The organism is Paraburkholderia phenazinium (assembly GCF_900100735.1).
Classification (GTDB): Bacteria; Pseudomonadota; Gammaproteobacteria; order Burkholderiales; family Burkholderiaceae; genus Paraburkholderia; species Paraburkholderia phenazinia.
The window spans coordinates 688,580-775,227 of record NZ_FNCJ01000002.1 but is presented as its reverse complement, the minus strand read 5'-3'; the positions used below and the strand labels follow the sequence as shown (position 1 = coordinate 775,227).

Below are 86,648 nucleotides of genomic sequence, written 5' to 3'. Positions count from 1 at the left end.
CTCGCGTCGCCATCAAGCGCCCACACTTATCGGCTGTTAATTTTTAAAGATCGATTACGCATTCACCACCGAAACCGCACCAACTTCACCTACCCGGCACCGCTTCGTTCTGCGTCGCTGCATCAGCAGCAGAGAAACGAGATTATGAAGAACTTTCGCTACGCCGTCAACAGGTTTTTTCAACTTCCTGAACCTGCCCACTTCGCCGAAAGCCTTGCCACTGCTGGCTCTCCCGCTCCCCGCGCTCCGTTTTCCGGAACGCGAAAGAACGAGATTCTAGCGAGCCGACCTGCAGCTTGCAAGCGTTATTTTGAACGCCCATAAAGGACGTGGGGACCCCACGCGACGCTCACGCCGCGCACAGGTCAATCTAGAAGAATGAAGCCCTGCTTCACGCCACGGCGTGTGCCTCCATCACCCGCTCGACGACTCCCAGGTAATGGTCGACATCCGGGGTGACACGGTTCGCCTCTTTAGCGAGATCGTCCCAGCGACGCACGCGCAGCGCGTCGTCCGCATAGGGTTTGTTCAGAAACGCATCCGCTTCCTGCTGACTGAAGATCCCGCCCTGCAATTCGAGACTACGCACCGAATCCGCCGAGAGGCGGCCGAAGTAGGTCGCGTCGATCGCACAAAGGCAGCGCTTGGCATCGACATGAAGGCGAATCGGCTCCAGCACCGCCTCTGGCAAAACCGGTCGCAGGAACGGTAACGCAAAGTATTGATGCAGATCGTCGATGCCGCGTTCGCTCGGCGTGTCGCCGAAACGGTTCAGCAAATGCCCGAGGTCATGCAGGAAAGCGGCCGCGACCAGTTCGTCGCTTGCGCCCTCCTCTTCTGCCAGCGCCGCGCTTTGCAGCGCATGCTCCAACTGTGTGACCCGCTCGCCGCTATAGGCCAGGTTACCGTGCTGCTCAAACAGTGTACGAATATCATCCAGACTCAAAGCCACACCACTACTCCCAAGGTAATGAAAACGTCTTGAGGTTGGTAAAGCTCTTCATGGCTTCCTGCACCCCTTCCTTGTAACCCAGACCCGAATCCTTGATGCCGCCAAACGGCGTCAGCTCAAGCCGGTATCCGGGCACTTCCCACACATTCACCGTACCGACCCGCAATTCATTGATGAAACGCGTGATCGCATCCTGACGATTCGTACACACCCCCGACGACAAACCGAACGCCGTGCCATTGCTGATCCGGATTGCGTCGTCGAGCGTGTCAAACGTGATGATGGGCGACACGGGCCCGAAGGTCTCTTCGCGCACCAGCGACATCGCCGGCTCCACGCGGTCGACCACCGTCGGCGCATACAGCGCGCCCTCGCGCTGGTTGCCGATCAGCAGTCGCGCGCCCTGGGCCACTGCCTCATTGACGCGTGCTTCGAAAAGCCGTGCCGCGGCTTCGTCAATGACGGTGCCCATCTGGTTGGCCGCATCAAACGGATCACCGTAGGACCATGCGCTCGTCTTTTCCACCACCAGTTCAGTAAATCTCGCCGCCACGCTCTTTTGCACCAGCATGCGCTTGACGGCCGTACAGCGTTGGCCCGAGTTCTTATAGGAACCCTGTACGGCGAGCGTGGCCGCGCGTTCGAGGTCGGCGTCTTCCAGCACGATCAACGGATCGTTGCCACCCAGCTCGAGCACGACGCGCCGATAGGCCGCCTTCGCCGCGATGTATTTGCCAATCGCGACGCCGCCCGTGAATGTCACCAGTTCGGCGAGCGGGTGCGTAATCAGTTCGTCGCAGATCTCGCGCGGATCGCCGGTCAGCACCTGCAGCATCGGCTCCGGCAAGCCGGCTTCATAAAGTAGGTCCGCCAGATAGAAAGCCGACAACGGCACCTTCTCCGAAGGCTTCAACAACACACGGTTGTTGGTGGCAATCGCCGGCGCAACCTTGTGCGCCACCTGGTTCATTGGATGATTGAACGGCGTAATGGCGACAATCACCCCCGCCAGCGGTTCGCGCTGCGCAAACACACGGCGCTTCTTGCCATGCGGCGTCAGGTCGCACGAAAAGCTCTGCCCGTCGTCGCGCAGCGCTTCGATCGCCGCGAACTTGAGCACATCGGCGACGCGTCCGATCTCATAACGCGAATCCTGTTTCGACAAGCCGGATTCGAGCGAGATCAGATCCGAGGCCGCTTCACAGCGCTGGCGCAGCAAGTCAGCCGCGCGCTCGAGAATCTGCGAGCGCTCGTAACGCGTCAGCTTCGACTGATAAGCGCCTGCGTATTCGAACGCGGCGCGCACATCGTCAACGCTTGCCAACGGTACCGTGCCGACGCGCAATCCGGTATACGGATCGAACACGTCGAGCGTGCGTTCACGCTGCGCGCGCTCGCCTTTCAGGCGCAGCGCTTCGGCGCGAAACGCAGGATGGTCCGTCAGCACGGCATTCACGATGCCACCACGTGGTTCAACGCAAGGTCGAACACGTCGAAGTTGCGCAAGCGCTTGCCGTCGGTCAGTCCCGCCAGGCGCCGATTGAAAATCAGCGGCACTTCCTGTTCGGAGATCCCGCCGTGCGAACGCAACGGCACGGTCAGCCCCGAGAGATCATGCTCATCGCGCCGCGTGCCGAGCACCACGTCGCGCTTGCTAACCACCACGATATCGCCGACGCGATCATTCGGCAGTTCGAAGCGTTCGCAGGCCGCGCGATTGTCCAGCACCACTTCGACGCCTGCGAGACCGCCAATCCGTTCGATCACCTGCCCCACGTTCACGTCAGGCGGCAGATAGATCGTGGCAAACGAGCCGAGCGCGCCGTGGTGGACCACATACGGATCCGTAATCGGCAAAATCACCCGAGTCTTGCGCGCGCCGAGCCATTCGTCCATCACATCCTGCAGATAGATCACGTTCGGCTCGCCGGTGTGCGGATCGTGCTTCGCATTCATGCCGTGGTCGGCAGTCAGGCCGATCACCCAGCCCAGCGCGTCGAGCTGGGCCAGATAGCCGTCCATCATCGCGTAGAAGTCGTTCGCGCCTTGAGTGCCGGGCGCCCACTTGTGCTGGATGTAGTCGGTGGTGGACAGATACATCAGGTCGAGCTTGCGCGTTTGCGCGAGACGCACGCCAGCGGCGAAGACGAATTCCGACAAACCCGCGCTGTACACATCCGGCACCGGCAAGCCGACCAGATCGAGCACGTCGGCGATGCCGTTTTCCGCCAGCGTCACCGTATCCGCCTTCTCCGCCGAGAAACAGATGCCCTTCAGTTGCCAGCCGAGCAAGCGGCGCAACTTGTCTTTCGCGGTAACCACTGCAACCGCTGCACCCACTTGCGCCGCCGCAGCCAGCAGCGTGCCGGCGCGCAGGTAGGCCGGATCGTTCATCATCACCTCAGCACCCTCGCCGCCATTGGCCTGCGGGTCCCAGAAGTAATTGCCGCAAATACCATGCACCGAAGGCGGCACGCCGCAGACGATCGACAGGTTATTGGGGTTGGTGAATGACGGGATCACGCAATCGCCTTTGAGCGCCGCGCCCTCTTTCAGCATCTTGCCGATGAACGGGGCGACGCCCGCAGCGACCGCCGCCTCGAGGTAGTCGTACTCGCAACCGTCGACGCAGACCACCACCGTCGGCCGCTTCGACAGCCGGTACGCACGGCCATTCACGCCAATGCTGAGCTCGCTCTGCTCGGACTGAATTGACATCGCTTTCTTCCCTGCGCGTCGCTTACGCGCGTTCTTCGTCGATCGGGGCTGACGACGGCAGCAGCGCGCCGCGTTGTCCAGCCGGTTCACAGGCTTCGTGCGCGCGTTGCCGCCCGCCGTTGACATGCGCATGCATCAACGCCGCGGCGTGTTCGGCATCGCGCGAGGCCAGCGCCGTCAGGATAGCGCGGTGCTCGGCAAGCGAGCGCTCCATCGCATCGGCATGCACCACCAGCGCGGCGCGCCGGAACAGGCTCAATTCGCCCACGAGGCGCCGGTATGTCTCGTACAGCTTGCCATTGCCCGCCGCTGCCACGATGCCGTCGTGAAACGCCACATTGGCGCGCGCGTAAGCGTCGTGGTCATGCGCGTCGAGCGCGCTGCGCATCGCCTCGACCTGCTTGCGCAGACCCGCCAGTTGCGCTGCATCGATGTTCGATGCCAGCATCCGGCAGGCCGCCTCTTCGAGCACGCCGCGCACCGCATAAATCTCGTCCGCCTCCGCCAGCGACACAACCCGCACGAACACGCCGCGGTTCTTTTCTGTCGTGACGAGCCCGGCCTGCTCGAGCGCACGGAAAGCTTCGCGCACCGGCCCGCGCGAGACCTGCAGGCGCGCGGCCCAGTCCGCCTCGTTGAGCTTGGCGCCGGGCGCGATAGCACCCTCAATGATGTTGCGCTCGATCTCGTCGCGAACCAGCGCCGTGAGCGAATGCCGGCGTACGACGTCAATCGGATCAGCTGCTGCAGTTTCCATATTTTCGGTCATTTCGACATTTTTTGCCACATCTACATGTGTCGAACGGCAACGTGACGTTCGACACCGGAAGTCAGGGCAATCCGCGGGTCAGTCGGCCCGGCGGCGCGGAACCCGTGCGGCGATCAGCAGCAGCGCAGCGAGCGAGACAAGCAGCAGGATCAGCGAAAGTGCGGAAGCCGGCAGGTAATAACCGCGCTCGACCTGGCCGACGACGACGATCGGCACCGTCGCGAATCCAGGCGGATAGACGGTCAGCGTCGCGCCCAGTTCGCCGAGCGAAAGCGCAAAACCGAGCGCAAGACTGGCACGGATGGCCGGCACCAGTTGCGGCAGGACGACCCGGCGCAGCACCATCGACGGCGGCGCGCCGAGACTGGCGGCTGCCTCGCGCAGGATGGTCAGTTCGGGGCGCAAGGCCGCAGCCGCGCAGCGGTAGCAGAACGGCAGCACCAGCGCGAGCTGCACGAATACGACAATCGCCGCCGAGCTCGACAGATCGAGCGGACGCTTGTGATACGCAATCAGCACGGCGAGCCCCAGCACCACGCTCGGCACGCCGTTCGGCATCATCGCGATCGTATCGACGAGCGCACCGAGCCCGCGGCGATCGCGCCCTTCGAGCGCCAGCGCCAACCAAAGCCCGAGGATGGTGCCGAGCACGGCAACGCCGAAGCCGATCTCGAGACTCGTGCTGAGCGCATCGAAGTCGCTCGAACCGAGCCGCTCGAACCAGCGCATGCTGAAGCCGTCGGGCAGAATCGTGCCGGACCAGTGCGCGGCGACGCTGGAGAGCGCCACCACCACTACCGGCAAGACGAACAGCCAGAAGCACAGCAACGCGGCGAAGCCGAGAAACGCAGCGCCAAGGATGCGCGTGAGCAGGCTACGCTGCACCGGCCGCGCACGCTTGTGCATGACCGGCAATACAGTGGGATCCAGTTCGACGGCCATTACCGTGCTCCTCTAACCTTGCGTCGGTTGACCTGGCGGTACAACGCATACAGCGACAAAGACATCATCAGCATCACAACCGCGCCCGCGGCGGCGGTCGGCAGGTCGAGATCGACCGTTGCCGAACTGTAGATGGCCACCGGCAGCGTAATCAGATGCGCGCTACCGAGCACCAGCAGAATGCCGAACTCGTTGAGCGTCAGCAGAAAACACAAGATCGTGCCGGCTGCGATGCCCGGCCACGCCAGCGGCAGGATCACCTTGAAGGCCACCATCAGGCCGTTCGCACCGAGGCTGCGGGCAGCTTCGATCAGGCGCATATCGAGCGTCGCGAACGAAGCGAGTGTCGGGCGCACCACGAACGGCGCGTAGAACACCACTTCCGCGAGAATCACGCCGCCCACGCCGAACAGGAAATCGAGCGGTGGCGCCTGCAGATGGAACAGGCGCTGCAGACCGATACTCACCGAGCCTTGCGAGCCGTACAAAAAGATAAGCGTGAAGGCGACAAGGAACGACGGAAACGCGACGAAGAGTTCAAGGAAGCGGGTCACGAGCCGCGCACCCGGAAACGGCTTGAAGAACAGCAGCGCTGCAAGCGCCACGCCAAGCAGTGAGGCGAGACCGGCGCTGGCAAACAGGATCCACAACGTCGTGCCGACCACGCCGCGCGTCTCGGGATTGCCAAAGAAGCTGGCGTAGGCCTGCAAGCCGAAGCCCCCATGCGGGCCGGTCAGGCTCAGCAACACCAGCCGCACCAGCGGGTAAATCACCAGCGGCCCCAACACCACCACGGCGAGGAACAGCAGATGCCATTGCGCCGCGCGTTCGCGGCGGCGGACCGCGGCCGCATGCGAAGCGAAGGTGGCGGCGCGCTGCGCGTCGCCGAGCGCGTCGGGACTGTTAGGGGTTGATAAGGACGACATCGTCTGCCTCATAGCGCAAGGAGATACGCGCGCCCTTTTCGGGCGACATGCCGTGGCCGCGCTGCATCGTGACGAGCACGGGTTCGTTGGGCATCGCATCGAGGGCGACCGATACGGACAGCACCGCGCCGTACCATTCAACCGAGGTAATCATGCCGTGCAGGTGCCCTTCGCCGAGCGGCACGATCCGCAGCGCCTCGGGACGCAGGCAGGCAACCCGCTCACGTTCGTTGTAGCGCGCATCGCCGAGCGCGAAAGCCACATTCGGCGGCAGCAGATTGGCCGCGCCGAGATAACGCGCGACAAAGCCGTCGTTCGGCTGGTCGTACAGTTGCTGCGGCGTGCCGAGCTGCGCGATATGGCCTTCGCGCATCAGCAGCGTGCGGTCGGACAACACCAACGCGTCGTCCTGATCGTGCGTCACGCAAACAATGGTCAGATTCGGCAGGCGCTCATGCAGCGCCTTCAGTTCGGAACGCACCGACGCGCGCAGATTGGCATCGAGTGCGGAAAGAGGTTCGTCGAGCAACAGCACATCCGGCTCGATCACGAGCGCACGCGCAAGCGCCACGCGCTGCTGCATGCCGCCCGAAAGTTGTGCGGGCATCACATGGCCCGAATCGCCTAGTTGCACGAGCTTGAGCGCATCCGCCACGCGGCGGGCAATGTCTTTGGACGACTCGCGGCGCGCGCGCAGACCGAACGCCACATTCTCGAACACCGACAAATGCGGAAACAGCGCATAACTCTGGAACAGCAGCCCCAGATTGCGCTTGTGCGGCGGCACATGCGTGAGGTCGTGGCCGGCCACCGTCAAGGTGCCGGCGAGACCGTCCGCTTCGATGAATCCGGCGATGAAACGCAACAACGTCGTCTTGCCGCAGCCGCTACGGCCGAGCACGGTCAGCAATTCGCCGCGCTCGATGTTCAGCGACAGGTCGTCGAGCACCGTACGCGTCCCGAAACGCACGGTCAGGTGCTCGATCTGCACGCCGCCGGGCGTGCCCGGTTGCGCTGCAGCGAGCGCCTCCGGTGAGGCGCCGAGCGCGCCAGGGGCAAGAGTTGCGGTATTCACCGGATTCATCCTCCAACTAAGCTAGTGCGGGTAAAGACCTCGCAGCGCGCCCGCCGGTCAGCTAATCGACATTGAGCTAACCGGCGGGCAGGCCGCGAGGCTTACTGCGAGATTTACTGCGCCGGCTTGACGACTTCGACCTGCTTGCCGGAGTCACCGATCACATCGTTCTTCCAACGTGCCGTCCAGTCAGCCTTCTTCGCCATGACCTGGTTCCAGTCCACCGGAATCAGCTTCACGCCGGCAATCGCCTGCTTCACCGCTTCGCCGTTCTTGCCGGCGAGCGGGACGTCCGTGCGGCCCGGGATACCGAAGATGTCCGGCACCTTGGCTTGCACTTCCTTCGACATCAGGTAGTCGATCAGCTTCTTGCCTTCAGCCTGGTTCGGGCCGTTCTTGATCAGACCGATCGCGTACGGCAACTGGAACGTGGTGGGCTTGCCGCCAGCCGATGCTGCGAGGAAGATCGGCTTGAGCGACAGGCCGCCGTTGGCTGCGTCGTCCAGATCCATCTGCAGGTCGCCGTTGGCAACCGAGATTTCGTTGCGCGACAGCAGCACGTCGAGGTAGCCCGTACCCTTGGTGTGGAACTTGGCGCTTTGTTCGAGCTTCTTCAGATAGTCGAACGCCTTGTCTTCACCCATCAGCGAGGTCGTCAGGATGATCACGGCCATGCCGTCGCCGGCGGTTGCCGGGTTCGAGTAGGCGATCTTGCCCGTGTAATCCGGGTGCAGCAGGTCAGCGAAGGTCTTCGGCTGGGTCTTCACAACATCCGGGTTGATCGCGAACGAGAAGTAGTTGTTCACGAACGTTGCCCACGTACCGTTGGACGCCTTGGCGATCGCCGGCACGTTCTTGTAGTTGGCGCTCTGGTAAGCCTGCAGCAGGCCGGACTGATCCGCTTGCTGGATGAACGGCGGCAATGTGACGATCACGTCGGCCTTCGGCTGGTCCTTCTCGATGGTCGCGCGGTTCACCACTTCACCGCTACCGGCCGTGACGATGTTGACCTTGACGCCTTCCTGCTTTTCAAAGCCCGGCAGCACGTCCTTGTAGAGGTTTTCGAGGCCGTCAGCCGTGTACAGCACCACCGAATCGGCAGCCTGGGCCGGCAGCGCAGCGCCGCCGAACGCAGCAGCCACCACGAGTGCCGGCAGGGTTTTGCGGACAATGCTGGCAGTCGCGCGAAGGTGATTCGTCGTTTTCATGTCGTTCTCTCCGAAAGGCAAAAAACCAGACGGTCGGGGGGAACCCGATACCTGTTGTGATTTGACGGCGGTAGCGCCGCGCCGATTACGTTTGCCCACAGCCGATTGCCAGGTTTGTGCGATTGCAGATTGCTGACAACCCCGCTGCTTCCTTTCCAGCCAGACTTACAGCGAACCTCACATCTCGGCGCTGCCTGCCTTGCCTGAACGGGCACCGCAAGGATTGCAGTTTTCCGTGACAGCGCCGTGACCATTCTGTCGATTTCCAACAAATGACACAATTCGCCAATAATATGCAAGTGACCACTTGTGCAGAAAAAGTGCATTCATTGGACGACGGAGGCTTTGTGATTCTTGGAAACGACCCGATCCTGCTGACCCCGGGGCCACTCTCGACCTCACCCGCGACGCGTCAGGCGATGTTGCGCGACTGGGGATCGTGGGATGCCGCCTTTAACCGCATGACTCAAACCGTGTGCGCCGACCTCGTCCAGATCGTACACGGTGAAACTGACTACGTTTGCGTGCCGTTGCAAGGCAGCGGCACGTTCGCCGTCGAAGCGGCCATCGGTACGCTGGTGCCGCGCCAGGGTTGCGTGCTGGTGCCGAACAACGGCGCTTACTGTGCGCGCATTATCCGCATCCTGCAGCGGCTCGGCATTTCGTATGTGGAATTGCCGCTGCGAGAGGACGAGCCCGTCAATGCAGCGGCGATCGAGGACGCCTTCAATCGCGGCTCACGCATTACGCATGTGGCGCTTGTGCATCTGGAGACCAGCGCCGGCCTGCTCAATCCGCTCGACGATATCGCCGCAGTATGTCAGCGGCACGGCAAGAGTCTGGTTGTCGACGCTATGAGCTCGTTCGGCGCCCTGCCGATCGACCTGCGCCGGGGCGGCATCGACGCGCTCGTGTCGGCGAGCGGCAAATGTCTGGAAGGCGTGCCGGGGATGGGCTTTGTGATCGTGCGGCGTAGCGTGCTGGAAGCGGCCGACGGGCGTTCGCCCTCTTTGGCACTCGATCTGCATGACCAATACGCCTATATGCAGAAGACCACGCAGTGGCGTTTCACCCCACCCACTCACGTAGTCGCCGCACTACGCAGCGCGCTCGACCAGTTCATTGCAGAAGGCGGACAACCCGCGCGTGGCGCGCGCTACACGCGCAACTGCGCGGCGCTGATCGAGGGCATGAAGACGCTCGGCTTCGAGCCGTTTCTGAAGCCGGAGGTGCAGGCGCCGGTAATCGTCACCTTTCATGCACCGCGCGATCCAGCGTGGAAGTTCGCGGATTTCTATGCTGCCGTGCGGGAGGCGGGTTATGTGCTGTATCCAGGCAAGCTGACCCAGGTGGAGACGTTTCGGGTGGGTTGTATCGGAGCAATCGATGCCAACGAGCTCCACAACGCGGTTGCAGCGATCGGCCGCACGCTGGCCTGTCTCGGCCTGAGCGTCAAATAGGGCCGGCGCCCAGGGAGGTGCGAGGATTGCTAAAGGGGTAGGCGACGCTGAGGCGCTGCGGTGGGCGCGATGCAAGCGCCGCGGCGAGCATCAGAGAAGCGTTGCGGTAAGCGGCAAAGAAGCGCTGCTCAGGCGATCAGCAGTTCCGGCCCGCGCGCGGCAATCGCCTTGACGAGCGCGCGGTCCGGCGCAAGCTCCGTGACCAGGTAGCGCGCGCTCTCAAACCCGTTGATACGCACCGGCGTGACGCGTCCAAACTTGGAATTGTCCGCCACCACGACCGCCAGGTTCGCGGCCGAGATCATCCGGCCGCGCACTTCGGCGGCCATGCGGGTGTAATCGGTCAGCCACGCTTCGGAGGAAATGCCGCCCGCGCCGACAAAGGCAAAATCCGCGTGGTATTGGGTCAACTGGTGGACCGTATCGAGGCCGAAGGTGGCGTCCTCGTTCTCCGAAAGCTCGCCGCCCAGCAGCGTGACGCGATTGTCGTTGCGGCGGCCGAGCAGTAGCGCGATGCGCCAGTCATTGGTATAGACCGTGAGCCGGTGCCGCCCGGTCAGCGCCCGGGCGACAGCCTGGGTGGTGCTGCCTGAGTCGATGACGAGCGAAGCGCCGTCCGGCACCAGTTCGGCCGCACGTTCGCCGATCGCCCGCTTGGCGCCGGCATTGGCCGCTTCGCGCACGTCCAGATCGGGTTCGCGCCGGTCGCCCGAGAGCGCCCCGCCGTGGGTGGTCACGATCAGGCCGCGCCCGGCCAGCGTATTGAGGTCGCGCCGGATCGTCTCGCGCGACACGTTCAGTTCGCGCACCAGCTCGGCCACCGACAATGCGCCGTTCCTGGTGACTTGCGCGAGGATATATTGATGACGTTGTTCTGCAAGCATCGATAGACGGCCGGCAAGCGGCGCACTTAGGTTCGGGAGTGCGCCGTATTGTAGTACGCGCGAGGCCCGGATGCTCCTATTGCGGCTGCTTCCCTGCTAACCTGAGCGCCTGGCCGCGCTTCGCCCGATGCGCGCGGCGTCAATCGATCTGCCCATGCCGCCACTGTTTCGCCGACTACTGCTGCTGTACCACGCGCTGCGTTTCGGCGCACGCCTGATCTGGCTCGCGGCGCCGCACGAGCACAAGCTGCACTGGGCGATCACGCTCGTGAAGCGCGTGCATGCAAGCGCAGGCGGCCGCAACAGCTTGCATAACATGCTGCCGGTGCTGGGGCCGCTTGCCAGCAACTTCATGCAGAGCCTCGCGGAGCGCCCGGAACTCGCCACCGGCACGCTGCACGACGCCTTCGATGCGATTGGCCGGCTGGAGCAGCCGCTACCGCCGCAGGAGGTCGAGTCGGCTCTCGCGAGTGCGCTTGGACGTCCGCCTGCCAGCCTGTTCGCGCAGATCGACCTGGTCCCGGCGCGGAGTGGCTTTGCCGAGCAGACCCACCTCGCCCGGCTCGCCGTGCCCGTCAACGGCCACCGCGATATCGCGATCAAGTTCGTCCGCGCGGCGCAGGTCCAGCAGATCGCCGACGAACTCGCCTTGCTGCGCTGGGTGGCGCGCTGGATGGAGAAATTCTCCGGCGGGGCGCGCCGGCTGCAGGTCAGCGCGCTCGCGCAGTCGTTCACCGACGACGTGCTACGACGCTTCGACCTGCGTGCCGAGGCCGCCAATCTGAGCCAGACCGGTCATCACTTCGACGGCGACAAGCGCCTCGTGGTGCCGGAGGTCATCTGGGAACTGTGCACCGCTTACACGCTCGCGATGCAGCACATCGAGACGCTGGCCGCGACCGATCTCCCCGGCCTGCTCGAGCATCGCGTCAAGCTCGCGCCGCTGGCAACGCATCTCGTCGAGGTCGTCACCGAGCAGGCCTTCGAGCATGGATTCTTTCACGCGACCTTCGACGCCGAGCGGGTGCGCGTAAGCATCGAGCCCGACACGCTGGGCCGCATCGTGCTGGCTGAATTCGCAGCGATGTCGAGCCTTTCCTCGCACGAGCGCGAATTCTTCGTGCACGGAGCCACCGCGTTGTTCGAGCAGGACTATGCGCGCCTCGCCGATTTGCATCGCGATGCCGGCCATGTCGAGCAGACCACGCGCACGGAAGTGCTGGAAGCGGAACTGCGCCGGCGCAGCGAGGCGCATTTCGCAGCGGAGCCCGAGGACCGCTCGGCGGGCGCGCTGTTTCATCATCTGCTGCATGCCGTCCAGCCGTTCGAAGGCGCCGTCTCGCCGCGGCTCGCGACCGCCCAGCGTTCGTTTCAGCAAGCCGAGGCGCTGGCGCGCGCACTGCATCCGGGGGTGGATACCTGGAATGTCGCGCGCACCGTGCTGGCCGGCATCGCACGGCGCGACATCGACCATCGCGGCTGGATCAAACGCATCGCCCTGGAGCTGCCCCATCTCGCCCATATGTTGCCGCGCATGCCGCAGTTGGCAGTACGTTATCTGCAGCGCCAGCACGATGCGGCGGGGGCGCGGCAGCACGAGCAGTTGCTGCGCGAGATCGGCACGGAGTACCGGCGCACGCGGGTTCTGCTATGGGCCTGTGCCGTGTGCGGAGGGGTGCTTGGCGCGGGGGCAATGCTGCTGACACGCTGACGCGGTGAGGTGAGGCGGCGCCAGCGTCACGGGCGAGTTGGCCTCACGGCTTGTCTTGTTCGAACCCGACCTCTGTTGCGAATGCAGGTTCGAACAAGACAAGCCGCGCCGCCCCACGCAATACTGCGAGCTTTTTACGCCGCCCCTGACGACGTCTCATGCTCGCTACCTTCACCGCCGCTGTCTTTGTCGTGTTGTGGTCAACGGGCTTTGTGGTTGCCCGCGCGATCACGCCGTTTGCCGATCCCAACCTGTTCCTGCTCGCCCGCTTCGGCGGCACCGCACTGCTGTTCGCGCTCGCCGCAGGGTTCGCGCGCGCCAGCTGGCCGCGTGGACGCGATCTCATCAAACATCTGTTCGCAGGTGCACTCCTGCAAGGGGTCTATCTCGGCGCCGGCTATTGGGCCGTGGCGCAGGGACTGAGCGCCGGTGTGATGGCCTTGCTCGGCGCGCTACAGCCGCTCCTGACCGCCGCCCTCGCCGCCCCGCTGTTCGGCGAGCGGCTGTCGCGGCGCGGCTGGGCAGGCATGGCGCTCGGACTCGCAGGCGTCGCATTCGCGCTGCAACCGAAACTGGCGGCGAGCGCGCCGCATCTACCTCATGCAGCGCATGGCGGGGCGCCCGGCTGGCTGGTGGTCGGCGTATCGATTCTGGCGGTCGGGGCGATCACTGCGGGCACGCTGTTCCAGAAGACCTCGCTCGCGCGCGCAGATATTCGCAGCGCCAGCGCGGTGCAGAACTTCGGCGCGGCAATCGTCGCGGCGTTGCTTGCGCTGGCGCTGGGCGAACACCGCTGGGTGGCCTCGCCTACGCTATGGGCGTCGCTCGCGTGGGGCATCGTGATGCTTTCGGGCATCGGCGTGACGCTACTGGTATGGATGGTCCGGCGCGGCGACGCGGCGCGAGCCACCGCGTTGCTGTTTCTGGCGCCGCCTTTGGCCGCACTCGAGGGCTATTTCGGCTTCGGCGAAACCTTGCTGACTGTGCAGATCGCCGGTTTCGCCGTAGCATTGCTGGGGGTGCTGCTGGCGCGCTCATGAGGCAGCGCGGCAAGTGGATTCCGCCCTACTGCCTTTGCCACCCCTGCTGCATCGAGCGCCGGATTCGTCTCTACAGCCCCGCTCACCTCAATCAGCCGTATCCGCCTTCTCCGGCACCTTCGCACGGGCCTTGCTACCCGGAGCCGGCGACCACGCGGGGCGCGCTTTGCGCTCCGAATCGACCACGACGATGTAGCGGCCCGCCCACGGCGTCACCTGACGGTCCGTGTGGAGCACCCACAACGATTTACCTGATTCGACCAGCGCCTCGTACTCGGCGTCGAGAATGCCGTAGTGGTCGAGGAAGACGTTCAGCGATGCGGGAATCCGCACACAGCCTTTCGAATGACGGATCCCGAGCAACGGTTCGAGCTTGTCAGGGTCCGTGGCGTGCATCTGGAAACGAATCGGCGACATGCCGCCCTTGCCCCAGCCCCGCTCAGCTTGCGCCCAGCCGAGATCGAAGATCCGCATGTCGCGCTTGCCGTAGCCGCGAATGCCGTTTTCGTTCATCGTGCCTTCGGCGCGGAAATCCATGTTGTCCGGGGTATGTTCGAACACGCCAAGCGGCGTGATGAAGTGATCGAACTCCCCAGGCCGGCCGGTGGCCACCGGCGAGGCGCCGATCATGACCCACGGGTCCGCCGGCGTCGGGCGGAAATAGATGAAGAGCGCCTGAACGTTGGCGTTGCGGTCCACCAGCACCACATACTCGCCCGACAGATTACCCAGTTGAGCCTGGTCAAGCGCGGCCTGGAGCCGTTGACCGTACTCTTGCTGCACCGTTGCTGGCACTTTCAGGCGGCGCGTCACGTCGCGGGCGAACACGGCGCGTAACAGCAGCGCCCGATGCGGATCGACCACGCCCGACGCGTCCGGAGCTGCGACGGCGGAGGCCGTAACATCGACCGGCGGGGCGGCCTCAGCAGGCTTCTGCGCCCCAGCCGCAAAAACCGGCCCGCACGACAGCGCGAAGAATGCGGCAATCAATCCACGGCATATATTTCTGACGCGCAGCACCCGGCGAGCGGTACTTCGATTCATTCCGGCCCATTGGATATTTCCGGATTGCGCAAGCGGGTCAAGCCGTTTCTTCTGGTTCATCGTGTAGTTGAGCAAACCTGCTTATCATTGACCGTTCGACGGCTCATGCAGAATACATCTGGACACGATCTTACTAAGCACACCGGTTTCTGTCGATCATCGCTCAGGCATATTGCAGCGAACCGGGCGGCGATTATCGGAGATTTATGTGACGCGGCGCGAACCGATTTAAATTCAAACGCCTGGTGCATTTAAACTTGCCCGTCCGGCCTTTTGCCGCAAGGCAATTGCATACCACTTATAGAGGAAGAAGATGGACCAACACGATTCGGCCGAACGCCAACGGCGCATTGCCGCGGAGATGCACATCAGCGACGAATTCGTTGCAGAGCGCGAGATCGAGCGGCGCGTCGGCTTCCTCGTGCAGTATCTGCGGGCGAGCGGCCTGAAGACCTACGTGCTCGGCATCAGCGGAGGTGTCGACTCGACCACCGCCGGGCGTCTCGCGCAGCTTGCCGTCGAACGGCTACGCTTAGAGGGTTACGAAGCGCGTTTCGTCGCGGTGCGCCTGCCCTATGGCGTTCAGCAAGACGAGGCGGATGCGCAGCAGGCGCTCGCCTTCATTCGCGCCGATGAAAACCTGACCATCGATGTGAAGCCCGCCGCCGATGCGATGCTCGCCTCGCTACGCGCGGCCAGCATGCCGTTCGCGGACGCAGCGCAGGAGGACTTCGTGCACGGCAACATCAAGGCGCGCCAGCGGATGATTGCACAATATGCGGTAGCGGGAGCGCGGGCTGGCGTGGTGATCGGCACCGACCACGCAGCCGAGTCGGTAATGGGTTTCTTCACCAAGTTCGGCGACGGCGGCGCCGACGTGCTCCCGCTCGCGGGCCTCAACAAACGCAGGGTACGCGCCGTTGCCCGCGCGTTAGGCGCGCCGGATGCGCTCGCGCACAAAGTCCCGACGGCAGACCTGGAAATGTTGCGTCCGCAACGCCCCGACGAAGATGCGTATGGCATCCCCTACGACGCAATCGATGATTTCCTGGAGGGCAAGCCGGTTGCCGATGCGGTCCGCGAGACCGTATTGCGCTTCTACGAGAACACGCGCCACAAGCGGGCGCTGCCGTACACGCCGTTCGACCGGCCTGCGCAGTCGTGAAGCGTCATCGCGCATCAGCCGGTGCGCGATGACGCGACTGTATACCGCGAGCGACTAAGGACCGCGATCGCGGCCCTCGCTGCCGCTTCCCCAACCTGCCCGCACGACGCCGAAGCGCTCAGCCAGCGGGTGGCGGTTGTTCGCCGAACAATTCGCCGCTCGCCGACAGCGGAACGCCCCCGAGATGCTTACCCTGCAATTGCCGTGCGATCACTTCGCCGACATAGGGGCCGTCGGTCTTCAATTCGACCAGCGCATACGCCTTGGGCGTTCCAATCTCATGGATTGTCATGCTTTTCGCGTAGTGACCCAGCTCATGCGAGAGAAACTCGCGCACTTCCTGCTCGGAGCACGACTCGGCGATGTTCCAGACGAACAGGTTCATGGTCGCGACACCTTAGCGGACGCGGCGGTCCGTGGAGCGGATACGAATGGGCTGGAGACTTGCGCGCTTTTTCGCCTCTGCAGCAGCGGCGGCACGGATGAGTGCGGCTCCGAGTACGGCCAATGACAGATATAAGGCAATCATTTGAAATCTCCCCTTCGAATTTCGTCCTGTTAATGCACTGTACCTGAATAACCGCGCAGACAAATACTTAAGCGCACGCTCTTTGATCGAACTTTGATCGAACCGCGGCATTTTGCAAAAAGCGCGTGGAAGACCGGGGGAAAAAAGGTAACAGGGAAGCAGTCTGATCGGGGATTGGCGGACTGACAAAGCGTCAGTCCGCGCTTTTCTGGGCCGGCAACACGCCCGTCGGGCGCATCTGCCGAATTACGCCGGTGGCGTCGTCTATTTCATGGTCCGATATCGCGGCCGCCGGTTGCCACGTCGACACCACTCGCGTTGCAGGAGCTACGGCCAAAACCAGCGTAAGCCGCCGACCAGTTGCCGGCGATCGTGGCCTGGGCGTCGCTCAGGCTCATCTTGCCCGCGCAGACGCAATGTTTGAGATGCACGACGAAGCGCGCCTTGCGGCGCTCGCCGCTCGCGCCTGCCCACGGTAGCAGATCGAGATTGGCTGGTGCGTCGGGCGAGCCGCCCAGCAAAACCGGCACGCGCCGGTCGATCGCGTAGTCGGCGCCATCCTCGGGATCGATGCCGTGCTGAGCGAGCAAACGCGCCTTATGCGCCATCATCACGTCGAAAGGCGGTGACACTGCGTCAGAGTAGTCCGGGCGGCAGATCGTCTCGGTGATCGATTGCTGGGTCACGCGCTCGTCGAGCATTGCCGCATTCTGTGCGGCCGCTTGACCGGCGCGCAGTCCGGCAACGGCGCCGAGCATCATCACGACACCGATGCGCACCGTGCGAGCGGCCCGTGCGCCACTCGCAGCCCGTAGGCCGTGGTGGCCACGGGCGCCCTTCGACGCACAACCGGTACTCGATTTTCCACTGCGCAGCGGCGTGCCGCGCCTGCCTACCTTTCCTGGATTCATTCTTTGGCGCGCCAGGCTTTGACGCGCAATTGTTAAATTCGCAAGGCAATTAAAACACATTCGTTCTGTGAGCGGAAAATTCAGCTTGCGTATGTAAGGTGTTTGCGCAGAGCGCCCCCGGCTTGCGGCCGGGGTTGCACTCTGCTGCGGCCCGCCATCCTGGTGCACCCAGCTGCCCGGCTAACCGGGCAGCAACCGGGCAGCATCCAACGCCTAGCTGGCCCGGCGAGCCTGCAGAGCCCGGACCCGGCTCAACGCCGCCGGGTCCGCCACTGCAGCGTCATACATCTTCGCCAGATCCGCTTTGAGCACAGTGCGCGAACCGCCGTCGAGATAGACCATGTGCCCCGACGGATAGAAACGCGCGGACAGGTTCAGGCGCACCTGCGGGCTGACCAGCGGCATATGCTGCAGGTCGAGCACCGTCTGGTAGAACGGCGTGACGAAATCGTAAAAGCCATTCGCCGACAACACCTTCAGGTCGACATTGAGCGCCATCACCGCGGCAAGGTCGCCGGCGGTGTAGAGAATCACATTGCCCTTCGCGTCCACGCCCTTCTGTGCGCCCGTCGGATCGATGTGACTGAAGTCCCAGTACTGGAACGCCTGGTCGTTCAGGTCGGTGAACGACGAATTCGACGTGTAGAGCAGCTGCTCGTTGAGATAGACGTTCCACATGGTCGTGTAGACGCCCGTCACCGCCGTCATGGTCGGATCGTTGCCGCCGGAGTTCGGATTGATTTTCCCTGCAATGCCGGTGTCGACGGCGGTTACGCGGCCGTCATACTCGCCGAGCGCGAGCCCCTTCGACTTCAGCAGCGTGGTCAGAAACAGCGAGTTGCCACGGCTGTCGTAGGCGGCAATATCGAGGCTCCACGCGAGCAGCGTGGCTTTGTCGATGCCCGTGTACTCGCTGAGCTTTTCGACCGTGGCGTTATCCGTGGCCGGCACTTTGCGCAAGGCGGCCAGATAGTCGGTGCGCGAGAACTGGGCGACCTCTTCGGCAAAGGCGCCGAGATCGGTCGGGGTGGGCGCGACGCCAAGCTTCTTGTGGTACCAGGCGTCGGCCGCGGCCGTGGGCAACGCGCCAACCGGGTTGCCGGACTGCGTGTAGTCGAGAATCGAAGACTGCAGCGTCACGCCGTTCAGATCGACACCGTCTTCATGCAGCATGTAAGCCAGCACACAGCTGCGCGCGGTGCCGTACGATTCGCCATAGAGAAATTTGGGCGAGTTCCAGCGGTTGTTCTTGGTCAGGAAGCGTTTGATGAACTGCTTGATCGAAGTGGCGTCCTGGTCGACGCCCCAGAAATCGCGGTTCTTGTTCGGCGCGATCGCCGCCGAATAACCGGTGCCGATGGGATTGATAAACACCAGATCGCTCTTGTCGAGCAGGCTGTCGGGATTGTCTTCCAGTGAATACGGCGCAGGCGGCGTGAAGCTCGGCATGGCCGTCTTGATGCGGCGCGGCGCAAACGAGCCGAGCAGCACGAATACCGACGACGAGCCCGGACCGCCGTTATAGAAAAACGTGACGGGGCGCGCTTCTTCCTTCTGGTTGTCTTCCGTAAACGCCACGTAGAACATCTTGGCGTTGGGCTGGGAACTGCTCGAATCGACCGTCACCAGATGGCCTGCCGTCGCGGTATAGGCAATCTTGCGGCCGCCGATCACGATCGAGTGTTTGGTAATGGCGGCGTTCTCGGTCGTATCAGTGACGGAATCGTTGGGCCCATTACCGTATGCGACCGGATCGAAAAACGGCTGATCTCCTGAGGGGTGCGGCGCCGCCTTCGCGGCCGCCCCGACGGGAGCAGCATGGGAGTTGTGAGACGACTGCGGACTGCCGGAAGCTGACTCGGTATTCGTCATGTTCGCTCCATCGAATTCGTTTTACGTCGCTTTTGTCATGTAGGCGCCATAGAAGCGCTGTCTCAAGCCATGCACCACTCTGCTTTGCAACCTGTCACAAACAGGCGCCCGTTTCGCCGCGCGCCCGCTCGCAAGACTATAGTGCCGCCGCGATCTTCTGACCATTGGGGCTGCCAAGCCCGGTACACGCGTCCCAACCCGGCGAGGCTTCATATCCGCCGTTGTTGCCTTGCGTGATGTCGTTAAGGGCGCTCGGCGCGGCATACAGCTTCGGATTGACAAAACCGACCGGCGAGCCCTTGGCCGCATTGATGCGCGCGATCAGCGCCGCCCACAGCGGCGCCACCGCGCTCGTGCCGCCCACCACGGTCTGGGAACCGTCGATTAGCACGTCGTAGCCGGTGACCGGCGATGCATCGCCCGCCACGTCGGGTACGCCGCGCCCGGAGAGCGGCGTTTGCACGCCCTCGGTGCTGGTCGAAAAGAGGCCCTGCTGCCACGTGGGCACGGCAAACGCGGTGCTCACACCGCCGCCGCTAGCACCACCCTGGGTGCCGTCGTTCCACACCACCTCCTGGGCAATGGTTTGCCCCGAAGCGGTCAGCCTGGTGCCGCCGCAAGCCAGCACGTACGGGCTCGAGGCCGGAAAATCCACCACATTGGTGCTGCTCGAACCGTCCGTCGAGCCGCTATCGCCCGAGGCCACGCAGACCGTCACGCCCATGGTCGCCGCGGACTGCAGGACACTGTTGAAAGCCTGCTGGGACTGCGCGGTCCATGAGGTCTCCGGGCCGCCCCAACTGATGGAGATGACCGACGGCTTGTTAATCGTATCGTGCACCGCGCGGCTCACCGCATCAATGAAGCCCGTGTCGGTGTTGGTGGTGAAATACACCGCGATTTTTGCTCCCGGCGCGACTGCACCGACCACCTCGACATCGAGCGTCACCTCGCCGTCCGGGCCGCTCGGGTCGCCGGTCGGCTTGTTCTTGCCCTTGTCGACGCCTACGGCGACCACCGTAGGCGCGCTCACGCCAAGACCCGAAAAATAGGTATTCAGATCGGAGCTCTCATAGCCGCCGCCGAGTTCGATAATGCCGACACACTCGCCGCTGCCGTCGCCTTGCGGGTACTGGTAGAGGGCGGCAACCTGCAACGGCGTGAAGGCGCCCGACTGTTGCGCGGTGGACGGATGGAACGGCGGCCGGATGCGGAAATGCGGACGCGCCTGCGGCCGGTTGTCGAGCCCAAGCACAGCCGTAACGATGCCCAACAGATTGTCGGGCACGCTGATGACGCCGGTACGGCCGCGGTACTGGCCGATCGAATGATGCTCGTAGTGCTGCAGCTGGACACCGAATGCGGTTTGAAACTGTGCAATCGTGCCGCCCAGAACAACGGTGCGCGCGGCTGGATCTTCACGCACCACGGTGAGACCGGCTTGAACCGCGAACGCCTTGACCTTCGCAATGTCCTCCGCTGCCGCGCCGAACTCCTTGGCGAAGGCTTCGCGCGACAGGGGTTTGACACCTGGATCGCCCGCTTCGATCTTGCCAAGCAACGCATCGAACTGCGCCTGGGCGGCACGGCGCAGGACGACGTGGACTTCAATCCGTTCCGCCGGATCGCAATGCCCGATGAGTTTTGAACCTTCCGCTACCGCTCTTTCACTTCCTTGCAGGGGATGCTTGGCCATAGTTTCGATACTCCTCGGTGCACAGCCGTGTAGCTGTGCGTTGATCCCGGCGGGCATGCGCCGCGTAGCGCAACAGGGTTGCGGCACAACCCGCGCAGGTGACTGGTTGCTGGACATCGTCAAGCCGTCCGACAAATCCATTCGAACACAGTTCCAGCGCGCGCAACAGTTGTCCAGATGGCCAGGTCAATGCACGCGTCACACCGGTCGCGCTATGATGCTTCAGCGGCGAACCCGCCGTTGCATTGGCCCGTGCGCAAACCTGCACGCGTCGACGAATCCGAGTGAATCAGAGGAACGTTCCATGCCCATTTCGATGTATCAAGCCTCCGTGCCCGTGCTGGTGCGCGGCCTGACCTGCCTGCAAGCCATTCTCGGCAAGGCCGAAGCACATGCTGCCGAAAAGCAGATCGACCCGTCGGTGTTCATCGGCGCCCGGCTCTTCCCAGACATGCTGCCGCTCGTGCGCCAGGTCTACATCGTCACGGATACGGCCAAGGGTTGCGCCGCACGCCTCGCCGGCGTGGAGCCGCCCAAGTACGACGACGTCGAGGTGACGTTCGAAGACTTGCAGACCCGTATTCAGAAAACGATTGATTACCTGAAGGAATTCAATGCCGCGCAGATCGACGGTTCGGAAGAACGCGCGGTCACGCTGAAGATGCGCACCGGGCCGGTCGAGTTCACGGGCCTTAGCTACCTGCTGCAGTTCGCGCTGCCGAACTTCTACTTCCATGTGACGACCACGTACGACATCTTGCGTCATAACGGCGTCGAACTCGGCAAGCTCGACTACCTCGGCGGCCGCTAAGCGGAAGACAAACAGAAGACACGCGCAAGGCCGGCGCAGCTGAGGCGCAAGGCATGCGCGGATCGGGCGGAGGTTAGACAGCCACTAGCGCCCGCTCGCCTGGGCGGCGCTCGCAGCGATGCTCAGACACGCGGCTGGAATGCGATGATCCCCATTCCAGCCAGCGTGAAAGCGACGCCCGCCAGATCCCAGACAGTCGGACGCACCTGTTCGACCCACCAGAGCCAAAGAATCGCCACGGCGACATACACGCCGCCATAGGCCGCATAGACACGGCCGGCTGCGGCGCCATGCAGCGTCAATAGCCAGGCGAAGGCGGCGAGGCTCAGCGCGCCCGGCACGAGCAGCCATGCCGAGCCGCCCTCCTTCAACCAGCGCCAAGGAAGGTAGCAACCGAGAATCTCGGCGATGGCGGTGACGACATACAGCAGAAAAGTCTTCATTGAACGACGGGGCGGGTTTGCAGTTGATTGTGAGCGGATAACGACACCCTCGGCGCCGTCGGGTCCAGCGCCTTTATTAACACAATCACCTTGCCAATGTGTCGCTGGCATAGCGGCCGGGCGCCGCCACCCGGCCGGAACGCCGGACAGCGGGCCGTTAGTCGAGCGACAGGCGCAGTGCGAAGCCGATCAGCGCGGCGGAGAAGGTCCAGCGCTGCACGGTCTGTGCAAGGGGATGCGAGCGCATCCAGTTCGAAATGCGCGCTGCGCCAATCGCATAGACGGCGTCGAAACACACGCCGATCGCGACCAGGATCACGCCGAGCTCGACCATCTGCAAGGCGACCGGCCCCGCCTCCGGGCGTACGAACTGCGGCAGCAGCACCGAGCAGAACAGCAGCGCCTTCGGGTTGAGCAGGTTGGTCAACAGCCCTTTGACGAAAGCGGCCCGCAATGGCCGCGGCTCGACCGCCATGGCGCCGCCTGCCGGCAAGGCAAAAACCGGTGAGCGGAAGATCTGCACCGCGACCCATGCCAGGTACACCGCGCCGCCGTAGCGAACCACTTCGTAGAGCCACGGCGCGCTGCGCAGCAGTGCGGCCACGCCGCAGGCCGACAAGGTCACATGCGTCGCCCGGGCAATGCCGAGGCCGCCGGCGGTGGCAAAACCGGTGCGCGCGCCGCGTCCAATGCTCGTCTGCAGCAGAAGCGCCATGTCCGGTCCGGGCACCGCGTAGACGACGAACAATGCGGCGATATAGACGATCAGGAGATGCGCGGAAATCATGTAAACCTCACGTTGATAAGGGCTCTATCTTGCTATTGGAGCGTGAGGGATTTCTGGCGAATTGCAGAGGGAATAGTAGGGTCATTAGGGGAATGCGCTACCATATCGGCCTCTCATAGCATTTTCCCCTTGCGATGAACGACCTCGACAAAGTCGACCGCGCAATCCTTGCCGCGCTGCAAAAAGATGGACGCATGTCCAATGCCCGCCTCGCCGAGACTGTCGGCCTGAGCGAAACCCCTTGTGCGCGGCGCCTCAAGCGCCTCGAGAACGACGGCTACATCGACCAGTACCGGGCCATGTTGTCGCGTTCCGCCCTCGGTTTCGGGGTGGTCGCGTTCGTCTATGTGCGTTTTGCGGTACACGACCGCGCGGTGGCCACCCGCTTCGAGCGCGAAGTGCAGGCCATTCCGCGCATCCTCTCGTGCCATAACGTCTCGGGTAGCGCGGATTACATACTGCAGGTCGTGGCGCGCGATCTGGACGACTATGGAACCTTCATGCGCGACGAGATGCGCAGCCTGCCGGGTGTGACGTCGGTGGAGTCGTCGCTGTCGTTGCGCGAGGTCAAGGCCAACGGCGGCTTGCCGCTAATCTGATCCCCCTGCCCGGTGCGCGCGCGCAAAGCCGTTCATGGCATAGTGACCGGCACGGCGTCGGCGCCGGACCAACTACGGAGTGTTACCTGATGAATCACGAAGAAGCGCGAGCCGAAGAATCGCGCGCCATGGAGCGCGTGCTGGCTGCCACGCAACGCGTGCAGGCGGCGTTCAAGTCGCTGCAATCGCAATTTCCGCCAGCCGGCGAAGGCCGGCCCTCGCAATTCGCGCTGCAGACTTTCGATGCGGCGCTGCAGGAACTTGAAGACGCGCAAGCCGCGTTCGACGAATTGCTCGGCGATTTGCTTGACGGGAACCGGTGACTGACTTAGCGGCGTCGCGCCCTGCCAGACCGGCGCAGGCTCACAGCCCACCGTATTCGCGCGGCGGTTCGCCGGTCTTTTCGAGGGTGGGTCGGCGCGGATCGCCGCGCCCCGGGGGGCTTGACCGTTAGTTGCCTTTTTGGCGACGTTTTAGCAAGCGGCGTTTTGCCAAGCTTTGGGCGGCGCAATCGCAGCCTTCCGGCACGGCTGCGGCGCCGTCCTCGGTCGCGACCGCCGCTGAATGAAAAAAGGCCCTCGCGCAACGGACCGATAGTCAGTCCATGCACGAGGGCCCTTCTCCCCCTACCGCTTCTGCTTATACCGCGCGCCTTAACGCCGCGCCGACAAACGCCGCACCACTGAGACCAGCGCATCGACCTCGTCGCAGGTGTTGTAGAACGCCAGCGACGGCCGCACGGTTGCCTCGACGCCGAAACGCCTCAGGATCGGCTGGGCGCAGTGATGCCCCGAGCGCACCGCGATGCCCTCTTCGTTGAGCGCCTGCCCGACCTCTTCCGTCTCATAGCCCTTCAACACGAACGACAACACGCTCGCCTTATCCTTCGCAGTGCCAATCAGACGCACACCCGGTACCGGCTGCAGCACACTCGCCGCATACGCCAGCAGATCATGCTCGTAGCGAGCGATGTTCTCGATACCCACGCGGTTCACGTAATCGATTGCCGCACCCAGCCCCACCGCATCCGCGATGTTGCCGGTCCCGGCTTCGAAACGGTTCGGCGGCGGCTGGAACACGGTGCGCTCGAACGTCACGTCGGCGATCATGTTGCCGCCACCCTGCCAGGGCGGCATATCGTCGAGAATCGCGCGCTTGCCGTACACCACGCCGATACCGGTCGGCCCGAACACCTTGTGGCCCGAGAACACGAAGAAGTCAGCATCGATCGCCTGAACATCGACGCGCATATGCGACACGGACTGCGCGCCGTCGACCAGCGCTTTCGCGCCGGCACGGTGCGCCATCTCGACGATCTCCTTGACCGGCACCACGGTGCCAAGCGCATTCGAGACCTGCGTCACCGAGACGATCTTCGTGCGATCGTTCAACAGCTTGCGGTATTCGTCGAGCAGAACCTGGCCGGAATCGTCGACCGGAATCACACGTAGCTTCGCCCCGGTTTGCGCGGCAAGCTGCTGCCACGGCACGATATTCGCGTGATGCTCGAGGTTCGAGACGATGATTTCATCGCCCTCGCCGACATTCTGCACACCCCAGGACTTCGCGATCAGATTGATCGCCTCGGTGGTGCCGCGCACGAAGATGATTTCATCCGGCGAGGCCGCGCCAATGAAACGCTGCACCTTGCTGCGCGCCGCCTCATACGCATCCGTTGCGCGGCCCGCTAACGCATGGGCGGCACGATGGATGTTCGAGTTCTCGTGGGCATAGAAATACGCCAGACGGTCGATCACGGCCTGCGGCTTGTGCGTCGTGGCCGCGTTGTCGAACCACACCAGTTGCCGGCCATTCACCCGCTCCGAGAGAATCGGAAAGTCACGCCGGATGGCATTGACGTCGAACGGCGGATGAGCCGAGGCGGCTGCGTTCGGCACACCGTGCGGGCCACCCGCAGGATCGCCGGGCCGCCGCGCTTCGTCGAGGACGTAGCGTGAACCAGCACTGCGCTCAACACCGGCATCGCGCAAGCCGACATCGTAAGGAAAGCGCTGGACCGACAGCAACGAGCGCAGATCCGCCTCGCCTGGCAGCCCGAACGATTGAGCCGTGACCGAATCGCTGGGCGGCACGACGATATCCTGGCTACCCGGGCCGGCGCTGCGCCGCGTATCGCCCCGCTCGTCGAGGAAGTAATACGGCGACGCGGCGGCTGGGGCGCTTGAAGCCGCGCCTGAAGCCGCACTTGAAGCCCCGCCCGCCGACGGACGTTGCGCGCCATGCCCTTCCGGCACACCCAACGCCGCGCCACCAAAGCGCGGTTCGAGCGCCGGTGCAATCGTCACCACGCTATCCGGCAAGCCATTTTGCGCAGCGGCATGCGGCACCAGCGCGGGCGCACGGTTGCCGAGCGACAGCACATGCGTCGGTGCAGACGGCAGCAGGTTGGCGCCAGCCACCTTACCCTGCGGCAGCGCAGCGCCCGGCACGCCGGTGCCGAAACCGCCCGGGCCCGCGAGCGGCGAACCCGCCGGCGCCGGATTGCTCGCGGTCGACAGCACGGGCGCCGCCACCGGCAACGCCGACGCAAACGAGGCAGACGACGTGGCTGAAGCAGCGTCGTTCAGATGACCCACGGGCGACCCGGCAGACACCCCGCCACCCGGCAGCGCGGCGAAAAAGTCGCCGGCCAGACGCGCGAGCGTCGCGGGATCGGGCAAGCCGGCCGGCAGCGTCTGCGGCACATCGTGCGGCACGCCAGCGCCTGACGGATTACTTGTAGGTGTCTGGATAGTCATGGTACTTACCGATCTCCACGTCATCGAGAACCGCCAGCGCGTCCGGCGAATGCACCGCCAGCGAGCAGTACAGGGAAATCAGGTAGGACGCGATCGCATGGCTGTTGATGCCCATGAAGCGCACCGACAAGCCCGGACCCTGTTCGCCGGCGACACCCGGCTGGAACAGGCCGACCACGCCCTGGCGCTTATCGCCGACGCGCAGCAACAGGATCTTGGTCTTGCCATCGGCAACCGGCACCTTGTCCGACGGCACCAGCGGAATCCCGCGCCACGTCAGGAACTGCGAGCCGAACAGGCTGACGGTCGGCGGCGGCACGCCACGGCGCGTGCATTCACGGCCAAAGGCAGCAATCGCGAGCGGGTGGGTCAGGAAGAACGCCGGCTCTTTCCACACCTTGGTCAGCAGTTCGTCCAGATCGTCAGGGGTCGGCGCGCCCGTCAGCGGAAACACGCGCTGTTCTTCGGCGACGTTGGCAAGCAGCCCATAATCAGGATTGTTGATCAGTTGGCTTTCCTGCAATTCCTTGATCGTTTCGATCGTCAGGCGCAGTTGTTCCTTGATCTGGTCATGCGGACTGCTGTACAGATCGGAAATCCGCGTATGCACATCGAGCACCGTGCTGACCGCATTCAGAAAGTACTCGCGCGGTTGCTCTTCATACGGCACGAAGGTGCGCGGCAACACCGTCTCGTCTTCGCGCTGGGTGCAGGCAACCTTCACGGCGTCCGGATTCTTGACCTGATTCAGGCGGTAGATACCCGCTTCGACCGGCACCCATTGCAGCAGATGCGTCAACCAGCGCGGCGTGATGGTCGCAAGTTGGGGAACGGTCTTGGTGGCATTGGCTAGTTGCCGTGCGGCGTTATCGCTAAGCGCCGTATGGCCGCTCGCTATGGTCGACATGTGTGGCTCCGGGGTTGATAGAAGAAAAACGGGAAAGCTTATGACGAGACGTCATTATCAAGACGGGGCCTGATCCTGTTCAACATGCTATAGACATCAGTTGGACGTTTATGGCGTGGTCGACAAGGTAGAAAGTGTTGCGGGCGGCGCGATCGTTGTGGCAATGGCGCCGCTGCCGCCAAACGACGAACGCAGCAGGCTGGCGATCGGCACGCCGAAAGCTGCGGCTAGTTTGTCGACCGTGACGATCGAAGCAATCGCACTGCCGCGCTCGATCTCGCCAACATAGGAGCGGTTCAGGCCGGCATGCTCGGCGAGTTGCTCCTGCGACCAGGCGCGCGCCTCACGCAATTCGCGCACTGCCGCGCCGAAGTTTTTGACGAGCGTGCTCATGGGGCGGCGCTCTCTACTGGAGAGGAGGTTTCAACCGGCGGCAACGACCCGGACCCCTGTCGTCCGTACTGCGCGCCGTTGGCTAGCGTCGGCTGTTTCGCTTCGTTCCGCGAGACCGCCTGGGTGACGTGGCTACCCGGCGCGACATCCTCGGTAAGCCACACGTTGCCACCAATCACCGAGCCGCGTCCAAGCGTGACCCGCCCAAGAATGGTCGCGCCCGCATAGATCACCACATCCTCCTCAACGATCGGATGACGGGCGAGCCCCTTCTCCAGATGGCCTGCGGCATCACGCGGAAAGCGCTTGGCGCCGAGCGTCACCGCCTGATAGAGGCGCACGCGCTGGCCGATCACGGCCGTCTCGCCGATCACCACGCCAGTGCCGTGATCGATAAAGAATCCAGCGCCGATCTGCGCGCCCGGATGAATGTCGATGCCGGTCTCCGCATGGGCCTGCTCGGCGACGATCCGTGCCAGCAAGGGCAGCCCGAGCCGGTACAACTCGTGCGCGAGCCGGTGATGAATCATCGCCAGAATGCCTGGGTAGCACAGCACCACCTCGTCGACGCTACCGGCCGCCGGATCGCCGTGGAAGGCAGCCAGCACGTCGCTGTCCAGCAAACTGCGGATCTCCGGCAGGCGCGCGGCAAACTTGCGCACCGCGCTACTCGCCTGCGCCTCGATAAACTCGTCGGCGCGCGTGTGATGGCGCGCCTTGTAGTTCAACTCGAGCCGGGCCTGAGCCAGTAGCGCATGGAGCGCGGCATCCAGCGCATTCGCAACGTAGAAATTCTCGCTTTCCTGGCGCAGGTCGGGTGGCCCGAGGCGCATCGGAAACAGCACGCCCTTGAGGGTATCGATCACACTGGCCATTGCCTCGCGCGCCGGCAAGTCGCGCCCGCCGGGTTCGAGGGAGCGCTTTTGCGCGTCGCGCCACTGCTGACGCACGGTTTGAAGCGAGCGGACGATATCGTCAATGTCAAATATGGCCACAGTCAGTGCTCCCCGTCCTGAAGTTGGAACCGCTTAATCCTGAACCCACGGCAAGCCGTGGAAACGCCAGCCGTTCTGCCGGCCGCGCTGCTGCTGCGCGTCCAGGTCGCCTTCGAATCCTTCCCGGACGTTGAAGACCCGGCTCAATCCAGCCTTGGTTGCCGCTTCAGCGGCGAGCGCCGAACGGTTGCCGCTGCGGCACAGCAGCAGCACCACCGCATCCTTGCCGGTCTTCGCCTCCAGCTCGCGCGCAAAGCGCGGATTACGGTTCAGGCTGGTGCCGGTCGCCCACGCAACATGCAGGCTGTCCGGCACATAACCGACGAACTTGCGCTCCTCTGCGGAACGCACGTCGACCAGCACCGCCTCGCCTGCGGAAAACAGCGCCCACGCGTCCTGCGGAGAAATCCCGCCGGCGTACGGCAAACCCGCAGCAACGGCGGCTTCGCGGGCCGCTACCAGCGCCGCATGGGTGGTTCGCTCTGCCAATTCAACTGTCATGATGTCTCCTTGCTCATCTGTCGTACCCGTCCGGTTACCCACCGAACAGTGATGCTGGCCGGGCGCGGCGCAAACCCATGAGCGTCACCGCCTATAGCCATCAAAGCGAACTATGCAAGTCCGCCCTCCAAAGCAGAACCAATAAATTCATATTTCTAAATAAGCACCCGCATGGGTGCTCGAGCGACGAGACATGAGGGGCGCTGCTCCGCTCGCTGTCCGCAAAACGGAAAATCGATAGCACAATTTCTTCGTTTGACCTGTTCGGCTCTGTCACTACACTCGGCCTCCATCTTGTTATGACAAGTTGATCATGTCCCGAACGAATCTCGTGCCGCTTTCACCGCAGCCGCTCTACGCGCAGATCAAGGACGCGTTGCGCGCGCGGATTCTCGATGGCACCTACGCGCCGCACAGTCAGATGCCGTCGGAACACGAACTGTGCGCGATGTTCGACGTCAGCCGCATTACAGTCCGTCAGGCGCTTGGCGATCTGCAAAAGGAGGGCTTGCTCTTCAAGCTGCACGGCAAAGGCACCTTCGTCTCCAAGCCCAAGGCGTTCCAGAATGTGACCTCGCTGCAGGGGTTTGCGGAGGCCATGGAATCGATGGGCTACGAAATCGTCAATCAGCTGCGCAGCTTTCGTACGGTTAAGGCCGACCGGCACGTCGCGGCCAGGCTCAAGCTTGCTGAGGGCGCGCCAGTGACCGAGATCCATCGCACCCGCCTGCTGAATCGCGAGCCGGTCTCACTCGAACTCACGTGGGTCCCGGAAGCATTCGGCAAACGCCTCGCCAACGCAGATCTCGCGACCCGCGACATCTTTCTGATTCTCGAGAACGACTGCGGCGTGCCGCTCGGCCATGCCGACATCGCCATCGACGCGATCCTCGCGGACGACGACATTGTCGACGCCCTGCGTGTCGAAGAAGGCAGTCCGGTGCTGCGCATCGAGCGCCTCACCCACGATGCTTCCGGCACGCCCATCGACTACGAATACCTCTACTTCCGCGGCGACGCGTTCCAATACCGGCTGCGCACCGATCGCCAGAAACCGCGCCGCAACGCAAGGACAACGCAATGAATACGCATGTACTGGAGTACGACATCGTCGTGGTAGGCGGTGGCACGGCCGGGCCGATGGCGGCCATCAAGGCGAAGGAACGCAATCCGGAGTTGAAGGTGCTGTTGCTCGAAAAAGCCAATGTCAAGCGCAGCGGCGCGATCTCGATGGGAATGGACGGCTTGAACAACGCAGTCATTCCGGGTCACGCGACGCCCGAGCAGTACACGCGGGAAATCACGATCGCTAACGACGGCATTGTCGATCAGGAAGCCGTCTACGCATATGCGAAGCACAGCTTCACGACGATCGAGCAGCTCGACCGCTGGGGCGTGAAGTTCGAGAAGGACGGCACCGGCGACTACGCGGTCAAGAAGGTCCACCACATGGGTTCGTACGTGCTGCCGATGCCCGAAGGGCACGACATCAAGAAGGTGCTGTACCGCCAGTTGAAGCGGGCACGTATTTCGATCACCAATCGCATCGTCGCCACGCGCCTCTTGACCGATGCACAAGGACGGGTCTGCGGCGTGCTCGGCTTCGACTGCCGCACGGCGGACTTCTACGTGGTGCGCGCCAAGGCCGTGATTCTCGCCTGCGGCGCAGCGGGACGGTTGGGCTTGCCGTCATCCGGCTATCTAATGGGTACCTACGAGAACCCGACCAATGCCGGCGATGGCTACGCGATGGCCTATCACGCGGGGGCCGCGCTCGCGAACCTCGAATGCTTCCAGATCAATCCGCTGATCAAGGACTACAACGGTCCGGCGTGCGCCTATGTGACCGGGCCGCTTGGCGGCTTTACGGCCAATGGCAAGGGCGAACGCTTCATCGAATGCGACTACTGGAGCGGTCAGATGATGTGGGAGTTCTATCAGGAACTGCAAAGCGGCAATGGCCCCGTGTTCCTGAAGCTCGACCATCTCGCGGAAGAAACGATCCAGACCATCGAGCAAATCCTGCACACCAACGAACGCCCCAGCCGCGGACGATTCCACGCCGGGCGCAACACCGACTACCGGCAGCAGATGGTCGAAATGCACATCTCGGAGATCGGTTTTTGCAGCGGACATAGCGCGTCAGGGGTCTATGTGAACGCGCGCGCCGAAACCACCGTAGCGGGACTCTACTCAGCCGGCGATATGGCGGCCGTACCGCATAACTACATGCTCGGCGCGTTCACCTATGGCTGGTTTGCCGGTCAGAACGCGGCGGAATATGTGCAAGGACACGAGCACGCGCCCGTCGACGAACAGCAGGTTGCTGCCGAACGTGAGCGCGTCTACGCGCCACTCGAACGTGCCAATGGCCATGCGCCGTCGCAAGTCGAATACAAGCTGCGGCGCATGGTGAACGACTATCTGCAACCGCCGAAGGTCACGCGCAAGATGGAGATCGGTTTGCAGCGCTTTGCGGAAATCGCCGAGGACATCGAAGCAATCAAGGCCGTCAATCCCCATGAGCTGATGCGCGCGGCAGAAGTTCGCGCCATCCGCGACTGCGCGGAAATGGCAGCGCGCGCCTCGCTGTTTCGCACCGAAAGCCGTTGGGGTCTGTATCACCACCGGGTCGACTATCCCGAGCGCGACGATGCGCAGTGGTTCTGCCATACGCATCTGCGCAAGGACGAGCATGGCCGCATGAGCAGCGAGAAACGTGCAGTCGAGCCTTATATCGTGCCGCTGGCCGAAGACGAGCGCAGCGCTTACCAGAACCTGCGCATCCGCGAATCCAGCGCGCTTGCCGCTGTCATCTGAGAGTCGATTGCCATGTCCTATACCCCACACGAGATCTTTCAGCGCAGCAGCGCCCCCGTCACGATCGACGAGGACCTGTGTATCGCCGACAAGGGCTGCACCGTCTGTGTCGACGTCTGCCCGCTCGACCTGCTCGCCATCGACTTGAGCAAGGGCAAAGCCTATATGCAGTTCGACGAATGCTGGTACTGCATGCCATGCGAGCGCGACTGTCCAACCGGGGCGGTCAAGGTGGAGATTCCCTACCTGCTGCGCTAGAACGCTGTGGCGCGACAACCGTACTCTTACGCGTTGCTGCGCCGCAGGCACGAGTGCATCCAGCAAGCCTGATTTCGAAGTCCTTCACGCAACACCAACCCTTGAGCATTCGAATGAACGTGCCGCCCATTGTCGTCCCTCACCCGGACGCGTTCGATTCCGAGACCATCGCGCTGCTGTCGCGTCTTGCCGACGAAGACGCCGCCGTGCGACGCATCGCACTACTCGAGATTGCGGATCTCGAAGATGCCGACTTGCTACCTTCGCTTGTCGCCGCGCTGCGCGATGACCCCGCCGCCGAAGTCAGGCTCGAAGCGGCGCGCGTGCTGGCGTCGTGGGAGCGTGACGAGATCGTGGAAGCGCTGTGCGGCGCCCTCCTCGATCCCGACGGCAAGGTCAGCGCTGCAGCCGCGCAGAGTCTGAGCGAACTCAAGGACCCTGCGTCTGGAACGGTGCTGCGCCGCTGGGTCGAGCGGCCCGAGCCGTTCGTGCGTTCGGCAACCTTGCGAGCCCTGCGGGAACTGCGCTTTGCCGGTGCATTCGAACCTGCCCTGCACGCGCTAACCGATACAACGCCGAGTGTGCGGCTGGAAGCGGTTGCGGTGCTGGGCTGGCTGAAGGATACGCGTGCGCTGGCGCCGCTGGCCGCGCTTGCCACCGGTGATGCCGAGACCGAGGTGAGACGCGCCGCGGTCGGTTCACTCGGATTTGCACCCGCCACCCACGCGGCTGCTACGACCGCACTGCTCGGCGCCTTGCGTGACGGCGCCTGGCAGGTGCGCGAGGAGGCGGCCACCACGCTAGGCAAGCTGCGTGCGCCGGCCGCCCGCGACCCGCTGCTTGCCGCGCTCGACGACGACTACTGGCAGGTGCGGCTGCGTGCTGTGCGCGCACTTGGCCAGCTTGGCGAGCGCAGCGCTGCCCCGGCTGTCGCCGCCCTGCTCACCCACACGATCAGCAACCTGCGCAAGGAGGCCGCGCTCGCGCTTGGCGAGTTGCGCGATCCTCGCACTTTGCAGCCTCTGCGCGATGCGCTCGAAGATCGCGATCCCGACGTGCGCAAAGCGGTGCGCATCGCGTTACAGCAGGTGGAAGGCACGGCCCGATGAACGTCCCGCGCGAGATCGCAACCGACACCGTCGACCGCGTGCTGACGCTGCGTTGGCCAGACAGGCGCGAGCAGCGGATTGCGCACGCGGAGTTGCGACGCGCCTGCGCGTGCGCCGAATGCCGCCGTATCAGGCTCGACGGGCACGTCGTGGGCGCCTCGCCGGATGTGGCGTTGATCGATATGCACATGATGGGTTACGGCGTGCAGTTGATATTCAGCGACGGACACGCACGCGGTATTTATCCGTGGCGGTATCTTGAGCAGATGGGTTTGATGTAAGTGCGGGCGTCCGTTTCCGACTTCAGCGAATGGGTACCGACCCATCCGAGATCTTCAGTTTTCCCGGAAGCGGTCATCGCTACCCGCGCCACACTCGACAAAGTGTGGCACCGATGGAATTTGGCCAATGCTGAGGAACTATCACTTCGCTATGCGCCGAAGTGCTCTCGCGCAAAATCCAGAAAGCTCCTCAACTTGGGCGTCACGCGGCGATCACGCGCATATAGAACGTGTAATGACCGCGAAGGCGCCTGATAGTCCGGAAGCACCACAACCAGACTGCCCCGATCGAGTTCGCCCTTCACCAGTTCCACGGGCTGAAGCATGACCCCGACGCCCGCCACGGCGGCCGCCAGCAGCACCTCACCATGGTCTCCCATGAATCGCCCCGAGACCTGCACAGCGACGCGGCCTTCAGGGCCATCAAACGTCCACTCCGATCGTAGTTCCGTATGCGCAAAACCAAGACACTCATGGTGCGCCAGATCAGCGGGAACTGTTATGCGCGGGTTTGCAGCAAGATACGACGGCGCGGCGCATAGCACTAACCGGTAGGGAGCCAGTGGCTGAGCAATCAGGCCGCTATCCCCCAGTTCGCCAATCCTGAACACGGCGTCATAACCCTCGTCAATCAGACCGACGGCTCGATTCGACAGAGTCAAGTCAACTGCGACCTGCGGAAACGCCTTAAGGTACTCCGGCAGCTTAGGCGCCAAGGTGTGCATGCCGAAGCTCACAGGCGCATTTATCTTCAGACGGCCAGTCGGCACTGAACGGGTCTCGGCTACGAGGTTTTCGGCCGACTCGACCTCCGCGAGAATGATCTTGGCGCGTTCATAGTAAGCCCGGCCGATATCTGTCGGGCTTTGCCTGCGCGTCGTTCTGTTCAGCAGACGCACGCCGAGACTCTGTTCCAGCACCTGGACGTGTTTCCCGACCAGTTGTGGCGACATCTGAAGCGCATCCCCAGCCGCTGAGAACGAACCCAATTCGACTGCTTTCGTGAAAACGCTGATACTCGTGAGACGATCCATTCGAAACGTCCTGTTGTGAATGTCCAACGATATCACGCATTTATCTCAATGTATTTGCAGTCTAGACTTGTTGCAGTTGTCGTAAGCGGCCTGAACCCGGCACGTACGCGACCTACCGCAACCTGCTCCGCCTCTCGTTTGGCGGCGCACGCAACCGACGCCGTTGCGGGCGACCACACTCACATACAAGGTTCAAATAATGTCCGCCGAATCGAACAAACTGTTGATGTCCCGCTTTGTTGAATTCATCAATACAGCCGGCGAGGCGCTTGCCGAGGAGCTTGTTGATGCCAATGCAATCTTCCACGCCCCCGTCAGCCCGGATCCTTTCATTGGACCGCAGGGGTACATGGAAATCCTCGGCATGATGCGCTCTGGTTTCCCCGACATTCAATGGACGCTCGAAGAAATGATCGCGGAAAACGACACGGTTGCCGCACGTTTCATCATGCGCGGTACTCACCAGGCCACCTTCTTTGGCGTGCCTGCGAGCGGAAAGAAGATCCAGGTTCAGGCCGTGAACTTCTATCGCTTTTCCAACGGAAAAATTGTCGAAGAGCGCGGGCAACCTGACCTGTTGGCCCTGTTGCAGCAAATCGGTGCGGTTCCAGCCTGAGCGGAAGATGGTCGCGGCCGCCGTATGCACTTTCTGCCGGGGCGATGGTGCGCGTTCCCCTTTGCTAAGGTGACGAACCCTTGTCCGGCGGCGCCCGTCTTTATTCTGGGGCGTGTGAAAGGGATGAAGACAGCTCGCGGTGGGCATTCGCCTGAGCGAGCAACGTGTTCGCCTTGGATTCAAAAGCTTCAACTGCATCCGCGCCGGCGGCGAAGCGAGCGGGCGGCTCTTCCTGTGCCGTCAAATCCACTAGCGCGGCGGCAAGTTTGGCCGGATCGCCACCCTGCTTGCCGTTCATGCCTTTCCACGCAGTCACGGTCTCCTGAGTGCGGGACGCATAGTCATCAATGGAAAGTTCGGCGTAGGTAGTCGAGTCTGCGCTGAGGAGATCTGTCCGGAAAAAACCTGGTTCTACCAGCATGGTGCGAATGCCAAAGGGAGCAATTTCCTGGGCAAGCGACTCCATCCATCCTTCGACGCCAAACTTTGCAGCGGCATATGCACTGCAAAACACGCCACCAGTAATGCCAGCCGTCGATGAGATTGTGACTAACAGGCCAGCGCGCTGCTTGCGCATCACCGGCAATACGGCCCGGGCAACATTCATCGGGCCGAACAGAAGCGTTTCGAGCTGGCTACGCACCTGCGCGGGGCTAAGCTCCTCGAAGAAGCCCCCATAAAAGTTGCCTGCATTGTTGACCAGCACGTCAATGCGGCCAAACCTCTGGACGGTAATTTCGACGGCGGCCTCGGCATCCGCGGGACTGGTCACGTCCAGTTGGGCGACCAGAAGATTATCGTGATCGCCGATGGCGTTCCTGACCTTTTCAGGATTGCGTCCGGTCGCCACAACATCGTGACCGGCCGCCAAGGCTGCCTTGGCGATATCCACGCCCATGCCACGGCCGGCGCCAGTAATCAGCCATACTTTCTTGCTATTCATACGTAGGTCCTCTGTGTTCTTGATGCCCCCAAATTCGAGCATCGGATACGAATTAACGGGCTTCAGTGTCGCGCGATTGGCACCGGGGAGGTTGCCGAAAGCGCCGAACTTCTTGCCTAAACTGACGAAGCGTGCTTAAAGCCACGCGAATGGTCTTCTACCGGAGTAAAGTGTTTCTGCCGTCTTGGCGTTAGAGATTTCGCATGAAACACCGGGTTTCCGAGCCAATGAGTACGACTACCACACGCACGCAGGGCCTCGCGCGAGCCATCGCCCGCTTTGCCCAGTCCGACGGCGACTACACCACAGCCATACCTGCCCTTTCCCTTCACCGCCGGAAGGGGCCAACCGAGCCGTTGCACTGCATCTTTAACCTCGGGCTGGGCGTCGTTGCCCAGGGCCATAAGCAGGCGTTGGCAGGAAAAGAGGTGGTGAACTACGGCCCCGGCCAGTCGATGCTGGCAAGCATCGACCTGCCTGTGATCTCGCACGTCACGCGCGCGAGTATTGAGGAACCGATGCTGGGCCTGATGCTGACACTAGACAGCCGTGACATCGTGAAGACAGCTGTGGAGATGCAGTTGCCGGCTCCGCCTCGAACGCCAGCTTTCACGCCCATCACGATCGAAACGCTTGACGATGCTCTGATCGGCGTCCTGATTCGGCTGATCGAATTGCTGGGCCAACCGGCATTGGCACCGCAATTGGCGCCGCTCTTTCAGCAGGAAATCATCGTGCGGCTTCTCGCTGGCCCCCACAGTCCGCAGTTGCAGCACCTTGCGGCCAACGGATCGCCGAGCCAACAAATCGCCAGGGCCGTGAGATGGCTCAAGCAGAATTTCTCGAAGGGACTCCAGGTGGATGACCTGGCCGCGCATGCGCACATGAGTCCTTCGACGTTCCGTCAGCATTTCCGCAACATCACCGGAACAAGTCCCCTGCAATACCAGAAGCAGTTGCGCCTGCAGGAAGCGCGGCAGTTGATGCTCAACCTTGGCATCGACGCGGGTAGTGCCGCGATCCAGGTCGGCTACGAGAGCGCCTCGCAGTTCAGTCGCGAGTACAGCCGTCTGTTCGGCGCGCCTCCGCAACAAGACGTAAGGCGGCTGCGGCTGTCGTGATGCGTCACCCAAACGTTCAACTCACCGATCGTCCGCTTTTGGCAAACGCTGGGAACCGCGGCTACCGTCCATGAGCCGTCACTCACCGTCTGTTCGCTGGCCCCCCGCAGCCGGAACACCCGGTGCGCCAGCGCCCGCCTCGTTTTATGGCCGGTGAGCGCCGCAAAGCGCAAGCGGTTCTTCACTCGCGCGGCCAGAAAAAGGACAGCCCTGTACGTCCGGTCGGCTATCATGCCTATCCTCTCCGAAGTAGCCCCTTATGATTTCCGTCCGTAATGTCACGCTGCGCCGCGGCGTCAATGTCGTACTCGATAGCGCTTCCGTCACCTTCACCCCCGGCGAAAAGATTGGCCTTGTCGGTCGCAATGGCGCCGGCAAGTCATCCTTCTTCGGCCTTCTCAACGGCACACTGCACGAAGACGGCGGCGAGTTCTCGATTCCCGCAGCATGGAAGATGGGCCAGGTCGCGCAGGAGATGCCGGAGACCGAGCAGAGTGCGACCGACTTCGTCATCGAAGGTGACACCGTCATGCTGGCCGCGCAGGCTGAAGTAGCCGCCGCTGAGGCCAGCGACGACGGCATGCGCATGGCGCACGCCTACATGGCCCTGCACGACGCCGGTGCACATGATGCCCCCGCACGCGCCCAGGCGCTGATCCTGGGCCTTGGCTTCAGTGCTGCGCAGCTCAGCCAGCCGGTCAACAGTTTCTCCGGCGGCTGGCGCATGCGACTGCAACTGGCGCGCGCGCTCATGTGCCCGTCCGACTTGCTGTTGCTCGACGAACCGACCAATCACCTTGACCTCGACGCATTGGTCTGGCTGGAAGCGTGGCTCAAGCGCTATCAAGGAACCATGGTGGTGATCAGTCACGATCGCGAATTCCTCGACGCGGTGACGCAGGTGACGGTGCACGTCGACAACGCCAAGCTCGTGCGTTATGGCGGCAATTACAGCAAGTTCGAAGAGATGCGCGCTGAGCAACTGGTGTTGCAGCAGGCCGCAATGTCCAGGCAGGCGGACAAGATCGCCCACCTGCAGAAGTTCATCGACCGCTTCAAGGCCAAGGCATCCAAGGCGAAGCAGGCGCAGAGCCGGGTCAAGGCGCTCGAACGCATGGAGAAGATCGCACCCGTGCTTGCCGACGCAGAGTTCAGCTTCGAGTTCAAGGAACCGCTCAACGTACCGAACCCGCTGTTGTCGATGCTCGACGCGAGCTTCGGCTACCCGGCGCCGACCGACGCAACCCCGGGCACGCCGCCGACGGTCATCGTGCGGGGCATCAACCGGTCCGTGCTGGCCGGGCAGCGTATCGGCATTCTCGGTGCCAACGGCCAAGGCAAGTCCACTCTGGTGAAGACGGTGGCGCACGAGCTGGCGCCGATTGCCGGCGAAATCAGCGAAGGCAAAGGCCTGAACATCGGCTACTTCGCACAGCAGGAACTCGACGTGCTGCGTCCACTCGACACGCCGATGGAACACATGATCCGCCTTGCCAAGGACACGCCGGCGCACCTGCGTGCCCCCGGCCAGAGCGGCACCGAACAATCGCTTCGCACCTTCCTCGGCACCTTCAACTTCAGTGGCGACATGGTCCATCAGGCGGTCGGCACGATGAGCGGCGGCGAAAAGGCGCGGCTCGTGTTGTGCATGATCGTGTGGCAGCGCCCCAACCTGCTGCTGCTGGACGAGCCTACCAACCACCTCGACCTGGCCACACGCGAAGCGCTAGGCATGGCACTCAACGAATTCGAAGGCACTGTGATGCTGGTCAGTCACGACCGGTCGCTGCTGCGCGCGGTATGTGACGAGTTCTGGCTCGTTACCAAGGGTGGCGTCGAGCCCTTCGACGGCGATCTGGACGATTACCAGCAGTTCCTGCGCGACGAAGCCCGTCGCATGCGCGAGCAAGCTGCCTGTCCCCTGTAAAGGCGACCCTTTTTGCGTGCCGCCCCTATCGCCCCCATAGCCAGTAGTGCTTTATGCATATCGCAAAAAACCGATATATAATTCGCTCCGTTGCGATGCAGCTGAGGGGCCACTCCGGCTTCAAGCCCGTGTCCACCGTTCATACCCTCGAAAACCAACCCGATGACGATCGACATCGACGCGATCCACAAGGCGCTCGCCAACCCCATCCGCCGCGAGATTCTGGCGTGGCTGCGGGAGCCGCAAGCGCACTTCGCCGATCAGGAATTCACGCTCGACCACGGCGTGTGCGCCGGCAAGATCGACGCACGCTGCGGACTGTCGCAGTCCACCGTGTCGGCGCACCTGGCGGCCTTGCAGCGCGCCGGCCTCGTGAGCTCGAAGCGAGTCGGCCAGTGGGTGTTTTTCAAGCGTAACGAGCCCGTCATCCAGGCGTTTCTCGAGCATATGAACACGGACCTCTGACGCTTCTGGTCTGCTTCGCCGCGCTTCTTTCATCACGCTGTTCTTATCGTCGCGGGCCATGTGCCCGCCAGGAAAGGTGACCTCTTATGCCGACTCTTTTTGACCCGCTTCAGATTGGCGATCTCACGCTGAAAAACCGCATCATCATGGCGCCGCTGACGCGTCAGCGCGCCGGCGACATCCGCGTGCCGAACGCCTTGATGGCCAGGTACTATGCCGAGCGCGCCTCGGCCGGCCTGATCATCAGCGAAGCCACCTCGGTCACGCCGCAGGGCGTCGGCTATGCCGACACGCCGGGCATCTGGTCGCAGGAACAGGTTGAAGGCTGGAAGCTCGTCACCAGCGCGGTTCACGCTGCCGGCGGCAAGATCTTCCTGCAGTTGTGGCACGTCGGCCGCGTCTCGGACCCGGTCTTTCTGAACGGCGAACTGCCGGTTGCGCCGAGCGCGATTGCACCTCAAGGGCACGTGAGCCACGTGCGTCCGCAGCGCCCCTTTGTGACGCCGCGTGCGCTCGAGCTCGCTGAAATCGCCGGTATCGTCGACGCCTACCGTAAGGGCGCCGTCAATGCCAAGGCAGCCGGTTTCGACGGCGTCCAGGTGCACGGCGCAAACGGCTATCTGCTCGACCAGTTCCTGCAGGACAGCACCAACCAGCGCACGGACGCCTACGGCGGCTCGATCGAAAACCGCGCTCGCCTGCTGCTCGAAGTGACCGACGCGTGTATCGAAGTGTGGGGCGCGCAGCGCGTGGGCATGCACCTCGCACCGCGTGGCGATGCACACACCATGGGCGATTCGAACCCTGCAGCGACCTTCGGCTATGTGGCACGCGAACTGGGCAAGCGCAAGATTGCGTTTATCGCGGCACGTGAAGCCCTCGGCGACAACCGCATCGGCCCGCAGTTGAAGGCGGCGTTCGGCGGCCCGTACATTGCCAACGAGAAATTCACCAAGGAATCCGCGCAGCACGTGCTGGACGCCGGTGAAGCGGATGCGGTGGCATGGGGCCAGCTGTTCATCGCCAACCCGGATCTGCCGCGCCGTTTTGAACTGGATGCCCCGCTCAACCAGCCGAATCCGGCTACGTACTATGCGGCAGGCGAAACCGGCTATACGGACTATCCGGCGCTGGAAACCGTGGAATAAGCGGATGGAATAAGCTGGCTGAACGCGGCTGAATAAGCAGCGGCACAAGCCACAAGCAGGCTTAAGACATGCGGCGGGCCCGACCGGAGTGTTATCCGGCCGCGCTCGCCGCCGTCACATCTCGGCACATAAAAACGCGCTTCGATTCGTCGAGCCCGTGGGCCACATGCGATGCGCGAATCGCCTGCAACTTCGCGTCGAGTTGCGCTGCGTCCATCACGCCAAACCCCAGCCGCTGATAGTACGGCGCATTCCACGGCACATCGCGAAACGTGGACAGCACCAGTTGTTGGGCTCCCGCTTCGGCTGCCAGCCGGTCCACCTGTTCGATCAGCGCCGCGCCGATGCGTCTGCCCGCCCAGGCGGTAAGCACATCGAGTTCCTCGATATAGAAGCGCGTCGCAAGCGGCGCGAACATCACAAACGCGCCGCAGCGCGCCTGTGAATCCACCGCAACGATAATCTCCGAGGCCTCGATCTTGCGGCGCACGAAAGACGCATTCATCGGCTGGGCATCGGCAATGCCGGTCATGCCGACCGTCACGAAGCGCTGCGCCGCTTCGTATTCGATAGCGCGCACGGCCTCGATATCGTCCGGCACCGCAAAGCGAAAAGTGAAGGCAAAAGAGTCCTGCATGAGTTCCCGGTCAAAACGATAAGGTCCGCGCATCCTCCTCGCAGGATGCATCCACCCTGAATCTTGACATCGCAGCGGCAAAACGAACAGGCACAACGCAGGGCTCGCCCTTCTTGTGCCCTTCTCGCGCCCTTCTTGTACCACTCACTCGCCATGCTCGCAACCTTGCACAACACAGCGAAAACCCTGCTGCCGGCACGCCCGCGGCGCTACACTCCCGCTATCTAAACAGCCAACACTCAAGATGGATCTGATGCACCTCCTGCAGGTCGCCCTGCACTTCGACCGCAACCTCGGCGGACTAATCGCGCAATATGGCACCGCCGTCTATGCGATGCTATTCGCCATCATCTTCGTCGAGATCGGCTTCCTGCCGCTGTTCTTCCTGCCTGGCGATCCACTGATCTTCATCTGCGGCGCATTCGCGGCCACCGGTGCGCTCAATGTCTGGCTGGTAATTCCCGTGCTGTTTGCAGCGACCGTGGCGGGCAGCATCGTCAACTTCCTGATTGGCCGGGCGATCGGCGAGAAGGTCTACACCGCCGAGTATCGGTGGCTCGACAAGCACGCCCTGCAGAAGGCCCACGCCTTTTACGAAGCGCGCGGCGGCCTGACCTTTCTGCTCTCGCCGTTTATCGCCGTGGTGCGCACTTTCGCGCCGTTCGTTGCGGGAGTCTCGCAGATGACCTTCGCACGCTTCACCTCGTTCGTCGTTGCGGGCGCCGCGTTGTGGATCGTGTCGTTGGTGGCGGCCGGGTACCTGTTCGGCAATGTGCCGGTGGTGCGCGACCACATGAGCTCGATCGTTCTGCTCGGCGTCGGGCTCGGCGTCGGCTCGCTGCTGGTGAGCGGGCTCTGGCGTTTCGTCCACAACCGCCGGCAGCGCGCGTGATGCAATGACGGCGGCACGGCGCACGCCGCCGCTTTCCACCTTACGCGAGGGTCGCCACAATCAACGCTGCGGCGCCAATCGCGACGATGTCTTCAATGATGGCGGCCGGCAGATCCCGGCCCATGGCTGCCGCCAGCCACCCTCTGGCCCTCGCCCCACCGAACGTGCCGATTGCCGCGCCGATCGCACCCGCGATCAATCCGGCAATCATCGCGTTATGCGGCGCACCCGCGGCAGCCCCGCACAACCCGCCACTGACGAGCCGGGCGCCGAACTGGATCGGCACCGTGCGACTCGGCGTTGTCGGCAACTGGTCGGTAATCAGTTCGCCGATTGTCAGCACAGAGAGGATATAAGGCGTCACCGCGAAGCCCAGAAATGCCAGCGGGGTGTGCTGCAAAGGCAACCAGCCAAGGTACGCGCCCCAGCTCACGGCTGCGGGCGCCGTCATTGCGCGCAGGCCAGCCACTACGCCAATCAGCAAGGCAAGAAGATAGACCGTCATCGAAGGCTCCGAACATTGAGTTGAACAAGCGAGGCTCCCAGCAGGGATGGAGCGTGGGATCGATCAGAATGCAAGTCGGCAGAACGGATGCGAGGCCGCTCCTCAACGGCCAATGACGTGTTTATCCAGAATGATCGTACGGTCAAACAAGGCCTGCCGTCCACTACGGCCGGCATGCCAGAATGTCGGGTGTTTCTTCACACGAGGTCACCGCTGCCTTGGACATGCAAATCAGCATCCATGGCCGTCAGGATCTGACGGGCCAGATCTATCGCCAGTTGCGCGCGGGCATCATCGACGGCCGGCTGGCAAGCGGCGAGCGCCTGCCCTCCACCCGCGACCTCGCCGGCCAACTCGGCGTGTCGCGCAAGACCACCCTCGAAGTATTCGAGCGGCTGATCACCGAAGGTTATCTGCGTGCGCACCCCGGTGACGGCACCTTTGTCGCCGACGGTCTCAGCCGCGTACCGAACCGCGCCGGGCAAGCACGGGGCGCCGCAACAACCCAGACAGCCGCCGCGGCCGCCGATACCACAGACACCGCCGATCTGGCCTCCGCGCACTCAGTCTGGGCCGAGGTTCCCGAGGCCCTGTCGATGCCACAGTACCGCCCAGCGCTGCCGTTCGATTTTCGTGGCGGCGTGACCGACAAGACCCAGTTCCCGTTCGACGCCTGGCGGCGCTGCGTCAATCATGCAGTGCGCGTGCAGGCACGCAGCCGCGGCGAATACCGCGACCCTGGCGGCGAACAGGAACTGCGCCTGGGCATTTCACGCTACGTCGCCTTCAGTCGCGCGGTGTCATGTAGCTGGCAAGATGTGATCGTCACTCAGGGCGCGCAGCAGGCACTGGATCTACTCGCACGGGTAGTGGTGAAGCCTGGCGATATCGTCGCCATGGAGGACCCCGGCTACCCACCCGCCCGAGCGGCCTTCGCAGCGCTAGGCGCGAGCGTGGTCGGCGTCCCCGTCGATGCGCATGGCCTCATCACCGCGAAGCTGCCGTGCCGCGCGGCGCTCGTCTATGTCACGCCCTCGCATCAGTTTCCGCTTGGTATGCCGATGAGCCTCGAGCGTCGCGTCGAACTGCTCGAATGGGCCGAGAAACACCACGTGGTCATTGTCGAAGACGACTACGACTGCGAATTCCGCTTCGAGGGGCGGCCGATGGAATCGCTCAAGAGTCTCGATCGTGCCGGTCTTGTCGCCTATGTCGGCACCTTTTCGAAGACCATCTTTCCCGAGTTGCGCATCGGTTATGTGGTGCCACCTCGCTCGCTGAATGTCGCGCTGCAGAAAGCCAAGCAGATTGGCGACTGGCACACCTGCACGCTTACTCAGACCGCGCTAGCGCGCTTCATGCTCGACGGCGACTTCGCGCGGCATCTGCGGCGCATCCATAAGCACTATGCGGCGCGTCGCCAGATGCTGCTCAGTCATTTGCACGGTGCGCTGGCACAGTGGCTCGAACCGCTACCGTCCGCCGCGGGCATCCATTTGACCGCCCTGCTCAAGGCGGGTCTCGAAGAAGCCCCATTGATCGCCGCCGCTGCCGAAGCAGCCTCGGTCGGCCTGTACGGCATTGCGGCGTTCTACACGAGCGAGCCGAAGCGGCAGGGGCTGATTTTCGGCTACGGCGGGACTAGCGCAGAGGATATCGACACCGCGCTGCAGCGGCTCGCAGGGGTGTTACAGCAAGCCCGCTGAACGCACAGGTCCGGCTTGCGGCCACTCAATCCACCCGCACAACTGGTACCCTAAAAATGCGGAAAATTGGCTATTTAAGAACGCCAGTGAAACGCCTAATCTTCCTCATGTCGCGCCATCCGGCGCATCGACCGAACCTGAGGAACGAATCATGGACGCCCGTCTCGACTTCTATAAAGCTAGCCCGAACGCAATCAAAACGCTGCTCGCCATGGAAGAACGCATCGGCAAGAGCAGCATCGAAAAGTCGCTCGCTGAACTGGTGCGCCTGCGCGCCTCGCAGATCAACGGCTGTGCGTTCTGCGTCGATATGCATACCACCGACGCCCGCAAAGGCGGCGAAACCGAACGTCGTCTCGCCACCGTCGTGGTATGGCGCGAAACGCCGTTCTTCACCGAGCGCGAACGCGCCGCACTCGAATGGACCGAGGCCGTCACACTGGTCTCCCAAGCGCACGTGCCGGATGCGGTATGGGAAGCGGTGAAGCCACATTTCAGCGATGAAGAGCTGGTCGATCTGACCTTGCTGATCGCCGCGATCAATAGCTGGAACCGCTTCGCGATCGCTTTCCGCAAGATGCCCGCTTGAACCTATTTCAAGCCAAGCCGTTTGGCCAGCCGGTTGAGGTTCGCACGATCGAGACCTAGCTCGCGGGCCGCGGCGGCCCAGTTCTGGTTGTGGCGCGCGAGCGCGTCGAGCACCATGGTCCGCTCGAACGCGGTCACTGCGCTGCGAAAATCTGCGCCAACGGGTTGCGGGGCACCCGCTTCAACAGCTGCCTCGCCCGCCACCTCAGCCGGCACGGCGAGCGCCAGATCCGCCGCGCTCAAGGTCAGGATGCGCCGCCTTTCCCGATTGACAGCCAGCGCCTTGAGCGCGCTTCGCCCTATCAGATGTTCGAGCTCGCGCACATTCCCGGGCCACGGATAGCGCAACAGCGCCGCTTGCGCATCGGCCGCCAGACGCAAGCTCAACAGGCCGAGCCGCGAGCGGTTTTCTTCGAGGAAAAAGCCCGCCAGCAGCAATACGTCCTTGCCCCGCTCGCGTAACGGCGGCACCCGCAACGGATACACGCTGAGCCGGTGATAAAAGTCCGCGCGAAACCTCCCGGCGCGCACTTCCTCAGCAAGATCGCGGTTAGTCGCTGCGATCAGCCGCACATCGACCTTGTGCTCGTGGTCCGAGCCGATCCGCTGCAACTGGCCGTTCTGCAGCACACGCAAGAGCTTGGCCTGCACAGCGAGCGGCAACTCGCCCACCTCATCGAGAAACAGCGTACCGCCATCGGCCAGTTCGAATTTGCCGCGCCGGTCCGCGGACGCGCCGGAGAACGCGCCGCGCACATGGCCGAACAGTTCGCTTTCGACGAGGGTATCCGGCAGGGCCGCGCAGTTCAGACTGATCAGTGGCTTGTTGGCCCGCGCCGACAGCGCATGAATCGCATTGGCCACCAGTTCCTTGCCGACGCCCGTCTCACCGGTCACCAACACCGTCAAATCGCTGCCGGCGACGACTTCGATCTCTTCCATCAGATGTTTATGCGACGCGCTGCTGCCGATCATTTCGCGGCGGCTCTGCCCGCTCGCCTGCCGGTACGCTTCTGCGCGGCTGCGTTCCTCTTCACCGGTTCGCGCAAGCGTGTCGAGCCGCTCCACAACACTGACGGTCGCAGCGGCAAGGCTCAGAAAGGCCTGCAGCGAAGCCATGTCGAGATCGTCGAAGCGCGCCGGGTCCAGCGCATCGAGCGTGAGCAGTCCCCATGGCAGCCCGCCGATAAAGAGCGGACAGCCAAGGCAGTCGTGAACCTCGAGCTGGCCGGCCACACCTTGCACGAGTCCGTCGTACGGATCGGGCAGTTCAGAGTCCGCCGCAAAGCGGGTCGGCTCCGCGCGCGACAGCAGTTGCGCAAAGCGCGGATGGTCACTCACGCGAAAGCGGCGCCCGAGCGTATCGCTGCTCAAGCCGTCGATCGCGAGCGGCACCAGGGTGTCGCCCTCGAGACGCAGCAACGCCGCCGCGTCACCGGGAAACAGCGCGCGCAGGCTGCTCAGCAGGCGGCGATAGCGCTCGGTATCGGAGAGGTCGCGCGACAGATCCTGCATCAGCGGCGTCAGCGCGTCCAGCAAGGCACGCGCAGTCATTCCGACCTCCGACGCAGTCGGTCTGACTAGAGTCGAATGGACCATTCAATATTTTAAATAATTGATTTAAATGAATTTTACACCTGGCACGAAAGATGGATAGAGATAGCCGCAGCCTGCACACGGCTGAACCTCAACTGAAACAGGAATCCGCATCATGCTTTCCGCTGAACACCGCGCCATCGTCAAAGCCACCGTCCCCCTCCTCGAAAGCGGCGGTGAAGCACTCATCACCCACTTCTACAAGCTGCTCATGAGCGAGCATCCCGAGGTCCGGCCGCTCTTCAACGCCGCGAATCAAGCGAGCGGCGCACAACAGCGTGCCCTCGCCAATGGCGTGCTGATGTACGCGCGCCATATCGACCAGCTCGAACAGCTCGGCGGTCTGGTCGCGCAGATCGTCAACAAGCACGTCGCGCTGAATATCCTGCCCGAGCACTATCCGCTGGTCGGCAAATGCCTGCTGCGGGCCATCCGCGAAGTGCTCGGTGCGGAAATCGCCACCGATGCGGTGATCGAAGCATGGGCCGCCGCGTATCAACAACTCGCCGACCTGCTAAGCGGACTCGAAGAGCAGATGTACGCGCAGCGCGAAGCGGCTCCCGGCGGATGGCGCGGCACGCGGCTCTTCCGCGTCGCACGCAAAGTGCGGGAAAGCGATGAAATCACCTCGTTCTACCTGCGCCCTGCCGACCGCGGCCCCGTGCTCGCGTTCGAACCCGGCCAGTACATTGGCGTGCGGCTCGTGATCGACGGCGAAGAAGTGCGCCGCAACTATTCGCTCTCGGCAGCGGCCAATGGCCACGAATATCGCATCAGCGTGAAGCGCGAGCCCAACGGCAAGGTGTCGAACCATCTGCATGCGCAGGTCAACGAAGGCGACACGCTCGAACTGTTCGCACCGGCTGGTGACTTCAAACTCGTCCCGAGCGAGAAACCGTTGGTGCTGATCAGCGGCGGTGTCGGCATTACGCCGACTCTGCCGATGCTGCAGGCCGCACTTGAAACGCAGCGCCCAGTGCACTTCATTCACTCGGCGCGTCACGGCGGCGTGCACGCGTTCCGTGCAACGATCGACGCGCTGGCTGCACGCCATCCGCAACTCAAGCGCTTCTATTGTTATGAAGAACAACGCACGGGCGATCCTGAGGCCGATGCAACCGGCTACCTCGACGCGGCGCGACTCAAGGAATGGTTGCCGCAAACGCGTGACGTGGATGTCTATTTCCTCGGCCCGGTCGCCTTCATGAAAGCGGTGAAGCAGCACCTGAAGACCATTGGCGTTCCGGAAAAACAAAGCCGTTACGAGTTCTTTGGCCCAGCGGCCGCGCTCGAATAACACCCCGCCCGAAAGCACGCGAGCGCGAAACCGGTCCCACACGACGCCGGACTCGCTGCTCGCGTCAGCTTGCTATCACGCCGGCTACGCTGACCACGCTTCTGCCCGCAATGGGTACTCGCACCGATTAGTCACACTAAACGAGTGCTCCGCCAATCTGTCACTCCCCTGACACACAACTACCGTTTGCAACTTCGGAACAACAAACCGAGACTTTTATCGCGGCATTTGACAAAATTTAATTTGGGTTGCCGTCTTATATCAAGCAGACTGCGTACACCGCACGGTTGAACGACGGAGAAACTCATGAACATTGAAGATACATGGGACGGTCATATGCGCCGCGCGCCCGTGGACGCTGCAAAGACGCAACGCGAGCCCGCGTCGCTCGCGCTGCGTGCCATGCAGGTTTTCATTGCGCTCGTGTGCGTCTGGTCGCTCATCGAAACGCCTTGGGAGGTCAGCCCCGGCGATGGAACAACACGCATCGCCGCACTGCTGCTCGCCAAATGCCTGCTGCTTGCGGCAGGCGCGGCTGCCTTTTTTGGAGTGCGCTACGCGCGTCCGGTGTTTGCGTTTCTGTGCGGCGCGAGCGTACTCGCGGTCGCCTCTACGCTGCCGTTCGAATACGCGATCTCACATGAGCTGTTCACGCTCTCGTTGATCGAGTGCGTGTGCAAAGTCGCGCTGGTCGCGAGCTATGCAATCTGGTACCTAAAGAAGCATTAAGCGGCGCGTGCCAGCACGCGCCGCAGCCCAGCCCATGCACCGGATCAATGTGCAGCAGCCGCTGCCGCATCAGCACTGCCCTTGCCCGGCTTCGTCACCCAGATCAGCGGAATGATCGCGACGAAAATCACCGCTGACAGCCAGAAGATGTCATTGAGCCCGAGCATGGCGGCTTGCGCATCGAGCGAACGCTCGAAGAACGCAAGGGCCTGCTGGGTGCCGCCGCCAAGCGTCGTATGCAATGCGTTCAGCGATGCAACAAAAGTCGGATTATCGATGCTTGTCTGTTCGGCGAGACGCGCATGATGCAGGATGGTGCGGTTGTTCCAGCCGGTGCCCGCCAGCGACGTTCCCACTGCGCCGGCAAATACGCGTACGAAATTCGACAAGCCAGCCGCCGCTGGAATTTTCTCGGCCGGCAGCCCCGAGAGAATGATCGCGGTCAATGGCACGAAGAAGAAACCGGTCGGGAAACCTTGCAGCAAAGTCGGCAACACCAGCGTCCAGGTATCCACGCCCGTGGTGTAGCCGGAGCGCATGAAGAACACACCCGCAAAGCCGACGAACGCCAGCGTGGCGAGCACCCGCGCATCGGACTTCGGCATGAGCTTCGCGATAACCGGCGCAAGCAACACAGCGAAGATACCAAGCGGCGCGGTGACAAGACCCGCATCCACCGCACGATAGTTCAGATACTCCTGCATCCACTGCGGCAACAGCACGAGGTTCGAGAAGAACACCGCATACGCCACTGAAATCGCCACCGTGCCGCCCAGAAAATTGCGGCCCGCAAACAGACGTAAATTGACGATCGGATTCTTCTCGGTCAGCTCCCAGATCAGGAAGAAGACGAAGCTGATCAGCGCAAACACGGTCAGCGCGATAATCACTGGCGAATTGAACCAGTCGAGATCCTTGCCTTTGTCGAGCATCACCTGCAATGAACCGACCCAGGCGATCAGCGACAGCAGCCCCACCTTGTCGATCGGCAAACGCTTGGTCGGCGTTTCCCGGTCGCGATAGATCGCCCAAGTGACGCCCGCCGCGAAGATGCCCACCGGGACGTTGATATAGAAGATCCACGACCATGAATAACTGTCGGTAATCCAGCCGCCCAATGCCGGGCCGGCAATCGGGCCGACAGTCGCCGTCATCGCCCATAGGGAAAGCGCGAGCGAGCTCTTTTCCTTCGGATATGAACCCAGCAAAATCGCCTGCGACAGCGGAATCAGCGGACCCGCCACCGCCCCTTGCACGATCCGCGCGGCGAGCAGCACGGGCAGCGTCGGCGCCATGCCGCACAACCAGGAGGACAGCACGAACAGCAGGATCGCCCAGACGAAGAGCCTCACCTGCCCGACCCGCTGCGTGAGCCAACCCGTGAGCGGAATCGAAATCGCGTTGGCGGCGGCAAACAGCGTGATGACCCAGGTACCCTCGTCCACCGACACGCCGAGGTTGCCGGAGATCGTCGGAATCGCGACATTGGCAATTGAGGAGTCCAACACATTCATGAAGGTGGCTAGCGCCACCGCAAGCGTCGCCAGCACCAGTTTGCCGCCGGAGAGCGGCGCGGGTGCGGCGGGTTGGGTCGATTGATTCATTTCATCACCGTTCAGAAGGGGCGATGGTCAGAGGAATCGGATTTCTATCTGACCTGTCAGCTAATTGGGCAAAAAAATTCGTGAGCCTATGCATGGGGATTCGTGTCAACCGGCGTTGCGTTCGGCATCGCGGCGAGAGACGGTCTTTTGCGGAGCACCCACGGCTGCGCTGCGGCCAAGCGGCGTGTTCTGCGCGATGATCTGCGCGATTTCCGCATCCGCGGCGGCGCCGTATTGAGCGAACACATCGGTGCGATATGACGTGTTCGTCGCAGCGGCCAACTGCGTGCCCGATTCGTCCTGTGTGTTCACGTCGACCTGCATCGACAGGCCAATCCGCAAAGGATGAGCCTCGAGCTCGTGCTGGTCGAGCTGCACGCGCACCGGCAGGCGTTGCACTACCTTGATCCAGTTGCCGGTGGCGTTTTGCGCCGGCAACACGTCGAAGGCCGCGCCGGTGCCGGCCGAAAAACCCACCACCTTGCCGTGATACTTGACGCTGGAACCGTAGACGTCGGCCGTCAACGTGACGGGTTGTCCGATGCGCATGTGCCGTAGTTGGCCTTCCTTGAAGTTCGCGTCCACCCATACTCCATCGAGCGGCACGATGGCCATCAGCGGCGTGCCTGGAGCGACCCGCTGGCCGACCTGCACCGAACGCTGCGCGACATAGCCCGTAACCGGTGCAGGCAAGGTGTTGCGCGCGTAACTGAGGTAGGCGTCGCGCAACTTCGAGGCGGCGGCCTGCACATCGGGATGCTCGGCAATGGTCGTGCGATCGGTCAGCGCGTGATTGGCTTCGGCCTGCTGACGCGCGGCTTCGAGTGCGGCTTCGGCGGAGCTTACCGAGTCGCGAGCATGGGCGATGTCTTCGCCCGATACCGCTCCCGTGCTGGCCACTGCTTCGCGGCGCTTCAGGTCGTCGTTCGCGCGCGCCAGGTCGGACTCGCGCTGGGCGATGTTGGCTGCGTAGAAATCGTTGTTCACGTACATGCCGCTCACCTGCCGCACCGTCCGGCCGAGCGTCGCTTCCGCGCTCAGGAGTGCGACTTTGGCATCGGCGCCGTCGAGGGTGACCACCGGGTCGCCCTGCTTGACGATCTGCGTATCGTCCGCATTGACGGCGACCACCGTGCCGGTGACCTGCGGGGTCAATTGCACGAGGTTGCCGCTGACATAAGCGTCGTCGGTGGACTGGTGGAAGCGCCCGACCGTGAAGTAGTACGCGCCATAGGCTACGCTGGAGGCAACAACAGCGGCTGCCAGCAGCGTCAACATCAACTTGCGCTTGCCTGGGTTCTGCTGGTCGGCTTGCCCGGCTCGTTCGGCTTGCTCGCGGGGTTCGACTTGTGCCGTCGCGCGCTCGGTGGTGGTATCGCTCATTTCAATGACTCCTGGCAAAGAATGAAGGTGTGTCGCGGCAAGCGCTTTAGCGCGCAGCGACGATCGGGTTGGTTCGAATGACGGAAGGGGCGGCCGTGCCGCTCGCGGCAATGCTCGCGCTCGTGCCCGCATTGATCTCGCTGCTTGCGCTGGCGTCCTCGGTATAGCCACCGCCTAACGCCTGAGCGAGTGCGATCTGCTGGTCGCGGCGGTTCATCTTTAGATTGGCCACTGCCTCGTCGGCGGCGAGCGCATTGGTATCGGCGTTCAGCACCGTGAGCTGGTTCGTGAGACCACCCTTGTATTGCGTGAGCGCCAACTGGTCGGCACTGCGCGCGGCATCCTGCGCAGCTTCCGCATCGACGAGCTGGGCGTCGGTCGAACGAATCTGTGCAAGCTGCGTGGCAACTTCCGACAGCGCCGTGACGAGCGTCTGGTTGTAACCGGCCACCGCATTGTCGAAGTCGGCGTAACGCCCTTTCAACTGCGCCCGCAGTTCGCCGCCGTCGAAGATCGGCAGATGAACCGCCGGTCCGGCGTTGGCGGTGCGGCTAGCCGCCGTCAGAAATCGGCCGAAACCGAAGGCATCGAGACCAATAGCGGCACTCAGGTTGATGTCGGGGTAAAACTCGGCCTTGGCTTCCTTCACGTCGTGCGTGAGGGCATCGACGCGCCAGCGGGCCGCGACCAGATCCGGGCGGCGGCTCACGAGATCGGCTGGAAGGTTATCGGGCAGCCGCACCTCGTCGCCGATGCCGAGCGTCGGCCGGGCGATCGACAGACCACGGTCGGGACCGGCGCCGAGAAGCGCGGCCAGTTGATAGCGCGTCGTGACGATGCTGCCGTCAAGCGAAGCCAGCGTGGCCCGGCTGCTCGCAAGGTTGGCCTGGGCGGTCTTGCGCTCCACTTCAGTATCCAGCCCGTTGGCGATACGGCCGGCCGTGATGCGGTCGATCTGCTCGCGCTGCCCGACTTCCTGTTGTGCAATGTCGCGCAATGCGTACAGACGGGCGAGTTGGTTGTAGTCGCGGGCAATGGCTGAGGTGAGCGTCAGTTTGACGACCTCGGCATCCGCCTTGCTCGCCTGCAACTGCGAGATCGACGCCTTGAGCGCTTCGCGATTCTTGCCCCACAGATCGAGGTCGTACGAGGCCGACAGCAGCCCCTCGTTTTCCGTCTGCCATGAGCCGCCATACGGCGGTGGGATCAGAGCGTTGCCCGAGTACTGCTCGCGAGTCAGTGTGTAGCTGGCGCCAACGTTCGGCAGCGTGCTCGACTTTGCGGTTTCCGTATAGGCCGCGGCAGCAGCCACACGGGCCCGCGCTTGTTCGAGCGTCGGGCTGCCCTGCAGCGCCTCAGCCAACAACGCCTTGAGTTGAGCATCGCCGAACTGGTCGGCCCAATCGGCCGCCGGCCAGCGGCCGTGGTCCGCCGGAATGCTCTGCTGGCTCGCGAAACTCTGGGGCTGCGCCATCTGCTTGTCGCTCGAGATGCCCGCATAGTTCGCGCATGCCGACAGCACGGCTGCGCAGATGAGCGTTATACCGGCCTTCGCGAAACGTGTGCCGACTATCCTTTCATTTAGCTGCAATTTCATTTTCTGACCTGTCAGATATATAGGTAAAAAAATGCCGCTCAATCTCCGAGGAATTTGTTGAGCAGGCGGCCGAACTCTTTGAACTCTTCTTTCGTAAAATGCTTGAGGCGTGCATTCAGCACGGTGGGCGCGACGTTGGGAACCTTGTCCGCAACCTCGAGGCCCTTCTTCGTGAGCGTCAGGTTGACCACCCGGCGATCTTCGAGGTTGCGCGAGCGCTCCAGCAAGCCTTTGGTTTCCAGTTTGTCGAGCATGCGGGTCATGAGGCCGGTGTCGATACCCAGCAACTTCGACAGCTCGAACGGCGTACCGGCGATGCCGCGTTGCAAGGACAACAGGATGCCCATTTGCTGCGTGGTGATATCCAGATCTTTCAACGCGCTGTCCATCTCGGACACCATGACGTTGCGCGCCTTGTTGATAGAGAAACCAATGCTCGCCCCAGTCGAAAAGCTTTCCTTCGTGTAGTGGTCCATCATCGGCTCCTTGATCGTTGGAGCGAAGATTATCTGACAGGTCAAATACTGTCAAGTTAGATTTCTCGATTTTTTTGAGTGCCGGGTGTGCGAAAATCTGGATACTTTCTTCAGAGGAAAGACCGCGTAGCTTGACCTCAGGACACGGCGGCGCTTAGATTTGTACCTAAAGACTACGTACAAGCGGGTGCGAAAAACGTAGCGCCGCCCGGGCAACCGGGTCCCACCTGGAGTGGGAATTCTGTTGAAAAACGGATAGAGAGCCCCGCATGCGACGGCCACCGAAAGGTGGCCGTTGGTCTTTCTGAGCATCCTAACGGCGAATCTGCTTCCCAAGGTAAGTAACGCGCAATAGGGTCTCGAACGCAACCTTCCCTCCCTTCATCTGACGTCGCGTGTCAGTCCATGGTCCAGCACATATGCAGACTGTACGCGCAGCATGAGGCGACGCCTGCGGCTGTTGTCCTTCTTAACCTCGAAAAAGATCGCATAGAGCGAGGTGGTGCCGTCCGCATTCATTTGCTCGAGCGTGACGAAGTTCGGCTGCTTCTCGTCGGCGACAGTGATGTGTCGGTTAGAAAGATTGGAGACGATGTGCCGCAAGAACCGGCGTGACAGTTCGTATCGCTGCGGGTCCAAAACTCGACGCCCCTTACCGTCGTAGTAGATCTCGTGAGCCGGAATCGCATGACGAGGCCGCTCGTCCCACTGAAAGCTGTGCGAAAAGCAATGGCATGAGAACAGGACGAGTACCGTGACGTCACTACCCAGCCCGAGGTCCACCTTGAAGGTAAACGAATCAAGGTGACTTAAGTCCCACTAAACTCCACGGTAGGCAATCTCCGAAAAGCGTTGCGCGGGTTCTAGCGATGAATCGACGGATTGAAGTTCGAGTTGCAAAGTTGCCTGATTTTTTTCGAAGAACTGATCATTTTATGTAGTCAGTAGATCGATAGCCATATCGTCCAAATGGATAAGGGCAATCGCAACGATGGGACAGAGCAACGTCAGGTACCGACAAAAAAGCCCGCGTCAGCGGGCAACCCTCTCGGGGGAGAACACGGAACATCGATTCGATCTCAGCGCATAGAGAAAGTCCCAGTAGCTACCCCTTCGTCGCACCAAACGTCAGCCCCGCGACGAAATGCTTTTGCATGGCAAAGAACATCGCCACCGAAGGCAACGCGGCCAGAATGGACCCCGCCGACACCAGATTCCAGGCCGTCGTCCACTGCCCCTTCAACGCGGCCACGCCAACCGTGATCGGCGCCGCCTCATCGCCCTGCGTCAGACACAGCGCCCAAAAATAGTCATTCCACACGAACGTGAACACGAGAATGGCAAGCGCCGCGAGTGCCGGACGAATCAACGGCAAAACGATCTTGAAGAACACAGTCCACTCGTTGGCCCCCTCGATCCGCGCAGCCTCGACGAGTTCGAACGGCAACTGCTTGATAAAGTTACGCAGAAACAACGCGCAGAAGCCGGTCTGAAACGCCACATGAAACAGAATCAACGCGCCAACGGTATTGAACAAGCCCAGCTTTAACGACAGATCGCGCACCGGAATCATCAGCACCTGCACCGGCACGAAGTTGCCCGCCACGAAGGTGGCAAACAACGTACTATTGCCGCGAAACCGATAAATCGCCAGCGCGAACCCCGCCATTGCCGCCAGCGTGATCGAACCAATCACCGCCGGCACCGTGATCAGCACACTGTTCCAGAAGTAATGCAGCATCGGCGAGGTGGTCAGCGCGTCACGGTAATTGGCCCACATCGCGAATTGCCTCGGCCAGCCCCAGTAGTTGCCTTCGCTCAGTTCATCGGACGAGCGCACCGAGGTAATCAAAACGGCGATCAACGGCAGCAGCCAGATCAGCAGCGCCACCGGCAGCGACAGCTTGTACAACCGGCGTGAGGTCGGCTTCCATTTGGCAATCGGCATCGGATACATATCGGCCTCCTTATTGCTCAGCGCGCAGCATCCGCCGCAGGTGATAGACGATGTAGACCAGCATGATCGCAAACAGCACCACCGCAATCGCTGCGGAATAGCCGATCCGGTAGTACTTGATCGCCTGGTCGTACATGTAATACGCCAGCACGGTGGAACTCTCGAACGGACCGCCCCCCGTCATCACCGAGATCAGGTCGAAACTGCGCAACGCACCGATCACCGTGACGACGATCGCCATGAACGTGGTGGGCCGCAGTTGCGGCAGGATCACATGCCACAGCATCGACCAGCCGTGCGCGCCTTCCATGCGCGCCGCCTCGACCTGCTCTGAGTTCAGCGAAGTCAGGCCCGTCAGATACAGAATCATGCAGTAGGCGGTTTGCGGCCAAAGCGCCGCAAAGATGATGCCGGGCGTCGCGTAGCGCGCATCGCCGAGCACCGGCACGCCGTGCCCCAGTATCAACGCCAGCAGGCCGAAGGTCGGATCGTAGAACCACGAGAACATCAGCCCGACCACTACGCCCGACAGCACAAACGGTGCAAAGAACAGCGACTTGACGATGCGGATGCCTGCCACGGCCTGGTTCAGATACAGCGCGACTGCAAGCCCCATGGGCGGCGCCAGCAGGAACAGCAACAGCCAGATCAGATTGTTCTTTAGCGCGGTGTAGAAAGTCCGTGCATGGAACAGCTCCACATAGTTCGCGAGACCCACGAAGCTGGGATCGGTCATGCCGTCCCAGTTGAAAAAGCTGATGCGGATGGTCGAGAGAATCGGCCAGACCACGTAGATCGCCACCATCACGCAAGCGGGGGCGAGGAACAGGAAGGCGGCACGCCGTTGCCGGCGCGCGGTGGGCGACGGACCCCGCCGGCGCGTCGACGCACGCGGTGCGGCAGAAGGCGCGGCGCCACCCGACGGACCCGAGGCGCCCTGCCCGGCATTGCCGGGAATGGATTGACGGCTGACGGAGTGAACCACGGCAAGTCTCCTGCTCAATCTCGATCGGGCGCAGGCGGCTCGAGGCCGCCCGCGCTCACTTCTACATCACACTTACTTCTTGTAGATGCGCTGGCGCGTCTGCTCGAGTTGCGCCAGCACGTCGTCGAGCTTCGAAGGATCCGCGATGAACTGCTGCATGCCCTTCATCCCCTCGTCGGCCATCTCCTTGGTCATATCACGATCGTAGAACTGCGCGATGCCGCCCTTCGTGTTGGCCAGAATCTGGAAGCCGATCTTCGAAATAGGATCCTCCGGTTCCGGCGACTTGCTGTTCGCCGACAACGAACCAAGTCCCGTCGCAAGCTGCGCGCCGATTTCCGGCGTTTCGACAAAGGCGAGGAACGCGTGCGCGTCGGCCTTGTTCTTCGCCTTCGAGGGGATATGCAGCGACTCGACCGGCCCGTCTTCGGCAGTCGGCACCTTCGCGTCGATGATCGGGAACTGGAAGTAGCCCATCTCCGGTTTCACGTTCGCCGGGAAGCCACCGGTGATGAAGGTGCCCATCAGCATCATCGCGGCTTTGCCCTGGAACAGGAACGGCTGTGCCGCATCCAGATCGTAGGAGAGCGAATTGTCGATAAAGTAGCCGTCGTCGATCAGTTGCTTCCATGTGGTGTAGACCTTCTTCACGCGCGGATCGGTGTACGGCACCTCGCCTGCCATCAGCTTCTGGTGAAAGGCGTTGCCGTTCAGGCGCAGATCCAGATAGTCGAACCAGCCCGCCAGCGTCCACGCATCGCGGCCGGCCACGGCGATCGGCGTAATGCCAGCGGCCTTCAGCTTCTTGCAGGCGTCGAGAAACTGATCCCATGTTTTCGGCTCGTCCGCGATCCCGACCTTCTGAAACAGATCCTTGCGGTAGAACATCCCCCACGAGTAGTAGACGGTCGGCGCCGCGTACTGCTTGCCCTTATACGAAGAGGCTTCCTTCGTCGAGGCATAGGTACTGTTCCAGCCGTTCTTGTTCCAGTCGCCGCTCAGGTCTTCGAACAGGCCGCGCTGTGCGTAATATGCCATCCGCTCGCCGTCATGCCAGTTCACGATGTCGGGCGCGACTGTGGACAACCAGCCTGGCAGTTGCACTTTGTAGGCTTCTTCGTCGATAAACGACACGTTGACATCGGTGCCTGGATGGGCCTTCTTGAATTCGTCGATCACCTGCTGCCAGACCGCCCGCTGACTGGCGCCCTTGAACGCGATGTTGATCGCGAGCGTGCCCGCCTGCGCGCTGCCGGCCATCGATGCCGCCGCGGTGGCTGCAGTCAGCGCGACGGCAACCAGAACCTTGCGAAGTTTGAATCTCATGCCTGTCTCCTTGGTTTTTACGTGGTTTTCGGTAGTGCCGGGGTGCTGCCAGGGTGCTTCAACAGGTGCTGCAAACCTGATTGGATCGATAAACCGCCACGCCTTGCGGGGCGATCTCCCGCGAGCCGATCAGGAACGCGCTGTCGGCCACCTCGGCGAGCGTGTGGATCTGCTCGCCGTAGTTGAATACGTACGTCAACGCGCCGCGCCGGCTGATACGCACGTCGTCGCCGAGCGCCACCACAGCGAGACCGGCTTCGCGGGCGATAGCTGCAAAGAGCCGCGTGGTCAGCGCGTCGTCGAAGAGACTCGCAAAGTAGTGCATCGCGCCGCTGCAAACATAGGCGGGGTGACCATCGGCAAAACGGGCGCGAATCTCCAGTGCCGCGTGCCGCGACGCATCGAGCTCGACGAAGTCGCGCCAATGCCGCCCCACGCCGTCTTCGAGACTCGCACTGCCGGCAATCTGCACCGGTTCGGTCACGTTGGGCCGCAGCGATTCGACACGCCATACCCGCACCGGCATCAGCGCGGCGAGGCTCCCCGGCGGCAACGCGGCGGGAATTTGCAGATCCGCCGTTTTCGAACCGGTACGCGGCCCAAGTACGACCTGCGCACCCGAGCGAGCCAGCCGCTCGGCAAAGTCAGCGGGCACCACCGGCAGCGGCGGCACGACGATCATTTGATAACCATCGAGCGGCGCGTTCACCGGCACCACGTCGACATCCAGACCGAGCCCGCGCAGCGCCGAGTAATACTCGAACGCAAAGCGCGGATAGTGAAAGTCCGCCCCCTGCGGATGAATCTCGAACAGCCACTTCGCCTCGTAGTCATAGACGAGCGCGACCTTCGAGCGGATGGTCGCGTTCGCATCGGCCTGCGCCGCCAGCACAGCGCGGATGTCCTCCGCCACCTGGGCTGCTTCGCTGCCGCCGACATCCAGACGGTTATCGGGCGTGTTCAAACCCGCATGCATCTGCTCCTGGGCAAACGGCGCCTGCCGCCAGCGGAAATACGACACGCAGCCCGCACCGTGCGCGAACGCCTCCCAGCTCCACAGGCGCACCATGCCCGGCAGCGGCGCCGGATTCCATTGCGCCCAGTTGACCGGCCCCGGCTGCTGCTCCATCACCCAGAACGGCAGCTTCGACATGCCGCGATAGACATCGTGATTGAACGAGGCGAAATCCGGATGACCGGTGCGCAGCCACTTCGCCTTGATCTCAGGCGCAAACCACTGCTCCTCGAGTGCGCCGAGCGGATAGCTGTCCCACGCGGCCACATCGAGATCGGCCGCAACCTTGTAGTGATCGAATTCGGTGAACAACTGCATGAAGTTATGCGCTACAGGCCGGCCCGGCGAATGGGCGCGGATGATCTCGACCTGCATGCGGTTGTAGCGCGCGACTTCGTCGGAGGCGAAGCGCCGGTAGTCGAGCCGGTGCGACGGATGCGCCTCGGTGACGGTCGCCACCGGTGCGTCGATCTCGTCGAAGCTGCGGTATTCCATGCTCCAGAACACCGTGCCCCACGCGCGGTTCAAGGCGTCGACAGTCTCGTAGCGCGCCTTCAGCCACTCGCGAAAACGCACCACCGCCGCCCGCGAATAGCTGACCACGGTGTGATGGCAGCCGAACTCGTTATCGGTCTGCCAGTACGCGACTGCGGGATGCTTGCCATAGCGCTCGGCCAGCGCCGTGCAGATCCGCTCCGACGCGGAGAAATACGACGGCGACGAAAAATCGTAGTGACGGCGCGAACCGAAAGTCCTTGGCCGGCCATCTGCGCCGACCGGAAGAATGTCCGGATGACGGTCGATCAACCACTTCGGCGGCGTCGCGGTGGGCGTGCACATCACCACTTGCAGGCCGGCCGCGCCGAGTACGTCGATCGCGCGATCGAGCCAGCCCCAGTCATATTCGCCTGGCGACGGCTCCATGCGGCTCCAGGCGAACTCAGCAATCCGCACCTGCTCGATGCCGAGCGCTTTCATGCGGCGGGCATCGTCTTCCCACATCGATTCCGGCCAGTGTTCCGGGTAATAGCAGACTCCGAGGCGCATCCAAGTATCCTTTATGCGTAGTGTTCGACGGATTCGAGCGAAGCGACGGCCAGGCCGTCTTCGGTAAACAGATGACAGACGGCGGCCGGCGCACGGAAGGCTGCGCGATCGCCCTGCTGCAGGCGCGTGTCGCCGGGCGCCTTGGCAATCAGCACGGCGCCGTCGGCTTCTTCGAGATGGACGTAGCTGTGTTCGCCGAGTTGCTCGACGAGCGAGACAGTGCGCGTCAGCACCGAGGTTTCATCAGCGGTCGGACTAGCGATCCGCGGGCCGGCCACCCCTTCGCGGATCACCACGTCACCGGCCTGCTGGCCCGCCCCACCCGCCTCCGCAGACGCCGCAACCGCAGACGCAGATGCAACAGAAGCGCCCTCGGCCAACTCCAGATGCTCAGGTCGCACCCCAAAGGTCACCGCCTGCCCCACACCCAGCGCCGCGCCGTCCACGCTCACGCGCACGCTTTCGCAGCTGCCGTCGAGCCTGACGCTCACGCCACGTGCATCGATCGCCGCCACCTTGCCCGGCAGAAAATTCATCCGCGGCGAGCCGATGAAGCCCGCCACGAAGCGGCTCTTCGGCCGGTGATACAACTCGAGCGGCGCCCCGATCTGGGCGATGCTGCCGAAGCGTTCGGTGTCCTTGCCGGCGTGCAGCAGCACGATCTTGTCGGCGAGTGTCATGGCTTCGATCTGGTCGTGCGTCACGTAGACGACGCTCGCCTTGGCAAACTGCTTGTGCAAGCGCGCGATCTCGACCCGGGTCTGGCCGCGCAAGGTGGCGTCAAGATTGGAAAGCGGCTCGTCGAACAGAAACACACCCGGTTCGCGCACGATGGCACGGCCAATCGCCACGCGCTGCCGCTGCCCGCCCGACAAGGCCTTGGGCCGCCGCTCCAGCAGCGCTTCGAGCTGCAGGATGCGCGCCGCCTCGCGCACCTTGCGCTCGATTTCGTCTTTGGGGGTTTTAGCGAGCTTCAGGCCGAAGGCCATGTTCTCGAACACGGTCATATGCGGGAACAGCGCGTAGCTCTGGAACACCATCGCTACGCCGCGCTGTGCCGAAGGCACGTCGTTGACGAGCCGCCCGCCGATCGACAGATCGCCGTCGCTCACGTCCTCGAGGCCGGCAATCATGCGCAACAAGGTGGACTTGCCGCAGCCCGACGGGCCGAGAAACACGCAGAACTCGTTCTCGCCGATCTCCAGATCGACATTGCGAATCACTGGTGCGCCGTCGCCGTACGACTTTTGGACGCCTCTTAACGAAATGCTCGCCATCGCTTCGTCTCCGTGATTTAATCGGCTCGAAGTCGGAGATTAAGCGCTTAATCTGCGTGGCCGAAAAAAAATGACCGCGTGCGATCAATGGGCCTGCAGCGTCTCCGATATCGTGCTGTCTATGCGGCAAATGGTGCCGCGCCTTGAGACAGGACGCAAATTTTGAGAAACCGTCCCAAATAGTGATGACACCATGCCAACCCTGAGCGAAGTCGCGCGCCGCGCCGGTTGTACACCGGCGACCGTGTCGAACGTACTGCGCAATCGCGGCCGCGTCGGCGCGCTGACCCGGCAGCGCGTGCTCGACGCGGTCGAAGCACTCGGCTATCAGCCGCACCTGGCCGCGCGGGCCCTCGCCGAGGGCCGCGCCCCGACCATCGCGCTGATGGTCTCGAGCATTGCCAACCCGTTCTACCCGGAGTTCGCGCTGGCGGTCGAGCGTGCGGCGCGCAGCAGCGGCCACTTCCTTATCATCTGCAATACGAACGAAGATCCGCTGACAGGCCGCGCGTACCTCGAACAGATTGCCGGCACACTGTCGGAAGGCGTGCTGGTAATGAACGCGAATCTCGACTTCGCCGATTTGCACAAGACCGAAGCTCGCGGCGCGCCGGTCGTGCTGTGCATGTGGGAGCGTCCGCACGACCCGCCGGGCCTACCCTGCGTGGCGGTCGATTTCCGGCTCGCCGGCGAGCTGGCCGGGCAGCATCTGCTGGAGCTGGGACACAGGCGGATTGGCGCCATCGTCGGCAGCAAGGCGGCCGGCATCCATGCGGCGCGTTATGAAGGTTTTCTCGCTGCGCTGAGCGCCGCCGGGCTCGAGGTCGCGGACTCGCCGGTGCGCTACGCGCCGGACACCACCCAGGACGGCTATCGCGCCGCACGCGAATTGCTGCAGGCGCATCCGCAACTGACCGCGATTTTCGCCACCAACGACCTGCCCGCGCTCGGCGCCTTGCATGCCGCGGCCGATCTGGGCTTGCAGGTGCCACGGGATCTCTCGGTAGTTGGGATTACCGATATTCAGTTAGCCCAGGAGTCACGCCCCGCGCTGACGACCGTCGCCGTGCCGACCGTGGAAGCGGCTGAACTGGCGGTGTCCTTGCTGCGTGAACTGATCGAGGCGTCGCCGCGCGGCATCCGGGCTGCGGCGAAGGCGCCACGGATGTGCGTGGCGTCGGCGCCGAAACTCGTGGTGCGCGCTTCGACGCAAGCCCCTCGCGTCGAACCTGCCGACCACGCTTGAGCGCCTATTCGCTCGCCGGCCACGGCAAATGCGGCGAGGACCAGTCCAGTTCCGTGCCCACCACCGAGCGCATCTCCGGCGACTGGATCGCCACGGTCACCGCGATACACGGCCGCCCGCTCGCGAGCGACAGGTAAGGACTACTGGCAACCGGCACCCCTGGCAGCAGGACCGCGTTTCTGAAGTAGGGCCGGTGATCCCAGCGCGCGTCGCGCGGATCGGCCACCGGTTCCAGCGAATCACCGAGATTCGCGCCCGCCACGCCCGTGACCTCGGGGCCAATCTGCCGGCCCCGGTCGTCCAGGATAAAACAACTGATGCAAAGGTCCTGCTGCGCCAGATCGGCGAATGCATTGTCCATGGGTACGCCGGCGAGCAAGGCATCGGCCGCGTTGCGCAAGGCGAAGCGGTACGGCTCCACCTCGCTCTCGAACAGCGCATGCAGATGCGCACGGCCTTGCGCGATCACATCGAACGAGCGGTCGATCAGGCGGTTGACCGAATCCGGCGGGGCGATCTCGGCGGCCGGCCGCCCCAGCAGAAAGCCCTGGGCGAAATCGACATTCGACTCGACCGCCAGAATCAGTTCCTCGGTCGTCTCGACGCCTTCGACCACCACCAGCATGCCTGCCTGATGCAGCAACGACACCAGTTTGGGCAGGATCGACTGCTGCGTGCCGGGAATCGTCGCGCGGATCAGTTCGCCATCCAGCTTGACGAAGTCCGGGCGGATGCGGAACAGCCGGTCCAGATTCGACTGGCCGGCACCAAAGTCGTCCACCGCAATCAGAAAGCCGTGCTCGCGATAGCGGGCCGCCGCGCGTGACATCTCATCGACGCTGCCGCCATGCGACTCGAGAATCTCGAGAACGATCTTGTCCGGCTCGAGGCCGGCCGAGCGCACGATGCCGGCAAGCTGATCGGCATAGCCCTCGGCCACGAAGGTAGCGGGCAGGATATTGAGGAAAACCCACGCCTCATCGGGGATCAACCGTTGCGCATTGGCGAGGTGGACGGCGTGACTGGCGCGATCGAGCGCACCCTCGTCGGAAAGCGGCCGCGGCGCGAACAGCACGGCCGGCGGCACCAGCGAGCCGTCGGACTGCTCGCCGCGCAACAGCGCCTCGAAGCCGACCTGTTTCTGATGCGACAAGCTATAGAGCGGCTGGAAATGCGAGGTCAGATAGTAGTCCTCCCAACGCGGCCGCGCGTTTCCCGACGGGTCGCTCGGGTCGCCCAGACCCAGCAGTTGCAACGCATCGAACGGAATCGCCCGTTCCGCGCAGACGCGGTTGCGGCCCGACTGCTTGGCGCGCAACAGGGCTTCGTCGGCACGGTCGAGCAGCGCCATGATGCTTTCGCCAGCGCGATGCTCCGCCACGCCGAAGCTCGCCGTCACGTAACCATCCGGGCGCGCAATGCAGGAGATGGCGCCGCGCAGCCGCTCGGCCAGCTCGAGCGCGGAGGCGAGCCCATCGCGCCGCAACACAGCGAACTCTTCGCCGCCGATGCGGCTCACGCTGTCTTGCGCGACCGTCTGGTCCATCAGCACCTGAGCGACTTCGTAGAGCGTCTGGTCGCCGACCGCATGGCCGAACTGGTCGTTCAACGACTTGAAATAGTCGATGTCGACAAAGATTGCACAAACCTTGGCCTCCTTGTCGAGCGCGCCGAGCCGCCGCTCGGCCTGCTCCATGAAGGCGCGGCGGTTTTGCAGGCCGGTCAGCGGATCGGTTGCGGCCAGTTGCGCAAGGCGGTTCTCGAGCAGGAAATGATCGCGCCGGAACCAGTAGAAGCTGAGGTGGAACACCACCGCCGCCGGCACGCCGATCGCCACCCACAGCCATGCCACCACGTTGACGTCGTGGACCTGTGGCTGCCGGAACAGCAACGGCATACCTGCCGCATAGAACACCGCCGTACCGGCTAGAAAGTGCGTTGGCGTCAACCAGAGCGGCGCCGAACAGACCGGAATCACCAGCAGCGCAGGCAGCGCCCACAGCAAAGGCTGTTCGAGACCGGCGATGTTCAGGGCAATCACGACCACCAGCACCAGCGTGTAAGCGACACCGCATGCGCCGAACCACCAGGTGGTGCGCGCGTTGCGCACGCCCGCCACCAGCAAGGCCAGACAGACGATGCAGGCCAGCCGGTAAGGCAGCGAAACGGCCGGCCCGGCTACCAGACCCCGGGCCAGCACAAACAGCAACGAGGCGACGGCCGTGAAACCCATGATGACGGTCGAAAGCGGGCGCTGCTGATCCAACGAACGACGATGAAAGCGGTGACGCAAATGGGCATCGGTCATGTGTTGCGTTGAGGTGGAAAGCATATTGATAGATATCAGGCCAGTCCCGTCACTCTGCCGATGTATAACGGCAACTGTCTGACAAATATTAATGCCCACGACCCAAACAAACTTTATGGCGCCGTACCTTTACGCCAGCAGGCCCACGCAACCGAGGCCATTACTTACAGTAAGCTTGTTTTTAGCTGCTTGAGCATAATCAAAAACAACGCGCCACCCCGCCCGATGATGCAACTGCACAACACTCGCAGCGCGTCTGGCGCCAGCCGCCAGGCGACGCGTTTTGACGTCATCGACCGGCTTCATGCTGTTGTGCGCTGGTTTAGATCGGGCATCGGCAAAAAATCGATGCCCGATTTGCATCTGTTGCTTCGCAGTGTGCGTAAAGCCATATACCGCCTAGCAGAACGATGGTAGCGAAATGTTAATTCATTCAGTAGACTGCGTATAACAAGGCGTCGGTCACCTTTCATCGGGAAACATCAGTAAAAGTAACCGCCGGGCGCGTGCAACGCGCGCCTTACCTGCAACACTTTCAGATGTCCGGTTCCAGGCACCCGTCTTGAGACGGCTTGACGGCAAACGGTCATCCTTTTCGGAAAACATGGTCCCTATCCTCGACTACCTGCTGCAGCGCCAGATTTCCCCTCAATGGCGAGGCTTGCTCACTGCTCTGGCAGAGGAGTTCGAAACGCAGATCGGGCAAGGTGAACTGCGTCAGTTGATGTACCGCGTCGGTTGCCGGTTTGCTGCAGCCGCCCCCTTGCCGCCGTGCAGCTCGACCGCCGATCTCGCCGACGCGTTGAACGCGTGCTGGCAGGAAACGGAGTGGGGCTATGTCGAACTGTCGGACGAGCCGGAGTACCTGCGCATCGCCCACTCGTGTGCGCCGCTGCTGGGGTTCGGCGCCGCGGCACTTAGCTGGACGCCTGCGTTCCTCGAAGGCGTGTATCAGACATGGCTCAGCGCATTGGGAGCGGAGGGTCTGTCGGTCGTCCAGGCGAGCGAGTTCGATGAGCATGCAACCATTGAATTCCGGCTCGGCCGCCACCCCGTATAAGCCCCGCTGCTCGAGGGATTTTTTACCGGCGCTCAAAGCTGGTAAAAAGCGGACAGCACAAGACCAGACAGACTTGAACAAGACGGCGGCAACATGAGTCCTTCCAGCGACATCGAAACACTCTTCGGGCATTTTGGCGGCAATCCTGGCGACTACCAGGAAATTGGCCGCGAGAACGAAGCAAGCTCGGCGCGCACGCGCTGGCCGTTGCTCGTCACGCTGGATCTGAAGCAACCGTCCATTCCGGCCATTGCACAACCGCGCGACCCGGCGTCGAAGCAGGCCGTCGCAGCCGATCCGCATACGCAAGTGGAAGCGCAGCAAGGCGACGCGCAGACGGCCGGCCCTGCTCAACCGGAGCAAACCGCCAGCGCGCTTCTGCGCAGCAAGGCGCCGCTTTTCACGCGCTCGCACCGGCGCACCATTCCGCCGGTCGGTAATGCCGCTACCAAGCCCGAGACCCCGCGTGGCGCAGAGCGCTTTTCCGCTATTCCATCAGTCATTGAAGCCGTGCCTGGCGCGGATCAGGCCGAGCCGAACGCCGTGCCGGTAACTGCTCCAGCACCGGTAGCGGTGGCGGCGCCCGCTGCCCTGGACGATGGCTCGTCGGGCCACGGAACGCCGGTGACGGCGCCGGGGCATGCTGTTACGGCGCCCGCGACACCTGCGATTCCCGCTGTCGCCCCGGCGCTCACGCCCGCTGCGGCGAGGCCGCCGTTATCCGCCACCGTACCGCCCGTTGTCGCCGGCGGCGTCACGGCAAGTGCAACCACGCTGCGCACACCTGCGATTCCGGCGTTTTCGGCAAGGCTCGCAGTTCCCGTTGCCGCCCGCCAGCAGCCGGCAGCGCCGGTGGCATCCGTCGCGCCCGCTATGCCCGCAGCAACCGCGGCTCCAGCCCGTGCTGCGGCAGCGGCCGCAGCGGCCACGCCCAAAGCCGAGCCGCCCTCGATTCTCGGCAAGCTGTTCGCCCCGGCCGCGCCCCAACCCACGCCGTCTGCCGCAGCGCCCGCCACCGCTGAATCCGCACCGGCGCCGCTGGGCTCCGTATTCGCCCGTTTGCGCGGCGACGCCGGCACAACCGCGGCGCCAGCTCCCCATTCGTGGCTGACCAACGGCCCGCGTCGCTCATGAAAGTCATTGCGGTCGTGTCCGCGAAGGGTGGCGTCGGCAAGACCACCCTCGCCGCCAATCTTGCTTCCGTTCTCGCCACCAACGGCCGGCGCGTGATCGCGCTGGATCTCGATCCGCAAAACGCGCTGCGCCTGCATTTCGGCGTGCCGCTCGACAGCATCGACGGCCTGTCGCGCGCCACCCTGAGCGGCGATGCGTGGCAGAGCGTCATGTTCGACGGCGTCGATGGCGTGACCGTGCTGCCGTACGGCGCTGTGATTGAAGACGACCGGCGCCGCTTCGAAGCGCATCTCGACCGCGACCCGCTATGGCTCGTGCGCTCGCTCGGCACGCTCGGGCTCGATGCATCCGACATCGTGATCATCGACACGCCACCGGGCTCGTCGGTCTATACCCGCACCGCATTGTGCGCGGCGACCTTCGCGCTAAACGTGGTGCTCGCCGACGCAGCGTCCTATGCGGCGATTCCGCAAATGGAGCGGATGATCGAGGCCTATGCCGCGCCGCGCCCCGACTTCGGCGGCGAAGGCTACGTCGTCAACCAGGTCGACCAGTCGCGCCAGTTAAGTAAAGACGTCCTCAAGGTGCTGCGCCATCTGCTTGGCGACAGACTGTTTCCTGGGGTCATTCACCAGGACGAAGGGGTCAGCGAGTCGCTCGCCTGCGACACCACGCTGATCCACTACGACCCGCTCAGCCAGGCCGCCGCCGATTTCCGGGCTTGCGGCCAGTGGCTGATGTCGCGGGTCGACGCGATCGCCGTTTCGCCGGGGAGTGTCGCATGAGCACACCGCAACCGCAGGGTATCGAATCCGCCGCGCCACCCTCGCGGCTCGAGCGCATCGTCGACGCGCGACTATGGAGCAGTACGCCGGTCGTGATCTGCCTGACGCTGTTCGCGCTGGTGATCCTGTACTTCGTGTTCACCGTGCCGCTGGAGTTCTACGAGCAACTGACCTTCGCGACCTGCTGCTTTATCTGCGCGCTGCTGTTTCGCCGCCTGCAGGGCCGCTATGCGACGCTCGTGATGATCATGCTGTCGGTGGTCGCGTCGGGCCGCTATATGTTCTGGCGGCTGACTGCCACGACTTACTGGGAACACCCGCTCGACGCCGTCTGGGGCCTGCTGCTGGTGTCGGCCGAAGTCTATTCGACCGTCGTCATGATGCTCGGCTACTTCCAGACCGCCTGGCCGCTCAAGCGCGAGCCGATGCCGTTGCCGGCCGACCGCAACGCATGGCCCACGGTCGACGTGTTCATCCCAACGTATAACGAGCCGCTCTCGGTCGTCAAACCGACCATCTACGCGGCGCTGGCGCTCGACTACCCGGGCGACAAGCTGTCCATCCATGTGCTCGACGACGGCCGCCGCCCGGAGTTCAAGGCGTTCTGCGAGGAAGTCGGGGTGAACTGGACGATCCGCACCCACAACCGCCACGCGAAGGCCGGCAACATCAACGAAGCGCTGAAGATCACCAACGGCGAATACCTGGCGATCTTCGACTGCGATCACATCCCCACCCGCTCGTTCCTGCAGATTGGCCTCGGCTGGTTCCTGCGCGACAAGCTGCTGTCGATGCTGCAGACGCCGCACCATTTCTTCTCGGCCGACCCGTTCGAGCGCAACCTCGGCACCTTCCGCAAGGTGCCGAACGAGGGCGAGCTGTTCTACGGCCTGGTGCAGGACGGCAACGACCTGTGGAACGCAACCTTCTTCTGCGGCTCGTGCGCGCTGTTGCGCCGTACGATGGTCGAGGAGATCGGCGGCATTGCGGTGGAGACCGTCACCGAAGATGCCCACACCGCGCTGAAGCTGCACCGCCTCGGCTACACCACCGCTTATCTTGCGATTGCACAGGCGGCGGGACTCGCCACCGAAAGCCTCTCGGGCCACATCGGCCAGCGGATTCGCTGGGCGCGCGGCATGACGCAGATTTTCCGGATCGACAATCCGTTGACGGGCAAGGGTCTGAAGCTCGGCCAGCGGCTGTGCTACCTGAACGCGATGATGCACTTCTTCTACGGCGTGCCGCGCCTCGTGTTCCTGACCGCGCCGCTGTCGTTCCTGTTCTTCGGCGCACACGTGATCGAAGCGGCGGCCAGCACGATCGCCATCTACGCCCTGCCGCACATGATGCATGCGAGCATCACCAACTCGCGCATGCAGCGCCTGTTCCGCCATTCATTCTGGGCGGAGGTGTATGAATCGGTACTGGCCTCGTACATCACCGCGCCGACGCTGCTCGCGCTGATCAATCCGAAACTCGGCAAATTCAACGTCACGGCCAAGGGCGGCCAGATCGAAAAGAACTACTTCGACTGGGCCATCTCGCGTCCCTATCTGTTCCTGCTGCTGTTGAACCTGATTGGTTTCCTCACCGGGGTCGTGCACATCTACCTGAAGTGGGGCGTGCACAGCGAAGTACAAACCACCGTGCTCAATCTGGCGTGGACCTGCTACAACATGCTGATCCTCGGCGCGAGCGTGGCTGCGGCGAGCGAGCGCAGGCAGATTCGTGCGGTGCACCGCGTGGCGATGAAAATGCCCGTGATGCTGAAATTTTCAACCGGCCGCACGCTGGCTTGCCAGACCATCGACTACTCGGAAGGCGGTGTGGGCGTCGAACTGCCGAACGGCATCGAGGTGCCGATGCATGAACGCGTCACCGTGTCGCTGTTTCGCGGCGACGAAGAATATGCGTTCCCTGCGACGGTCGGCTTCGCGGCGCCCGGCCGGGTCGGCTTGCGTTTCGATGCGATGTCGCGCGAGCAGGAATACGAGTTCGTGAAGTCCACCTTTGCACGCGCCGATGCCTGGATGGGCTGGGCCGAGGGGCGTCCGCAGGACACCCCGTTGCGCGGACTCTCACACGTATTGCTGGTCGGCGCACGCGGGATCGGCGGCCTGTTCGAACATCTCTACGAAGACCTGCGCGGCTCGATGCGAAGCCGCCCAATCGACGTCAAAAAGCTGGAAACGAAAAAAGACTGACTTATGGGCAAAGGGATTGCGCAGACACACACACAACACTTGCAAGGCGAGCGCGGCATGACGGGGGGAGCGACGCCTTTGCGTTCGCGTCGGCTCGTTCGCGCACTTGCCTGCTGGCTGGCTCTGCAGACCGCATTTGCGGCGCCGTTGGCGGCCGCCGCCGGACTCGCCGCGAGTTCGCCGCGCGCGGTGGCGCCCCCGGGCACGCCGGTCGCCACCGGCGTGGGCAACGTGCCCGCCCCGAGCGCAGCTGTGCCCCTGGATCCCAATACCATCAACCAGCCGGCACTGGCCACGCCGACCCCGGCACTCGCCGCGTCCTCGGTCAAGGCGCTCGGCATCAAGACGCCGACCACCGCCGAACCGGGCACGCTGGTGCCGGGCGGCCGCCGCCAGTCGCTGACCTTCGCCGACTACGGCGCGCGCGATCCGCTGCAATTGCGCGGCGTCGACGGCCAGAACGGCATCGCCTTCTCGGTACGCAACGACGAAGTGGTGACCGGGGCGATCCTGCACCTGGTCTACAGTTACTCGCCGGCCCTGCTGCCGTCGATCTCGCAGTTGAAGGTGCTGGTGAACGGCGAAGTGGCGGCGACGCTGCCAGTGCCGCACGAACAGGCCGGCATGCTGGTGGCGCGCGATGTTTCGATCGATCCGCGCTTCATCACCGAGTTCAACCATCTCAACGTGCAGTTGATCGGCCACTACACGCAGCAGTGCGAAGACCCGGCAAACTCGTCGCTGTGGGCCACCGTCAGCAATGCGAGTTCGCTCGATCTGACCTACGCCTCGCTCACCAGCAAGCCGGATCTGGCGGCGCTGCCGCAGCCGTTCTTCGATCGCCGCGACGTGCGGCGCCTCGAACTGCCGTTCGTGTTCCCGGCCAAGCCGGGCTCCGAGACGCTGGAAGCCGCCGGCATCGTCGCCTCGTGGTTCGGCGCGCTGGCTGGCTATCGCGGCGCCCTGTTCCCCGCCCAGATCGACGAAGCGCCGCTGTCGGGCAACGCAGTGGTGTTCGCCACCGCCGACCAGCGACCCGCGGGCGTGACGATTCCGGCCATCTCCGGGCCGACCATTGCGGTGGTGGACCGCGAAGCGCCGGCGCGCGGCAAGCTGCTGCTGGTGCTCGGGCGCACCGAGGCCGAACTGAAGACCGCCGCCAAAGCGCTCGGCGTCGGCCAGAGCGTGCTGTCCGGCGAAAGCGCGACCATCACCCAACTCAACGAACTCGCCCCGCGTGCGCCGTACGATGCGCCCAACTGGCTGCCCACCAATCGTCCGGTGCGCTTCGGCGAACTCGCCGAAGCGCGCGACCTGAGCGTGTCCGGCTACGACGCCGACGCCGTGCGCGTCAATCTGCGCGTGCCGCCCGACCTGTTCATGTGGCACACCAAGGGCGCGCCGATCGACCTGCGCTACCGCTACACGGTGCGTCCGGCGCCGGACCGCTCGTCGCTGAACATCAGTATCAACGACGGCTTCGTGCAGGCCCTGCCGATTCCGGCGCGGGCCGCCTCGGTGTTCGACCTCGGCCATTACTTCAACAACATCCTGCCGGACAACAGCGCCGACACGCGGCGCACCGTCTACATTCCGCCGCTGCTGCTGACGCCGCGTGCGCAGTTGCGGCTGCACTTCTACTACGACATTCCGGACACCGGCGAATGCCATGGCCGGCTGCTGGATAACGTGGTCGGCTCGATCGATCCGAATTCGAGCATCGACCTGTCGTCGTTCCCGCACTACATGGCGCTGCCCGATCTGGCGGCGTTCGCCAATAGCGGCTTCCCGTTCACGCGCATGGCCGACCTGTCCGAAACCGCGGTGATCCTGCCGAACGATGCGGATTCGAGCGACTACAGCCTGTACCTGCTGGAGATGGGCCGCATGGGCGCCTCGACCGGCTACCCAGCCACCGGCGTGATCGTGACGACCGCCGACCAGGTGGATCAGTTCGCCGGCAAAGACCTGTTGATTTTCGGCGCCCCCGGCCGCCAGCCGCTGTTGCAACGCTGGGCCAAAGCGATGCCGTTTTCGAGCGACGGCGACTCGCGCACTTTCGAGCTCTCCGACATCGTCTTCAAGCTGGAAGACTGGTGGCACGGCGAGCGCGGCGTGGAACGCGCGCCGGCGCGCGCCGACCTGTCGCTCGTCAGCTCGAACGGCGCGGCGCTCCTGACCGGCTTCGAATCGCCATTGCAGAAGCAGCGCAGCGCGGTGGCGTTCGTCAGCGCGGCCGGCCAGTCGGATGCCGACCTGAGCTCGGCCCTGCTCGATGCCGACGTGCTGCCGCAGATTCAAGGCGCGATGGCCGTGATCCATGGCCGCAGCGTCACCATTACCTCGAACGGCAGTGCCTACTACCTCGGCCACCTGTCGCCAGAGGAATACCTGCGCTGGGCGCTGTCGTCGCATCCGCTCCTGCTGCTGCTGGGCGGCATACTCGCGGCGTTGATCATCGCCGCGCTGTTCTACCGTGCGCTGCGCTCGATCGCGGCGCGCCGCCTGAAGGATTGATATGCCGGTCAAATTCAACACGGCACCTTGGGCGCTGGCAGTCGGTCTGATTGCTTCGCTCACCTCATCGAGCGCGGCTGCGACCACTGCCGCCACGGCCGCGCAATGCGACTGGCCAGCCTACCGCAGCTTCGTCCAACGCTTCGTGCAGGCCGACGGGCGCGTGATCGACTATTCGACGCCCACCCAGCAGACCACCTCCGAAGGCCAGTCCTACGGCATGTTCTTCGCGTTGGTGGCGAACGACCGCGCCACCTTCGACCGGCTGCTCGACTGGACCCGCACCAACCTCGCCGGCAACCAGTTCGATGCACAGGAGGTGCGCCTGCCTGCATGGCAATGGGGTAGAAAGCCGGATGGCTCGTACGGCGTGCTCGATCCGAATTCTGCTTCGGACTCCGACCTGTGGATCGCCTACGACCTGCTGCAAGCAGGCCGCCTGTGGCATGACGCCGGCTATACGAAACTGGGCGAAGCGCTTGCCGCGCAGATCGCGAGCAAGGAAGTCGCGAACCTGGCCGGCCTCGGCCCGATGTTGCTGCCCGGCCCGCAAGGCTTCCAGAGCGCTGGCGTGACACGCGTCAACCCAAGCTACTTGCCGTTGCCCGTGCTGCGCGCACTGGCCAAGGCGCAACCGGGCGGCCCGTGGAGCAAGCTCGCCGACAACGCTTATCAGCTCGTCAAGACCACGGCGCCGCAGGGCTTCGTGCCCGACTGGGCTGCGTGGCGCGCCGGCCAGTTCGTGGTCGATCCGAAAAGCGGCGACACCGGCAGCTACGATGCGATTCGCGTCTATCTGTGGGCCGGCATGACGGCGCCCTCCGATCCGCTCGCCAGGCCCTGGCTCGCGGCGCTCGGCGGCATGCGCAACCAGGTCGCCCAGGCCGGCTTTCCGCCCGAGAAGGTCGCGGCGACCACCGGCATGGTGAGCGGCGAAGGGCCGCTCAGCTACTGGGGGGCGCTTGCGCCTTACTTCAAGGCGCTCGGCGACGAGCGTGGACTCGCCCTCGCGCGCACCCATCTGGCAGCGCTCGACAACCCCGTTGCAGGTCGCGAACCTGTCTATTACGATCGTGTGCTGGGCTTGTTCGGCACCGGATTCATCGACGGCCGCTATCGCTTCGACGAAGCCGGCCGGCTTGTGCCGAGTTGGAGAAACGCATGCGATTGAGCGCCCTCGCGCTGGCGCTGAGCCTCGTTAGCGTCGCTACCGCGACGCTGCCCCCCGTTGCCTTTGCCGAGACCTCGGCCGATCCGCTCAACGTCCTGATCGACCAGGGCAAGTACTGGCAGGCGCACCACCGCGGCGACCTCGCCGAGCAGGCGTGGCAGAAGGTGTTGCGCATCGATCCGAAGCAGCCCGATGCGCTATTCGGCATGGGCATGGTGCTCGCCGACCGCAAGGACGGCAGCGGCGCGCAACAGTACCTGGCGCGCTTGCGTGAAGTGGCGCCGAACTACCCGAACATCGACGAACTAGGCCGGCGTCTCGGCGAATCCAGTCTGCGCGACCAGACCGTCAATGACGCGCGGCGTCTGCAGCAAAGCGGCCAGGCCGCCAGCGCCGTGCAGGAATATCAGCGCGCTCTGCAAGGCAAACCCGCTACGCCGGAGTTGCAGCTCGAGTACTACCAGGCGCTCGCCGCGACCCCGCAAGGCTGGGACCAGGCGCGCCGCGGCCTGCAGCAGCTCGCGCAGCAGAATCCGGACGACCCGCGCTACGCGCTCGCCTACGCTCAGCACCTGACCTATCGCGACGTTACGCGCCGCGAAGGCATTGCACAGCTCCAGAAGCTCTCCGGCGACAACGCGGTGGGCGCAGCGGCGCGCAAGAGCTGGCGCCAGGCGTTGCTGTGGCTCGACGCCCGCGCCTCGGACGCCCCGCTCTACCAGAGCTACTTGCAGCTCGCGCCCGATGACTCCGCCGTCAAGGCGCGCTACGACTCGATGGTGCAGCAGGACGCCTCCGCCCGCGAACGGGCGCAGCAAAACGCCGCTGTCGATGCGCGCGGCCGCACCATCGCTGACGGCTTCGCGGCGCTCGACCGCAGCGACCTCGCCACTGCCCGCGCCAAATTCTCGGCGGTGCTGGCGAGCAGCCCGAACGACAGCGACGCGCTCGGCGGCATGGGCATCGCGGCACTCAAGCAGGAGCATTTCTCCGAAGCGCGCGACTACCTCGAACGGGCCTCGCGCAGCGGCAATCCGGCGCGCTGGAAAGACGCGCTGCTGAGCGCGAGTTACTGGACCTACACCAGCGACGCCATCGGTGCGCGCAGCAACGGCGAATTCGCCAAGGCCAAGTCGCTGTTCGAGCGCGCGATTGCGCTCAATCCGTCCGACGTCACGGCGCAGGTGCTGCTCGGCGAGATGCTGCTGAACAACGGCGACCCGGTCGGCGCCGAACAGGCGTACCGGATGGCGCTGCGCCGCCAGGCCGACAACCCCGATGCGATTCGCGGCCTCGTCGGTGCGCTGGCCGCGCAAGGCCGCGGCGACGAAGCCCTGCAGTTCGCCAACCAGCTCAACGCCGAACAGCAGGCCAAAGCCGGCGGCATCAACCGTCTGCGCGGCGCGGCGCAGGCCTCCCAGGCGCGTGCCGCCGAAGCGCGCGGCGATCTCGGCGCGGCCCGCAGCCTGTTCGAAGATGCGCTGCTCAGCAATCCTGACGATCCATGGCTGCGTCTCGACCTTGCCCGCATCTACGTGCGCCAGGGCGCGGTCGGCAATGCGCGCAGCATGATGGACGGACTGCTGGCAAGCCATCCCGACATGACCGATGCGCTCTATGCGAGTGCGCTGCTGTCGGCGGAAACCCAGGACTGGTCGACCGGCCTCGCGCAACTGGACCGCATTCCGCTCGCCCAGCGCACCGATGCGATGAGCACCCTGCAGCACCGCCTGTGGGTCCATCAGCAAGCGAGCCTGGCCATCCAGTTGGCAAAGAGCGGGCAAACCCAGCAGGCCCTCGCGACGCTCGCAGGCGCGGAACCGGTGGCGGCCGGCAACCCGGAGCTGATCGGCGTGGTGGCGTCGGCCTATCAGCAGGCGGGCGATTCCAACCGCGCGCTGTGGCTCGTGCGCAGCGCCATGAGCGCCGCGCCCGGCAACACGGATCTGCTGTTGCAATACGCCGGCATCCTGCTCGCCACTCATCAGGATGCCGAACTAGGTAGCGTGATGCGCCAGCTTGCCGCGACGCAACTGACGCCGCAGCAGCGCACCGATTTCGGCAATCTGAACCTGGCGATCGTCGTGCGGCAGTGCGACGCCGTCCGCCAGCGCGGCGACCTGGCGAGCGCCTACGACGTGATCGCACCGTGGCTCGCGGCAATGCCCGACAATCCCGACCTGCAGGCCTCGCTCGGACGCCTCTATTCGTCGGCGGGCGACGACCGCAATGCGCTCGCCAGTTACCGCGTGGCGCTCACGCGCCGCCCCGACGACCTGAGCCTGATGCTCGCCGCGATCCCGGCTGCGACCGGCAGCAAAGATTTCCGCTACGCCGAAGCGCTGGCGACCCAGGCGCTCAATGCCGCGCCGGACGATCCCGGCGTGCTCGCCGCCGTCGGCCGTATGTACCGTGCCGAAGGCAAGCTGTCGCTGGCTTCGACCTACCTGCAGCGCTCGCTGATCGCGGCCAATACGCCGGTCACGAGCGGCGCGCCGCGCGCCGGCTCGGCGAGCAACGTGCCACGTGGCTGGGAAGTGGCGATGCGCCGGATCGGCGCGACGCCGCTGCCCGGCACCAATCCGTTCGAAGGAAAAACCGCCATCATTGCGCCGGCCGACGCCACAGGCGCGCCCGGCGGCTCCGGCTTCACCAGCCCAAGCGGCGGGTTCAACGCAAGCGGCGCGGCCCGGGCGTACAGCGCGCCTGCAGCCTATCCGCCGGCCGCTTACCCGAGTACGCAGCCTTCCTATCCGACGCAGACCGTGCCGAACTATCCGCCGCCCTCGCAGCCCGCGCCTTACGTGGCGCCGTATGTGGCTCCGTCCATGACACCTTATGGCGCGCCTTCCGCGCTGCCCGCCAATCCGTCGGCCGCACCGAGCTCCAGCAACGCAGCGGGCGGCTACGGTCCCGACTACGACGGTTCAAGCCAGACCGGCGCGCCTGGCGCCGCGCCCTTGCAACCGTACCCGGGCCAAGGTCAGACGCAGGTCCAGCAACCGCCGTTGCCGTATAACCCGCCCTACCCGCAAGCCGCGCAGCTCTATGGCGCACCGGCTCCCTATGTGTCCACGCCCTGGCCGATGTCGCCGGCGGCGCGCGAAGCGCAGGCCAATGCCGCTGGGCAGCAGGGGCAGGCCTACTATCCGGCGATCCCGACGGGAACCGCGAACGCACAGCGCAAGACCAGCAAGAAGCAAACTGCAACACGCAATGCCAAGGGCGCGACTTATGCGCAGGCGCCGTATGGGCAGCAAGGCTATGCACAGCAGCAGCCTTACTACGGCCAGCAACCCTATCCGCAGCAACAGCAGGGCTACGGGCAGCCGGCCTATGCACAACAGCCGTATCCGCAACAACAAGGGTACGCGCCACAACCCTATCAGCAGCAACAGGGATATGGTCAGCAGCCCTATCCGAATCAGAACTACGGCAATCAGGGCTACCCGGCTCAAGGCTACTACGCGCAGCAACCATACATTCCGCAGCCACCCGCAGGCTACGCCCAGCCCTATTACCCGCAAACGCCTGCGGCGCAAACCGCGCCGGCTGGTAACGGCAGCTATGCGCCCTCGCCGGCCAGTGTGGCCAACTCGCAGACGCTCGGGGTCTCGGAAGAACTGGCCCAGGTCAATCGCGAACAGACCAGTACCGTCTCGGGCGGCATCGTGTTCCGTGATCGCGCCGGCGAAGACGGCCTGTCACAGTTGACCGATATCGAAGCGCCGATCGAGGGACGCATCCAGGCCGGCAACGGTCACATCGTCGTGACGGCCACGCCGGTGACGCTCGATGCGGGCACGGCGAGCGGCCAGCTCTCGACGCTCGCGCGCTTCGGCTCCGGCCTCGCGCCTTATACGCCGGGCAAGCCCACGGCCTCGACGCCCGTGACCAGCGCCACCAACCAGTTCGGTGCGCAGAACGCCAGCGGCGTGGGCCTGTCGGTCGGCTACGAAACCCGCAGCCTGAAGGCCGATGTCGGCACCACGCCGATCGGCTTTCCGGTCGAGAATGTGGTCGGCGGCCTCGAGTACGACGGCGGCGTGACCGACAAGGTGTCGTACACGCTAGCCGTGGCCCGGCGGGCCGTCACCGACAGCCTGCTCTCGTACGCCGGCGCCAAGGACCAGGGGCAGAATCTCGAGTGGGGCGGCGTCGTGTCTAACGGCGCGCTCGCCAGCATCTCCTGGGACGACGGCACGAGCGGCCTGTACCTCAATGGCTCGTTCCAGTATCTCACCGGCAACAACGTCCAGGACAACTACGCAGGCAAAGGCGGCGGCGGGGTCTATACACGCATTTACAAAGATGCCGACCAGACCTTCACAGTCGGCATCAACACGACGTTGATGCGCTACGACAAAAACCTCTCCTACTTTACCTACGGCCAGGGCGGCTATTTCAGCCCGCAACAGTACGTGATCCTGAACCTGCCGATCGAGTACATGGGCCGCAATGGACAGTTCACCTACGACCTGAAGGGCTCCATCGGCGTACAGCACTACCGGCTGGACTCGTCGCCGTACTTCCCGAATAGTCCGGGGGCTCAGGCGGCAGCTGCCGCGAATATGGCCAGCATCACCACGACTACGCTCGACAGCGGCGCGGTCTATCCCGGCCAGAGCAAGACCGGTATCGCCTACTCGTTTAGAGCGGTGGGCGAATATCAGCTCGCGCCGCAACTCGCGGTCGGCGCGATGGCCTCGCTCGGCAATGCCTATCAGTACCGTGAATATCTGGCCGCTGTGTATGTGCGCTATAGCTTTACCAAACAGGCCGGACTGCAACCGTTCCCGCCGGCAGCTTTGACGTCGCCATACCTGTCCTTGACGAATTAGCCGGACGATCGGGGAATCGGACAGCCGGACATTAACTCGACCACACGTGCATGCGTTCGGCATGAACGTGTGGTTGCAACCATCGTTCCTCTCTCGCGGCTCTAAAGCCGCAGCAAAACGCCTCGCAAACCGCGAAGTTATCCCCACTTTTTGTGAGCAAGCCTGTGGACAACCTGGTAGCACGTCGTCTAAGTGCCTGATGCGATACGACTATGTCCTGCCGTTGCAGGGGCGGGCAAAAGCCGGCCATCGCGCGTTTTGCAAGGTATTTAACAGTTCAAACCGTTCCGATCCGCCGCGATAATCAATAAAACCGCCGCGCGTCAATTAATCCGATTAATAAACGCGCAGACTTATACCGCGATTAGCGAACTCCGGTTTATGCTACGGCTTTAAACCAATCGGTCGTTATGCACGAATGGGCTGAATAATGCAGGGCGCGTTGCCTGCGCGTTTTTTAAACGCCGATGCGCCTGCGAATGCCCTAACGCCATGAGGCCGGCGGCGCCCCTCTTAAGCGGAGCCGCTGACGCACGGGAACAAAGTTGGAAACGAATCGCCTAGCGGGAAAAGGAAAGCGCTTCGCCGCCCGCCTCTATCGAATGCGCGTGATCGGCCTCGGCATCGGGTTTTTCTGTGTGGCCTCGGTGTTTGCGCAAGCGCAACCCCGTGTCAGCCCCTGGTTATGGGCAGGGCTGATTTTTCACGGCTTTATCTGGCCGCATCTTGCCTATCGCGCCGCGCTCGCCTGGACCGTGCCGTATCGCGGCGAACGTTTCAATCTGATGATTGACTCCGCACTCGGCGGCTTCTGGCTAATTGCCATGCGCTTTAACATTCTGCCCAGTATGTTGATTCTCGCCATGCTGAGCATGAATAGCATCGCCGCGGGCGGTGTGCGGCTGTTCGTACGCGGCATCGTCGCGCAACTGCTTGGCGCGGTCCTTGGCGCCGCCCTGCTGGGCCTCGCGTTCGCGCCGCAATCGCAGATGCCGACCATTCTGGCCTGCCTGCCGTTCATGATTCTGTATCCACTCGCGCTCGGCTTGCTGACCTATCGCCTGTCGCAAAAGCTCGCGAAACAGGCCCGCGAACTCGAACGCCTGAGCCAGACCGACGGCCTGACCGGCTTGTGGAACCGGCGGCACTGGGAAGATCTGCTCGCTGAATGGTTCGAGCGCTGCCGCCAGGACCGCGAAGCCTGTTGCCTTGTGTTGTTCGATCTCGACCACTTCAAGGACGTCAACGACACCGAAGGCCACGCCGCGGGCGATGCCGCGCTGCGCAGCTTTGCACTGTTTCTGCGCGGCAGCCTGCGCCCGCAGGACATTGCCGGCCGTTATGGTGGCGAGGAGTTTGGGGTCATCATGCCGGGGGTGCGTCTGCCGGAAGCTCAACGCATGGTGGAGCGGCTGTTGTTTAATCTGCGCGCCCGAGCGGGCCACGCCGGCGAAGCGCTACGCTGCACGTCGAGTGCGGGCTTGGCCGAGTACAGTCCGGGTCTGGGGGATATTAACGAGTGGGTGCTCGAAGCCGACCGCTGTCTTTATGCCGCCAAAGCGAATGGACGCGATTGTCTTGTTACGTCGGAGTGGGATCCAGGGTCGGCGCGCCGAAACGCGATTGGATGAAGCCGCTACGCCTGGTGCTGCTAACTGCGCCGGCCTGACTCAAGCGTGCTGCCTGACACTAAGTTATCCCCACTTTTTGTGAGCAAGCCTGTGGACAACCTGGGTGCATACCTCCCAAGTGTCTGACGCAGAACGACTAACGCTCTGCGTCCTCGGGGCGGGCAACCCGCGCGGCTAGGCGGCGGCCGGATAAAAGCCGAGATACTGGAACGGCGTCTCGCCGGCGGGGTCGACCCAGGCGCCGAGCGCGCCCACCGATTCCAGTGTGTCGACGGTGGCCCGGCGGTTCGAAACGAAACGCCACACCGGCAAATCTTCAGACGTGGGAGCTTTAAGCGCAGCGCCACCAGTAACGGCCGCTGCAGCACTCGCCTGCTCCAACGCCGCCAGCAACACCGCGCGTTGTGGCGAATGGACCACAAAACCTTCGTTGGCCAGCGCCGCCACATCGATGCCGAGCAGCGCGCACAGCGCCTGTTTGGCCGGCGCGTCTGCCGTATCGGCCGCACGTGAGCGCTGAATCAAGCCGGCAGTCGTCGCATCCACCAGTTTCCCACCGCGTAAAAGCGGCGCGAGGCCGGGCGTCCAGGCTTCCGGCGGACAACCCTTGCTGGCCGGGTCCAGTTCGATAAACGGATTGATTTCAGCCGGATAGATGCGGCAGACGAGCGGCCGCGCCTCATAGATACCGCAGCGCATATCGGCCTGCAGGTTCGGACAAGGGCCGGCAAACGCGCCCGTCAGGATCACAACGATCCGCGCCGGCAAGCTGCCGCTCATGGCAGCGAACGAGCGGCGCCGCTTATGCGCCGCCTGCAGGTTGTCCGCGGCAGGCTCCTCGGGCCAGGGCAGGGCCTCGCAGAGAATCTGCACCTCATTGCCGCGCCCCACCCATGCGAGCGCTTCTGCGACCGTCAACGGCAAACGCAGATCGTGGCAGCATTTGCCGCACATCGTGCACTCGAAATCGATATTCATACTCATGCTCAATCAGCCTTGCACCGCGCATTGTTCTCCTGCCGACGGCAGGCCGGGCGCACTCTATCATGCGCCGACGTCGAGCGAGTAGCGCCGGCAGTGTTCGAGGTAGCCGGCCTCATGGCCGCTCACCAGTTCGACAATACTCTTCCAGAGCCATGGTGGGGCATCGAGCGTCTTGCTGCGGCTGCGCCGCAGCGCGGCGAGCCAGGCCTTGCGGTCGCTATCGTCCATCTGGCGGGCGTGCGCCTTGCCCACCACGAGAGCCAGAAAACGCGCCGCCTTCATCGCCTCGTCGCGCGTCAATTGTTCGATGGTCAGCTTCATGTCTTGCGGCAACAGCTCGCGAATCACGACCGAGCGCTCGGCGAGACGCGCCGCGCGCATGCGCTCGCCGAGAAACGGTGCAAGATGGCGCGCGCCCTCCACCACCCGCTGCGCGTTGTCGCGCGGCATGCGTGTGCCGTCATAGCGCGGCGCCGCCGCCTGGGTCGCTTCCTTGATGTCGATCAGGCACAGGTCGTCGCCATCCAGCACTGCCCCATCGACGTCGAGCAGCACGGCGTAGCGCAAGCGTCCGAGCGAACTGCAGCCCTTCACCCAATAGGCTGCATCGAGCACGGTGACCTTGGCCGCTTCGTCCTCCGAGCGCAACTCGGTTGCAAGACGCGCGAGCGTGCGCTTCTCGAACAGCGCGGCAATCTCGCGGCGCTCGGTTTTCGACAAGGGCCAGAAACGCTTGCCGAGCGGGATATGCGGCTCGATATCCTCAATCCGCTCTTCGGCCAGATGCTGCCACGAGCGGCGCAGTGCTTCCTTCATGACCACCCGCACCGCCTCCGGCTTCTCGGCCTGAATATCGGTGTGATCCGCTGCGTCGTCGAAGGCACGCTCGTAGCCGTCGGCCAATGCCTCCATCATGCGCAGCGTGGTGACGCCAGGCAGATCCGAACCGCGTGCCGCGGTTGCCAGCGAAAGGCCGAGCCGGATCAGATCGTGCGCTGGATTGCCGATCACCGTCTGGTCCAGATCGCGAATCTGGATCTCCACACGGCCTTGCGCATTCGCAACCGGCCCAAGGTTGCCGGTATGGCAGTCGCCGCAGATCCACACAGCAGGTCCTTCCGGCAGCGCGTGACTCTCCATGCCGTCGAGCCACTCATAAAACTTGGCGGTGTTGCCGCGCACATAGGCATGCGCCGAACGCGCCATCTTCGCATTGCGCTGTGTGACCAGCAGCTCCATACGGGCATTCGGCTTGGGGAGCGCGGGGCGAGCAGCGTTTTTCTTCGGCATTGTGGTGGCGTCCAGAGGGCTATCGATTGATGCTTAGCCAGCTAACGATGCCACAGCCTGCCCCAGCTAACAACCAGACGTGGCCGCGTGCGCGCCCGTGGCCAGGAACGCGGATTGCTACCGCATGCAGGCACCGTCTTTATCATCGACCCGGAGTAGCACTGAGTGAGCTCGTTACCATCATGCAAAGCCAGCCGCTCCTTGCGGCGACCCAACCCGACGCGTGGCGCATCACCCAGCGGGCATTGTGGCCTACAATAATTTGCTGTCCTCACGCGTTCCTCATGCCGCGCGAATACGGCCGGCCAGCGACCCTGCCCGGTCCGCGCCATCCGTGATGTCCACCCGGCCGGTCGGAACGCGCTTATCGACGTGACAACGGTGGAGCAGAGCAATGCCACTCATGGCAGACGACCACGGCTGCCCCGGTTGGAAAGGGGAAATGGCCGAACGCATCCGGGCGTTCGACTGGACGGCGACCGAACTGGGCCCCATCGAAGATTGGCCGCAAAGTCTCGTCGCAGCGGTGCAATGGGTGCTCGGCTCGCCCATGCCGCTCGTGATGCTGTGGGGCAAGCAGGGCTACATGGTCTACAACGACGCGTACGCAATCTTCGCCGGCGGCCGCCATCCGTTCCTGCTCGGCCGGCCCGTCGAGATGGGTTGGCCCGAGGTGGCGTCGTTCAACCGTCATGTGATGGACACCTGCCTCGCGGGCGGCACGCTCTCGTACCGTGACAAGGAACTGGTCCTGCTGCGCAACGGCAAGCCCGAAGACGTGTGGATGGATCTGTACTACAGCCCGCTGGCGGACGACAGCGGTGCGCCCGCTGGCGTGATCGCCGTTGTGGTCGAAACGACCGGGCGCGTGCTCACCGAACGCTCGCGGCAGCACGCCGAGACCGAGCTGCGCCAGCTCACGGAGACGCTCGAGCAACGCGTCACCGACGCCGTCGCGGCACGAGCGCTGGCTGAAGAGCAACTACGCCAGGCACAGAAAATGGAAGCCATCGGCAGCCTCACTGGCGGCGTTGCGCACGACTTCAACAACGTGCTGCAGGTCATCAACGGCAACCTGCAGATGCTCGCCGCCGACGCCGGCGACCATCCGGCCACCCAGCGCCGCATCGCTGCGGCCACCCAGGCGGTGCAACGCGGCGCCCGCCTCGCCGCCCACCTGCTCGCGTTTGCCCGGCGCCAGCCGCTCTCGCCCGCCGTGCTGAATCCGCGGCGGCTGCTCGAAGGGATGAGCGAAATGCTGCACCGCGCGCTCGGCGAAACGATCAGGGTGGAAAACGTGCTCGGCGCCGATCTCTGGAACGTGCTGGCCGATCGCAACCAGCTCGAAAACGCGCTGCTCAATCTGGCGATCAACGGGCGCGATGCCATGCAGGGCGAGGGCACGCTCACCATCCGCGCGGAGAATGTCCTCGTCAGTGGCAACGCCGGGCCGATCACGGCCGATCTGCCTGCTGGCGAGTACCTGGTATTTTCGATCGCCGATACCGGCGTCGGGATGTCGGCCGAGGTGCTGGAGCGCGCCGTCGAACCGTTCTTCACCACCAAGCCGAACGGCCACGGCACCGGTCTCGGCCTGAGCATGGTGTTCGGCTTCGTCAAGCAGAGCGGCGGCCATACGCTGATCAGCAGCGTGGTCGACGAAGGCACCACGGTGCAGCTGTTTTTTCCGCGCTGCCGCGAAGCCGAGACCATCGAGTTCATGAATGAAACCGCCGCGCCGCTCGGCGGGCGCGAAACGATCCTGGTGGTCGAAGACGACCCGGACGTGCGGCTGACGGCTGTCGAAATGCTGGCGCAGCTCGGCTACAAAGTGCTGACCGCGCCGGACGGCGACGCGGCACTGGAGTTCATCGATAGCGACGTGCCCATTGATCTGTTGTTTACCGATGTCGTGATGCCTGGTGCGGTAAAGAGCGCCGAGCTGGCAAAACAGGCCGCCCTGCGCTCGCCGGCCATCCCCGTGTTGTTCACCTCCGGCTACACGCGCGACGAGATTTTCCACCACGGCAAGCTCGACCCTGGCGTGACGCTGCTTGGCAAGCCGTATCGCCGCGACGATCTCGCCCGCAAGGTACGTGGCGTGCTGAACGCGCATCGCGCGACGCTCGCACCGCCCGTCGCGGGCACGGCAACGGCCTGCGCACCCGCCGCCACACCGATGCGCGTGCTGCTGGTCGAAGACGACGCGCCGTCGCGCGAAGCGATGGCTGAGTTGCTCGCTTCCTTCGGACTCCAATGCACTACTGCAGCCAGCGCCGAAGAAGCCCTCGAACTGTCGCGCGAGGAGCGCTACGACATCCTGTTGAGCGACCTCAGCCTGCCGGGGCTGTCCGGCGACGCGCTGGCTCGCAGCTTGCGGCAGGCGCAGCCGGACCTGCGGATCGTCCTGATGTCGGGCTACGGCGAGCACGCCGAGATCGGCACCGCGATACCCGGTGCCTGCCTGCTGTCCAAACCGATCGATATCGCCGCCCTGCGCCGCGCGCTGGCACACTCCGCAGAACATACCGAACCGGCAGCATAGGCAGGCGCGCTGCAACGCCCACAGGATGGCGACGATGAACATTCAATGCGGCACTGCGGGCTGGACCGACAAAACGTTGATTGCCTGCAAGCGCTTCTATCCGCGCGGCTGTAGCAGCGCCGAAGCCAGGCTGCGCTTCTATGCCTCGCTGTTTCCGCTCGTCGAGGTCGACTCTGCTTATTACGGCATGCCGTCGGCGACCAACTCGCAGCTTTGGGCGGAGCGCACGCCAGCGGGCTTCACCTTCAATTTCAAGGCGTTCCGGTTGTTCACCGGCCACCAGACCTCGCCCGACGTGCTGCCGAAGGACATCGCGATGGCGCTGGGCACGCCCGCCACCACCGGCAAGAAAAACCTCTACTACCGCGATCTGCCGGCGGAGATCCGCGACGAGATGTGGCGGCGTTACCTCGAAGCGCTCGAACCTTTGCGGCAGACTCAGCGGCTCGGCGCGGTGCTGTTCCAGTTCGCACCGTGGATCACCAGCGCGCCGCAAGACCTCGCGCATGTGGACGAATGCGCCGCACGCATGGCCGGTTACACGATGGCGGTCGAGTTTCGCAACAAGTCGTGGCTGGATGAGTCGCATGCACCGTCGACGCTCGCGTTTCTGCGCGAACGGCAACTGGCGCACGTGATCGTGGATGCGCCGCCCGACGTGACGAACCGCGTAGATACCGTATGGGAGGTGACGCATCCGCAGCTTTCGATGGTGCGTCTGCATGGACGCAACACCGAGACATGGAACCCGGGTGCGGGCGCCTCGGCCGCCGACCGGTTCAACTACGACTACAGCGAGGCCGAACTCGGCGAACTGGCGGTGTCGATTCGCGCGATCGCAGACCGTGCCGCGAAGACGCATGTGATCTTCAATAACTGCTTCGAAGATCAAGGCCAGCGCAATGCGCTGACCTTGATGGGCATGCTTGGCAGTGCAGTGGCCTAGTCGCTTAGGCCGATGCAGTTGCCCCAGCAAATCTGAGCAACGCGTGGCCGCTTGCCCCGCGTCTGAATTGTCTGTAGCTTCTCGACACACCTTGTCCTGGAGCAACCGATGCGTATTCGCACCGCATATTTCAAAGTCACCGATATGGCAAGCGCCACGACCTTCTGGGAGCGCCTGCTGGAACAGCCGGCGGCCCGCAAGTCGGACCGGTGGACAGAGTTCCTTGTGGGCGAGGTTCGCCTCGGCCTGCTGTTGAACGACTTCGGCGAAGAGCTCGTCGGCAGCGGCTGTGTGCCGGTGTTCGAATTCGAGGCAGCGTACTTGCAACCGTTTCTCAGCCGCGCCAAGGCACTGGGGGCAAGCGTGGTTCTGGACGGCCTCGCGGATGAATTCACGAAGACCATCGTACTGGCCAGCCCCGATGGCCACGAGTTCGAGCTTTGCACCTGTCACGAGTAGAGAGTGGAGACCGGCTAAGGCGTAGGCGGGGCTCAACCAGCATGCATAAAGTTTTGCGCCCCGCTGCCGATAATGACAATAGGACCGT

Annotated in this window: 75 protein-coding genes; 36 read left to right on the top strand and 39 right to left on the bottom strand. The window is 63.6% G+C overall.

The genetic code is table 11. From position 1 onward, the window contains the following. Positions 1-324, top strand: a 324-nt coding sequence (locus BLQ92_RS40400) for a hypothetical protein (protein WP_218133030.1), incomplete at its 5' end; no start/stop codon positions are given. A gap of 67 nt (positions 325-391) precedes the next feature. On the opposite strand, the gene BLQ92_RS07275 is transcribed toward BLQ92_RS40400, so the two are convergent. The 8 genes from BLQ92_RS07275 to phnS form a co-directional block, all read right to left on the bottom strand. Continuing rightward, positions 392-952, bottom strand: a complete 561-nt coding sequence (locus tag BLQ92_RS07275) for a phosphonate degradation HD-domain oxygenase (RefSeq protein ID WP_090682899.1) — start codon at positions 950-952, stop codon at positions 392-394. A gap of 4 nt (positions 953-956) precedes the next feature. Continuing rightward, entirely contained in the window at positions 957-2,408 is a 1,452-nt protein-coding gene (gene phnY, locus BLQ92_RS07270) for a phosphonoacetaldehyde dehydrogenase (RefSeq protein ID WP_090682897.1), read from the bottom strand. After that, a complete protein-coding gene (gene phnA / locus BLQ92_RS07265; RefSeq protein WP_090682896.1) occupies positions 2,405-3,670 on the bottom strand; it encodes a phosphonoacetate hydrolase in 1,266 nt (421 codons plus the stop codon). Before phnA ends, phnY begins: the two co-directional genes overlap by 4 nt. A gap of 22 nt (positions 3,671-3,692) precedes the next feature. After that, positions 3,693-4,439: a phosphonate utilization associated transcriptional regulator gene (locus BLQ92_RS07260; RefSeq protein ID WP_090682895.1), complete on the bottom strand. Its 747-nt coding sequence runs from the start codon at positions 4,437-4,439 to the stop codon at positions 3,693-3,695. A gap of 78 nt (positions 4,440-4,517) precedes the next feature. Next, positions 4,518-5,381, bottom strand: coding sequence for a 2-aminoethylphosphonate ABC transport system, membrane component PhnV (gene phnV / locus BLQ92_RS07255; RefSeq protein WP_090682893.1), 864 nt, complete (start codon positions 5,379-5,381; stop codon positions 4,518-4,520). Next, positions 5,381-6,307 (bottom strand): 2-aminoethylphosphonate ABC transporter permease subunit, encoded by a 927-nt coding sequence (locus tag BLQ92_RS07250; RefSeq protein WP_090682892.1) that lies wholly within the window; start codon positions 6,305-6,307, stop codon positions 5,381-5,383. The genes phnV and BLQ92_RS07250 overlap by 1 nt, the downstream gene beginning before the upstream one ends. After that, positions 6,285-7,382 carry a 2-aminoethylphosphonate ABC transport system ATP-binding subunit PhnT gene (gene phnT, locus BLQ92_RS07245; RefSeq protein ID WP_090683009.1) on the bottom strand — a complete coding sequence of 366 codons (1,098 nt, stop codon included), beginning with the start codon at positions 7,380-7,382 and terminating at the stop codon, positions 6,285-6,287. Before phnT ends, BLQ92_RS07250 begins: the two co-directional genes overlap by 23 nt. 113 nt (positions 7,383-7,495) lie before the next feature. Continuing rightward, the gene (phnS, locus tag BLQ92_RS07240; RefSeq protein WP_090682890.1) at positions 7,496-8,590 is read right to left on the bottom strand and encodes a 2-aminoethylphosphonate ABC transporter substrate-binding protein; all 1,095 of its coding nucleotides are present in this window, start codon (positions 8,588-8,590) and stop codon (positions 7,496-7,498) included. Between the two features lie 293 nt (positions 8,591-8,883). Between phnS and BLQ92_RS07235 the strand changes: the two genes are divergently transcribed. Further along, positions 8,884-10,050 carry a 2-aminoethylphosphonate--pyruvate transaminase gene (locus tag BLQ92_RS07235; RefSeq protein WP_425194894.1) on the top strand — a complete coding sequence of 389 codons (1,167 nt, stop codon included), beginning with the start codon at positions 8,884-8,886 and terminating at the stop codon, positions 10,048-10,050. A 128-nt stretch (positions 10,051-10,178) separates the two neighbouring features. Here BLQ92_RS07235 and BLQ92_RS07230 read toward each other — a convergent pair whose 3' ends face one another. Next, positions 10,179-10,934, bottom strand: coding sequence for a DeoR/GlpR family DNA-binding transcription regulator (locus tag BLQ92_RS07230; RefSeq protein ID WP_090682887.1), 756 nt, complete (start codon positions 10,932-10,934; stop codon positions 10,179-10,181). Positions 10,935-11,088: 154 nt separating this feature from the next. Here BLQ92_RS07230 and BLQ92_RS07225 point away from each other — a divergent pair, with 154 nt between their 5' ends. Beyond that, entirely contained in the window at positions 11,089-12,645 is a 1,557-nt protein-coding gene (locus BLQ92_RS07225) for an ABC1 kinase family protein (RefSeq protein WP_090683007.1), read from the top strand. 158 nt (positions 12,646-12,803) lie between these two features. Continuing rightward, positions 12,804-13,685: a DMT family transporter gene (locus BLQ92_RS07220; RefSeq protein ID WP_090682885.1), complete on the top strand. Its 882-nt coding sequence runs from the start codon at positions 12,804-12,806 to the stop codon at positions 13,683-13,685. An 87-nt stretch (positions 13,686-13,772) separates the two neighbouring features. On the opposite strand, the gene BLQ92_RS07215 is transcribed toward BLQ92_RS07220, so the two are convergent. Next, positions 13,773-14,729 carry a L,D-transpeptidase gene (locus BLQ92_RS07215; protein WP_244106064.1) on the bottom strand — a complete coding sequence of 319 codons (957 nt, stop codon included), beginning with the start codon at positions 14,727-14,729 and terminating at the stop codon, positions 13,773-13,775. A 313-nt stretch (positions 14,730-15,042) separates the two neighbouring features. On the opposite strand from BLQ92_RS07215, the gene nadE reads away from it, so the two are divergent. After that, entirely contained in the window at positions 15,043-15,894 is an 852-nt protein-coding gene (gene nadE, locus BLQ92_RS07210) for an ammonia-dependent NAD(+) synthetase (RefSeq protein ID WP_090682883.1), read from the top strand. A 118-nt stretch (positions 15,895-16,012) separates the two neighbouring features. On the opposite strand, the gene BLQ92_RS07205 is transcribed toward nadE, so the two are convergent. The 4 genes from BLQ92_RS07205 to BLQ92_RS07190 form a co-directional block, all read right to left on the bottom strand. Continuing rightward, positions 16,013-16,279, bottom strand: coding sequence for an RNA-binding protein (locus BLQ92_RS07205; RefSeq protein ID WP_090682881.1), 267 nt, complete (start codon positions 16,277-16,279; stop codon positions 16,013-16,015). Between the two features lie 413 nt (positions 16,280-16,692). Further along, positions 16,693-17,334 (bottom strand): hypothetical protein, encoded by a 642-nt coding sequence (locus BLQ92_RS07200; protein WP_175772104.1) that lies wholly within the window; start codon positions 17,332-17,334, stop codon positions 16,693-16,695. 213 nt (positions 17,335-17,547) lie between these two features. Next, positions 17,548-19,206, bottom strand: a complete 1,659-nt coding sequence (locus BLQ92_RS07195; protein ID WP_090682880.1) for a S10 family peptidase — start codon at positions 19,204-19,206, stop codon at positions 17,548-17,550. Between the two features lie 136 nt (positions 19,207-19,342). Continuing rightward, positions 19,343-20,902 carry a S53 family peptidase gene (locus BLQ92_RS07190; protein WP_090682878.1) on the bottom strand — a complete coding sequence of 520 codons (1,560 nt, stop codon included), beginning with the start codon at positions 20,900-20,902 and terminating at the stop codon, positions 19,343-19,345. A 304-nt stretch (positions 20,903-21,206) separates the two neighbouring features. On the opposite strand from BLQ92_RS07190, the gene BLQ92_RS07185 reads away from it, so the two are divergent. Next, on the top strand, positions 21,207-21,713 hold the full coding sequence (locus tag BLQ92_RS07185) for a DUF1993 domain-containing protein (protein ID WP_090682877.1): 507 nt from the start codon (positions 21,207-21,209) through the stop codon (positions 21,711-21,713). Between the two features lie 122 nt (positions 21,714-21,835). On the opposite strand, the gene BLQ92_RS07180 is transcribed toward BLQ92_RS07185, so the two are convergent. Together BLQ92_RS07180 and BLQ92_RS07175 are read right to left on the bottom strand one after the other, a co-directional pair. Further along, on the bottom strand, positions 21,836-22,156 hold the full coding sequence (locus BLQ92_RS07180; RefSeq protein WP_090682875.1) for a YnfA family protein: 321 nt from the start codon (positions 22,154-22,156) through the stop codon (positions 21,836-21,838). Positions 22,157-22,313: 157 nt separating this feature from the next. Next, positions 22,314-22,943, bottom strand: a complete 630-nt coding sequence (locus BLQ92_RS07175; protein WP_090682873.1) for a LysE family translocator — start codon at positions 22,941-22,943, stop codon at positions 22,314-22,316. 134 nt (positions 22,944-23,077) lie between these two features. On the opposite strand from BLQ92_RS07175, the gene BLQ92_RS07170 reads away from it, so the two are divergent. Both BLQ92_RS07170 and BLQ92_RS07165 read left to right on the top strand, forming a co-directional pair. Next, a complete protein-coding gene (locus BLQ92_RS07170; protein WP_090682871.1) occupies positions 23,078-23,542 on the top strand; it encodes an Lrp/AsnC family transcriptional regulator in 465 nt (154 codons plus the stop codon). A gap of 89 nt (positions 23,543-23,631) precedes the next feature. Then, positions 23,632-23,865 (top strand): hypothetical protein, encoded by a 234-nt coding sequence (locus BLQ92_RS07165; protein ID WP_090682870.1) that lies wholly within the window; start codon positions 23,632-23,634, stop codon positions 23,863-23,865. 330 nt (positions 23,866-24,195) lie between these two features. Here the strand turns inward: BLQ92_RS07165 and BLQ92_RS07160 are convergent, their stop codons facing one another. The 5 genes from BLQ92_RS07160 to BLQ92_RS07140 form a co-directional block, all read right to left on the bottom strand. Beyond that, positions 24,196-26,301 carry a family 2A encapsulin nanocompartment cargo protein cysteine desulfurase gene (locus tag BLQ92_RS07160; RefSeq protein WP_090682868.1) on the bottom strand — a complete coding sequence of 702 codons (2,106 nt, stop codon included), beginning with the start codon at positions 26,299-26,301 and terminating at the stop codon, positions 24,196-24,198. Beyond that, positions 26,276-27,208, bottom strand: a complete 933-nt coding sequence (locus BLQ92_RS07155) for a family 2A encapsulin nanocompartment shell protein (protein WP_090682866.1) — start codon at positions 27,206-27,208, stop codon at positions 26,276-26,278. Before BLQ92_RS07155 ends, BLQ92_RS07160 begins: the two co-directional genes overlap by 26 nt. Positions 27,209-27,316: 108 nt before the next feature. Next, positions 27,317-27,601 carry a helix-turn-helix domain-containing protein gene (locus tag BLQ92_RS07150; RefSeq protein ID WP_090682864.1) on the bottom strand — a complete coding sequence of 95 codons (285 nt, stop codon included), beginning with the start codon at positions 27,599-27,601 and terminating at the stop codon, positions 27,317-27,319. Further along, entirely contained in the window at positions 27,598-28,596 is a 999-nt protein-coding gene (gene epsC / locus BLQ92_RS07145) for a serine O-acetyltransferase EpsC (protein WP_090682863.1), read from the bottom strand. The genes BLQ92_RS07150 and epsC overlap by 4 nt, the downstream gene beginning before the upstream one ends. A gap of 33 nt (positions 28,597-28,629) precedes the next feature. After that, entirely contained in the window at positions 28,630-29,097 is a 468-nt protein-coding gene (locus BLQ92_RS07140; RefSeq protein ID WP_090682862.1) for a rhodanese-like domain-containing protein, read from the bottom strand. A 313-nt stretch (positions 29,098-29,410) separates the two neighbouring features. Between BLQ92_RS07140 and BLQ92_RS07135 the strand changes: the two genes are divergently transcribed. From BLQ92_RS07135 to BLQ92_RS07115, 5 genes are all read left to right on the top strand, one after another. Next, positions 29,411-30,181: a GntR family transcriptional regulator gene (locus tag BLQ92_RS07135; protein WP_090682860.1), complete on the top strand. Its 771-nt coding sequence runs from the start codon at positions 29,411-29,413 to the stop codon at positions 30,179-30,181. Further along, complete coding sequence (locus tag BLQ92_RS07130) at positions 30,178-31,917, top strand: fumarate reductase/succinate dehydrogenase flavoprotein subunit (RefSeq protein ID WP_090682858.1); 1,740 nt, start codon at positions 30,178-30,180, stop codon at positions 31,915-31,917. Before BLQ92_RS07135 ends, BLQ92_RS07130 begins: the two co-directional genes overlap by 4 nt. A gap of 12 nt (positions 31,918-31,929) precedes the next feature. Next, positions 31,930-32,175, top strand: a complete 246-nt coding sequence (locus BLQ92_RS07125; protein WP_090682857.1) for a 4Fe-4S dicluster domain-containing protein — start codon at positions 31,930-31,932, stop codon at positions 32,173-32,175. Positions 32,176-32,288: 113 nt separating this feature from the next. Then, entirely contained in the window at positions 32,289-33,284 is a 996-nt protein-coding gene (locus BLQ92_RS07120) for a HEAT repeat domain-containing protein (RefSeq protein ID WP_090682855.1), read from the top strand. Next, complete coding sequence (locus BLQ92_RS07115; protein WP_090682854.1) at positions 33,281-33,565, top strand: gamma-butyrobetaine hydroxylase-like domain-containing protein; 285 nt, start codon at positions 33,281-33,283, stop codon at positions 33,563-33,565. The genes BLQ92_RS07120 and BLQ92_RS07115 overlap by 4 nt, the downstream gene beginning before the upstream one ends. A 149-nt stretch (positions 33,566-33,714) precedes the next feature. Here BLQ92_RS07115 and BLQ92_RS07110 read toward each other — a convergent pair whose 3' ends face one another. Next, a complete protein-coding gene (locus tag BLQ92_RS07110) occupies positions 33,715-34,599 on the bottom strand; it encodes a LysR family transcriptional regulator (protein WP_090682852.1) in 885 nt (294 codons plus the stop codon). 199 nt (positions 34,600-34,798) lie between these two features. Between BLQ92_RS07110 and BLQ92_RS07105 the strand changes: the two genes are divergently transcribed. Next, positions 34,799-35,215: an ester cyclase gene (locus tag BLQ92_RS07105; RefSeq protein WP_090682850.1), complete on the top strand. Its 417-nt coding sequence runs from the start codon at positions 34,799-34,801 to the stop codon at positions 35,213-35,215. 100 nt (positions 35,216-35,315) lie between these two features. Here BLQ92_RS07105 and BLQ92_RS07100 read toward each other — a convergent pair whose 3' ends face one another. Next, a complete protein-coding gene (locus BLQ92_RS07100) occupies positions 35,316-36,158 on the bottom strand; it encodes an SDR family oxidoreductase (RefSeq protein WP_090683005.1) in 843 nt (280 codons plus the stop codon). Positions 36,159-36,361: 203 nt separating this feature from the next. Between BLQ92_RS07100 and BLQ92_RS07095 the strand changes: the two genes are divergently transcribed. The 4 genes from BLQ92_RS07095 to BLQ92_RS07080 all read left to right on the top strand — a co-directional run bounded on the left by BLQ92_RS07095 (position 36,362) and on the right by BLQ92_RS07080 (position 40,819). Beyond that, the gene (locus BLQ92_RS07095; RefSeq protein ID WP_090682849.1) at positions 36,362-37,279 is read left to right on the top strand and encodes an AraC family transcriptional regulator; all 918 of its coding nucleotides are present in this window, start codon (positions 36,362-36,364) and stop codon (positions 37,277-37,279) included. A gap of 259 nt (positions 37,280-37,538) precedes the next feature. Then, positions 37,539-39,206 (top strand): ABC-F family ATP-binding cassette domain-containing protein, encoded by a 1,668-nt coding sequence (locus BLQ92_RS07090; protein ID WP_090682847.1) that lies wholly within the window; start codon positions 37,539-37,541, stop codon positions 39,204-39,206. Between the two features lie 162 nt (positions 39,207-39,368). Further along, the gene (locus BLQ92_RS07085; protein ID WP_090682846.1) at positions 39,369-39,671 is read left to right on the top strand and encodes an ArsR/SmtB family transcription factor; all 303 of its coding nucleotides are present in this window, start codon (positions 39,369-39,371) and stop codon (positions 39,669-39,671) included. Between the two features lie 86 nt (positions 39,672-39,757). After that, positions 39,758-40,819, top strand: a complete 1,062-nt coding sequence (locus BLQ92_RS07080; RefSeq protein ID WP_090682844.1) for an alkene reductase — start codon at positions 39,758-39,760, stop codon at positions 40,817-40,819. Positions 40,820-40,910: 91 nt separating this feature from the next. On the opposite strand, the gene BLQ92_RS07075 is transcribed toward BLQ92_RS07080, so the two are convergent. Continuing rightward, entirely contained in the window at positions 40,911-41,456 is a 546-nt protein-coding gene (locus BLQ92_RS07075; RefSeq protein WP_090682842.1) for a GNAT family N-acetyltransferase, read from the bottom strand. A 244-nt stretch (positions 41,457-41,700) separates the two neighbouring features. Here BLQ92_RS07075 and BLQ92_RS07070 point away from each other — a divergent pair, with 244 nt between their 5' ends. Further along, positions 41,701-42,348: a VTT domain-containing protein gene (locus BLQ92_RS07070; protein WP_090682840.1), complete on the top strand. Its 648-nt coding sequence runs from the start codon at positions 41,701-41,703 to the stop codon at positions 42,346-42,348. 40 nt (positions 42,349-42,388) lie between these two features. Here BLQ92_RS07070 and BLQ92_RS07065 read toward each other — a convergent pair whose 3' ends face one another. Then, positions 42,389-42,853 carry a DUF4126 domain-containing protein gene (locus tag BLQ92_RS07065; RefSeq protein WP_090682838.1) on the bottom strand — a complete coding sequence of 155 codons (465 nt, stop codon included), beginning with the start codon at positions 42,851-42,853 and terminating at the stop codon, positions 42,389-42,391. Positions 42,854-43,071: 218 nt separating this feature from the next. On the opposite strand from BLQ92_RS07065, the gene pdxR reads away from it, so the two are divergent. Then, positions 43,072-44,559, top strand: coding sequence for a MocR-like pyridoxine biosynthesis transcription factor PdxR (gene pdxR, locus BLQ92_RS07060; RefSeq protein WP_090683003.1), 1,488 nt, complete (start codon positions 43,072-43,074; stop codon positions 44,557-44,559). A 151-nt stretch (positions 44,560-44,710) separates the two neighbouring features. Further along, positions 44,711-45,148, top strand: a complete 438-nt coding sequence (locus BLQ92_RS07055; protein WP_090682837.1) for a carboxymuconolactone decarboxylase family protein — start codon at positions 44,711-44,713, stop codon at positions 45,146-45,148. Between the two features lie 2 nt (positions 45,149-45,150). Here the strand turns inward: BLQ92_RS07055 and norR are convergent, their stop codons facing one another. Next, positions 45,151-46,746, bottom strand: coding sequence for a nitric oxide reductase transcriptional regulator NorR (gene norR, locus BLQ92_RS07050; protein ID WP_090682836.1), 1,596 nt, complete (start codon positions 46,744-46,746; stop codon positions 45,151-45,153). Between the two features lie 112 nt (positions 46,747-46,858). Between norR and hmpA the strand changes: the two genes are divergently transcribed. Next, positions 46,859-48,040 carry an NO-inducible flavohemoprotein gene (gene hmpA, locus BLQ92_RS07045; RefSeq protein ID WP_090682834.1) on the top strand — a complete coding sequence of 394 codons (1,182 nt, stop codon included), beginning with the start codon at positions 46,859-46,861 and terminating at the stop codon, positions 48,038-48,040. A 306-nt stretch (positions 48,041-48,346) separates the two neighbouring features. After that, the gene (locus BLQ92_RS07040) at positions 48,347-48,769 is read left to right on the top strand and encodes a hypothetical protein (RefSeq protein WP_090682832.1); all 423 of its coding nucleotides are present in this window, start codon (positions 48,347-48,349) and stop codon (positions 48,767-48,769) included. Between the two features lie 44 nt (positions 48,770-48,813). On the opposite strand, the gene BLQ92_RS07035 is transcribed toward BLQ92_RS07040, so the two are convergent. From BLQ92_RS07035 to BLQ92_RS06990, 10 genes are all read right to left on the bottom strand, one after another. Then, positions 48,814-50,373, bottom strand: coding sequence for a DHA2 family efflux MFS transporter permease subunit (locus BLQ92_RS07035; RefSeq protein ID WP_090682829.1), 1,560 nt, complete (start codon positions 50,371-50,373; stop codon positions 48,814-48,816). A 105-nt stretch (positions 50,374-50,478) separates the two neighbouring features. Continuing rightward, positions 50,479-51,756 (bottom strand): HlyD/EmrA/EmrK family protein, encoded by a 1,278-nt coding sequence (locus tag BLQ92_RS07030; RefSeq protein ID WP_090682827.1) that lies wholly within the window; start codon positions 51,754-51,756, stop codon positions 50,479-50,481. A gap of 46 nt (positions 51,757-51,802) precedes the next feature. Then, a complete protein-coding gene (locus BLQ92_RS07025) occupies positions 51,803-53,353 on the bottom strand; it encodes an efflux transporter outer membrane subunit (RefSeq protein ID WP_090682826.1) in 1,551 nt (516 codons plus the stop codon). A 38-nt stretch (positions 53,354-53,391) separates the two neighbouring features. Then, entirely contained in the window at positions 53,392-53,829 is a 438-nt protein-coding gene (locus BLQ92_RS07020; RefSeq protein WP_090682824.1) for a MarR family winged helix-turn-helix transcriptional regulator, read from the bottom strand. Positions 53,830-54,210: 381 nt separating this feature from the next. After that, positions 54,211-54,612 (bottom strand): hypothetical protein, encoded by a 402-nt coding sequence (locus tag BLQ92_RS07015; protein WP_244259647.1) that lies wholly within the window; start codon positions 54,610-54,612, stop codon positions 54,211-54,213. 322 nt (positions 54,613-54,934) lie between these two features. Continuing rightward, positions 54,935-55,786: a carbohydrate ABC transporter permease gene (locus BLQ92_RS07010; protein ID WP_090682822.1), complete on the bottom strand. Its 852-nt coding sequence runs from the start codon at positions 55,784-55,786 to the stop codon at positions 54,935-54,937. A 10-nt stretch (positions 55,787-55,796) separates the two neighbouring features. Further along, the gene (locus tag BLQ92_RS07005) at positions 55,797-56,771 is read right to left on the bottom strand and encodes a carbohydrate ABC transporter permease (RefSeq protein WP_175772108.1); all 975 of its coding nucleotides are present in this window, start codon (positions 56,769-56,771) and stop codon (positions 55,797-55,799) included. Between the two features lie 72 nt (positions 56,772-56,843). After that, the gene (locus tag BLQ92_RS07000) at positions 56,844-58,097 is read right to left on the bottom strand and encodes an ABC transporter substrate-binding protein (protein WP_090682818.1); all 1,254 of its coding nucleotides are present in this window, start codon (positions 58,095-58,097) and stop codon (positions 56,844-56,846) included. A 58-nt stretch (positions 58,098-58,155) separates the two neighbouring features. Continuing rightward, complete coding sequence (locus BLQ92_RS06995) at positions 58,156-60,159, bottom strand: beta-galactosidase (RefSeq protein ID WP_090682816.1); 2,004 nt, start codon at positions 60,157-60,159, stop codon at positions 58,156-58,158. Between the two features lie 11 nt (positions 60,160-60,170). Next, on the bottom strand, positions 60,171-61,436 hold the full coding sequence (locus tag BLQ92_RS06990) for an ABC transporter ATP-binding protein (RefSeq protein WP_090682814.1): 1,266 nt from the start codon (positions 61,434-61,436) through the stop codon (positions 60,171-60,173). A gap of 193 nt (positions 61,437-61,629) precedes the next feature. On the opposite strand from BLQ92_RS06990, the gene BLQ92_RS06985 reads away from it, so the two are divergent. Then, the gene (locus BLQ92_RS06985; protein WP_090682813.1) at positions 61,630-62,682 is read left to right on the top strand and encodes a LacI family DNA-binding transcriptional regulator; all 1,053 of its coding nucleotides are present in this window, start codon (positions 61,630-61,632) and stop codon (positions 62,680-62,682) included. Positions 62,683-62,686: 4 nt separating this feature from the next. Here BLQ92_RS06985 and BLQ92_RS06980 read toward each other — a convergent pair whose 3' ends face one another. Next, the gene (locus tag BLQ92_RS06980; protein WP_090682811.1) at positions 62,687-65,014 is read right to left on the bottom strand and encodes a bifunctional diguanylate cyclase/phosphodiesterase; all 2,328 of its coding nucleotides are present in this window, start codon (positions 65,012-65,014) and stop codon (positions 62,687-62,689) included. A 36-nt stretch (positions 65,015-65,050) separates the two neighbouring features. Here BLQ92_RS06980 and BLQ92_RS39245 point away from each other — a divergent pair, with 36 nt between their 5' ends. The 9 genes from BLQ92_RS39245 (at position 65,051) to BLQ92_RS06940 (ending at position 80,336) form a co-directional block, all read left to right on the top strand. Continuing rightward, complete coding sequence (locus tag BLQ92_RS39245) at positions 65,051-65,407, top strand: hypothetical protein (protein WP_143016521.1); 357 nt, start codon at positions 65,051-65,053, stop codon at positions 65,405-65,407. 187 nt (positions 65,408-65,594) lie between these two features. Further along, complete coding sequence (gene bcsD, locus BLQ92_RS06975) at positions 65,595-66,050, top strand: cellulose biosynthesis protein BcsD (RefSeq protein WP_090682809.1); 456 nt, start codon at positions 65,595-65,597, stop codon at positions 66,048-66,050. A gap of 93 nt (positions 66,051-66,143) precedes the next feature. Further along, complete coding sequence (gene bcsP, locus BLQ92_RS06970) at positions 66,144-67,184, top strand: cellulose biosynthesis protein BcsP (RefSeq protein WP_090682808.1); 1,041 nt, start codon at positions 66,144-66,146, stop codon at positions 67,182-67,184. Next, a complete protein-coding gene (gene bcsQ / locus BLQ92_RS06965; protein ID WP_090682805.1) occupies positions 67,181-67,969 on the top strand; it encodes a cellulose biosynthesis protein BcsQ in 789 nt (262 codons plus the stop codon). Before bcsP ends, bcsQ begins: the two co-directional genes overlap by 4 nt. Then, the gene (gene bcsA, locus BLQ92_RS06960) at positions 67,966-70,176 is read left to right on the top strand and encodes a UDP-forming cellulose synthase catalytic subunit (protein ID WP_090682804.1); all 2,211 of its coding nucleotides are present in this window, start codon (positions 67,966-67,968) and stop codon (positions 70,174-70,176) included. The genes bcsQ and bcsA overlap by 4 nt, the downstream gene beginning before the upstream one ends. Positions 70,177-70,179: 3 nt before the next feature. After that, complete coding sequence (gene bcsB / locus BLQ92_RS06955) at positions 70,180-72,693, top strand: cellulose biosynthesis cyclic di-GMP-binding regulatory protein BcsB (RefSeq protein ID WP_090682802.1); 2,514 nt, start codon at positions 70,180-70,182, stop codon at positions 72,691-72,693. Between the two features lies 1 nt (position 72,694). Beyond that, on the top strand, positions 72,695-73,864 hold the full coding sequence (gene bcsZ / locus BLQ92_RS06950; protein WP_090682800.1) for a cellulose synthase complex periplasmic endoglucanase BcsZ: 1,170 nt from the start codon (positions 72,695-72,697) through the stop codon (positions 73,862-73,864). Continuing rightward, a complete protein-coding gene (locus BLQ92_RS06945; RefSeq protein WP_090682798.1) occupies positions 73,855-78,705 on the top strand; it encodes a cellulose synthase subunit BcsC-related outer membrane protein in 4,851 nt (1,616 codons plus the stop codon). The genes bcsZ and BLQ92_RS06945 overlap by 10 nt, the downstream gene beginning before the upstream one ends. Positions 78,706-79,250: 545 nt before the next feature. Then, positions 79,251-80,336: a diguanylate cyclase gene (locus BLQ92_RS06940; RefSeq protein WP_244106067.1), complete on the top strand. Its 1,086-nt coding sequence runs from the start codon at positions 79,251-79,253 to the stop codon at positions 80,334-80,336. 174 nt (positions 80,337-80,510) lie between these two features. Here the strand turns inward: BLQ92_RS06940 and BLQ92_RS06935 are convergent, their stop codons facing one another. Both BLQ92_RS06935 and BLQ92_RS06930 read right to left on the bottom strand, forming a co-directional pair. Continuing rightward, positions 80,511-81,314: a YkgJ family cysteine cluster protein gene (locus BLQ92_RS06935; protein WP_090682795.1), complete on the bottom strand. Its 804-nt coding sequence runs from the start codon at positions 81,312-81,314 to the stop codon at positions 80,511-80,513. Between the two features lie 66 nt (positions 81,315-81,380). Then, on the bottom strand, positions 81,381-82,610 hold the full coding sequence (locus BLQ92_RS06930) for a DUF2252 domain-containing protein (protein ID WP_090682794.1): 1,230 nt from the start codon (positions 82,608-82,610) through the stop codon (positions 81,381-81,383). A gap of 394 nt (positions 82,611-83,004) precedes the next feature. On the opposite strand from BLQ92_RS06930, the gene BLQ92_RS06925 reads away from it, so the two are divergent. The 3 genes from BLQ92_RS06925 (at position 83,005) to BLQ92_RS06915 (ending at position 86,560) form a co-directional block, all read left to right on the top strand. Then, positions 83,005-85,155 carry a hybrid sensor histidine kinase/response regulator gene (locus tag BLQ92_RS06925; RefSeq protein ID WP_090682792.1) on the top strand — a complete coding sequence of 717 codons (2,151 nt, stop codon included), beginning with the start codon at positions 83,005-83,007 and terminating at the stop codon, positions 85,153-85,155. Between the two features lie 34 nt (positions 85,156-85,189). After that, positions 85,190-86,101, top strand: coding sequence for a DUF72 domain-containing protein (locus BLQ92_RS06920; protein WP_090683001.1), 912 nt, complete (start codon positions 85,190-85,192; stop codon positions 86,099-86,101). A 108-nt stretch (positions 86,102-86,209) separates the two neighbouring features. After that, a complete protein-coding gene (locus BLQ92_RS06915) occupies positions 86,210-86,560 on the top strand; it encodes a VOC family protein (protein WP_090682790.1) in 351 nt (116 codons plus the stop codon). Positions 86,561-86,648 lie beyond the last annotated feature (88 nt).

Coding starts and splice junctions, on each gene's coding strand:
- phnA (WP_090682896.1), bottom strand. CDS start 3,670: ATGTCAATTCAGTCCGAGCAGAGCGAGCTCAGCATTGGCGTGAATGGC.
- BLQ92_RS07260 (WP_090682895.1), bottom strand. CDS start 4,439: ATGACCGAAAATATGGAAACTGCAGCAGCTGATCCGATTGACGTCGTA.
- phnV (WP_090682893.1), bottom strand. CDS start 5,381: ATGGCCGTCGAACTGGATCCCACTGTATTGCCGGTCATGCACAAGCGT.
- BLQ92_RS07250 (WP_090682892.1), bottom strand. CDS start 6,307: ATGTCGTCCTTATCAACCCCTAACAGTCCCGACGCGCTCGGCGACGCG.
- phnS (WP_090682890.1), bottom strand. CDS start 8,590: ATGAAAACGACGAATCACCTTCGCGCGACTGCCAGCATTGTCCGCAAA.
- BLQ92_RS07235 (WP_425194894.1), top strand. CDS start 8,884: ATGCAAGTGACCACTTGTGCAGAAAAAGTGCATTCATTGGACGACGGA.
- BLQ92_RS07230 (WP_090682887.1), bottom strand. CDS start 10,934: ATGCTTGCAGAACAACGTCATCAATATATCCTCGCGCAAGTCACCAGG.
- BLQ92_RS07225 (WP_090683007.1), top strand. CDS start 11,089: ATGCCGCCACTGTTTCGCCGACTACTGCTGCTGTACCACGCGCTGCGT.
- BLQ92_RS07220 (WP_090682885.1), top strand. CDS start 12,804: ATGCTCGCTACCTTCACCGCCGCTGTCTTTGTCGTGTTGTGGTCAACG.
- BLQ92_RS07215 (WP_244106064.1), bottom strand. CDS start 14,729: ATGAATCGAAGTACCGCTCGCCGGGTGCTGCGCGTCAGAAATATATGC.
- nadE (WP_090682883.1), top strand. CDS start 15,043: ATGGACCAACACGATTCGGCCGAACGCCAACGGCGCATTGCCGCGGAG.
- BLQ92_RS07205 (WP_090682881.1), bottom strand. CDS start 16,279: ATGAACCTGTTCGTCTGGAACATCGCCGAGTCGTGCTCCGAGCAGGAA.
- BLQ92_RS07200 (WP_175772104.1), bottom strand. CDS start 17,334: ATGAATCCAGGAAAGGTAGGCAGGCGCGGCACGCCGCTGCGCAGTGGA.
- BLQ92_RS07195 (WP_090682880.1), bottom strand. CDS start 19,206: ATGACGAATACCGAGTCAGCTTCCGGCAGTCCGCAGTCGTCTCACAAC.
- BLQ92_RS07190 (WP_090682878.1), bottom strand. CDS start 20,902: ATGGCCAAGCATCCCCTGCAAGGAAGTGAAAGAGCGGTAGCGGAAGGT.
- BLQ92_RS07185 (WP_090682877.1), top strand. CDS start 21,207: ATGCCCATTTCGATGTATCAAGCCTCCGTGCCCGTGCTGGTGCGCGGC.
- BLQ92_RS07180 (WP_090682875.1), bottom strand. CDS start 22,156: ATGAAGACTTTTCTGCTGTATGTCGTCACCGCCATCGCCGAGATTCTC.
- BLQ92_RS07175 (WP_090682873.1), bottom strand. CDS start 22,943: ATGATTTCCGCGCATCTCCTGATCGTCTATATCGCCGCATTGTTCGTC.
- BLQ92_RS07170 (WP_090682871.1), top strand. CDS start 23,078: ATGAACGACCTCGACAAAGTCGACCGCGCAATCCTTGCCGCGCTGCAA.
- BLQ92_RS07165 (WP_090682870.1), top strand. CDS start 23,632: ATGAATCACGAAGAAGCGCGAGCCGAAGAATCGCGCGCCATGGAGCGC.
- BLQ92_RS07160 (WP_090682868.1), bottom strand. CDS start 26,301: ATGACTATCCAGACACCTACAAGTAATCCGTCAGGCGCTGGCGTGCCG.
- BLQ92_RS07155 (WP_090682866.1), bottom strand. CDS start 27,208: ATGTCGACCATAGCGAGCGGCCATACGGCGCTTAGCGATAACGCCGCA.
- BLQ92_RS07150 (WP_090682864.1), bottom strand. CDS start 27,601: ATGAGCACGCTCGTCAAAAACTTCGGCGCGGCAGTGCGCGAATTGCGT.
- BLQ92_RS07140 (WP_090682862.1), bottom strand. CDS start 29,097: ATGACAGTTGAATTGGCAGAGCGAACCACCCATGCGGCGCTGGTAGCG.
- BLQ92_RS07135 (WP_090682860.1), top strand. CDS start 29,411: ATGTCCCGAACGAATCTCGTGCCGCTTTCACCGCAGCCGCTCTACGCG.
- BLQ92_RS07130 (WP_090682858.1), top strand. CDS start 30,178: ATGAATACGCATGTACTGGAGTACGACATCGTCGTGGTAGGCGGTGGC.
- BLQ92_RS07125 (WP_090682857.1), top strand. CDS start 31,930: ATGTCCTATACCCCACACGAGATCTTTCAGCGCAGCAGCGCCCCCGTC.
- BLQ92_RS07120 (WP_090682855.1), top strand. CDS start 32,289: ATGAACGTGCCGCCCATTGTCGTCCCTCACCCGGACGCGTTCGATTCC.
- BLQ92_RS07115 (WP_090682854.1), top strand. CDS start 33,281: ATGAACGTCCCGCGCGAGATCGCAACCGACACCGTCGACCGCGTGCTG.
- BLQ92_RS07110 (WP_090682852.1), bottom strand. CDS start 34,599: ATGGATCGTCTCACGAGTATCAGCGTTTTCACGAAAGCAGTCGAATTG.
- BLQ92_RS07105 (WP_090682850.1), top strand. CDS start 34,799: ATGTCCGCCGAATCGAACAAACTGTTGATGTCCCGCTTTGTTGAATTC.
- BLQ92_RS07100 (WP_090683005.1), bottom strand. CDS start 36,158: ATGAATAGCAAGAAAGTATGGCTGATTACTGGCGCCGGCCGTGGCATG.
- BLQ92_RS07095 (WP_090682849.1), top strand. CDS start 36,362: ATGAAACACCGGGTTTCCGAGCCAATGAGTACGACTACCACACGCACG.
- BLQ92_RS07090 (WP_090682847.1), top strand. CDS start 37,539: ATGATTTCCGTCCGTAATGTCACGCTGCGCCGCGGCGTCAATGTCGTA.
- BLQ92_RS07085 (WP_090682846.1), top strand. CDS start 39,369: ATGACGATCGACATCGACGCGATCCACAAGGCGCTCGCCAACCCCATC.
- BLQ92_RS07080 (WP_090682844.1), top strand. CDS start 39,758: ATGCCGACTCTTTTTGACCCGCTTCAGATTGGCGATCTCACGCTGAAA.
- BLQ92_RS07075 (WP_090682842.1), bottom strand. CDS start 41,456: ATGCAGGACTCTTTTGCCTTCACTTTTCGCTTTGCGGTGCCGGACGAT.
- BLQ92_RS07070 (WP_090682840.1), top strand. CDS start 41,701: ATGGATCTGATGCACCTCCTGCAGGTCGCCCTGCACTTCGACCGCAAC.
- BLQ92_RS07065 (WP_090682838.1), bottom strand. CDS start 42,853: ATGACGGTCTATCTTCTTGCCTTGCTGATTGGCGTAGTGGCTGGCCTG.
- BLQ92_RS07055 (WP_090682837.1), top strand. CDS start 44,711: ATGGACGCCCGTCTCGACTTCTATAAAGCTAGCCCGAACGCAATCAAA.
- norR (WP_090682836.1), bottom strand. CDS start 46,746: ATGGTCCATTCGACTCTAGTCAGACCGACTGCGTCGGAGGTCGGAATG.
- hmpA (WP_090682834.1), top strand. CDS start 46,859: ATGCTTTCCGCTGAACACCGCGCCATCGTCAAAGCCACCGTCCCCCTC.
- BLQ92_RS07040 (WP_090682832.1), top strand. CDS start 48,347: ATGAACATTGAAGATACATGGGACGGTCATATGCGCCGCGCGCCCGTG.
- BLQ92_RS07035 (WP_090682829.1), bottom strand. CDS start 50,373: ATGAATCAATCGACCCAACCCGCCGCACCCGCGCCGCTCTCCGGCGGC.
- BLQ92_RS07030 (WP_090682827.1), bottom strand. CDS start 51,756: ATGAGCGATACCACCACCGAGCGCGCGACGGCACAAGTCGAACCCCGC.
- BLQ92_RS07025 (WP_090682826.1), bottom strand. CDS start 53,353: ATGAAATTGCAGCTAAATGAAAGGATAGTCGGCACACGTTTCGCGAAG.
- BLQ92_RS07020 (WP_090682824.1), bottom strand. CDS start 53,829: ATGGACCACTACACGAAGGAAAGCTTTTCGACTGGGGCGAGCATTGGT.
- BLQ92_RS07010 (WP_090682822.1), bottom strand. CDS start 55,786: ATGTATCCGATGCCGATTGCCAAATGGAAGCCGACCTCACGCCGGTTG.
- BLQ92_RS07000 (WP_090682818.1), bottom strand. CDS start 58,097: ATGAGATTCAAACTTCGCAAGGTTCTGGTTGCCGTCGCGCTGACTGCA.
- BLQ92_RS06995 (WP_090682816.1), bottom strand. CDS start 60,159: ATGCGCCTCGGAGTCTGCTATTACCCGGAACACTGGCCGGAATCGATG.
- BLQ92_RS06990 (WP_090682814.1), bottom strand. CDS start 61,436: ATGGCGAGCATTTCGTTAAGAGGCGTCCAAAAGTCGTACGGCGACGGC.
- BLQ92_RS06985 (WP_090682813.1), top strand. CDS start 61,630: ATGCCAACCCTGAGCGAAGTCGCGCGCCGCGCCGGTTGTACACCGGCG.
- BLQ92_RS06980 (WP_090682811.1), bottom strand. CDS start 65,014: ATGCTTTCCACCTCAACGCAACACATGACCGATGCCCATTTGCGTCAC.
- BLQ92_RS39245 (WP_143016521.1), top strand. CDS start 65,051: ATGTATAACGGCAACTGTCTGACAAATATTAATGCCCACGACCCAAAC.
- bcsD (WP_090682809.1), top strand. CDS start 65,595: ATGGTCCCTATCCTCGACTACCTGCTGCAGCGCCAGATTTCCCCTCAA.
- bcsP (WP_090682808.1), top strand. CDS start 66,144: ATGAGTCCTTCCAGCGACATCGAAACACTCTTCGGGCATTTTGGCGGC.
- bcsQ (WP_090682805.1), top strand. CDS start 67,181: ATGAAAGTCATTGCGGTCGTGTCCGCGAAGGGTGGCGTCGGCAAGACC.
- bcsA (WP_090682804.1), top strand. CDS start 67,966: ATGAGCACACCGCAACCGCAGGGTATCGAATCCGCCGCGCCACCCTCG.
- bcsB (WP_090682802.1), top strand. CDS start 70,180: ATGGGCAAAGGGATTGCGCAGACACACACACAACACTTGCAAGGCGAG.
- bcsZ (WP_090682800.1), top strand. CDS start 72,695: ATGCCGGTCAAATTCAACACGGCACCTTGGGCGCTGGCAGTCGGTCTG.
- BLQ92_RS06945 (WP_090682798.1), top strand. CDS start 73,855: ATGCGATTGAGCGCCCTCGCGCTGGCGCTGAGCCTCGTTAGCGTCGCT.
- BLQ92_RS06935 (WP_090682795.1), bottom strand. CDS start 81,314: ATGAATATCGATTTCGAGTGCACGATGTGCGGCAAATGCTGCCACGAT.
- BLQ92_RS06930 (WP_090682794.1), bottom strand. CDS start 82,610: ATGCCGAAGAAAAACGCTGCTCGCCCCGCGCTCCCCAAGCCGAATGCC.
- BLQ92_RS06925 (WP_090682792.1), top strand. CDS start 83,005: ATGCCACTCATGGCAGACGACCACGGCTGCCCCGGTTGGAAAGGGGAA.
- BLQ92_RS06920 (WP_090683001.1), top strand. CDS start 85,190: ATGAACATTCAATGCGGCACTGCGGGCTGGACCGACAAAACGTTGATT.
- BLQ92_RS06915 (WP_090682790.1), top strand. CDS start 86,210: ATGCGTATTCGCACCGCATATTTCAAAGTCACCGATATGGCAAGCGCC.